This is a genomic window from Variovorax sp. Soil_C_19 (genome assembly GCF_057657255.1).
On the sequence record NZ_JBDGIV010000001.1, the window covers coordinates 222,071 to 332,386 of the forward strand.

General features: G+C 67.0%; 109 protein-coding genes, 2 tRNA genes and 1 pseudogene (2 of these 112 only partly in view). 54 read left to right on the forward strand and 58 right to left on the reverse strand.

Annotated elements, in window-relative coordinates:
* Positions 1–441 carry the 5' portion of a Rieske 2Fe-2S domain-containing protein gene (locus AC3A6R_RS01085; protein WP_487863512.1) on the reverse strand. The gene continues 249 nt to the left of window position 1, outside the view, so the window shows 441 of its 690 coding nt (coding positions 1–441); it begins with the start codon at positions 439–441; its stop codon lies off the left edge, out of view.
* An 85-nt stretch (positions 442–526) separates the two neighbouring features.
* On the opposite strand from AC3A6R_RS01085, the gene aroQ reads away from it, so the two are divergent.
* The gene (aroQ, locus tag AC3A6R_RS01090; RefSeq protein WP_487863513.1) at positions 527–976 is read left to right on the forward strand and encodes a type II 3-dehydroquinate dehydratase; all 450 of its coding nucleotides are present in this window, start codon (positions 527–529) and stop codon (positions 974–976) included.
* Here the strand turns inward: aroQ and AC3A6R_RS01095 are convergent.
* From AC3A6R_RS01095 to AC3A6R_RS01190, 20 genes are all read right to left on the reverse strand, one after another.
* A complete protein-coding gene (locus tag AC3A6R_RS01095; protein WP_487863514.1) occupies positions 973–2,514 on the reverse strand; it encodes a SpoVR family protein in 1,542 nt (513 codons plus the stop codon). The genes aroQ and AC3A6R_RS01095 overlap by 4 nt on opposite strands.
* Positions 2,511–3,803, reverse strand: coding sequence for a YeaH/YhbH family protein (locus AC3A6R_RS01100; protein WP_487863515.1), 1,293 nt, complete (start codon positions 3,801–3,803; stop codon positions 2,511–2,513). Before AC3A6R_RS01100 ends, AC3A6R_RS01095 begins: the two co-directional genes overlap by 4 nt.
* Before the next feature lie 38 nt (positions 3,804–3,841).
* Complete coding sequence (locus AC3A6R_RS01105; protein ID WP_487859883.1) at positions 3,842–5,764, reverse strand: PrkA family serine protein kinase; 1,923 nt, start codon at positions 5,762–5,764, stop codon at positions 3,842–3,844.
* Positions 5,765–6,337: 573 nt separating this feature from the next.
* Complete coding sequence (dnaJ, locus tag AC3A6R_RS01110; protein WP_487863516.1) at positions 6,338–7,474, reverse strand: molecular chaperone DnaJ; 1,137 nt, start codon at positions 7,472–7,474, stop codon at positions 6,338–6,340.
* Positions 7,475–7,571: 97 nt separating this feature from the next.
* Complete coding sequence (gene dnaK, locus AC3A6R_RS01115; RefSeq protein WP_487863517.1) at positions 7,572–9,500, reverse strand: molecular chaperone DnaK; 1,929 nt, start codon at positions 9,498–9,500, stop codon at positions 7,572–7,574.
* Between the two features lie 115 nt (positions 9,501–9,615).
* Positions 9,616–10,191, reverse strand: a complete 576-nt coding sequence (grpE, locus tag AC3A6R_RS01120) for a nucleotide exchange factor GrpE (protein WP_487859886.1) — start codon at positions 10,189–10,191, stop codon at positions 9,616–9,618.
* Between the two features lie 142 nt (positions 10,192–10,333).
* Positions 10,334–10,684: an FKBP-type peptidyl-prolyl cis-trans isomerase gene (locus AC3A6R_RS01125; RefSeq protein WP_012746856.1), complete on the reverse strand. Its 351-nt coding sequence runs from the start codon at positions 10,682–10,684 to the stop codon at positions 10,334–10,336.
* Positions 10,685–10,780: 96 nt separating this feature from the next.
* Positions 10,781–11,215, reverse strand: a complete 435-nt coding sequence (locus AC3A6R_RS01130; RefSeq protein ID WP_487859887.1) for a winged helix-turn-helix transcriptional regulator — start codon at positions 11,213–11,215, stop codon at positions 10,781–10,783.
* 120 nt (positions 11,216–11,335) lie between these two features.
* Entirely contained in the window at positions 11,336–12,187 is an 852-nt protein-coding gene (gene asd, locus AC3A6R_RS01135; protein ID WP_487863518.1) for an archaetidylserine decarboxylase, read from the reverse strand.
* Positions 12,188–12,287: 100 nt separating this feature from the next.
* Positions 12,288–13,283, reverse strand: a complete 996-nt coding sequence (locus tag AC3A6R_RS01140; RefSeq protein ID WP_487859889.1) for a Bug family tripartite tricarboxylate transporter substrate binding protein — start codon at positions 13,281–13,283, stop codon at positions 12,288–12,290.
* A 40-nt stretch (positions 13,284–13,323) separates the two neighbouring features.
* Complete coding sequence (locus AC3A6R_RS01145) at positions 13,324–14,394, reverse strand: lactonase family protein (protein WP_487863519.1); 1,071 nt, start codon at positions 14,392–14,394, stop codon at positions 13,324–13,326.
* 18 nt (positions 14,395–14,412) lie between these two features.
* Positions 14,413–15,174: an SDR family NAD(P)-dependent oxidoreductase gene (locus AC3A6R_RS01150; RefSeq protein ID WP_487863520.1), complete on the reverse strand. Its 762-nt coding sequence runs from the start codon at positions 15,172–15,174 to the stop codon at positions 14,413–14,415.
* Between the two features lie 27 nt (positions 15,175–15,201).
* Positions 15,202–16,791: a galactarate dehydratase gene (garD, locus tag AC3A6R_RS01155; RefSeq protein WP_487863521.1), complete on the reverse strand. Its 1,590-nt coding sequence runs from the start codon at positions 16,789–16,791 to the stop codon at positions 15,202–15,204.
* Positions 16,788–17,810, reverse strand: a complete 1,023-nt coding sequence (locus AC3A6R_RS01160; RefSeq protein ID WP_487863522.1) for a lactonase family protein — start codon at positions 17,808–17,810, stop codon at positions 16,788–16,790. The genes garD and AC3A6R_RS01160 overlap by 4 nt, the downstream gene beginning before the upstream one ends.
* Complete coding sequence (locus AC3A6R_RS01165; RefSeq protein WP_487863523.1) at positions 17,807–18,658, reverse strand: amidohydrolase family protein; 852 nt, start codon at positions 18,656–18,658, stop codon at positions 17,807–17,809. The genes AC3A6R_RS01160 and AC3A6R_RS01165 overlap by 4 nt, the downstream gene beginning before the upstream one ends.
* A 19-nt stretch (positions 18,659–18,677) precedes the next feature.
* Positions 18,678–19,673: an NAD(P)-dependent oxidoreductase gene (locus AC3A6R_RS01170; RefSeq protein ID WP_487863524.1), complete on the reverse strand. Its 996-nt coding sequence runs from the start codon at positions 19,671–19,673 to the stop codon at positions 18,678–18,680.
* 14 nt (positions 19,674–19,687) lie between these two features.
* On the reverse strand, positions 19,688–20,971 hold the full coding sequence (locus tag AC3A6R_RS01175) for a TRAP transporter large permease (protein WP_487863525.1): 1,284 nt from the start codon (positions 20,969–20,971) through the stop codon (positions 19,688–19,690).
* Complete coding sequence (locus AC3A6R_RS01180; RefSeq protein ID WP_487863526.1) at positions 20,971–21,504, reverse strand: TRAP transporter small permease; 534 nt, start codon at positions 21,502–21,504, stop codon at positions 20,971–20,973. The genes AC3A6R_RS01175 and AC3A6R_RS01180 overlap by 1 nt, the downstream gene beginning before the upstream one ends.
* Before the next feature lie 41 nt (positions 21,505–21,545).
* Positions 21,546–22,538 (reverse strand): TRAP transporter substrate-binding protein, encoded by a 993-nt coding sequence (locus AC3A6R_RS01185; RefSeq protein ID WP_487863527.1) that lies wholly within the window; start codon positions 22,536–22,538, stop codon positions 21,546–21,548.
* A gap of 88 nt (positions 22,539–22,626) precedes the next feature.
* Positions 22,627–23,451 carry an NAD-dependent epimerase/dehydratase family protein gene (locus AC3A6R_RS01190; protein WP_487859899.1) on the reverse strand — a complete coding sequence of 275 codons (825 nt, stop codon included), beginning with the start codon at positions 23,449–23,451 and terminating at the stop codon, positions 22,627–22,629.
* Positions 23,452–23,539: 88 nt separating this feature from the next.
* On the opposite strand from AC3A6R_RS01190, the gene AC3A6R_RS01195 reads away from it, so the two are divergent.
* The 5 genes from AC3A6R_RS01195 (at position 23,540) to AC3A6R_RS01215 (ending at position 29,382) form a co-directional block, all read left to right on the forward strand.
* The gene (locus tag AC3A6R_RS01195; RefSeq protein ID WP_487859900.1) at positions 23,540–24,361 is read left to right on the forward strand and encodes a FadR/GntR family transcriptional regulator; all 822 of its coding nucleotides are present in this window, start codon (positions 23,540–23,542) and stop codon (positions 24,359–24,361) included.
* 78 nt (positions 24,362–24,439) lie between these two features.
* The gene (locus AC3A6R_RS01200) at positions 24,440–25,423 is read left to right on the forward strand and encodes a Bug family tripartite tricarboxylate transporter substrate binding protein (protein ID WP_487863528.1); all 984 of its coding nucleotides are present in this window, start codon (positions 24,440–24,442) and stop codon (positions 25,421–25,423) included.
* A 148-nt stretch (positions 25,424–25,571) separates the two neighbouring features.
* Entirely contained in the window at positions 25,572–26,483 is a 912-nt protein-coding gene (gene kdgD / locus AC3A6R_RS01205; RefSeq protein ID WP_487863529.1) for a 5-dehydro-4-deoxyglucarate dehydratase, read from the forward strand.
* Between the two features lie 47 nt (positions 26,484–26,530).
* Positions 26,531–27,895: a glucarate dehydratase gene (gene gudD, locus AC3A6R_RS01210; protein WP_487863530.1), complete on the forward strand. Its 1,365-nt coding sequence runs from the start codon at positions 26,531–26,533 to the stop codon at positions 27,893–27,895.
* Between the two features lie 50 nt (positions 27,896–27,945).
* A complete protein-coding gene (locus AC3A6R_RS01215) occupies positions 27,946–29,382 on the forward strand; it encodes an aldehyde dehydrogenase family protein (protein ID WP_487863531.1) in 1,437 nt (478 codons plus the stop codon).
* Here AC3A6R_RS01215 and AC3A6R_RS01220 read toward each other — a convergent pair.
* A complete protein-coding gene (locus AC3A6R_RS01220; protein ID WP_487863532.1) occupies positions 29,367–30,608 on the reverse strand; it encodes an MFS transporter in 1,242 nt (413 codons plus the stop codon). The genes AC3A6R_RS01215 and AC3A6R_RS01220 overlap by 16 nt on opposite strands.
* Positions 30,609–30,714: 106 nt before the next feature.
* On the opposite strand from AC3A6R_RS01220, the pseudogene AC3A6R_RS01225 reads away from it, so the two are divergent.
* Positions 30,715–31,521: pseudogene (locus tag AC3A6R_RS01225) on the forward strand (LysR family transcriptional regulator); the annotation flags it as partial.
* 49 nt (positions 31,522–31,570) lie between these two features.
* Here the strand turns inward: AC3A6R_RS01225 and AC3A6R_RS01230 are convergent.
* The gene (locus AC3A6R_RS01230) at positions 31,571–33,124 is read right to left on the reverse strand and encodes an ABC transporter permease/substrate-binding protein (protein WP_487863533.1); all 1,554 of its coding nucleotides are present in this window, start codon (positions 33,122–33,124) and stop codon (positions 31,571–31,573) included.
* A 102-nt stretch (positions 33,125–33,226) separates the two neighbouring features.
* Between AC3A6R_RS01230 and AC3A6R_RS01235 the strand changes: the two genes are divergently transcribed.
* Complete coding sequence (locus AC3A6R_RS01235) at positions 33,227–34,339, forward strand: ROK family protein (RefSeq protein ID WP_487859907.1); 1,113 nt, start codon at positions 33,227–33,229, stop codon at positions 34,337–34,339.
* On the opposite strand, the gene AC3A6R_RS01240 is transcribed toward AC3A6R_RS01235, so the two are convergent.
* From AC3A6R_RS01240 to AC3A6R_RS01250, 3 genes are read right to left on the reverse strand one after another with little or no spacing between them, the layout of a single operon-like run.
* Entirely contained in the window at positions 34,317–35,696 is a 1,380-nt protein-coding gene (locus AC3A6R_RS01240; protein ID WP_487863534.1) for a phospholipase D-like domain-containing protein, read from the reverse strand. The two genes, AC3A6R_RS01235 and AC3A6R_RS01240, sit on opposite strands and share 23 nt — an antisense overlap.
* A 37-nt stretch (positions 35,697–35,733) precedes the next feature.
* On the reverse strand, positions 35,734–36,399 hold the full coding sequence (locus AC3A6R_RS01245; RefSeq protein WP_487863535.1) for a glutathione S-transferase family protein: 666 nt from the start codon (positions 36,397–36,399) through the stop codon (positions 35,734–35,736).
* 26 nt (positions 36,400–36,425) lie between these two features.
* Positions 36,426–37,547, reverse strand: coding sequence for a 5-methyltetrahydropteroyltriglutamate--homocysteine S-methyltransferase (locus tag AC3A6R_RS01250; RefSeq protein ID WP_487863536.1), 1,122 nt, complete (start codon positions 37,545–37,547; stop codon positions 36,426–36,428).
* A gap of 144 nt (positions 37,548–37,691) precedes the next feature.
* Between AC3A6R_RS01250 and AC3A6R_RS01255 the strand changes: the two genes are divergently transcribed.
* The 9 genes from AC3A6R_RS01255 (at position 37,692) to AC3A6R_RS01295 (ending at position 47,190) form a co-directional block, all read left to right on the forward strand.
* Positions 37,692–38,801, forward strand: coding sequence for an aromatic ring-hydroxylating dioxygenase subunit alpha (locus tag AC3A6R_RS01255; protein ID WP_487863537.1), 1,110 nt, complete (start codon positions 37,692–37,694; stop codon positions 38,799–38,801).
* Positions 38,798–39,574 carry a GntR family transcriptional regulator gene (locus AC3A6R_RS01260; protein WP_487863538.1) on the forward strand — a complete coding sequence of 259 codons (777 nt, stop codon included), beginning with the start codon at positions 38,798–38,800 and terminating at the stop codon, positions 39,572–39,574. The genes AC3A6R_RS01255 and AC3A6R_RS01260 overlap by 4 nt, the downstream gene beginning before the upstream one ends.
* 43 nt (positions 39,575–39,617) lie before the next feature.
* Positions 39,618–40,610: a PDR/VanB family oxidoreductase gene (locus AC3A6R_RS01265; RefSeq protein ID WP_487863539.1), complete on the forward strand. Its 993-nt coding sequence runs from the start codon at positions 39,618–39,620 to the stop codon at positions 40,608–40,610.
* Between the two features lie 151 nt (positions 40,611–40,761).
* Entirely contained in the window at positions 40,762–41,934 is a 1,173-nt protein-coding gene (locus AC3A6R_RS01270) for an ABC transporter substrate-binding protein (RefSeq protein WP_487859914.1), read from the forward strand.
* A gap of 45 nt (positions 41,935–41,979) precedes the next feature.
* Positions 41,980–42,855, forward strand: coding sequence for a branched-chain amino acid ABC transporter permease (locus AC3A6R_RS01275; protein ID WP_487859915.1), 876 nt, complete (start codon positions 41,980–41,982; stop codon positions 42,853–42,855).
* A gap of 117 nt (positions 42,856–42,972) precedes the next feature.
* Positions 42,973–43,983, forward strand: a complete 1,011-nt coding sequence (locus tag AC3A6R_RS01280; protein ID WP_487863540.1) for a branched-chain amino acid ABC transporter permease — start codon at positions 42,973–42,975, stop codon at positions 43,981–43,983.
* A complete protein-coding gene (locus tag AC3A6R_RS01285) occupies positions 43,980–44,750 on the forward strand; it encodes an ABC transporter ATP-binding protein (protein WP_487863541.1) in 771 nt (256 codons plus the stop codon). Before AC3A6R_RS01280 ends, AC3A6R_RS01285 begins: the two co-directional genes overlap by 4 nt.
* Positions 44,743–45,450, forward strand: coding sequence for an ABC transporter ATP-binding protein (locus AC3A6R_RS01290; RefSeq protein ID WP_487863542.1), 708 nt, complete (start codon positions 44,743–44,745; stop codon positions 45,448–45,450). The genes AC3A6R_RS01285 and AC3A6R_RS01290 overlap by 8 nt, the downstream gene beginning before the upstream one ends.
* Positions 45,451–45,489: 39 nt before the next feature.
* Positions 45,490–47,190, forward strand: coding sequence for a tannase/feruloyl esterase family alpha/beta hydrolase (locus AC3A6R_RS01295; protein WP_487863543.1), 1,701 nt, complete (start codon positions 45,490–45,492; stop codon positions 47,188–47,190).
* Between the two features lie 18 nt (positions 47,191–47,208).
* On the opposite strand, the gene AC3A6R_RS01300 is transcribed toward AC3A6R_RS01295, so the two are convergent.
* Entirely contained in the window at positions 47,209–48,126 is a 918-nt protein-coding gene (locus tag AC3A6R_RS01300) for a LysR family transcriptional regulator (protein WP_487863544.1), read from the reverse strand.
* 100 nt (positions 48,127–48,226) lie between these two features.
* Here AC3A6R_RS01300 and AC3A6R_RS01305 point away from each other — a divergent pair, with 100 nt between their 5' ends.
* From AC3A6R_RS01305 to AC3A6R_RS01315, 3 genes are read left to right on the forward strand one after another with little or no spacing between them, the layout of a single operon-like run.
* Complete coding sequence (locus AC3A6R_RS01305; protein ID WP_487863545.1) at positions 48,227–49,174, forward strand: hydroxymethylglutaryl-CoA lyase; 948 nt, start codon at positions 48,227–48,229, stop codon at positions 49,172–49,174.
* Positions 49,171–50,373 (forward strand): CaiB/BaiF CoA transferase family protein, encoded by a 1,203-nt coding sequence (locus AC3A6R_RS01310; protein ID WP_487863546.1) that lies wholly within the window; start codon positions 49,171–49,173, stop codon positions 50,371–50,373. Before AC3A6R_RS01305 ends, AC3A6R_RS01310 begins: the two co-directional genes overlap by 4 nt.
* A gap of 56 nt (positions 50,374–50,429) precedes the next feature.
* A complete protein-coding gene (locus AC3A6R_RS01315; protein WP_487860054.1) occupies positions 50,430–51,404 on the forward strand; it encodes a tripartite tricarboxylate transporter substrate binding protein in 975 nt (324 codons plus the stop codon).
* Between the two features lie 6 nt (positions 51,405–51,410).
* Here AC3A6R_RS01315 and sugE read toward each other — a convergent pair whose 3' ends face one another.
* From sugE to rpoD, 4 genes are all read right to left on the reverse strand, one after another.
* Entirely contained in the window at positions 51,411–51,731 is a 321-nt protein-coding gene (sugE, locus tag AC3A6R_RS01320) for a quaternary ammonium compound efflux SMR transporter SugE (RefSeq protein WP_487859923.1), read from the reverse strand.
* A gap of 139 nt (positions 51,732–51,870) precedes the next feature.
* The gene (locus tag AC3A6R_RS01325; protein ID WP_487863547.1) at positions 51,871–52,998 is read right to left on the reverse strand and encodes an HPP family protein; all 1,128 of its coding nucleotides are present in this window, start codon (positions 52,996–52,998) and stop codon (positions 51,871–51,873) included.
* 13 nt (positions 52,999–53,011) lie between these two features.
* Positions 53,012–54,247 carry a multidrug effflux MFS transporter gene (locus tag AC3A6R_RS01330; RefSeq protein ID WP_487859925.1) on the reverse strand — a complete coding sequence of 412 codons (1,236 nt, stop codon included), beginning with the start codon at positions 54,245–54,247 and terminating at the stop codon, positions 53,012–53,014.
* A 100-nt stretch (positions 54,248–54,347) separates the two neighbouring features.
* Positions 54,348–56,624, reverse strand: coding sequence for an RNA polymerase sigma factor RpoD (rpoD, locus tag AC3A6R_RS01335; protein WP_487860055.1), 2,277 nt, complete (start codon positions 56,622–56,624; stop codon positions 54,348–54,350).
* Between rpoD and AC3A6R_RS01340 the strand changes: the two genes are divergently transcribed.
* On the forward strand, positions 56,554–56,895 hold the full coding sequence (locus AC3A6R_RS01340) for a hypothetical protein (protein WP_487863910.1): 342 nt from the start codon (positions 56,554–56,556) through the stop codon (positions 56,893–56,895). The two genes, rpoD and AC3A6R_RS01340, sit on opposite strands and share 71 nt — an antisense overlap.
* 125 nt (positions 56,896–57,020) lie before the next feature.
* Here the strand turns inward: AC3A6R_RS01340 and dnaG are convergent, their stop codons facing one another.
* Positions 57,021–59,012, reverse strand: coding sequence for a DNA primase (gene dnaG, locus AC3A6R_RS01345; RefSeq protein WP_487863548.1), 1,992 nt, complete (start codon positions 59,010–59,012; stop codon positions 57,021–57,023).
* A gap of 79 nt (positions 59,013–59,091) precedes the next feature.
* Between dnaG and AC3A6R_RS01350 the strand changes: the two genes are divergently transcribed.
* Positions 59,092–60,021 carry a YihY/virulence factor BrkB family protein gene (locus tag AC3A6R_RS01350; protein WP_487863549.1) on the forward strand — a complete coding sequence of 310 codons (930 nt, stop codon included), beginning with the start codon at positions 59,092–59,094 and terminating at the stop codon, positions 60,019–60,021.
* Here the strand turns inward: AC3A6R_RS01350 and AC3A6R_RS01355 are convergent.
* Both AC3A6R_RS01355 and AC3A6R_RS01360 read right to left on the reverse strand, forming a co-directional pair.
* Positions 59,981–60,739, reverse strand: a complete 759-nt coding sequence (locus AC3A6R_RS01355) for a 3-hydroxyacyl-CoA dehydrogenase (protein WP_487859928.1) — start codon at positions 60,737–60,739, stop codon at positions 59,981–59,983. The genes AC3A6R_RS01350 and AC3A6R_RS01355 overlap by 41 nt on opposite strands.
* 133 nt (positions 60,740–60,872) lie before the next feature.
* Positions 60,873–61,424 carry a phasin family protein gene (locus AC3A6R_RS01360; RefSeq protein ID WP_487863550.1) on the reverse strand — a complete coding sequence of 184 codons (552 nt, stop codon included), beginning with the start codon at positions 61,422–61,424 and terminating at the stop codon, positions 60,873–60,875.
* Positions 61,425–61,661: 237 nt separating this feature from the next.
* Between AC3A6R_RS01360 and AC3A6R_RS01365 the strand changes: the two genes are divergently transcribed.
* Entirely contained in the window at positions 61,662–62,105 is a 444-nt protein-coding gene (locus tag AC3A6R_RS01365) for an acyl-CoA thioesterase (protein ID WP_487863551.1), read from the forward strand.
* Between the two features lie 88 nt (positions 62,106–62,193).
* On the opposite strand, the gene AC3A6R_RS01370 is transcribed toward AC3A6R_RS01365, so the two are convergent.
* On the reverse strand, positions 62,194–62,601 hold the full coding sequence (locus AC3A6R_RS01370; protein WP_487863552.1) for a hypothetical protein: 408 nt from the start codon (positions 62,599–62,601) through the stop codon (positions 62,194–62,196).
* Between the two features lie 78 nt (positions 62,602–62,679).
* Positions 62,680–62,904, reverse strand: coding sequence for a CsbD family protein (locus AC3A6R_RS01375; RefSeq protein ID WP_487859932.1), 225 nt, complete (start codon positions 62,902–62,904; stop codon positions 62,680–62,682).
* Between the two features lie 173 nt (positions 62,905–63,077).
* Between AC3A6R_RS01375 and pncB the strand changes: the two genes are divergently transcribed.
* From pncB to AC3A6R_RS01400, 5 genes are all read left to right on the forward strand, one after another.
* Positions 63,078–64,298: a nicotinate phosphoribosyltransferase gene (pncB, locus tag AC3A6R_RS01380; protein WP_487859933.1), complete on the forward strand. Its 1,221-nt coding sequence runs from the start codon at positions 63,078–63,080 to the stop codon at positions 64,296–64,298.
* A gap of 24 nt (positions 64,299–64,322) precedes the next feature.
* Positions 64,323–65,735, forward strand: coding sequence for a sodium:proton antiporter (locus tag AC3A6R_RS01385; RefSeq protein WP_487863553.1), 1,413 nt, complete (start codon positions 64,323–64,325; stop codon positions 65,733–65,735).
* Positions 65,736–65,746: 11 nt separating this feature from the next.
* Positions 65,747–66,733: a 2-hydroxyacid dehydrogenase gene (locus tag AC3A6R_RS01390; protein ID WP_487863554.1), complete on the forward strand. Its 987-nt coding sequence runs from the start codon at positions 65,747–65,749 to the stop codon at positions 66,731–66,733.
* Between the two features lie 95 nt (positions 66,734–66,828).
* On the forward strand, positions 66,829–68,136 hold the full coding sequence (locus AC3A6R_RS01395) for a DNA recombination protein RmuC (RefSeq protein WP_487860056.1): 1,308 nt from the start codon (positions 66,829–66,831) through the stop codon (positions 68,134–68,136).
* Positions 68,133–69,296 carry an MFS transporter gene (locus tag AC3A6R_RS01400; RefSeq protein WP_487859936.1) on the forward strand — a complete coding sequence of 388 codons (1,164 nt, stop codon included), beginning with the start codon at positions 68,133–68,135 and terminating at the stop codon, positions 69,294–69,296. The genes AC3A6R_RS01395 and AC3A6R_RS01400 overlap by 4 nt, the downstream gene beginning before the upstream one ends.
* A gap of 28 nt (positions 69,297–69,324) precedes the next feature.
* Here AC3A6R_RS01400 and AC3A6R_RS01405 read toward each other — a convergent pair whose 3' ends face one another.
* From AC3A6R_RS01405 to earP, 3 genes are all read right to left on the reverse strand, one after another.
* The gene (locus AC3A6R_RS01405) at positions 69,325–70,188 is read right to left on the reverse strand and encodes an LOG family protein (RefSeq protein WP_487859937.1); all 864 of its coding nucleotides are present in this window, start codon (positions 70,186–70,188) and stop codon (positions 69,325–69,327) included.
* 136 nt (positions 70,189–70,324) lie between these two features.
* On the reverse strand, positions 70,325–70,879 hold the full coding sequence (gene efp / locus AC3A6R_RS01410) for an elongation factor P (RefSeq protein WP_012746921.1): 555 nt from the start codon (positions 70,877–70,879) through the stop codon (positions 70,325–70,327).
* A 191-nt stretch (positions 70,880–71,070) separates the two neighbouring features.
* On the reverse strand, positions 71,071–72,171 hold the full coding sequence (gene earP / locus AC3A6R_RS01415) for an elongation factor P maturation arginine rhamnosyltransferase EarP (protein ID WP_487859938.1): 1,101 nt from the start codon (positions 72,169–72,171) through the stop codon (positions 71,071–71,073).
* A gap of 51 nt (positions 72,172–72,222) precedes the next feature.
* On the opposite strand from earP, the gene uvrC reads away from it, so the two are divergent.
* From uvrC to AC3A6R_RS01430, 3 genes are read left to right on the forward strand one after another with little or no spacing between them, the layout of a single operon-like run.
* Positions 72,223–74,184: an excinuclease ABC subunit UvrC gene (uvrC, locus tag AC3A6R_RS01420; protein WP_487863555.1), complete on the forward strand. Its 1,962-nt coding sequence runs from the start codon at positions 72,223–72,225 to the stop codon at positions 74,182–74,184.
* Positions 74,185–74,227: 43 nt separating this feature from the next.
* Positions 74,228–74,794, forward strand: a complete 567-nt coding sequence (gene pgsA / locus AC3A6R_RS01425; protein WP_487859940.1) for a CDP-diacylglycerol--glycerol-3-phosphate 3-phosphatidyltransferase — start codon at positions 74,228–74,230, stop codon at positions 74,792–74,794.
* Positions 74,791–75,675, forward strand: a complete 885-nt coding sequence (locus AC3A6R_RS01430; RefSeq protein WP_487863556.1) for a DMT family transporter — start codon at positions 74,791–74,793, stop codon at positions 75,673–75,675. Before pgsA ends, AC3A6R_RS01430 begins: the two co-directional genes overlap by 4 nt.
* A 31-nt stretch (positions 75,676–75,706) precedes the next feature.
* Here the strand turns inward: AC3A6R_RS01430 and AC3A6R_RS01435 are convergent, their stop codons facing one another.
* Entirely contained in the window at positions 75,707–76,669 is a 963-nt protein-coding gene (locus tag AC3A6R_RS01435) for a LysR family transcriptional regulator (protein ID WP_487859942.1), read from the reverse strand.
* Between the two features lie 70 nt (positions 76,670–76,739).
* Here AC3A6R_RS01435 and AC3A6R_RS01440 point away from each other — a divergent pair, with 70 nt between their 5' ends.
* The 6 genes from AC3A6R_RS01440 (at position 76,740) to AC3A6R_RS01465 (ending at position 82,107) form a co-directional block, all read left to right on the forward strand.
* Positions 76,740–77,654 (forward strand): alpha/beta fold hydrolase, encoded by a 915-nt coding sequence (locus AC3A6R_RS01440; protein WP_487863557.1) that lies wholly within the window; start codon positions 76,740–76,742, stop codon positions 77,652–77,654.
* Positions 77,651–78,736 carry a tartrate dehydrogenase gene (locus AC3A6R_RS01445; RefSeq protein WP_487863558.1) on the forward strand — a complete coding sequence of 362 codons (1,086 nt, stop codon included), beginning with the start codon at positions 77,651–77,653 and terminating at the stop codon, positions 78,734–78,736. The genes AC3A6R_RS01440 and AC3A6R_RS01445 overlap by 4 nt, the downstream gene beginning before the upstream one ends.
* Positions 78,737–78,968: 232 nt before the next feature.
* A complete protein-coding gene (locus AC3A6R_RS01450) occupies positions 78,969–79,241 on the forward strand; it encodes an HU family DNA-binding protein (protein ID WP_007830705.1) in 273 nt (90 codons plus the stop codon).
* A 28-nt stretch (positions 79,242–79,269) separates the two neighbouring features.
* Positions 79,270–79,345: transfer RNA gene (locus AC3A6R_RS01455), tRNA-Val, on the forward strand.
* A gap of 72 nt (positions 79,346–79,417) precedes the next feature.
* Positions 79,418–81,331: a SurA N-terminal domain-containing protein gene (locus AC3A6R_RS01460; protein ID WP_487863559.1), complete on the forward strand. Its 1,914-nt coding sequence runs from the start codon at positions 79,418–79,420 to the stop codon at positions 81,329–81,331.
* A 101-nt stretch (positions 81,332–81,432) separates the two neighbouring features.
* Positions 81,433–82,107 carry a histidine phosphatase family protein gene (locus AC3A6R_RS01465; RefSeq protein ID WP_487863560.1) on the forward strand — a complete coding sequence of 225 codons (675 nt, stop codon included), beginning with the start codon at positions 81,433–81,435 and terminating at the stop codon, positions 82,105–82,107.
* Between the two features lie 31 nt (positions 82,108–82,138).
* Here the strand turns inward: AC3A6R_RS01465 and AC3A6R_RS01470 are convergent, their stop codons facing one another.
* Entirely contained in the window at positions 82,139–82,471 is a 333-nt protein-coding gene (locus AC3A6R_RS01470) for a hypothetical protein (RefSeq protein ID WP_487863561.1), read from the reverse strand.
* A 22-nt stretch (positions 82,472–82,493) separates the two neighbouring features.
* The gene (locus tag AC3A6R_RS01475; RefSeq protein WP_487859948.1) at positions 82,494–82,742 is read right to left on the reverse strand and encodes a GlsB/YeaQ/YmgE family stress response membrane protein; all 249 of its coding nucleotides are present in this window, start codon (positions 82,740–82,742) and stop codon (positions 82,494–82,496) included.
* Between the two features lie 148 nt (positions 82,743–82,890).
* Between AC3A6R_RS01475 and AC3A6R_RS01480 the strand changes: the two genes are divergently transcribed.
* The 3 genes from AC3A6R_RS01480 to AC3A6R_RS01490 all read left to right on the forward strand — a co-directional run bounded on the left by AC3A6R_RS01480 (position 82,891) and on the right by AC3A6R_RS01490 (position 84,275).
* Positions 82,891–83,523, forward strand: coding sequence for a YbhB/YbcL family Raf kinase inhibitor-like protein (locus tag AC3A6R_RS01480; RefSeq protein WP_487863562.1), 633 nt, complete (start codon positions 82,891–82,893; stop codon positions 83,521–83,523).
* Between the two features lie 75 nt (positions 83,524–83,598).
* Positions 83,599–83,674: transfer RNA gene (locus AC3A6R_RS01485), tRNA-His, on the forward strand.
* A gap of 256 nt (positions 83,675–83,930) precedes the next feature.
* Positions 83,931–84,275, forward strand: a complete 345-nt coding sequence (locus tag AC3A6R_RS01490; RefSeq protein ID WP_487859950.1) for an H-NS histone family protein — start codon at positions 83,931–83,933, stop codon at positions 84,273–84,275.
* 91 nt (positions 84,276–84,366) lie between these two features.
* Here the strand turns inward: AC3A6R_RS01490 and AC3A6R_RS01495 are convergent, their stop codons facing one another.
* Positions 84,367–85,353: an NADPH:quinone oxidoreductase family protein gene (locus tag AC3A6R_RS01495; RefSeq protein ID WP_487859951.1), complete on the reverse strand. Its 987-nt coding sequence runs from the start codon at positions 85,351–85,353 to the stop codon at positions 84,367–84,369.
* Between the two features lie 134 nt (positions 85,354–85,487).
* Here AC3A6R_RS01495 and surE point away from each other — a divergent pair, with 134 nt between their 5' ends.
* The 4 genes from surE (at position 85,488) to rlmD (ending at position 89,443) form a co-directional block, all read left to right on the forward strand.
* Positions 85,488–86,246, forward strand: a complete 759-nt coding sequence (surE, locus tag AC3A6R_RS01500) for a 5'/3'-nucleotidase SurE (protein ID WP_487859952.1) — start codon at positions 85,488–85,490, stop codon at positions 86,244–86,246.
* 2 nt (positions 86,247–86,248) lie between these two features.
* A complete protein-coding gene (locus AC3A6R_RS01505) occupies positions 86,249–87,022 on the forward strand; it encodes a protein-L-isoaspartate(D-aspartate) O-methyltransferase (protein WP_487859953.1) in 774 nt (257 codons plus the stop codon).
* Between the two features lie 11 nt (positions 87,023–87,033).
* The gene (locus tag AC3A6R_RS01510) at positions 87,034–87,918 is read left to right on the forward strand and encodes a peptidoglycan DD-metalloendopeptidase family protein (RefSeq protein ID WP_487859954.1); all 885 of its coding nucleotides are present in this window, start codon (positions 87,034–87,036) and stop codon (positions 87,916–87,918) included.
* 73 nt (positions 87,919–87,991) lie between these two features.
* Positions 87,992–89,443: a 23S rRNA (uracil(1939)-C(5))-methyltransferase RlmD gene (gene rlmD / locus AC3A6R_RS01515; RefSeq protein WP_487863563.1), complete on the forward strand. Its 1,452-nt coding sequence runs from the start codon at positions 87,992–87,994 to the stop codon at positions 89,441–89,443.
* Between the two features lie 45 nt (positions 89,444–89,488).
* Here the strand turns inward: rlmD and AC3A6R_RS01520 are convergent, their stop codons facing one another.
* Positions 89,489–90,190: a Bax inhibitor-1/YccA family protein gene (locus AC3A6R_RS01520; protein WP_487859956.1), complete on the reverse strand. Its 702-nt coding sequence runs from the start codon at positions 90,188–90,190 to the stop codon at positions 89,489–89,491.
* A 161-nt stretch (positions 90,191–90,351) separates the two neighbouring features.
* Here AC3A6R_RS01520 and AC3A6R_RS01525 point away from each other — a divergent pair, with 161 nt between their 5' ends.
* Complete coding sequence (locus AC3A6R_RS01525) at positions 90,352–90,759, forward strand: GlcG/HbpS family heme-binding protein (protein ID WP_487859957.1); 408 nt, start codon at positions 90,352–90,354, stop codon at positions 90,757–90,759.
* A 178-nt stretch (positions 90,760–90,937) separates the two neighbouring features.
* Here the strand turns inward: AC3A6R_RS01525 and hemP are convergent, their stop codons facing one another.
* From hemP to bfr, 13 genes are all read right to left on the reverse strand, one after another.
* Entirely contained in the window at positions 90,938–91,150 is a 213-nt protein-coding gene (hemP, locus tag AC3A6R_RS01530; protein WP_487859958.1) for a hemin uptake protein HemP, read from the reverse strand.
* Positions 91,151–91,243: 93 nt separating this feature from the next.
* Positions 91,244–91,657, reverse strand: a complete 414-nt coding sequence (locus AC3A6R_RS01535; RefSeq protein WP_487863564.1) for an ExbD/TolR family protein — start codon at positions 91,655–91,657, stop codon at positions 91,244–91,246.
* Between the two features lie 5 nt (positions 91,658–91,662).
* Positions 91,663–92,379, reverse strand: a complete 717-nt coding sequence (locus AC3A6R_RS01540) for a MotA/TolQ/ExbB proton channel family protein (RefSeq protein ID WP_487859960.1) — start codon at positions 92,377–92,379, stop codon at positions 91,663–91,665.
* 21 nt (positions 92,380–92,400) lie between these two features.
* Positions 92,401–93,108 (reverse strand): TonB family protein, encoded by a 708-nt coding sequence (locus AC3A6R_RS01545; protein WP_487863565.1) that lies wholly within the window; start codon positions 93,106–93,108, stop codon positions 92,401–92,403.
* A 105-nt stretch (positions 93,109–93,213) separates the two neighbouring features.
* On the reverse strand, positions 93,214–93,486 hold the full coding sequence (locus tag AC3A6R_RS01550) for a (2Fe-2S)-binding protein (protein WP_487859961.1): 273 nt from the start codon (positions 93,484–93,486) through the stop codon (positions 93,214–93,216).
* Positions 93,487–93,610: 124 nt separating this feature from the next.
* Positions 93,611–94,291: a Fe2+-dependent dioxygenase gene (locus tag AC3A6R_RS01555; RefSeq protein WP_487863566.1), complete on the reverse strand. Its 681-nt coding sequence runs from the start codon at positions 94,289–94,291 to the stop codon at positions 93,611–93,613.
* 87 nt (positions 94,292–94,378) lie between these two features.
* Complete coding sequence (locus tag AC3A6R_RS01560) at positions 94,379–96,679, reverse strand: catecholate siderophore receptor Fiu (RefSeq protein WP_487863567.1); 2,301 nt, start codon at positions 96,677–96,679, stop codon at positions 94,379–94,381.
* Between the two features lie 217 nt (positions 96,680–96,896).
* Positions 96,897–98,288: a sulfite reductase subunit alpha gene (locus AC3A6R_RS01565; protein WP_487863568.1), complete on the reverse strand. Its 1,392-nt coding sequence runs from the start codon at positions 98,286–98,288 to the stop codon at positions 96,897–96,899.
* Entirely contained in the window at positions 98,285–99,328 is a 1,044-nt protein-coding gene (locus tag AC3A6R_RS01570; protein WP_487863569.1) for an FAD:protein FMN transferase, read from the reverse strand. Before AC3A6R_RS01570 ends, AC3A6R_RS01565 begins: the two co-directional genes overlap by 4 nt.
* Positions 99,329–99,342: 14 nt before the next feature.
* On the reverse strand, positions 99,343–100,149 hold the full coding sequence (locus AC3A6R_RS01575; RefSeq protein ID WP_487863570.1) for a DUF4198 domain-containing protein: 807 nt from the start codon (positions 100,147–100,149) through the stop codon (positions 99,343–99,345).
* Between the two features lie 57 nt (positions 100,150–100,206).
* Entirely contained in the window at positions 100,207–100,740 is a 534-nt protein-coding gene (locus AC3A6R_RS01580) for a DUF2271 domain-containing protein (protein WP_487859967.1), read from the reverse strand.
* A gap of 38 nt (positions 100,741–100,778) precedes the next feature.
* On the reverse strand, positions 100,779–101,423 hold the full coding sequence (locus AC3A6R_RS01585) for a PepSY-associated TM helix domain-containing protein (RefSeq protein ID WP_487863571.1): 645 nt from the start codon (positions 101,421–101,423) through the stop codon (positions 100,779–100,781).
* 135 nt (positions 101,424–101,558) lie between these two features.
* Positions 101,559–102,035: a bacterioferritin gene (gene bfr, locus AC3A6R_RS01590; protein ID WP_487863572.1), complete on the reverse strand. Its 477-nt coding sequence runs from the start codon at positions 102,033–102,035 to the stop codon at positions 101,559–101,561.
* 256 nt (positions 102,036–102,291) lie between these two features.
* Between bfr and ahpC the strand changes: the two genes are divergently transcribed.
* Positions 102,292–102,855, forward strand: a complete 564-nt coding sequence (gene ahpC, locus AC3A6R_RS01595; protein WP_487863573.1) for an alkyl hydroperoxide reductase subunit C — start codon at positions 102,292–102,294, stop codon at positions 102,853–102,855.
* 91 nt (positions 102,856–102,946) lie between these two features.
* Positions 102,947–104,503 carry an alkyl hydroperoxide reductase subunit F gene (ahpF, locus tag AC3A6R_RS01600; RefSeq protein WP_487863574.1) on the forward strand — a complete coding sequence of 519 codons (1,557 nt, stop codon included), beginning with the start codon at positions 102,947–102,949 and terminating at the stop codon, positions 104,501–104,503.
* 18 nt (positions 104,504–104,521) lie between these two features.
* Here ahpF and ppsR read toward each other — a convergent pair whose 3' ends face one another.
* Entirely contained in the window at positions 104,522–105,343 is an 822-nt protein-coding gene (ppsR, locus tag AC3A6R_RS01605; protein WP_487859972.1) for a posphoenolpyruvate synthetase regulatory kinase/phosphorylase PpsR, read from the reverse strand.
* A 187-nt stretch (positions 105,344–105,530) separates the two neighbouring features.
* Here ppsR and ppsA point away from each other — a divergent pair, with 187 nt between their 5' ends.
* The 7 genes from ppsA to dnaB form a co-directional block, all read left to right on the forward strand.
* Positions 105,531–107,924: a phosphoenolpyruvate synthase gene (gene ppsA / locus AC3A6R_RS01610; protein ID WP_487863575.1), complete on the forward strand. Its 2,394-nt coding sequence runs from the start codon at positions 105,531–105,533 to the stop codon at positions 107,922–107,924.
* Positions 107,925–108,047: 123 nt separating this feature from the next.
* Entirely contained in the window at positions 108,048–108,536 is a 489-nt protein-coding gene (locus AC3A6R_RS01615) for a hypothetical protein (RefSeq protein ID WP_487863576.1), read from the forward strand.
* 125 nt (positions 108,537–108,661) lie between these two features.
* On the forward strand, positions 108,662–109,039 hold the full coding sequence (gene rpsF / locus AC3A6R_RS01620; protein WP_487859975.1) for a 30S ribosomal protein S6: 378 nt from the start codon (positions 108,662–108,664) through the stop codon (positions 109,037–109,039).
* A 4-nt stretch (positions 109,040–109,043) separates the two neighbouring features.
* A complete protein-coding gene (priB, locus tag AC3A6R_RS01625; protein WP_487859976.1) occupies positions 109,044–109,361 on the forward strand; it encodes a primosomal replication protein N in 318 nt (105 codons plus the stop codon).
* A 21-nt stretch (positions 109,362–109,382) separates the two neighbouring features.
* The gene (gene rpsR, locus AC3A6R_RS01630; RefSeq protein WP_007830781.1) at positions 109,383–109,664 is read left to right on the forward strand and encodes a 30S ribosomal protein S18; all 282 of its coding nucleotides are present in this window, start codon (positions 109,383–109,385) and stop codon (positions 109,662–109,664) included.
* Positions 109,665–109,676: 12 nt separating this feature from the next.
* Positions 109,677–110,129, forward strand: coding sequence for a 50S ribosomal protein L9 (gene rplI, locus AC3A6R_RS01635; RefSeq protein WP_487859977.1), 453 nt, complete (start codon positions 109,677–109,679; stop codon positions 110,127–110,129).
* 173 nt (positions 110,130–110,302) lie between these two features.
* Positions 110,303–110,316, forward strand: the beginning of a protein-coding gene (gene dnaB, locus AC3A6R_RS01640) for a replicative DNA helicase (protein WP_487859978.1). It continues 1,396 nt past the right edge of the window; the window shows 14 of its 1,410 coding nt (coding positions 1–14); the start codon lies at positions 110,303–110,305; its stop codon lies beyond the right edge, outside the window.

Below are 110,316 nucleotides of genomic sequence, written 5' to 3' on the forward strand. Positions count from 1 at the left end.
GGTGCGCAGGCCCAGCGTGCGGCAGAACGACCAGCCGGCCGGCACCGCATCGGCGGGAGGCGCCTCGGCCGGCGCCGCATCCCCAAGGTTCACCCACAGCATGCCCGCGGCTTCGGCCGCGTGGAAGGTCTTGGCGCAGACGCTGGGTGGAACGGCCATCGAAGGATGTGCGGGAATGCGCACGCACTGGCCGCTGCCCGCCGCGTACTGCCAGCCGTGGTAGGCGCAAGCCAGGCGGTCTCCGCCCACCACCTGGCCGAGCGTGAAGCGCACGCTGCGGTGCGGGCAGCGGTTCTCCCAGGCTTGCGCGGTGCCGTCGGCGGCGCGCCAGAGCGCGAGCTCCTGGCCGCAGGCGAAGCCCGCCACGATGTTGGCGCCCGGCAGCAGCTCGGCCGAGCGCGCGACGGGATGCCAGGTCGAAGTGTCTTCAGTGCTCGTCATGATGCGCGCCACCATAGCGCAAGTCGCGTCGCGGGCGCCACGCTGATAATGGCGCCGACGCCTGCCACTCCTCCATTCCATCGCCATGAAGAAAATCCTCGTCCTCAACGGCCCCAACCTCAACCTGCTCGGCACCCGCGAGCCCGAGCAATACGGACGCGACACCCTGGCCGACGTCGAGCGCCTGTGCCAGGAGGCAGGCGCGAAGCACGGCGTCGAGATCGAGTGCCGCCAGTCCAACCATGAAGGCGTGCTGATCGACTGGGTCCAGGAAGCCGGCCGCGAGGTGGCTGCTGGCCGCCTGCTCGGCGTGGTGATGAACCCGGGTGCCTACACCCACACCTCGATCGCGCTGCACGACGCCATCAAGGGCGCGAGCGTGCCGCTCATCGAACTGCACATCTCGAACGTGCATGCGCGCGAGTCGTTCCGCCACCATTCATACATCTCGCCGGCCGCCAAGGGCATCATCGTGGGGCTGGGCGTGAAGGGCTACGCGCTGGCGATCGCCGCGCTGGCGGGACAGTCGATCTAATCGAGCTGCTTTGGCGCCGCGGCCTTCCAGCTTCGGCTGATGTGGCCGTGCACGTCGACGCTCTCGAGGTGCACGTCGAAGCCCCAGAGCCGCGCGACGTGCTTGAGCACTTCGTCTGCGTTGTCGTGCAGCGGCAGGTTGTTGCGCTGCGTGTGCCGCAGCGTGAGCGCGCGGTCCCCGCGCATGTTGACATTCCAGACCTGGATGTCGGGCTCGCGGCTGCCGATGTCGTACTGGCGTGACAGCGATTCGCGCAGCGCCTGGTAGCCGCTGTCGTCGTGGATGGCCGAGACCTCGAGTTCGGGATCGCTCTGGTGGTCGCGGATCGCGAACAGCCGGAAGTCGCGCATCGTCTTCGGGCTCAGGAACTGGCCGATGAAGCTCTCGTCCTTGAAGTTGCGCATCGCATAGTCGAGCGTCTTGACCCAGTCGGTGCCCGCGAAGTCGGGGAACCAGCGGCGGTCTTCCTCGGTCGGGTTCTCGCAGATGCGCCGCAGCTCGGTGAACATCGAGAAACCGAGCGCGTAGGGGTTGATGCCGCTGTAGGCGCGGTGGCCGACCGGCGGCTGGAAGATCACGCCCGTGTGCGAACTGAGCCATTCCATCATGAAGCCGTCGGCGAGCTGGCCGCGGTCGTACATGGTGTTGAGCAGCGTGTAGTGCCAGAAGGTGGCCCAGCCTTCGTTCATGACCTGGGTCTGGCGCTGCGGGTAGAAGTATTGCGCGATCTTGCGCACGATGCGGACCACCTCGCGCTGCCAGGGCTCGAGCAGTGCGGCATTCTTCTCGATGAAATACAGCAGGTTCTCCTGCGGTTCCGAAGGAAAGCGCCGTGACGAATCGGTTTCTGTCGTCTGCTCGCTCTTGCGCGGCAGTGTGCGCCAGAGGTCGTTGACCTGCTGCTGCATGTGGCGCTCGCGCTCGGCGCGCTGCAGGCCCTCCTGCGCGAGCGAGCGCTTCTGCGGCCGCCGATAGCGGTCGACCCCGTAGTTCATGAGCGCGTGGCACGAGTCGAGCAGTTGCTCGACCGCATCCACGCCGTGGCGCTCTTCGCATTCGGCGATGTAGTGGCGGGCGTAGACGAGGTAGTCGATGATCGACGACGCGTCGGTCCACATGCGGAACAGGTAGTTGCCCTTGAAGAAGCTGTTGTGGCCGTAGGCCGCATGGGCGATCACGAGCGCCTGCATGGCCATGGAGTTTTCCTCCATCAGGTAGGCAATGCAGGGGTCGGAGTTGATGACGATCTCGTAGGCCAGCCCCATGTGGCCGCGGCGGTAGTTCTTTTCGGTGGCGATGAACTGCTTGCCGTACGACCAGTGGCGATAGATCATGGGCATGCCAACGCTCGCGTAGGCGTCCATCATCTGCTCGGCCGTGATCACTTCGAGCTGGTTCGGGTACACGTCGAGCCCGTAGCTCCGTGCGGTCTTGGCGATCTCGGTGTGGTAGTTCTCGATGAGGTCGAAGGTCCAGTCCGACGGGCTTGGCAGGCGTTCGAGCCGCGCCTGCGGCGGGAAGTCGAATGCGGTGGTCATGCGGTGGCTCCCTCCTTCTTGAAGAGGTCTCGGAACACGGGGTAGATGTCCCGCGCCTCCGACACCTTGCGCATCGCGAAGTTGGGCTCGATGCCCTGCAGCTGCGCGTATTCCTGCCACAGGTTCTGCTCGGTCTCGGCGACCTGCACGTAGGCGTAGTAGCGCACCACCGGCAGGATGTTCTCGACCAGCAGCTGGCGGCAGCGCCCGCTGTCCTGATGCCAGTTGTCGCCGTCGCTGGCCTGCGCGCCGTAGATGTTCCACTCGCCGCTCGGGTAGCGCGCCTTGACGATCTCGTCCATCAGCACCAGCGCGCTCGACACGACCGTGCCGCCGGTTTCGGTGGCGTGGAAGAACTCGTCCTCGCTCACTTCCTGCGCCTGCGTGTGGTGGCGCAGGAACACCAGGTCGATGGTCTCGTAGTGGCGCGTGAGGAACATGTAGAGCAGCATGAAGAAGCGCTTGGACATGTCCTTGCGCGCCTCGTCCATCGAGCCAGACACGTCCATGAGGCAGAACATCACGGCCTTGGCGCTCGGCACCGGCGTCTTCACGCGGTTGCGGTAGCGCAGGTCGATCGGATCGATGTAGGGCACGTGCCGCATGTTGCGGCGCAGTTCGGCGATGCGCTCCTCGGTTTCGCGGATCTCGGTCTGGATGAAGGCCTGCGCCGCCTGCGGATGCGCCTGCAGGTGCGCAAGGTGCGCCTCGAGGCGCTTGAGCTCCTTGCGCGGTTCGCCGCCGAGCGCGATGCGGCGGGCCAGCGCGCCGCGCATCGAGCGCACCACATGCAGGTTGTTGGGCGTGCCGTCGTTGGTGAAGCCCGCGCGGTGGCTCTTCCATTCGGGCACGTCGGCGATCTGCGTGCGCACCAGGTGCGGCAGCGCGAGGTCGTCGAAGAAGACGCGCATGAACTCCTCGCGCGTGAGACGGAACACGAAGTCGTCCTCGCCCTCGCCGCCGTCGCCGGCCTCGCCGCTGCCCGAGCCGCCGCTCGCCTGGCCCTCGGGCCGCGCGATGCGGTCGCCCTTGATGTACTCCTGGTTCCCCGGGTGCACGTACTCGCGGTCGCCGCCGCGCGCATGGCCGAACACCGGTTCGGACACGTCGCGGCGCGGCAGGGTCACGTCCTCGCCCTGTTCCAGTTCGCGGATGTTGCGCCCGGTCACCGCGCGCCGCACGGCCTCCTGGATCTGCCCGCGGTAGCGGCGCAGAAAGCGCTCCCTGTTGCCGATGGATTTGTTCTTGCCCGAGAGCCGGCGGTCGATGATCTGCTGCAGGATGGCCACGATGTCTGTTCCCTCAAGGACGAATCAGGACGCGTTCCTCACGAACTCTTGCGCACCCGCAGGTACCACTCGCAGAGCAGGCGCACCTGCTTGGCCGTGTAGCCCTTCTCGACCATGCGGGTCACGAAGTCCTCGTGCTTCTTCTGTTCTTCGGCACTGCTCTTCGTGTTGAAGCTGATGACCGGCAGCAGCTCTTCGGTGTTGGAGAACATCTTCTTCTCGATGACCGCGCGCAGCTTCTCGTAGCTGGTCCAGGCGGGGTTGCGCCCGGCATTGCCCGCACGTGCGCGCAGCACGAAGTTGACGATCTCGTTGCGGAAATCCTTCGGGTTGCCGATGCCCGCGGGCCGCTCGATCTTCTCGAGTTCGCCGTTGAGCGCGGCGCGGTCGAACACCTCGCCCGTGTCGACGTCGCGGAACTCCTGGTCCTGGATCCAGTAGTCGGCATAGGTGACGTAGCGGTCGAAGATGTTCTGGCCGTACTCGCTGTAGCTCTCGAGGTAGGCCGTCTGGATCTCCTTGCCGATGAATTCGGCATAACGCGGCGCCAGCAACTCCTTGATGTAGCTGATGTACTTCTGCTCGGTCTCGGGCTGGAACTGCTCGCGCTCGATCTGCTGCTCGAGCACGTACATCAGGTGCACCGGGTTGGCCGCGACCTCGGAGCTGTCGAAGTTGAAGACCTTCGAGATGATCTTGAAGGCGAAGCGCGTCGAGACGCCGCTCATGCCTTCGTCGACGCCCGCGTAGTCGCGGTATTCCTGGATCGACTTGGCCTTGGGGTCGGTGTCCTTGAGGTTCTCGCCGTCGTAGACCTGCATCTTGCTGTAGATGCTCGAGTTCTCGGGCTCCTTCAGCCGCGTGAGCACCGAGAACTGCGCCATCATGCGCAAGGTTCCGGGCGCGCAGGGCGCCTGCGAGAGCGAGGAGTTGCGCACCAGCTTCTCGTAGATCTTGATTTCCTCGGAGGCGCGCAGGCAGTAGGGCACCTTGACGATGTAGATCCGGTCGAGGAACGCCTCGTTGTTCTTGTTGTTGCGGAAGGCCTTCCACTCGCTCTCGTTGCTGTGCGCCAGCACGATGCCGTCGAACGGAATGGCGCCGAAACCCTCGGTGCCCTTGAAGTTGCCTTCCTGCGTGGCCGTGAGCAGCGGATGCAGCACCTTGATCGGCGCCTTGAACATCTCAACAAACTCCAGCAGGCCCTGGTTGGCGAGGCACAGGCCGCCCGAGTAGGCGTAGGCGTCCGGGTCGTCCTGCGCATAGGTCTCGAGCTTGCGGATGTCGATCTTGCCGACCAGCGAGGAGATGTCCTGGTTGTTCTCGTCGCCCGGCTCGGTCTTGGCGACGGCGATCTGCCGCAGCACCGACGGGTAGCGCTTGACCACCTTGAACTGGCGGATGTCGCCGCCGTATTCCTCCAGGCGCTTGACGGCCCAGGGCGAGAGGATGCGGTTGAGGTAGCGCCGCGGGATGCCGTATTCCTTTTCGAGGATCTCGCCGTCTTCGACCGCGCTGAAGAGGCCCAGCGGCGTCTCGTTGACCGGCGAACCCTGGATCGCATAGAAGGGCACCTGCTCCATGAGCTGCTTCAGCCGCTCGGCGATCGAGCTCTTGCCGCCGCCGACCGGGCCGAGCAGGTAGAGGATCTGCTTCTTCTCCTCGAGGCCCTGGGCGGCATGCCGGAAGTACGACACCACCTGCTCGATGGCGTCCTCCATGCCGTAGAACTCCCTGAACGCCGGGTAGATCTTGATCACCTTGTTGGCGAAGATCCGCGAGAGCCGCTGGTCGTTGCGCGTGTCGACCAGTTCGGGCTCGCCGATGGCCTTCAGCATGCGCTCCGAGGCCGTGGCATACGCGGTGGGATCGCGTTTGCAGATGTCCAGGTAGTCCTGCAGCGACAGGACTTCCTCGCGGGTGCGCTCGTAGCGGGCGGCAAAGTTGCTGATCACATCCATGGTCACGCCTCCATCAGGTCTGCGGGTATTCGCCCGAAGCCTGCAGCCGCAATGCGTCGCAACTTTTTCAAGGTATGCCCGCCCCAAGGCTGCAAGCCGTGGAAAACTCCCTTAAATCAAAATCTGCACAACCAGCATAAAGCAAAGAGTGCACCCGAAATATTGATTGTTAAATCAGAACCACAGTCGCAAGTAAAGTTCCCAGCACAGGCCCGCACGATTTTTGCAATACGGCTAAATTCCAAGGTTCGGCAATCAGACTCACGCCGTGGCGACAGCCCGTGAAACTACCTATGGCGATCGGTCTTGCCATCCATTGGGTTCCTCCTATTGAGTGGCCTGCAAATGGGTGCATGCCCAATAACGCACGGCGTGCTGTTTAGGTTTATTGCTCAATCCAGAAAAATATAAAAGCAAGCGCCACGCCATGCGGTGATGCGCCGGTTGCGCATGTGGACGTGGGAAAGCGCGCCTACGTGCGGTCGGCGTGCTTCAGGGGCGGGGGATGCGCGGCACCGATCAGGGTCGGGCGCGCACCAGGGTCGTGCGAGCGGCAGGGGCGCCGCCGTTTCTTCAGCTGAAGAATTCCTTGGCCTTGTCGAGCCAGCCCTTGTCGGTGGGGCTGTGCTTTTCGCCGCCCTTCTTGAGCGACTCGTCGAGTTCCTTCAGCAGCTTGCGCTGATGCTCGGTGAGCTTGACCGGCGTCTCCACGCGCACGTGGCAGTACAGGTCGCCCGGGTAGCTCGAGCGCACGCCCTTGATGCCCTTGCCGCGCAGGCGGAACTGCTTGCCGCTTTGCGTGCCGTCGGGAATGTCGATGGCCGCGGCACCGCTGAGCGTGGGCACGCTGATCTCACCGCCCAGCGCCGCGGTGGTGATGCTCACGGGCACCACGCAGTGCAGGTCGTCGCCGTCGCGTTCGAACAGTTCGTGCTTCTTGAGCCGGACCTCGATGTAGAGATCGCCCGGCGGCCCGCCATTGGTGCCGGGCTCGCCGTTGCCGGTGCTGCGAATGCGCATGCCGTCGTCGATGCCGGCCGGGATCTTGACCTCGAGCGTCTTGTTGTTCTTGATCTTGCCCTGCCCGTGGCAGGTGGCGCAGGGCTCGGGAATGATCTTGCCGCTGCCGTGGCAGGTGGGGCAGGTCTGCTGCACGCTGAAGAAGCCCTGGCGCATCTGCACCGCGCCCGCGCCGTGGCAGGTGGTGCAGGTGATCGGCTTGGTGCCGGGCTTGGCGCCCGAGCCCTTGCAGGTGCCGCAATCGTCCCAGCTGGGGATGCGGATCTGGGCTTCCTTGCCCTCGGCCGCTTCCTCGAGCGTGATCTCCATGGCGTAGCTCAGGTCGCTGCCGCGGAACACCTGGCGGCCGCCGCTCGTGCGGCCTCGGGCCCCGCCGAACACGTCGCCGAAGATGTCGCCGAAGGCCTCGGCAAAGCCGCCGAAGCCGTCGGCGCCCGGGCCGCCGCGCATGTTGGGGTCGACGCCCGCGTGGCCGTACTGGTCGTAGGCCGCGCGCTTCTGGCCGTCGGAGAGCATTTCGTAGGCTTCCTTGACCTCCTTGAACTTGGCCTCGGCGTCCTTGCTGGTGTCGCCATGGTTGCGGTCAGGGTGGTGCTTCATCGCAAGCTTGCGATAAGCCTTCTTGATTTCCTCCTCGCTCGCGTTCTTGGGGACGCCGAGGGTTTCGTAGTAGTCGCGTTTTGTGGCCATGGCTGGTTCGGTCGGGGCGGGCGTGGAGCCGGAACTTGAAGCGAGAAAGGCTGGAGCACCCGCTCAGGTGATCCAGCCTTGTGAGAAGGGCCGAAGCTCAGTCCTTCTTGACTTCCTTGACTTCGGCGTCGACCACGTTGTCATCGGCCGGGCCGCTCGCGGCCTGCGCGCCGTCGGGGGCACCGGTGGCACCGGCAGCGGCCTGGGCGTCGGCGTACATCTTCTCGCCGAGCTTCTGGCTCGCGGTCATGAGCGTGTTGGTCTTTTCCTCGATCGCTGCCTTGTCCTCGCCCTTGAGGGCTTCTTCCAGGTCCTTGATCGCGGCTTCGATCTTTTCCTTCTCGCCGGCGTCGAGGCTCTCGCCATGTTCGCCGAGCGACTTCTTCACGCTGTGCACCATGGCCTCGCCCTGGTTGCGCGCCTGCACGATCTCGAGCTTCTTCTTGTCGTCGGCCGCGTTGAGCTCGGCATCCTTCACCATCTTCTGGATTTCGTCTTCCGAGAGGCCCGAGTTCGCCTTGATGGTGATCTTGTTTTCCTTGCCGGTGCCCTTGTCCTTGGCGCCGACGTGCAGGATGCCGTTGGCGTCGATGTCGAAGCTCACCTCAATCTGCGGGGTGCCGCGCGATGCCGGCGGAATGCCTTCGAGGTTGAACTCGCCGAGCAGCTTGTTGCCCGAAGCGATCTCGCGCTCGCCCTGGAACACCTTGATCGTCACGGCCGGCTGGTTGTCCTCGGCGGTCGAGAAGGTCTGCGCGAACTTCGTCGGAATCGTGGTGTTCTTCGTGATCATCTTGGTCATCACGCCGCCCATGGTCTCGATGCCGAGCGACAGGGGGGTCACGTCGAGCAGCAGCACGTCCTTGCGGTCGCCCGAGAGCACCTGGCCCTGGATGGCGGCGCCGACGGCCACCGCCTCGTCGGGGTTCACGTCCTTGCGCGGCTCCTTGCCGAAGAAGGCCTTCACCTTTTCCTGCACCTTGGGCATGCGGGTCATGCCGCCGACCAGGATCACGTCGTTGATGTCGCTCACGCTGATGCCGGCGTCCTTGATGGCCACGCGGCAGGGCGCGATGGTGCGCTCGATCAGCTCGTCGACCAGGCTCTCGAGCTTGGCGCGGGTGAGCTTGATGTTCAGGTGCTTCGGACCCGAGGCATCGGCCGTGATGTACGGCAGGTTGATGTCGGTCTGCGCGCTGTTCGACAGCTCGATCTTGGCCTTCTCGGCCGCTTCCTTCAGGCGCTGCAGCGCGAGCACGTCCTTGCTCAGGTCGACGCCTTGCTCCTTCTTGAACTCCCCGATGATGTAGTCGATGATGCGCTGGTCGAAATCCTCGCCGCCGAGGAAGGTGTCGCCGTTGGTCGACAGCACTTCGAACTGCTTCTCGCCGTCGACGTCCGCGATCTCGATGATCGACACGTCGAAGGTGCCGCCGCCGAGGTCATAGACGGCGATCTTGCGGTCGCCCTTGTCCTGCTTGTCGAGGCCGAAGGCCAGCGCAGCCGCCGTGGGCTCGTTGATGATGCGCTTGACGTCGAGGCCGGCGATGCGGCCGGCGTCCTTGGTGGCCTGGCGCTGAGCGTCGTTGAAGTAGGCCGGCACCGTGATCACGGCTTCGGTCACGGGCTCGCCGAGGTAGTCTTCGGCGGTCTTCTTCATCTTGCGCAGGATGTCGGCACTGACCTGCTGGGGCGCCATCTTCTTGCCGCGCACCTCGACCCATGCATCGCCGTTGTCGGCCTTCGAGATGGTGTAGGGCATCAGGTCGATGTCCTTCTGGACTTCCTTTTCCTCGAACTTGCGGCCGATCAGGCGCTTGATCGCGTACAGCGTGTTCTTCGGGTTCGTGACCGCCTGGCGCTTGGCCGAGGCGCCGACCAGCACTTCGCCGTCTTCCTGGTAGGCCACGATCGACGGGGTGGTGCGCGCACCTTCCGAGTTCTCGATCACACGCGTGGTGTTGCCTTCCATGATCGACACGCACGAGTTGGTGGTGCCGAGGTCGATGCCGATGATCTTTGCCATGTTCTTACTCCTGAAAGCCTAAAAATATGTTGTTATGAACGTGTGGATAACCCGGTGCGATTCAAGGGGATGAAGCGGGGATTTCCTGTGGGAATCTTGTGGGCCGAGGCGCCGTTTACTTCGGTGCGCTGACCGTGACCAGGGCCGGGCGCAGCACGCGCTCGTTGATGGTGTAGCCCTTCTGGAGCACGGTCACCACGGTGTTCGGTTCCTGGTCGGCAGCAGGCACCACGGAGATGGCCTGGTGCTGGTGCGGATCGAACTTGGCGCCCGGTTCGGGGGCCACTTCGAGCACCTTGTTGCGCTCGAGCGCGCTCTTGAGCTGGCGCAGCGTGGCTTCGGCGCCTTCGCGCATCTGCTCGGGGGTGGCGTCCTTCACGGCCAGGCCGGCTTCGAGGCTGTCGGTCACCGGCAGCAGGCTTTCGGCAAAGGCCTCGACCGCGAACTTGCGGGCCTTGCTGATCTCGTCGTCGGCGCGGCGGCGCGCGTTCTGCACGTCGGCCTGCGCACGCAGGTACTGGTCGGCCAGTTCGGCGTTCTTCGCCTGCAGCGCGGCCAGTTCCGACTGGGCGGCAGCCAAGGCGTTCTGCGCGTCGTTCTCGTTGGCTGCCTGCGCGGCCTCCAGTTCTTCGGGGCTCGGCTCGCCTTGCAGCATTTGGGAATTCTGTTCGGGTTGTTGCGGATCGGACATTTTTCAAAGAACCAGCTCGAGGCCGGGAAACAAGCGATAGCCAGCCACTTGGGGCTGGCTTCTGGCATTTCAAGCAAAAAAATGCGGCCCCGGCGGGGCCGCTGCGAGCGCGGTGGTCGCCCCCTTGAGGGGCGAGCAATGGTCAGTGGGCGTCGAGCAGTTCGACGTCGAACTTGAGGGTGGCGTTCGGCGGGATCACGCCGCCGGCGCCGCGCGCGCCATAGCCGAGCGATGCGGGAATGATCAGCGTGCGCTTGCCGCCGATCTTCATGCCGGCGACGCCTTCGTCCCAGCCCTTGATGACCTGGCCGGCGCCCAGCGAGAACGCGAACGGGTCGTTGCGGTCGCGGCTCGAGTCGAACTTGGCGCCCTGCACGCCGTCGTTGTAGAGCCAGCCGGTGTAGTGCACGTGCACGTGCTGGCCGGCCTTGGCTTCGGCGCCGTCGCCCACGGTGGTGTCTTCGTATTGCAGGCCGGAGGGAGTGGTAGGCATGTCGAACGCTCCTTGCGTCAAGTGAGTGGAATGATGGATAAGCAGAGACCGAGGCGGGGAGTTTACCGACGCCTCCGGAGGCCACTGCGCGAGCGCTCAATCCTCCACGTCGGCGGGCGGGGCAGGCGTGTCGGGGGAAGCGGTGGGAGCGGCAGGGGGCGCGGAAGGTGGGGAAGACTCGGGCACAGCGGCCGCCGCCTCCGAAGCCGCCGGCGCCGGTGCAGCCTGCTTCTTGACCTGTCCGAGCTGCCACTTGCCTGCAAAGGCCTGCAGGTCCGACAGCCGCTTGAGCAGGTCCTGCCCGCTCAGCGTAAGGCTGTAGCCGTCGCCGCCATGGCTCACGAGGCCGGCTTCGCGCAGTTCCTTGATGCGGGTGTTGAGCGTGTTCGGCGTGATGCCGCCGACGCTGTCCTGCAGCAGCCGGAAGGTCTGGGCATGGCCGTCGCGCAGCGCCCAGAGCACACGCATTGCATACCGCGCCTCGAGCAGTGCGAGCAGCTGGTTGACGGCTGCGTTTTCCTTGTTACTCATCGTCATCATCTCCTCGGGGCTGGACGGGCCATCGGCCCGCGCGACTATAGCGCAAGGATCACGATGCTACTAGTTTTATAGCTGCGGCTGCATGCTGGACGCGGGTCCAGAGACAAGGCTTCACATATTCGCGAAGTTGGCCATGGCCTCACCGAGGCGCACCGCGCGCGTCGGTGCCCAGTCGGGGCTGAAGGCCAGCGGCGGCGCGGGAAACAGCATCACGACGGTCGAGCCGAGCAGGAAGCGCCCCATCTCTTCGCCCTTGTGCAGCACGATCTGCTGGTCGGCGTAGTGCCACTCGCGCAGTTCGCCGCCGCGCGGCGGGTTGACCACCCCATGCCACACGGTCGCCATGCTGCCCACGATGGTCGCGCCCACGAGCACCAGCACGAACGGGCCGTGCGCCGACTCGAAGACGCAGACCACGCGCTCGTTGCGTGCGAACAAGCCTGGCACGCCGCGCGCCGTGACCGGGTTGACCGAGAACAGGTCGCCGGGCACGTGGATCATGCGCAGCAGCCGCCCATCGCAGGGCATGTGGATGCGGTGGTAGTCGCGCGGGCTCAGGTAGACCGTGGCGAAGCTGCCGTGCGCAAAGCGTGCCGCGAGCGCCGCATCGCCGCCGACCAGGGCGGTCGTGGTGTAGTTGTGGCCCTTGGCCTGGAAGATCTGGTCGCCCTCGATGGCGCCGAACTGGCTGATCGCCCCGTCCACCGGGCAGACCAGGTCGGCCTCTGCGAGCGGCCGCACGCCGGGCTTGAGCGCGCGCGTGAAGAACTGGTTGAAGCTCTTGTAGTGGGTGATGTCCGATTCGAGCGCTTCGTCCATGTTCACGCCGTACTTGGCCACGAAGCGCCGGATGATCCAGGTGGTGACGGCGCCGCGCTCCTTGCCCGCGACCCAGCCGGCGAAGTTGGTCAGGGCCTGCTTGGGGAACAGGTATTGCGGAAGGACGGCGGAGCGGTCTGACACGTGTGGGAAGCCTGGAATTCGGATCGGACCGGCATTCTATAAAGCAGGCCGCGGCCCCCGCGTAGGCGCTTCCCCTGCCTCGCGGGCCGCGCCGACGCGATCAGTCCGCCTTGATACCCGCCGCCTTGATCACTTGCGCCCACTTTTCGACCTCGGCCTTCTGGAACGCCGCGATCTTGGCCGTGCTCAGGTCGGCGGGCTGCATGCCGAAGCCCTTGAGCTTGTCCTGCATCTCGGCGGTGGCGAGGATCTTGCGGATCTCTTCGTGCAGCCGGTCGATCACGGGCGCCGGCGTGCCGGCGGGCACGAAGATCGCCTGCCACGACAGCACCTCGAAGTCCTGCAGGCCCGCAATGCCCGATTCGGCCACAGTCGGCACGTCGGGCATCGAGGGCAGCCGCTTGGCCGAACTCACGGCGATGGCGCGCAGCTTGCCGCTCTGGATGTGCGGGCCGGCCACCACGGTGGTGTCGAACATCATGTCGACCTGGCCGCCGATCACGTCCTGGATCGCGGGGCCGCTGCCCTTGTACGGAATGTGCGTGAACTTCACGCCCGACTTGAAGGCCAGCAGTTCCAGCGCGAGGTGCTGCGAGGTGCCCGTGCCGGCCGACGCCGACGACAGGCCGCCTGCCTTGGCCTTGCTGGCTTCGAGCACGTCCTTGAGGGTCTTGTAGGGGCTCGCCTGGTTCACCACCAGCACCACCGGGTTGGTGCCGATCAGCGTGACCGGCGCGAACGATTTCTGCGGGTCGTAGCCGAGCTTGGGATAGAGGCTCACGTTGATCGCATGCGAGCTGATCGTGCCGCCCACCACGGTGAAGCCGTCGGGTGCTGCGCGCGCGCCGATCTCCGAGCCCACGCTGCCGCCGGCACCGCCCTTGTTGTCGATGATCACGTTGGCGCCGAGCGCGGGGCCGAGCTTCTGCGCGATCAGGCGCGCCAGCACGTCGGTCGTGCCGCCCGCGGGAAAGGGCACGAGGTAGGTGATGGCCTTGGCCGTGGGCCAGTTGCCGCTCCCCTGCGCGAAGGCGGGCAATCCCGCGGCGGCGAGCGAAGAGGCGAGGGCGGTGCGGATCAGTGTGCGGCGTTGCATGGCTATCTCCTTTTGGTATGTGATGGGTGGCGGACCGGCGTCACGGCATGTCGACGATTTCGATCCAGTTCGGGTTCTTGCCGACGGCCGTGCGCGCAGGCTGGCCCAGCGCGCCGGTGGCGGGATCGATGGCGTACAGCGCCACCGCGTGCGACTCCTGCCCGGCCACGATCAGCCAGCGCCCGCTCGCATCTATCGCGAAGCTGCGCGGCTGTTTCTCGGTGGCCGTGTGGCCGATCAGCGCGAGCTGCCCCGTGGCAGGGTCGACCCTGAATGCCGCGAGCGTGCTCGAGGTGCGCTCGGAGGCGTAGAGAAAGCGCCCGTCGGGCGTCAGATGCAGGTCGGCCGCCCAGGGCTTGCCCGCGAAACCGGGCGGCAGTGCGCTGGTGCTCTGCTTCGGCGAGAGCGTGCCGCGTGCGGCGTCCCATGCATACACGTGCAGCGCGGCGTCGAGCTCGCCCAGCAGGTAGACATGGCGCTGCGGCGTGTCCCACACGAAGTGGCGCGGCCCCGATTTCGCCGGCGCCTGGGTGAGCGGCGGATCGTTCGGCGACAGCAGGCCCCGCTCGGCATCGAAGCGCCAGCTCGAGAGGTTGTCGCCGCCGAGGCTGGTCGCGAGCACGAAGCGGTTGCCGGCATCGGCGTGAATCGCATGCGCGTTCGGCCCGGTCTGCACCAGCTGCTGCACCGCACCCGCGGCGCCGTCCTTGCCGATCGCATTGACCGAGACCTTGCCGCCCTGGTAGGAGGCCGCGAAGAGCCACTTGCCGCTCGCATCGAGGTCGATGTTGGCCATGCTGTCTGCCAGCGGCGCCTCGCCGAGCTTGGCAAGCCTGCCGCTGGCCGCATCGATCGAGAGCGAGACCACGCGAAACGGCTGCGAGCGCAGCGCGGCATGGAGCACGCGCTTGTCGCGGCTCACCGCCATCGGCATCACCATGCCGCCGACGTTGAGCGTCTGCACGGGCTTGAGCAGCCCCTGGCCGCGGTCGAGTTCGAGCACCGAGATCTCCTGGCTGTCGGCGTTCGACACGTAGACCCAGGTGGCCGCACCCGCATGGCCGGCCGCCAGCGCCAGCAGCAGGGTGCCGAGGAGTCTGCTTGTCTTCATGGTGAGGTTCACAGCGTCTCAGGGCATGTACTGGCCGCCGTTCACCTCGATCACCTGCCCGGTCACGTAGCCCGAGAGCTGTTCCGAAGCGAGAAAGAGGAAGGCGCCCACGCATTCGTCGGGCGCACCGATGCGGCCCATCGGGATGCTTGCGCGGAACGACTCGAGCATGGCGGGCGTCGAGAAGCGGTCCTGGAATGGCGTCTGGATCACGCCGGGCGCCACCGCGTTGACGCGGATCCTGTCGCCCACGAGTTCCCTGGCCAGGCCGTGCGTGGCAGTGCTCACGAAGCCTTTGGCGCCCGCATACAGGTAGGCGCCGGGGCCGCCGCCGGTCCGCGCCGCGACCGAGGTCACGTTGATGATGTTGCCGCCGCCATGCGTGCGCATCATCGGCACCACCTCGCGCGAGAACGCGAGCACCGAGCGCGCATTGATGTGCATCACCTCGTCGAACAGCGCATCGTCGAATTCGGCGATCGGCACGCGCTTGACCAGGCTGCCCGCGTTGTTCACCAGCACGTCGATGCGGCCCAGGCGATCCGCCGCCTGCTTCGCGCAGTCGCGAATCGCCGCTGTGTCGCGCACGTCGGCCTGGAGCGCGAACGCCTCGCCGCCGGCCTTCTGGATGGTGTCGACCACCTGGTTCGCGGCATCTGCCGAGCTGTTGTAGTGCACCGCCACGCGCATGCCGCGCGCGGCGAAGGCGATGGCCACTGCGGCACCGATGCCGGTGCTGGCGCCGGTCACGAGGCCGGTCTTGCCTTTGAGATCTTCCATGGATGTTCCTTTCGAGGTCGGGGGGAGTCAGGTCACCGGGGCGGGGTTGAAGAGGACGAGCGCGTTGTGCAGCTTCCACTGCTCGGCCCAGGTTTTCTTCCTGCCGCTGGCCACATCGAGCATCAGGCGGAACAGCTCCCAGCCGACGTCCTCGATCGAGGCCTCGCCGTCGGCGATGCGCCCGGCGTTCACGTCCATCAGGTCGTGCCAGCGGCGCGCCAGGTCGCTGCGCGTGGCGACCTTGATCACCGGCACCTCGGCCAGGCCATAGGGCGTGCCGCGGCCTGTGGTGAAGACGTGCAGGTTCATGCCTGCCGCGAGCTGCAGCGTGCCGCAGATGAAATCGCTCGCGGGCGTGGCGGCGTAGAGCAGGCCCTTCTGCCGTGCCTTCTCGCCCGGCGGCACCACGCCCGTGATGGCCGCGCTGCCGCTCTTGACGATCGAGCCCATGGCCTTCTCGACGATGTTCGAGAGCCCGCCCTTCTTGTTGCCCGGCGTGGTGTTGGCGCTGCGGTCGACGCGGCCCTTCTGCAGGTAGGCGTCGTACCAGGCCATCTCGCGCACCATGGCCTCGGCCACCTCGGGCGATGCCGCGCGCGCGGTGAGCTGGTCGATGCCGTCGCGCACCTCGGTCACTTCCGAGAACATCACGGTCGCGCCCGCGCGCACCAGCAGGTCGGTGCAGAAGCCCACGGCCGGGTTGGCCGTGACGCCCGAGAACGCGTCGCTGCCGCCGCACTGCACGCCGACGACGAGTTCGCTCGCGGGCACCGTTTCGCGGCGGCGCGCGTCGAGCCGAGCCAGGTGGACCTCGGCCTGCCGCATGACCGAATCGATCATCGACATGAAGCCGACGTGGCCCTCGTCCTGCAGGCACACCACGTCGAGCCCGGCCTCGGCGCCCGCTTCGGCTTCGCCGCGGCGGTCGGCGATCGGGATCGTGCCGGGCGGCAGCAGCCGCTCGGGCTGCAGCTTCTCGCAGCCCAGGCTCACCACCATCACCTCGCCGCCGAAGTTGGGATTCAGGCTGATGTTGCGCAGCGTGCGGATCGGGATGACCGCGTCGGGCGCGTCGATCGCCACGCCGCAGCCGTAGCCGTGCGCGAGCGCCACCACGTCGTCGACGTTCGGGTACTTCGGCAGCAGCTCGGCCTTGATGCGCTGCACCGCGAAGTCGGTCACGCCGGCCACGCATTGCACCGTCTGCGTGATGGCCAGGATGTTGCGCGTGCCGACCGAGCCGTCGGCGTTGCGGTAGCCCTCGAAGGTATGGCCCTCGAGCGGCGGCAGCGCGGGCGCCTGGACGGTGGCGATAGGCAGGCCGTCGAGCTCGGGCGCGGTGGGCATGGTCATCACGCGCTCGTGCACCCAACTGCCGCGCGGCAGCGCCTTCGAGGCATGACCGATCACCACGTTGTAGCGCACGATCGCGTCGCCTTCGGCCAGGTCGACCAGCGCCACCTTGTGGCCCTGCGGCACCTTGTCGACGAGCTTGAGCCCGTCGTCGAAGGCCGTGCCCGCGGGCAGGCCGCCGTCGTTGGCGACGATCGCCACGTTGTCGGCCGGATGAATCTGGATGCGGTGCGGCGCGCGGGGGGAGGGCGCTGGGTCTGTCATGGCAGGGTCTGCGGCAAGGTGATGATCTCGACCCAGTTCGGGTCGCGGCCGACGTCCAGCGTGCTGCAGCGGCGCAGCGCACCGGTGTCGGGGTCGATGGCGTCCACGGCAAGCCGGTGCGACTGCTGGCCCGCGGTGACCACGAAGCGGCCGCCCGGATCGATCGCGAATCCGCGCGGCTGGGTCTCGGTGGGCGTGTGGCCGATGAGGCTCAGTGCGCCGCTGGCCGCGTCGACGCGGAACGCCGCGAGCGTGCTCGAGCGGCGCTCGCTGGTGTAGAGAAAGCGTTCGTCGGGGCTCAGGTGCAGGTCGGCCGCCCAGGGCTCGCCGGTGAAGCCCGGCGGCAGGGTGCTGACCGTCTGAACCGCCGTGGGGGTGCCGTTCTCCGCCAAGTGCAGCAGCGTCACCGAGCCGTCGAGTTCGCCCAGCAGCCAAGCGCGGCGGCCCGCGCGGTCGAACACGAAATGCCGCGGGCCCGATCCCGCGTGCAGCTTCAGCGCGGGCGGATCGGCCGCGGCGAGCCGGCCGGTTGCGGGATCGAAATGCCAGTGCAGCAATTCGCCGCCGCCGAGGCTCGTGGCGTAGACGTGGCGATTGCGCCGGTCGGCCTGGATGCAGTGCGCATTGGGCCCGGTCTGCACCACTTGCTGCGCGGCCTGCGGTACGCCGTCGCCGCCGATCGGGTTCACGGCCACCAGCGCGCCACCGTAGGAGGCGCTGAACAGCCAGCGCCCCGTGCGGTCGGTGCCGATCGCCGCCATGCTGTGCGGCAGCAGCGCTTCGCCCAGGCGGGTCAGCAGGCCGGTGTTCGCGTCGATGGCCAGGGCCACCGCCGCCAGCGGCGCCGAGCGCCGCGCCACATAGAGAAAGCGCTGGTCGGGGCTAAGGGCCAGCGGCATCAGCATGCCGCCGAGCTCGACGCGCTGCAGCGGCGTCAACACGCCTTCGCGCGTGTCGAGGCCCAGCACATGGATGTCGCCGCTCTCGGCGTGGGAAACATAGACGAGGGCTTGGGTCATGGCGCGGTCCCCGCGGCAATGGGGCCGAAGCCGTAGAGCGCGGCCGGGTTGTCGACCAGGATGCGTTGGCGCGTGGCCGGGTCCTCGGCCCAGGCGAGCAGCAGGTCGAGCATCGCGGCGTCGTCGGGCCGCGGCTCGCGCGCCGGATGCGGCCAGTTGCTGGCCCAGAGGCAGCGCGCCGGATGCCGCCGCACGAGTTCGCGCGCGAGCGCCGCCACGTCGTCGTAGCGCGGCCCGCCGGTCTGCGACGATTCGTAGGGCGCCGACAGCTTGACCCAGCAGCGCCCGGCATCGAGCAGCCGCAGCAGGCTCTGGAAGGCTTCGCTTTGCGGGCCGGGCGGGGGCAGGAACTTGCCGACGTGGTCGATCACCAGCGGCACGGGCAGCGCGAGCAGTTCGGCCTCGTGCTGCGGCAGCTGGTTGCCGTCGAGCTGCAGCTGCACGTGCCAGCCGAGCGGCCGGATCCGCTGCGCCAGCGCGCCGAGGTCAGGCCATTGCAGGAAGCCGCCGGGCAGCATGTGGAAGCGCGCACCGCGCACGCCCGCATCGTGCAGCGCCTGCAGTGCGGCCTCGTCGATGTCGGTGGCCACGGTCGCAACGCCGCGCGCGGCATCGCCGAAGAAGCGCAGCGCTTCGAGCATGCCGCGGTTGTCGTCGCCGTAGCCGTTGGCCTGCACCACGACCACGCGCGACAGCCCCGTGGCACGCTGCATCGCGGCATAGTCCGATGCCGGCGCATGCGGCGGCACGAAGGCCGCGCCGGGCCGCAGGCCGAAGCGCGCCTCGTACACATGCATGTGCGTGTCGCAGGCGCCCGGCGGGGCGATGAGGCGGGGAGAGGACGTCATCGAGAACTGCGGATCCAGGTCAGCGCAGCGCGGCGAGCCGGCGTGCGTGTTCGGGGTTGAGTGCGCCGGCCGGCATGTCGCCGCGCAGCAGCGCCGCAAGCTGCTCCACGGTCTCGTTGGCCTGGTGGTCGACGGCGGCGGGCGTGAGGCCGCCCGTGTGCGGCGTGGCGAGCACGCGCGGATGCGCAGCCAGTGCGGGCGAGGGCATTTGGTCGGGTGCGCGTCCCACGTCGAGCGCGCAGCCTGCGAGGCGGCCGCTGTCGAGGGCCCGCAGTAGCGCGCCTTCGTCGACCAGTTCGCCGCGCGCGGCATTGATGAAGAAGGCGCCCGGCTTCATGCGCGCGAAGCGTTCGTCGTTCATGAGATTGGCTGTGGCTGGTGTCGCGGGCACCAGGCAGACCAGGTGATCTGCAAGCGCCAGCACCTCGTCTAGCGTGCGGTGCTCGATGGCCGGCTCGGCCACCGCCGCGAGCGGATCGGCGACCACCACGCGCATGCCCAGCGCCAGGCCCAGCACGGCGAGCCGCTGCCCGATCTGCCCGAAGCCGAGGATGCCGAGCACCGCGCCGCGAAGTTCGCGCCCCATGCGCGGGGCGGGCAGCTGCCCCGCGCGGAAGCCGGCCACGCTCTCGCTGAGATGCCGGCTCAGGTCGAGCATCATGCCCAGCACCCACTCGGCCACCGCGTTGCCGAAGCCCGCGCTTGCGTGCGTGACGAGCACGCCGTTCGCGCTGGCCGCGCCGATGTCGATGTTGCGCACGTCGACCGCGCAGCGCATGAAGACGGCCAGCGACGGGCTCTGGACGAACACCGCCGCATCGCCGGGCGTCGCCCGGTCGCTCACGATCACCTGGCAGCCTTGCGCAGCCTGGGCGAGCGCGGGTGCGTCCAGGGGCACGCCCGTTTCGTTCAGCCGCACCGTGCCGAGTGCCCGCAGCGCTGCGAGCGGCCCGTCGCGGTAGTAGTTGGCGCGCGCGGCCGCCGGGTAGGCGAGGAAGATCGTCGGCGGGGCCATCGGATCGGGCGGCCTCAGAGGCCGAGGGCGCGCGGCAGCCAGAGCGACAGCCACGGCATGAAGGTCACCATCATGAGCACGACCAGAAGCGCCAGGAAGAACGGCGCCATGGCGCGCGTGACCACCCCGATGGGCAGCTTGGCCACCGCGCTTCCGACGAAGAGCACGGTGCCCACCGGCGGCGTGATCAGGCCGAGGCCGAGGTTGATGATCATGATCATGCCGAAGTGCACCGGGTCGACGCCCAGGCTCGTGACCACGGGCAGCAGGATCGGCGTGCAGATCAGGATCAGCGGCGCCATGTCCATCAGCGTTCCGAGCAGCAGCAGCATGACGTTGACCAGCAGCAGGATCACGTACTTGTCGGTCGACACGCTGGTGAAGAAGGTCGTCACCTGGGTCGGGATCTGCATCAACGTCATGATGTAGCCGAAGGCCGCTGCGAAGCCGATCAGGATCATCACGATGGTCACGGTCTTGACCGTGCGGTGGATCAGCTTGGGCAGCTCGTGCCACTTGTAGTCGCGGTAGATGAACATCGTCACGAAGAAGGCCCAGAGCACTGCGATCGAGGCCGACTCGTTGGCGGTGAACACGCCCGACAGGATGCCGCCGAGGATGATGACCATGGTCATCAGGCCCCAGAGCGCATCGACGCAAATGCGCAGCGCCTGGCGCATCGGAATGGCTTCTCCCTTGGGGAAATTGCGCTTGCGCGCCGTGTACAGGCACAGCGCCGCGATCGTCAGGCCCAGCAGCAGCCCGGGCAGCACGCCCGCCATGAACAGCGCGCCGACCGACACGGTGCCGCCTGCGGCCAGCGAATAGATCACCGCGTTGTGGCTCGGCGGAATCAGCGTGGCCTGGATCGAGCCGCTCACTGTGACGGCGGTGGAGAAGTCGCGTGGGTAGCCCTTCTTCTCCATCTCGGGAATCAGCACCGAGCCGATCGAGGCCGTGTCGGCCACCGAGGAACCCGAGATCGCGCCGAAGAAGGTCGACGCCAGGATGTTGACCAGCGACAGCCCGCCGCGCAAGAAGCCCACGAGCACGCTGGCAAAGGCGACCAGCCGCCGGGCCATGCCGCCCTCGGCCATGATCGCGCCGGCCAACACAAAGAAGGGAATCGCGAGCAGCGAGAACTTGTTGACGCCCGAGGCGATCTGGATCATCACCGCGTCGACGGGCAATTCGATCCACAGCGCACCAACCAGCGCGGCCATGCCGAGCGCGTAGGCGATCGGCACGCCTACCAGCATCAGGAGAAAGAAGCTGCCGAGCAGAACCAGCGCGTCCATCAGCGCACCTCCGTTTCGAAGTCGGCCGCCGCGTCGCCGAAGCTGACGATCGGACGGTGCCACTGCGGGCCGATGAAGATGCGTTCGAGCACGAACAGCAGCGTGATGAAGCTGCCGATCGGCAGCGGCGCGTAGGTCACGCCCACCGGCATCCAGGGCAGCGAGTCCAGCGACTGGCCCCAGGTGCCCATCGCCAGCTTGGTGCCCCACACCACGACGAACAGGCAGACCGCGGCCATGATGAGGTTCGCCAGCAGGTCCGCACCCTTGCGCATTGCGGGTGGCAGCCGGTCGGTCAGCATGGCGACTGCAATATGGGCGCCGGCGCGGTACGACGCCGCCGTGCCCAGGAAAGTGAAGATCACCATCAGCAAGATGGCGATCGGTTCCGGCCAGTTGGAGCCGGTGCCCAGCACGTAGCGCGTGAAGACGCCCCACGGCACGATCAGCGACATGACGACGATGGCCGCGCCAGCGCCCCAGATGCAGAAACGATAGACGGCGTCGAGCAGACGCGGGACGGTTTGAGTCATGAGGTGCAGGGGCGTGGGTCGGTCGATGTCACGGATAGGGCTTACTTGACGGCGTCGATGCGCTTGATCAGGTCGGCGAACGGCGCGCCGTACTTGGCGCGCACCGGCGCGGTGGCGTCGTAGAACGGCTTGTTGTCGATGTTGATGAACTCCACGCCGCCAGCCTTGAGCTTGGCGGTGTATTCGGCCACGCTCTTGTCCCACAGCGCACGTTGCTCCATTTGCGCCTCACGCGAGAACTTCTTCACGAGCGCCTGGTCGGCCGGGGTCAGCTTGTCCCAGGTGATCTTGGACATCACGAAGATCTCGGGAATGATCAGGTGGTTGGTCTGGGTGTAGTACTTGGCGCCGGTCGTGTACTGGTTGGTCGTGAAGTAGGTCGGCGGATTGTTCTCGGCGCCGTCGATCACGCCGGTCTGCAATGCGCTGAACACCTCGGTGTGGCCCATCGAGATGCCGTTGCCGCCCATGGCGTTCATGGTGTCCACGAACAGCGGGTTGCCCATCATGCGGATCTTCTGGCCCTTGAGGTCGTCGGGAGTGCGCACCGGCTTCTTGGTGTAGAGGCTGCGCGAGCCGCTGTCCATCCAGCCGAGCGCCACCAGCCTGGCCGGGCTTGCGGTGATGCGCGCGAGAATCTCGGCACCGATCTCGCCGTCGATCACCTTGCGCATGTGCGCTTCGTCGCGGAACACGAACGGCATGTTGAACACGTTCACGTCAGGCACCACCGGGCCGAGCACGCCCAGCGAGATGCGCGCGATCTGGATCGCACCCACTTGCGTTTGCTCGACGACTTCCTTCTCCGAGCCGAGCACGCCGCCCGGGAACATCTGGATCTTGATGCGGCCGTTGGTCGCGGCCTCGAGTTTCTTGCCCATCGATTCGATGGCCACCACATTGGGGTAGCCTGCGGGATGGACGTCGGACGCCTTGAGCGTCATCTTCTGCGCCGCGGCAAGGCTGGGGGCGCCGAGGCAGGCAAGGGCGGTGGCGGCAACGCAGGCGGCCATCAGGGTTCGGCGAAAGGTCATGGAAAGTCTCCTTGGTTGAAAGAGGGCGTCAGCTGGCGAAAGTGCGGCCCGGAAGGCGCGCGGCTGCTGCTTCTTGTCGGTTATTCATTCATTCGAACGGGCCCTGCGCCGTGAAGGCGCCGCCCTGGTAGATCGCATTGGGATCGGTGGGCGCCACCGGCGGCTGCGACTCGACCTTGTCGCGGAACACCTCGGAGCTGTCCTGCGGCACGAAGCCCAGGTGCGCTGCGGCGCTGTTGTCCCACCAGACGTCGCGGTTGGCCGACATGCCGTAGACCACCGTGTGCTTCACATCGGGCGTGAAGAGCGATTTCTCCATCAGCGTGGTCAGGTCGCGGTAGCTGAGCCAGGTGCTCATCATCCGGCGATTGAGCGGCTCGGGGAACGACGAGCCGATGCGGATGCTGACCGTCTCGATGCCCCAGCGGTCGAAGTAGAACTGCGCCACGTCCTCGCCGAACGACTTCGAGAGGCCGTAGTAGCCGTCGGGCCGGCGGGCAGCGTGCGCATCGAGGTGCTCGGTCTGCTTGTAGAAGCCGATCACGTGGTTGGAGCTTGCGAACACCACGCGCTTCACGCCGTGGCGGCGTGCGGCCTCGTAGATGTGGAACACGCCCTTGATGTTGGCTTCGAGGATCTCCTCGAACGGGCGCTCGACCGAAACCCCGCCGAGGTGCACGATCGCATCGCAGCCCTCGACCAGCGCATGCACCGCAGCCTTGTCCGACAGGTCGCAGGGCACGACCTCCTCGTGCGCGCCTTCGGCCGCCGAGAGCGCCGCGATGTCCGACAGGCGCAGGATGTCGGCATAGGGTCGCAGGCGCTCGCGCAGCACCTTGCCGAGGCCGCCGGCTGCGCCGGTCAACAGCAGCCGATGGAGTGAGGGAGGAGAGGCTTGTTCGGATGTCGACATGTCTTGGGAGCGTGGGGACCGCCTCGAACGGCAAGAAGTGTTGAGTTATCTGTTGTCGTACAACTAAGACCGGATTATTATCGTGACCATGGCCCAGACGACTGCGGGTAATCCCTCAAATCGAGAAACGGCGGCGGAAGCCGCTGCGAGCGGGCCCTTCATGGGCCGGCCGAGGCCGCGCGCGCGGGGCCTTGCGCACGGGCTGGTCGAAGATCTGGGCGAGAAGATTCGCAGCCAGCAGTTGCGTCCCGGCGACAAGCTGCCGACCGAGTCGGCCATCATGCAGTCGTTCGGCGTGAGCCGCACCGTGGTGCGCGAGGCGCTCTCGAAGCTGCAGGCCGCGGGCCTGGTCGAAACCCATCACGGCGTCGGCACCTTCGTGCTGCAGCCGCGCGCGGCGGGCATGTTCCGGCTCGACTCCGCCGACATCGCGACCTCGGTCGACGTGCTCGCCGTGCTCGAGCTGCGCATCAGCCTCGAGACAGAGTCCGCGGGCCTGGCGGCCACGCGGCGCACCGAGGAGCACCTGCTTGCGATGCGCCAGGCGCTCGACGACTTCGAGCGCAACGTGTCGGCGGCAGGGGACACGGTGGCGCCCGATTTCCGCTTCCACCTGCAGATCGCGCAGGCCACGGGCAATCCGTATTTCGCGGACATCATGAGCCACCTCGGCACCACGATCATCCCGCGCACGCGCATCACCGCGATCCGCAACTACGACCGGCGCGGCGAATACCTGAGCCGCGTGAACCGCGAACATGAAGAGATCTATGCCGCCATCGCGCGCCGCGATCCCGAGTCGGCGCGCGCTGCGATGCGCATCCACCTGACCAACAGCCGCGAGCGGCTGCGCCTGGCGCAGGAAGCCGCGCAGAAGGCTGCGGGCGAGGCGCCGGCCACGCCGGCCTGAGGAATTCGCGCGAAAGTCTGGACAACCGTTATCTACAGTTGTACGATGACTGACAACATAACCAGCAGGAGACCCTGAATGAGCTTGAAAAGACGTGACCTGATGCTCGGCGCGCTCGGCGCGCTCGGCGGCGGGATGCTCGCGGCCGGCGGCGTGCAAGCGGCCGATGCCTGGCCCTCCAAACCCATCCGCATCGTGGTGCCGTACCCGCCGGGCGGCTCCTCCGACATCATTGCGCGCTCGATCAGCCAACCGCTGTCGGAGGCGCTGGGCCAATCGGTGATCGTCGAGAACAAGCCGGGCGCCAATGGCAACCTCGGTGCCGACTACGTTGCCAAGTCGAGGCCCGATGGCTACACGCTGCTGCTGTGCGACGTCGGCGCACTCGCCATCAGCCCCTCGGTCTACACACGGCTTGCCTTCGATCCCTCGAAGGACCTGCGCGGCGTGACGATGCTGGCCTATTCGCCGCACCTGCTCGTGGTGCATCCATCGGTGCAGGCCAACAGCCTCAAGGAACTCGTGGCGCTGTCGAAGAAGTCGGACATCAACTTCGCCGTCACCGCCACCGGCAGCGCACCGCACCTCGCGGGCGTGGCGCTCGAGCGTGCAAGCGGCGCGCGCTGGCAGTACGTGCCCTACAAGGGCGGCGTGCAGGCGGTGCAGGACACCGTGGCAGGCCAGACCCAGGTGCTGATGAACGGCATGCTGGCCACGCTGCCGCATGTGCAGAGCGGCAAGCTCAAGGTGCTCGGCGTCTCCAAGTCGACGCGCATGCCGCTGATCGGCGACGTGCCGACCATCGCGGAGCAGGGCCTGCCCGGCTACGAGTCGGGCACCTGGCAAGGCGTGCGCGTGGCCAAGGGCACGCCCGACGCCATCGTGCAGCGCCTCAACACGGCACTGATCACCGTCATCCGTTCGGCCGAGATCCGCTCCCGCCTCGCGGGGCAGGGCGCCGAGGTCGTGACCATGGCGCCGTCCGAGGAAGAGCAGTTCTTCGCCAAGGAACGCGCGCGCTGGGCCAAGGTCGTGGCAGACGCCGGCATCAAGCTGGACTGACTGATTGGCTCTCCCCCAGTCTGCGCGCACTTCGTGTCGCTTCGCCAACCCCCTCACCGGGGGCACTACCAGCGGCCCGGCAAAGCCGGTTCCGCGGTAGTCCACGAAAAGAACAGATCCATTTTTTAACCTTCACATTGGTGTTTCGATGAACCCGCAAGAACTCAAGACCATCATGGGCTCCGGCCTGCTCTCGTTTCCGTTGACTGACTTTGACAGCAACGGCGACTTCAACAAGAAGGGCTACGAGCAGCGTCTCGAGTGGCTCGGGCCCTACGGCGCCAGCGCGCTGTTCGCGGCCGGCGGCACGGGTGAGTTCTTCTCGCTCACCGGCGACGAGTACCCCGGCATCATCAAGACCGCGGTCGACACCTGCCGCGGCGTGGTGCCGATCATCGCGGGCGCCGGTGGCCCGACGCGCTTCGCGATCCAATGCGCCCAGGCCGCCGAGAAGGCCGGCGCGCACGGCATCCTGCTGCTGCCGCACTACCTGACCGAAGCCGGCCAGGAAGGCCTGGCGGCGCACGTCGAGGCGGTGTGCAAGAGCGTGAAGTTCGGCGTGATCGTCTACAACCGCGCCTCGAGCCGCCTCAAGCCCGACACGTTGGCCGCGCTGGCCGAGCGCAACCCCAACCTCGTGGGCTTCAAGGACGGCGTGGGCGACATCGAGGCCATGGTCGCGATCTTCCAGAAGATGGGCGACCGCTTCGCCTACCTGGGCGGCCTGCCAACGGCCGAGGTCTATGCCGCAGCCTACAAGGCCATGGGCACGCCGGTGTATTCGTCGGCGGTGTTCAACTTCATTCCGAAAACCGCGATGGACTTCTATCACGCGGTCGCCAACGACGACATGGCCACGCAGCACCGCCTGCTGAAGAACTTCTTCATGCCCTACCTCGAGCTGCGCAACCGCGTGCCGGGTTATGCGGTCAGCATCGTCAAGGCCGGTGCCAAGATCGTCGGCCACGACGCGGGCCCGGTGCGCGCGCCGCTCACCGACCTGAAGCCCGACGAGATGGAACAGCTCAAGGCCCTGATCGACGCGCTCGGGCCGCAGTAAGCGCAAGCTTGGTCAACGCGCTGCCCGCAGCGGATGGACGCCACAAGATGAACCACACGCCAGAATCCCCCTCCCGCAGCACCGCGACGGGCACGCCCGTCGTCACCGCCATGCGTGTGGTGCCCGTCGCGGGCCACGACAGCATGCTCATGAACCTGAGCGGCGCCCATGGCCCGTTCTTCACGCGCAACCTGCTGATCCTGACCGACAGCGCGGGCCGCACCGGCGTGGGCGAAGTCCCCGGCGGCGAGAAGATCCGCCAGACGCTCGAGGACGCGCGCGCCCTCGTCGTCGGGCAGCCGATCGGCAACCACAACGCGGTGCTCAATGCGATGCGCCGCGAGTTCGCGGCCCGCGACAGCGGCGGGCGCGGACAGCAGACCTTCGACCTGCGCGTCACGATCCACGCGGTCACGGCCGTCGAGGCGGCGCTGCTCGACCTGCTGGGCCAGCACCTCGAAGTGCCCGTGGCCGCGCTGCTCGGCGAAGGTCAGCAGCGCGATGCGGTGCAGATGCTCGGCTACCTGTTCTACGTGGGCGACCGCAGCAAGACCGACCTGCCGTACCGCAGCGAACCGGACGCCGACAACGACTGGTTCCGGCTGCGCCACGAAGAGGCGATGACGCCCGAGGCCATCGTTCGGCTGGCCGAGGCCACGCATGCGCGCTACGGCTTCACCGACTTCAAGCTCAAGGGCGGTGTGCTGCGCGGCGAGGAAGAGGTCGAGGCCATCCGCGCGCTGCACGAGCGCTTTCCCGACGCGCGCGTCACGCTCGATCCGAACGGCGGCTGGCTGCTGGCCGACGCGGTGCGCCTGTGCCGCGACCTGCATGGCGTCATGGCGTATGCCGAAGACCCGTGCGGCGCCGAAGGCGTGTTCTCGGGCCGCGAGGTGATGGCCGAGTTCCGGCGCGCCACCGGCCTGCCGACGGCCACCAACATGGTTGCGACCGACTGGCGCGAGATGGTGCACAGCCTGTCGCTGCAGTCGGTGGACATCCCGTTGGCCGACCCGCACTTCTGGACGATGCAGGGCTCGGTGCGCGTGGCGCAGCTATGCCAGGCCTGGGGCCTGACATGGGGCTCGCATTCGAACAACCATTTCGACGTGTCGCTCGCGATGTTCACGCACGTGGCGGCCGCCGCGCCCGGCAAGGTCACGGCCATCGACACGCACTGGATCTGGCAGGACGGCCAGCGCCTCACGCGCGACCCGCTCAAGATCGAGGGTGGCCTGGTCAAGGTGCCGATGCGCGGCGGGCTGGGCATCGAGCTCGACATGGCCGAGGTCGAGAAGGCGCACCAGCTGTACCTGAAGCACGGCCTCGGTGCCCGCAACGACGCGCAGGCGATGCAATACCTGATCCCGGGATGGACTTTCGACAACAAGAATCCCTGCATGGTCAGGTGAAGGTTTAGCCTTCCATTTCTGTCTTTTCCCTCGACCAGCAAGGACCCCTCATGCAGAACCATGAAAACCTGATCGGCGGCGAATGGCGCGCCGGCACGAGCTACAGCCCCAACCTCAACCCGAGCAACCTGTCCGACGTGCTCGGGCACTACACGCAGGGCGACGCCACGCACGTCGAGGCGGCCGTGGCCGCCGCCACCGCCGCTTTCCCGGCCTGGGCCACAGGCGGCATCCAGGCGCGCTCCGACGCGCTCGACAAGATCGGCAACGAGATCCTTGCGCGCAAGGAAGAGCTCGGCGAGCTGCTCGCGCGCGAAGAGGGCAAGACGCGCGCCGAGGGCATCGGCGAAGCCGCGCGCGCGGGCTACATCTTCAAGTTCTTTGCCGGCGAGTGCCTGCGCCTCGCGGGCGAGCTCGTGCCCTCGGTGCGCCCGAACATCGGTGTCGAGATCACGCGCGAGCCGGTCGGCGTGATCGGCCTGATCACGCCTTGGAACTTTCCGATCGCCATTCCGGCCTGGAAGATCGCGCCTGCGCTCGCGTTCGGCAACTGCGTGGTCTTCAAGCCCGCCGACCTCGTGCCGGGCTGCGCCTGGGCGCTGGCCGAGATCATCAGCCGCTCGGGCATTCCCGCGGGCGTGTTCAATCTCGTCATGGGCCGCGGCAGCGTGATCGGCAATGCGCTCGTCGACCACCCCGGCGTGCATGCGATCAGCTTCACCGGCTCGGTCGGCGTGGGCCGCAACATCGCGGTGCAGTGCGCCACCAACGGCAAGAAGGTGCAGCTCGAGATGGGCGGCAAGAACCCGCAGGTGGTACTCGACGACGCCGACCTCGCGCAGGCCGTCGAGCTCAGCGTGCAGAGCGCCTTCTATTCCACCGGCCAGCGCTGCACCGCGTCGAGCCGACTGATCGTGACCGAAGGCATCTACCCCAAGTTCATCGAGGCGATGAAGGCGCGCATGGCGAAGATCAAGGTCGGCGATGCGCTCGCGCAAGGCACCGACGTCGGTCCGGTGTCGTCGAAGTCGCAGCTCGACCAGGACATGGAATACATCGCCATCGGCAAGGGCGAGGGCGCCACGCTCGCGGCCGGAGGCGAGCTGCTGAAGCTCGAGACCGACGGCTACTACATGTCGCCGGCGCTGTTCAGCGAGTCGGCCGCGGCCATGCGCATCAACAAGGAAGAGATCTTCGGCCCGGTCGCGAGCGTGATCCGCGTGAAGAACTACGACGAGGCGCTGGCCACGGCCAACGACACCGAGTTCGGTCTCTCGGCCGGCATCGCGACCACCTCGCTGAAGTACGCCACGCACTTCAAGCGCCACAGCCAGGCCGGCATGGTGATGGTGAACCTGCCGACCGCGGGCGTGGACTACCACGTGCCGTTCGGCGGCCGCAAGGGCTCGAGCTATGGTCCGCGCGAGCAGGGCCGCTATGCGCAGGAGTTCTTCACCACCGTGAAGACGGCCTACACGCTCGCCTGAGGCTGCCGGCCCGGGCTGCCGCCGGTGCGCCCCATCGCGCGCCGCAGCCCGAGCGCCAGCAGCACGCCGGCCACGCCCGCCACGGCCACGATGGCCGCCGCCGCGGGCCAGCCGCGCGCATCGACCGCGCCGCCGACCACCACCGGGCCGATCATCTGGCCCAGGTTGCTGCCGAGCATCAGCAGGCCCATTGCCATCGGCGCCAGGCGCAGGCTCGGCGCCACCAGCGGCGAGGTGCCGATCAGCGTGGCGGGCAGCAGCCCGCCCGCGCCAGAGAACACCAGGCACAGCGCAAACGCTGGCAGCGCATCGAGCAGCGGCAGGAAGATGCCGATGGCCGCGAGCCCCATCACCGCGCTGGCCGAGGCCGCCAGCAGCCAGCGCGGCGCGCCACGCTTCAGCAGCATGCCGGCCGCGAGATTGCCTGCCACGTTGGCGCAGCAGGCCACCGCGCTCAGCGCGCCGGCCGCGGCCGTGTCCACGCCCATGCGCTCGATCAGCAGCACCGGCAGGAAGCTGAAGAGCGCGAAGAACTGCAGGCTGTAGACCACGAACGCGGCGGCGATCAATGCCGGCGCACCGGCGCGCAGCGTCGCGGCCGCATCGCGGCCCATGCTGCGCCATGACACCGGCGCAGCCCCGCTGCGGGCGCCGCGCGGAATGGCGGACACAACGAGCAGCGCGACCACGGCCGCGAGCGCGGCATTGCCGAGCCAGAAGCCGCGCCACCCGTCGAGCAGCGCCCCGCTGCAGAGCGCGAGCGCGATCCCGGCCGGCATGAAGCAGCTCCAGATCGCGAAGGCCAGGTCCTGGCCGCTGGGCGCGACCATGCGCTGCAGCACCGAAGGACCGGCGATGGTGATCAGCACGAAGCCCAGCCCCTCGACCACGCGCCCCGCGAGCAGCATTGCCACGCTGTGCGACAGCGCCCCCGCCGTGCTGCCCGCGGTGATCGCGAGCAGGCCCGCGAGCACCAGGCGCCGGTCGCCGGCGCGCTCGACCCACGCGCCCACCGGCACCGCACCGAGCACGCCCAGCAGCGAGAACATCGCCATGAGCCAGCCGACCATCGTCAGGTCGAGGCCGAAGTCGGTGCGCAACTGCGGCACCGCGATGGCGACCTTGCCGACCTGGAGCGATGCGACCACGCCGGCGGCGACGACCAGCGCGACACCGGGCCAGTGCGTCATCGCGTGCGTGGGGGAGGGTGCGAGCGGGTTGTGCATGCCGCCACTTTGGGCCGAACGGCGCATGAATGAAAGCGAATAATATCGGCCAACTCGATCGACTGGAGAGATCATGCTGGACGCCCTCACATTGAGCCAGATGCAGATGTTCGCGGCGGTGGCCGACACCGGAAGCTTTCGCGCGGGCGCGGCCCGGCTGCACCGTGTGCAGTCGGCCGTGAGTCATGCGATCGCCAGCCTCGAGGCGCAACTGCAGGTGCGGCTGTTCGACCGCTCAGGGCACAAGCCGGTGCTCACGCCCACGGGCACAGCGCTGCTCGGCGACGTGCGGGTGATCCTGTCGAAGGTCGAGGCCTTGCATACGCGGGCGCAGGGCGTCGCGCAAGGCATCGAGCTCGGCCTTTCGCTGGCGGTGGACACGCTGTTTCCGCCAGCGCTCGTGGCGAGCGCCATCCGCGGCATGCATGCGCGCTATCCGGGCATTGCAGTGCGCGTGGCCTACAGCTCGGTGGGCGGCACCATCGATGCGTTGAACACCGGCCGCTGCGATCTCGCGATCGCGGCCTTCGGCCATGCCGACGCGAAGATCGACCGCGAATTCCTGATGCAGCTCCACACCGTCGCCGTGGCTGCGCCTTCGCATGCGCTCGCGGTCCGTGCCGCCGAGCGCGGCGCCGCGGGCCTGGACGCTGCGGCGGCGGAGCATGTACAGATCGTGGTCGAAGACCCGAGCACGCTGAGCGAGGGCTATGACATCGACGTGCTCTCGCCCGCGACCTGGCGCGTGAGCGACATGAACATCAAGCTCGCGCTGCTGCGCGAGGGCCTGGGCTGGGGGAAGATGCCGTCATGGATGGTGGCCGGCGACCTTGCGGCGGGCACGCTCGAGCAGCTGCCGATGCGCCGCATCGGCCCGGCCGGCAGGGCGCAGCAGCCGTGCTACTTCTGCCACCGCGCCGACAAGCCACTCGGCGCGGGTGCCGCGCTGCTGCGCGAGTGCTTCATGGCGCAGGCGAAGGCAGCGGGGGAGCCCGGCGCCGGTGGCGCATCAGCATCTCGATCAGCTCGAAAAGCGCCTCGCTCAAAAGCGCCAGCGCCGCCGCCGGCAGTGCGCCCGCCACGAGCAACTCGCGGTCGTTGAGCGCCAGGCCGGTGACGATGCGTTCGCCGAATCCGCCCGCGCCGATGAAGGCCGCGATGGTCGCGGTGCCGATCGCGATGGCCGTGGCGGTCCGCACGCCCGCCAGCAGCGTGGGCAGTGCAAGCGGCAACAGCACCAGCCGCAGGTTCTGCCGCGGCGTCATGCCCAAGGCCGTGCCTGCGAGCCGCAGGCCGTCCGGGACTTCGGCCAGCCCGGCCGCGGTGTTGCGCATGATCGGCAGCAGCGAATAGAGCGTGAGCGCAATCAGCGCGGGCAGCGCGCCGATCGCGCCGAGCATCGAGATCAGCACCGCCAGCAGCGCGAGCGAGGGTACGGTCTGCAGCAGGCCCGCCAGGCCGAGCACCAATGCACGCAGCCGCACATGCGCGAACACCGAGATCGCGAGCGGCACGCCGATCAGGATCGCCACGCCCACCGACACCAGCACCAGCAGCAGGTGCTGGCGTGCAAGCGGCCAGAGGTCGGGGCCGAACAGCTTGGCGACGAAGCCGCGCCGCAGTTCCGAGGCCGGCGCCTGGGCGTTCGTGCCCTTCGCGGTCAGGAAGTCGCGCGCAATCGCATCGAAGGGCACGCTTTGCAGCTCGGCGCGTGCGTTCATGGCGATCATCGCGTGTTCGTCGATGCGGCCTTCGAGCGCCTGCAGCGCGGCCCAGGCGCGCGGCAGCCGCGACGGCAGGTCGAGCCGGTACAGCAGCACCGCGTCGTAGCGCGGGAAGTAGCGCTTGTCGTCCTCGAGCACGCGCAGGCCGAGGTGGTCGATCTTGGCATCGGTGGTGTAGATGTCGATCGCATCGATCTGCTTCGCGGCAATCGCGTCGTAGGCCAGGCCGTGGTCGAGGCCGGTCGGCGTCTGCGTGAAGCCGTAGCGCGCGGCCAGGCCTTTCCATCCGTCGGCGCGGCCGATGAACTCGTTCGACAGGCCGAGCTTGAGCGACGGATGCCGTGCGAGGTCGCTCAGCGTGCGCAGCCCGAGGCGCTCGGCATCGGCGGCGCGCACGGCGAGCGCATAGCCGTCGTTGAAGCCGAGCGGCACGGCCACGCCAAGGCCAAGCGGCGCGAGCGCCGCGTTCATTTCGTCGCGTGTCGCTGCCGGCGCACCCTTGAGGATCTCGAGCGCGATGGTGCCGGTGTATTCGGCATAGACGTCGATCGCGCCCGAACGCAGGGCTTCGTAGACGATGGCCGTGTTGCCCAGGCCCTGGCGCACCACGGGCGGCGACGCCGTGTGCGGCGCGGCCGTCTGCGCGATCAGCTCGGCCAGGATGTACGACTCGGTGAAGCGCTTGGAGCCCACGCGCAGCGACCCGGCGTCTTGCGCGGAAACCGCCAGGAGCGGCCAGATCAGCGTGAACAGAAGGATGGCGCGCAACAGGATGCGGCTTGGGCGTTGCATCGCGGGCAGTGTATCGACAGACCCGCAGGCCCGCCAATCTCCTACACCGCGTGGTGATCCGGCGCCCATGCGCTGCGGCGCGAGGCGAAGCATCATTAACAAATGAAAACTTCATCTGCGGCATCGGCCGAACCTCTACCCGCTGCCGACGTGCACGGCCTGCGCGAACTGCCCGGCGTCCGCGTCGAAGGCTACAGCCTGCAGTTGCGCGACAAGGACGGCTTCGTCGGCGACCAGGCGAGCCAGACGGCCTTCCGCGAACTGCTCGAACGCTGGCGCAAGCGCCGCCGCAAGAACGGCAAGGACCCACTCGGCAAGCTGCACTCGCGCGACATGAGCAAGAAGACGCTCGACCGCGTGCTCCGGGCGAAGAAGGGCTCGGAGGCCGGCGACGTCGTGGAGGGGGTGATCGAGGAGTTCACCGAAGAACTCGCCGAGGTGGTTCAGCGGTTCCTGCGGCAGCCCTCTTGGCAGAAGGTGGAGCGCATCGTCATCGGCGGCGGCTTCCCCGAAAGCGACGTCGGCGAGCGCGCGGTGCTGCAGACCGCAGCCATCCTTGAGGAGATCGGTCTGCACGTGCAGCTCGGCCGGCTGTCGCACAACGTGGACGACGGCGGGTTGATCGGCTGGGTGCACCTCGCGCCGCAGGCCATGCTGCGCCGCTACGACGCCCTGCTCGCGGTCGACATCGGGGGCACCAACGTGCGCTGCGGCATCGTGAAGACACGCTGGCAGAAAGCCCACGACTTCTCGCGCGCGGGCGTGGTGCGGCGCGAAAAATGGCGCCATGCCGACGAGGCCCCGAGCCGCAGCCTCATGGTCGAGCGCATCTCGGACATGCTGATGGACATGGTGCGCTACAGCGAGCGCAACAAGATCCGCCTCGCGCCGTTCGTGGGCATCGGCTGCCCTGGGCTGATCCGTCCCGACGGTTCGATCGCGCGCGGCGCGCAGAACCTGCCGGGCGACTGGGAGAGCCATGCGTTCCACCTGCCGACCGCCGTATGGCGCCGCATGCTCGCGCTGGGGTCGGACCCGATGCTGGTGCTGATGCACAACGACGCGGTGGTGCAGGGCCTGAGCGAGCTGCCTTTCATGCGCGACGTGAAGCACTGGGGTGTGTTGACCATCGGCACGGGCCTCGGCAATGTGAGCTTCACCAACACCGACGCGAAAGGCAGCGGGGTGTCCGTCAAAGCTGGAAAGCCACGGTGAGCAGCAGCCCCTCGGCCACGTCACGCACGAGGCCGGGGCGGCGCGCGCGGTAGGCCTCGCCGGCCGAGGCTGTGGTCTCGATCCATTCGGCGAGCCAGTCGATCTCGCGCGGGCCGTAGAACACCACGGCGGCTTCGTGGTTGAGCAGCAGGCTGCGCAGGTCGAGGTTGATCGAGCCGCAGAGGGCAAGGTCGTCGTCGACCACCACCGCCTTGGCATGAACCATGAACGGCAGCATTCGAAAGCTCGCGCCGGCTCGCGCGAGGTCGCGCATGGCGCGGGCGCGCACGAAGTCGGCGAGGCGATGGTTCGAGCGAGCGGGCATCGCGATGGTCACCTGCACGCCGCGCCGGGCCGCGAGCCGCAGCGCATCGCGCAGGCCGTCGCCGGGCACGAAATAGGGCGTCACGGCAAGCACGCGGTGCTCGGCGCGAAAGCACGCATCGATCAGCAGTGCATGCGCGGTGTCCTCGGTCTGGTCGGGGCCGCTCGGCAGGAACTGGGCCAGCGCGCCGCCCGCGCCTTCTTCGATCTCGTCGGCGGCGATGGCGCGTGCCTTGCGTCCGCGCACCGAGCGCCAGTCGTGGTCGAACTGGCGTGCCGCGGCGGCGGCCACGCTGCCGCGCAGGTCGAACGATAGGTCACGCCAGGCTTCGGGAAACTTGTCGCTGCCCGTGAAGTACTCGCCTGCGAGGTTGCGCCCGCCCGACCAGAGCCAGCCGTCGTCTGCGATGGTGAACTTGCGGTGGTTGCGCAGGTTGCGCGGTCCGAGGCGGCGCAGGCTGAAGAAGGGGCGGAACACCGCGACCTCGCCGCCGGCCTCGCGCAGGACGTCGAAGTGGCGGCGCGGCAGCGTCAGCGCGCCGAAGCCGTCGAGCAGCACGCGCACCCGGATGCCTTCGCGCGCGCGCGCGGCCAGTCGATCGATGACCGCTCGGCCCATCGCGTCGTCGCCGATGAGGAAGGTGCACACGTCGACGCGCTGGCGCGCGCCGTCGATCACCTGCCAGAGCGCCTCGCGCGCGGCCTCGCCGTCGGCATGGAAGCGCACCGCGCAGCGCCCCGGCGGCGCGAGGCCGAAGCTCTCGATGAGGTCGGCGGCCCAATGCCCGCGCGGCGCCGAGCGCGGCGGGCGCGGCGAGCCCGCGGGGCGCAGCTTGCGCTGGCCGAACAGCAGGTACATCGGCAGGATCAGGTAGGGCATGAGCACCAGCCCCATGACCCATGCGATGGCGGTGGTCGGCGCGCGCTGTTCGCGGCGCGCGCGCGTGGTCAGTATGTAGACCAGCAGTGCGACGGTGACCGCGAGGAAGTGCTGTGACGCGGAGGGCAGCCAGTCGAATGACGGAGTCGGCATGGCGCGATGATGCCCGAGGGCGCGCGCGCCGCGCCGATCAACCTTGCCAGAAAGAGGCCGTCTCGCGCCCCTCGGACACCAGGAACCGCATCATCGGATCGACCACTGCGCGCACCGCGGGCCGCTCGCCGACGCGGCTGCGCCAGGCCAGCAGGCGCGGCGTGTCGCCGGTCATGCGCGCACCCTTGCGGTCGGCAAAGATGCAGGCCATGTAGAACGCGATGTCGGCGAAAGAGTACGGCCCGGCCAGGTGGTCGCGCCCGGCCAGCAGGGCTTCCATCTCGCCGTAGTAGCGCGCGCAGGCGGCGCAGGCCGCGACAGCCGCGGCGCCCTGCATGTCATGCTGCAGGCCGAAGAGCTTGATCACGTTCGGAAAGAAGACCTCGTCCGACTTCTGCTCGAGCTGCCGCGCCCGGGCCCGCTCGGCGATGCCGCGGGGCCAGAGGGCGGTGTCGGGATACCGGTCTTCGAGGTACTCGAAGATCTGCGTCGAGTCGAACAGCGCGACCTCGTCGTCGACGAGCACCGGCACCTGCTGCTTGACCGGGTTGACGCGCAGCACCTCGGGATGCTTCGGCTCGTAGGCGTCGTCCTTGGTGAACGGCACCATCACGAGTTCGAAGGGAATGCCCTTTTCGAGCGCGGCGATCTGCACCTTCGCGCCGAACATGCTGAGGGGGCCTGAGTAGAGAGTGGTTGCCATGCCCTGACTTCAACAGAAATGCGTGGTCAGGTCGAGCCCCAGACCTCCTCGGCGGTCTCGACCACGAGCCGCAGCTTGGCGCGCTGCGCTTCCACGGCGATGTTGTTGCCGTGCACCGTGCTCGAGAAGCCGCATTGCGGCGACAGCGCGAGCTGCTCGAGCGGCGCGTACTTGGCGGCATCCTCGATGCGGCGCTTGAGCTCGTCCTTGTCCTCCATCTCGCCGAACTTGGTGGTCACGAGGCCCAGCACCACGGTCTTGCCCTTGGGCAGGAAGCGCAGCGGCTTGAAGTCGCCCGAGCGGGCGTCGTCGTATTCCATGAAGTAGGCGTCGAGGTCCATCTCCTTCAGCAGTGCCTCGGCGACCGGCTCGTAGTTGCCGGCGGCCGCGTGCGTGCTCTTGAAGTTGCCGCGGCACAGGTGCATGGCCAGCAGCATGCCCGGCGGCTTCTGCGCCACCACCTTGTTGATGAAGGTGGCATAGCGGTGCGGCAGTTCGTTCGGATCGTCGCCGCGCTTGCGGGCCGCTTCGCGCATGTGCTCGTCGCAGAGGTAGGCCAGGTTGGTGTCGTCCATCTGCACGTAGGTGCAGCCGGCCGCGGCCAGCGAGCGCAGTTCGTCGCCATAGGCCTTCGCCACGTCGTCGTAGAAGGTGGGATCGAGCTCGGGATATGCCTCCTTGCTGATGCCCGCGCGGCCGCCGCGGAAGTGCAGCATGGTCGGCGAAGGGATGGTCACCTTCGGCGTGCGGCCGGCCGACACCTGGCTCTTCAGGTACTGGAAGTCGGCGAGCTGGATGTCCTTGACGTGGCGCACTTTGTCGATCACGCGCATCGCGGGCGGCGCGAGCTCCTCGGTGCCGTCGGGCTTGCGGATCGTCACCGGGATGTCGGTCTTCACGCCGCCGAGCTGGTCGAGGAAGTCGATGTGGAAGTAGGTGCGGCGGAACTCGCCGTCGGTGATGCTCTTGAGGCCGATGTCCTCCTGGAACTTCACGATCTCGGTGATGGCCTTGTCTTCGACCTTGCGCAGTTCCTCGGGCGTGATTTCGCCCTTGGCGTTCTGCTCGCGCGCTTCGAGCAGGTAGCGGGGGCGCAGGAAGCTGCCGACGTGGTCGTAGCGGGCGGGCAGGGTGGCGTGCTGGGACATGGGGTTCTCCGTCGTGGCTGAAAAACGAATCACATCCTATCGCCTGGAGAAACAGATGATATGTATACAGTAAGGTAGGTATTTACCCTTTAATCGGCGCAAAAGGGCTGCAAATTCTTGCTGTTCTGTATACATTGGGTATCCATGAACACGTCCACCGCTGCCTTCCCCCTGAACGCCTGGTATGCCGCCGCCTACGACGTCGAGGTGCGCCACGCGCTGCTCTCGCGCACGGTCTGCAATGAGAAGATCGTGCTGTTCCGCCGCACCGACGGCCAGGTCGCCGCGCTCGAGGACGCCTGCTGGCACCGGCTGATGCCGCTGTCGATGGGCCGACTCGAAGGCGACGAACTGGTCTGCGGCTACCACGGCCTGGTCTACAACAGCCAGGGCCGCTGCACCCACATGCCGAGCCAGGAGACCCTGAACCCTTCGGCCTGCGTGCGCAGCTTCCCGGTGGTCGAGAAGCACCGCTTCGTCTGGATCTGGCCCGGCGACCCGGCCAAGGCCGACCCGGCGCTGGTGCCCGACATGCACTGGAACGACGATCCGGCCTGGGCCGGCGACGGCAAGATGATCCGCGTGGCCTGCGACTACCGGCTGGTGGTCGACAACCTCATGGACCTGACGCACGAGACCTTCGTGCACGGCTCGTCGATCGGCAACCGCGAAGTGGCCGAGGCGCCGTTCGTTGCCACGCACGGCGACCGCTCGGCCACCGTCACGCGCTGGATGGAGAACATCGAGGCGCCGCCTTTCTGGGGCGGCCAGATCCGCCATGCGCGCGGCCACACGGGCAAGGTCGACCGCTGGCAGATCATCCGCTTCGAGGCGCCCTGCACGGTCAACATCGACGTCGGCGTGGCCGAGGCCGGTAGCGGTGCGGTGCCGAAGGACGGGCAGCCCGGCGACCGCAGCAAGGGCGTGAACGGCTACGTGCTCAACACCATCACGCCCGAGACCGACAAGACCTGCCTCTACTTCTGGGCCTTCGCGCGCAACTACTGCCTTGGCGAGCAGCGGCTCACGCACGAACTGCGCGAAGGCGTGGCCGGTATCTTCCGCGAGGACGAGATCGTCCTCGAGGCGCAGCAGAAGGCCATCGACGCGCGCCCCGGGCACCAGTTCTACAACCTCAACATCGACGCCGGCTCGATGTGGGCCCGCCGGCTCATCGACCGCATGGTCGAGAGGGAGCGGCCCGCGCGCGCGGCGATCCCGATTCGCCCGGTCGACGAACGGAAGGCGGCATGAAGGTCGCGGCCATCTCGCCGGTCGTCGAACCCGGCGACACCGGCAGCTCGCAGGCGGTGAAGGCGCAGCTGCGGCTGCGCGAGATGATCCTCGCGGGCGAGCTGCCCGGTGGCGCGCGCATCGCCGAGGTGGCGGTCGCCGAGCAGCTCGGCGTGTCGCGCACGCCGGTGCGCAGCGCGCTCATGCGGCTCGAGCAGGAAGGGCTGCTCGAGGCGCTGCCCAACGGCGGCTATGCGGTGCGCACGTTTTCCGAGCGCGACGTGGCCGACGCCATCGAACTGCGCGGCACGCTCGAAGGGCTGGTCGCGCGGCTTGCGGCCGAACGCGGCGCGGCGCCCGTGGTGCTGCGCGAGGCGCAGGCCTGCCTCGACCGCATCGACGAGCTGCTGCGCGAGCCGGCGCTCGACGACGCGGCCTTCTCGCGCTACGTGACGCACAACGAGAAATTTCATGCGCTTCTCTGCGAGATGGCCGCGAGCCCGGTGATCGCGCAGCAGCTCGACCGCGTGGTCAACCTGCCGTTCGCATCGCCCTCGGGCTTCGTGATCGTGCAGGCCAATTCGCCCGCCGCGCGCGACATGCTCGTGATTGCGCAGGACCAGCACCGGCAGGTGCTCGACGCGATCGAGGCCGGCGAGGGCTCGCGTGCCGAGGCCCTGATGCGCGAGCACAGCCGCATCGCGCGGCGCAACCTGCGCGAGGCGCTGCACGGCACGCATGGCGCGGCGCAGCGCCCGCTGCCGGGCGTGCAACTGATCCGCCGGCGCGGTTGACCGGACGTTCCTTCTATTTCTTTCCTGTGGGTGTTCTTTCCCGATGAAAAGCGATCTTCAATGGATGCAGGCGCAGGTGGTGGCGCTGCGCGATGTCACGCCCACCGTGCGCGAGTTCGAACTCCGGCCCGAGACCGGCGCGGCCGGCACCTGGGAGCCGGGTGCGCACCTGCAGGTGCAGGTGATGACGGCGCAGGGCCGGCTGCAGACCCGGTCCTATTCGCTCGTGGGAGGGGGTGGGGCCGGCGGCGACAGCTGGCGCATCGCCGTCAAGCGGCTCGACGACGGCCGCGGCGGTTCGCTCGCGATGTGGCGCCTGGCCGTGGGCGACCGGCTGCAGGTGGGCACGCCGCAGAACCACTTTCCGCTCGACACCCGCGCAAGCGGCTACCTGCTCGTGGCGGGCGGCATCGGCATCACGCCGCTGGTGCTGATGGCCGAGCGGCTGGCGGCGCTGGCGCGCAGCGGCGGCGTGCCGCTGACCATGCTCTACGGCGCGCGGCATGCGGGCGAGTTCGCGTACGGCGACCGGCTGCGCGAGGCGCTCGGCGACGCGCTGGTGCTGCACGAAGGCGCTTCGCCGATCGACTTTGCGGGCGCCATCGCCGCGCTGCCGGCCGGCGGACAGCTCTACACCTGCGGCCCGGTGCCGATGCTCGAAGCCGTGAAGCGCGCCTGGCAGGCGGCGGGCCGCGCGCCGGCCGACCTGCGCTTCGAGACCTTCGGCAGCAGCGGCCGGCTGGCCGCGCAGGCCTTCGAGGTGCGTCTGCCGCGGCACGACCTGGCGATCACCGTGCCGCCCGACCGCACGCTGCTCGAGGCGCTCGAAGCGGCCGGCGTCGAGACGCTCTCGGATTGCAAGCGCGGCGAGTGCGGCCTGTGCGCCATGGACGTGCTGGCGGTTGACGGCGAGATCGACCACCGCGACGTGTTTTTGAGCGAGCACGAGAAGCAGGCCACGACGCGGATCTGCGCCTGCGTCTCGCGGGCGGTCGGCACGGTGACGCTCGACTCGTCGTACCGGCCGGACTGCTGAGCCGGCCGTTGCGCGATGATCGCGCAGCTGGTTTGTTCATCGCGCACAAACCAGCTTGCTGCGCGAGGCCTAGGTAGATGCCTGCCCCGCGTTCTGTTGCAAAGTGCACAAAATAGCGCGATTTCGCCATCTCGTCTCTCGAAGGAAACCCATGCAAAGACGCCACATCCTCCAGACCGCGGCCCTGACGGCGCTCGCCTTTTCCATGTCGCTCGCTAGCGCGCAGGGCAACACCTTCAAGATCGGGCTGATCCTGCCCATGACCGGGCAGCAGGCCTCGACCGGCCGCCAGATCGAGGCGGCGGCGCGGCTCTACATGGCGCAGCATGGCGACACCGTCGCGGGCAAGAAGATCGAGCTCATCGTCAAGGACGACGTGGCCACGCCCGACGTGACCAAGCGCCTGGCTCAGGAACTCATCGTCAACGACAAGGTGAGCGTGATCGCGGGCTTCGGCGTCACGCCGGCCGCGCTCGCGGCCGCGCCGCTCGCCACCCAGTCGAAGACGCCGCAGGTGGTGATGGCCGCCGCCACGTCGAGCATCACCGAAGCGTCGCCGTACGTCGTGCGCACGAGCTTCACGCTGCCGCAGGTGTCGGTCGCGATGGGCGACTGGGCGCCGAAGAACGGCGTGAAGACCGTGGTCACGCTGGTGGCCGACTACGGCCCCGGCAACGACGCCGAGAAATTCTTCACCGAGCGCTTCCAGCTCAACGGCGGCAAGGTGATCGAGAAGCTGCGCGTGCCGCTGCGCAACCCCGACTTCGCGCCGTTCCTGCAGAAGGTGCGCGACGCCAAGCCCGATGCGCTGTTCGTCTTCGTGCCCTCGGGCGCGGGCGCGGCCGTGATGAAGCAGTTCCTCGAGCGCGGCATGGACAAGGCCGGCATCCGCATGATCGCCACCGGCGACGTGACCGACGACGACCAGCTCAACGACATGGGCGACGGCGCGCTCGGCGTGGTCACCTCGCACCACTATTCGGCGGCGCATCCCTCGGCGCTGAACAAGAAGTTCGTCGAGGCCTTCCAGAAGGCGAACCCGAAGATGCGCCCCAACTTCATGGCCGTGGGCGGCTATGACGGCATGCGCGTGATCTACGAGGCGCTCAAGGCCACCAAGGGCCAGGGCGGCGGCGAGGCGCTGCTCGCGGCCATGAAGGGCCAGACCTTCGAAAGCCCGCGCGGGCCGGTGTACATCGATGCGCAGACGCGCGACATCGTTCAAGACGTCTACCTGCGCAAGGTCGAGAAGAAGGACGGGCAGCTCTACAACGTCGAGTTCGACGTGATCAAGGGCGTGAAGGACCCCGGCAAAGCCAAGTAAATACCGGGCGGGCAGCTCGGCTGCCCGCCTCCGGCGACTGCATCCATGCTCACCATTCTTTTCGACGGCATTGCCTACGGCATGCTGCTCTTCGTGCTGGCCGTCGGGCTCGCCGTGACGCTCGGGTTGATGAACTTCATCAACCTCGCGCACGGGGCCTTCGCCATGGCCGGCGGCTATCTCACCGTGTATGCGATGCAGAAGCTCGGCCTGCCGTTCCTGGCCTGCCTGCCGCTGGCGTTCGTCGCGACGGCGCTCATGGGCGCGCTGCTCGAACGCACGCTCTACCGGCCGATGTACGGCAAGCCGCACCTCGACCAGGTGCTGTTCTCGATCGGCCTGGCCTTCATGGCGGTGGCGGGCGTCGACTATTTCGTCGGCTCGTCGCAGCAGAACCTGCAGCTGCCCGAATGGCTGCGCGGGCGCACCGAGATCGGCGACGGCGCGCTGCTGCTCGGCATGGGTCACTACCGCATCTTCATCATCGCGGTGTGCGCGGTGCTCACCGTGGTGCTGCAGCTCATCCTCTCGAAGACCCGTTTCGGCAGCCGATTGCGCGCGGCGGTCGACGATCCGCGCGTGGCGGCGGGGCTCGGCATCAACGTGAACGTGGTGTTCCTGCTGACCTTCGCGGTCGGCTCGGGGCTGGCGGGGCTCGGCGGCGCGCTCGGCGCCGAGATCCTCGGCCTCGACCCGACCTTTCCGCTCAAGTACATGATCTATTTCCTGATCGTGGTGTCGGTCGGCGGCACCTCGTCGATCACCGGCCCGCTCGCGGCCGCGCTGCTGCTCGGCATCGCCGACGTGGCGGGCAAGTACTTCATCCCGAAGATGGGGGCCTTCACGGTCTACCTGCTGATGATCCTGATCCTGATGTGGCGGCCGCAGGGCCTCTTCACGCGCAAGGGAGGCAATCAATGAGCGTCCCCCCAGTCTTCGCGCACTTCGTGTCGCTTCGCCAACCCCCCTGCGGGGGGCAACACCAGCGGCCCGGCAAAGCCGGTTGCGCGGTGTTCCTCGCACGGATCGGAGAGTGAAATGAGCGCTCGCCATTCTGTTGCGGATAGCCAGCTGGCCTTGCTGCGCAAGGCGCGCTGGCGCCCGCTGGAGTTCGTGGTCTGGGCCGCGGCGTTCGCGCTGCCGCTGGCCATGCCTTCGCATTCGCTGCTGGTCAACGAGATCGTGATCGTCGCGCTGTTCGCGATGTCGCTCGACCTGATCCTGGGCTACACCGGCATCGTCTCGCTGGGGCATGCGGCGTTCTTCGGCTTCGGCGCCTATGCCGCGGCGCTGTTCGCCAAGCTCGTGATGCCCGACCCGATCGTGGGACTGTTGTTCGCCGTCGTGCTGTCGGCTGCGCTCGGCCTCGCGGCCAGCGTGACGATCCTGCGCGGCAGCGACCTCACGCGGCTGATGGTCACGCTCGGCACGGCGCTGCTGCTGCTCGAACTGGCCAACAAGCTCGACTGGCTGACCGGCGGTGCCGACGGCCTGCAGGGCGTGGTCATGGGGCCGGTGCTGGGCCGCTTCGAATTCGACCTCTATGGCCGCACGGCCGCGTGGTATTCGCTGTCGGTGATGCTGCTGCTGTTCCTCGTGATGCGCAGGCTCGTGCATTCGCCGTTCGGCGCCACGCTCAAGGCGATCCGCGACAACCGGCTGCGCGCCATGGCGATCGGCATTCCGGTGGTGTCGCGGCTCGCCGTGATCTACACCGTGGCCGCGGGCATTGCCGGCGCCGCGGGCGCGCTGCTGGCGCAGACCACCGGCTTCGCTTCGCTCGACGTGCTGGCCTTCGACCGCTCGGCCGACGTGCTGCTGATGCTCGTGATCGGCGGCGTGGGCTGGCTCTACGGCGGCGTGGCGGGCGCGATCGTCTTCAAGCTGCTGCAGACCTGGCTGTCGAACGTCACGCCGCAGTACTGGATGTTCTGGATCGGCCTGATCCTGGTGCTGCTGGTGCTGGTGGGTCGCGACCGGCTGCTGAAGCCTTGGGCCTGGCTCGGTGCCGGCCGGAATAAATCCAAGAAGGAGGGCGCCAAGGCATGACCGACACGGTGCTTTCCACAGAAGGGCTCGTGATGCGCTTCGGCGGCATCACGGCCACCAACAACGTCACGATGGAACTGCGGCGCGGTGCGCGCCATGCGCTCATCGGCCCCAACGGTGCCGGCAAGACCACGCTCATCAACCTGCTGACCGGCGTGCTGGTGCCGACCGAAGGCCGCATCGCGCTGCTCGGCGAGGACATCACTTCGCTCGCACCGCACAAGCGCGTGGCGCGCGGGCTGGTGCGCACCTTCCAGATCAACCAGCTGTTCGACTCGATGACGCCGCTCGAGACGCTCGCGCTCGTGGTGTCGCAGCACCGGGGCCTGGGCGCGGGCTGGTGGCGTCCGTTGGGCGCCGACAAGGCCGTGACCGCGCGGGCGTCGCAGCTGCTCGAACAGTTCCGCCTGGCCGAAGTGGCCGGGCAGCAGGTGAAGCACCTGGCCTACGGCAAGCGCCGGCTGCTCGAGATCGCGATCGCGCTCGCCTGCGAGCCGCGCGTGCTGTTGCTCGACGAGCCGGTGGCGGGCGTGCCCGCGGGCGAGCGCGAGGAACTGCTGCAGACCGTGGCCAACCTGCCCGCCGATGTGTCGGTGCTCCTGATCGAACACGACATGGACTTGGTGTTCAGCTTTGCCGACCGCATGACGGTGCTCGTCAACGGCACGCTGCTGACCGAGGGCGACCCCGAGACCATCGCCAACGACCCGAAGGTGAAGGAGGTCTACCTGGGCCACGGCACGGGCGCGGAGGCTGCGCATGTCTGAGCTGCTGTTGCGCATCGAGAACCTCAGCGCCGGCTATGGCGAGGCCGTGGTGCTGCACGACGTGGCATTTACGCTCGGCGAGGGCCAGACGCTGGCGCTGCTGGGCCGCAACGGCACCGGCAAGACCACGCTGATCAACACGCTTGCGGGCGCCACGCGCCAGCACGGCGGCGCGATCATGCTGGGCACGCAGGCGCTGCACAGGCTGGCACCGCACCAGCGCGCGGCGGCCGGCATCGGCTGGGTGCCGCAGGAGCGCAACATCTTCAAGTCGCTCACCGTGCACGAGAACCTCACGGCGGTGCAGCGAGCCGGCCAATGGACGCCGCAGCGGGTCTACGAGATGTTCCCGCGCCTGGCCGAACGCAAGGGCAATCTCGGCACGCAGCTGTCGGGCGGCGAGCAGCAGATGCTCGCGGTGGCGCGTGCGCTGGTGGTCAACCCGCGGCTGCTGCTGCTCGACGAGCCGCTTGAAGGCCTGGCGCCGATCATCGTCGAGGAGCTGCTGCGCGCCATTCGCCGCATCACGCAGGACGAAGGGCTGGCCGCGATCATCGTGGAGCAGCATCCGCAGGCGATCCTCGCGATCTCGGACCAGGCGGTGGTGCTCGACCACGGCACCATCGTCCACAGCGACAGTGCCGCGGCGCTGCGCGGACAGCCGCAGGTGCTCGAACGACTGCTGGGTGTGGCGCGGTAGCGCCGCGGCGAACAACAGGCAACTCCAAGGAGACAGCAGATGGCGATCCCCCAGACAGTTTTCCGCGGGGGCGCCATGCTGGCAGCCCTGGCCCTGCTCGCGGCTTGCGGCACGACCAGCGGCCCGCAGAGCCTCCCGCTCGGCAGCAACCCCGCGGCCGCGTGCGCGGCACTGGCGGCGCCGGTCGCCGCCTCGGCCATCGGGTTGCCGAGCGGCGCGGCGCAGATCGACTCTGCGACGCTCGTGCCGGCGGCCCCGCTGGCGGCGGCCGAGCGTGGGCCCACGCCCGCTGCGCGCATCACGCCAGCGACCCCGGCGCACTGCAGGCTGCTCGGACGCATCGCGCCGCTCGACGCGAGCGCGCCGCCGATCCTCTTCCAGGTCAACCTGCCGCTCGCATGGAACGGCCGCAGCGTGCAGTACGGTGGCGGCGGTTTCAACGGCACGCTGATCACCGGCCTGGCGCTGGTGCCGGGCGCGCGCTTCGAGCTGCCTTCGCCGCTCGCGCAAGGCTATGTGACCTACGGCACCGACTCGGGCCACCAGAACGTCGCGGGCCAGCCGCCCCAGGCCTTTGCGCTCAATGACGAAGCGCTGGTGAACTTTGCGCATGCCTCGTACAAGAAGGTGCGCGACGTGGCGGTCGCGCTGATGCAGCGCGCCTATGCGCAGGCGCCGCGAAAGCTGTACTTCGTGGGCAGTTCCGAGGGCGGGCGCGAGGCGCTCACGATGGCGCAGCGCTATCCGAACGATTTCGATGGCATCTTCAGCCGCGTGCCGGTGATCAACTGGACCGGTCTGCAGCATGCGGGCACGCGCAACGGTATCGCCACCTTCGGCGAAGGCTGGCTGCGGCCCGCGCAGGTGCAGCGGGTGCACGACGCGGTGCTCGCCGCCTGCGATGCCGCCGATGGGGTGGCGGACCGCATCGTGTCCAACCCCGTGGGCTGCCTGCAGCGCTTCGACCCCGCCGGCCTGCGCTGCGCGGCGGGCACGCGCGGCGACGACTGCCTCAACGATGCGCAGGTGCAAGCGGTGCGAACCTTGCACTCGCCGTGGCGCTCGCCCGTGCCGCTCGCGAATGGCGTGGCCGAGTATCCGGGCTGGGGCATCGGCGGCGAAGCGACGCCCGCGTTCGCGGCCACCGGCGGATGGACCGCGTGGTGGACCGGCACGGCCGCGCCCAGCGTGCCGCCGCAGCCGGCCAACGGCATCGCGTGGTTCTACGGCAGCGGGGCGCTGCAGTATTTCTATGCGCGCAATCCGTCGCTCGACGTGCGCAACTACCGTGCGGAAGACTTCGCGGCCCGCATTGCCGCCGTCTCGCAGCTGATGGATTCGACCAACCCCGATCTCGCGGCCTTCAGCGCACGCGGCGGCAAGCTGCTGATGCTCGAGCACATGGCCGACTACGCGCAGAGCCCGTTCGCCGGCATCCAGTACTACGAATCGGTCGTGGCCCGCATGGGCCGCGGCAACGTGGACCGCTTCATGCGGCTCTACACCGCGCCCGGCGTGGACCACGTGGGCAGCGGTGCGCCGGCCAACGTCGACATGCTCGCCGCGCTCGTCGACTGGGTCGAGCGCGGGCGCGCGCCGGCCGGACTGCAACTCGCCGAGCAGGAGGTGCAGCCGCCGTTCAGGACGGTTCGCGCACGGCCCTTGTGCGAATGGCCGCTGTGGCCGCGCTACACGCGCGGCGATGCGGCGCTGGCGTCGAGCTTCGAGTGCAGCAGGTAGCGCGCGCCGCGAAGCAGCTCAAGCGCCCGCATCGCGCTCCGCCGCGCATTGTTCGAGGTGCGCGACCAGCAACTGCGCCGAGGGCGACAGCGTCGCTTCGTCGCGAAAGCAGATCGCGAAGCGGCGGCGGGCCCAGGCGTCGGCGAGCGGCATCAGGCGCAGGCCGTAGGTGTCGGTGAAAGGCTGCGCCACTTCGGCCGGCACCACGCTGATCGCAAGCCCGGCGCGCACCACGCGCAGCGCGGCATCGAAGTTGGACACGAGCACGCGGTACACCAGCGGCTTGCCGGCCACCGCCGCCTCGCGCGCGAGCATCAGCTGCACCGCGCTGAGCGCGGGCATGCCGACGAACTCGTGGTGGAGCACCTCCTCGAAGCGAAGCGGACCCGGCCGCGCTGCGGGATGCGAAGGGTGCGCGACGATCGCGAGGTGGTCGCTGCGGTAGCTGCGCCACTGCAGGCCTTCGAGGTCGGCCGCGTCCCAGCACAGGCCGATCGAGGCGCTGCCCTCGCGAATGCCGCGCACGATCTCGGGGCTGACGCGCTCTTCCATGTCGACGCGGATGTTCCGGTGCGCGGGGTTCTGCAGGAAGTTCGCCACGTCCTCGGCCAGTGACTCGGCCAGTGCCGAGGCCGACGCGAGGATGCGCACATGGCCGCGCGCGCCGCCCGCATAGGCGGCCATGTCGCGTTCGATGCGGCGGGCGCTGCCGAGCATGGCGCGCGCATGTTCCAACAGCGTCTCGCCGGCCGGCGTGGGCGCCACCCCGCGGCGCTTGCGCACCAGCAGCGGCGTGCCCACCGCGTCTTCGAGCTGCGCCAGGCGCTTGCTGATGGCCGAGCCGACGATGCTGGCCTGCTCGCCGGCGCGCGCGATGCTGCGGGTTTCGCAAACAGCCACGAAGAGCCGCAGCGTGGTGAGGTCGAGGTCTCGCATGATGTTCCTGTTCGGAATCGAACGCCTTCCGAAATGTACCTTCTGGATCAGATTGGCACTTCTAAGATCGGCGCATTCCCTCACGACGGAGACAGACACCTTGATCCACGCCTTCCTGCCGCCGCGCGCGGTCGTCCGCGAAGTGGGCCTGCGCGACGGCCTCCAGAGCATCGCCCGCGTGCTGCCCACCGCCCGCAAGCTCGCATGGATAGACGCGGCGCACGCCGCGGGGCAGCGCGAGATCGAGGTCGGCTCCTTCGTGCCGGCGCACCTGCTGCCGCAGCTCGCCGACACGGCCGAGTTGCTCGCGCATGCGAAGACGCTGCCGGGGCTTTTTGCCTCGGTACTGGTGCCCAATCTGAAGGGCGCGGAGCGGGCGATCGCGGGCGAGGCCGACCTGATGGTCGTGCCGCTTTCGGCCAGCCATGCGCACAGCCTCGCCAACCTGCGCAAGACGCCCGACGAAGTGGTCGCGGAGGTCGGCCGCATTCGCGCCGCACGCGATGCGGCGGGCGCGAAGACGCTGATCGAGGGCGGCGTGGGCACGGCCTTCGGCTGCACGCTGCAGGGCCATGTCGACACCGACGAGGTGCTGCGCCTGATGCAGGCACTGCTCGATGCGGGCGCCGACCGCGTGAGCCTCGCCGACACCGTGGGCTATGCCGATCCTGCGATGGTGCGCAGCCTGTTCGAGCGCGCGCTGCGCATGGCCGGCGACCGGCTCTGGTGCGCCCATTTCCACGACACGCGCGGGCTGGGGCTGGCCAACGTCTATGCCGCACTTGAAGTCGGCATCACGCGCTTCGACGCCTGCCTGGCGGGCATCGGCGGCTGTCCGCATGCACCCGGCGCGAGCGGCAACGTCGACACCGAGGACCTCGTCTTCATGCTCGAGCGCATGGGCGTGGCGACCGGCGTCGACCTGCCGCAGTTGCTCGCACTGCGTGCGCGCGTGGCCGAGTGGTTGGACGGCGAGACCTTGCAGGGCACGCTCTGGCGCGCGGGCTTTCCGAAGACCTTCGCGCCTGCCGAAGGCATTGCGGCATGAGCGCGGAGCAGGCCAGGCCGTTGCCGCTCGCGGGCATCCGCGTGGTCGAGTTCACGCACATGGTCATGGGCCCGACCTGCGGCATGGTGCTGGCCGACCTGGGCGCCGAGGTGATCAAGGTCGAGCCGATCGAAGGCGATCGCACGCGCCACCTTCTGGGAGCGGGCGCGGGCTTCTTCCCGATGTTCAACCGCAACAAGAAGAGCATCGCGCTCGACCTGCGCCATCCGCAGGGGCTCGAGGCGGCGCTGCGCCTGTGCGTCGGTGCCGACGTGGTGGCGCAGAACTTCAGGCCCGGCACCATGGACAAGTACGGCCTCGGCCATGCCGCGCTCGCGAAGCTCAATCCGCGGCTGGTGTATGTCAACCACACCGGCTTCCTGCCCGGGCCGTACGAGCACCGCACCGCGCTCGACGAAGTGGTGCAGATGATGGGCGGGCTCGCCTACATGACCGGGCGGCCCGGCGATCCGCTCCGCGCCGGCACCAGCGTGAACGACATCATGGGCGGCATGTTCGGCGCGATCGGCGCCATGGCCGCGCTGATGCAGCGCGCGCAGACCGGCGAGGGGCAGGAAGTGAACTCCGCGCTGTTCGAGAACAACGTGTTCCTGGTCGGCCAGCACATGCTGCAGTACGCGATCACGGGGCAGCCCGCGGCGCCGATGCCCGAGCGCATCTCGGCCTGGGCGCTGTACGACGTGTTCACCGTGAAGGACGGCGAGCAGATCTTCCTGGCCGCGGTGAGCGACGCGCAATGGGTGGTGTTCTGCGACGCGCTCGGCTTCGACGACCTCCGGAACGACCCGGCGCTGCGCACCAACAACGACCGCGTGCGGCTGCGGCCGACGCTGCTCGCGGAACTGCGCAGCCGGCTCGCCGACCGGCCCGCGGCCGAGCTGTCGGCGATCTTCGAGGCGCGCGGCCTGCCGTTCGCGCCGATCACGCGGCCCGAGGACCTCTACGACGACCCGCACCTGAAGGCCACCGGCGGCCTCGCGGACATCCGCCTGCCCGACGGCGAGCGCGCGGGCGAAGTGGCGCAGACCACGCTGTTCCCGATCACGCTGGGCGGTGAACGGCTCGGCGTGCGACTCGATCCGCCCACGCTCGGCGAGCACACGCGCGAGCTGCTGGCCGAACTCGGCTACGCCGACGCGCAGATCGCGGCGATGCAGGCCGAGCGCGCCGTCGCCTGATTTCTTTCCAGAACCACAAGAGAGACAAACAGACCATGCACACCACTTTCTTTGCAATGCGCCGCCGCGCGGTGTTGGGCCTTGGCGCCTCGGCTGCCGGGCTGGCCGCTTTTCCTTTGCTTCCCGCGCTGGCGCAGGGTTCCGACAAGCCGATCCGCCTGATCCTGCCGATCAGCGCGGGCTCGGGCGTCGACGCCATCGCGCGTGCGGCGTCGGTGGCGCTCGGCAAGGCTTTCGGCCAGCCTGTGGTGATCGAGAACCTGCCGGGTGCGGGTGGCATCACCGGCACCTCGGCCGTGGTCAAGGCCGCGCCCGACGGGCTCACGCTCGGCATGGTGTCGAACAACCACGTCATCAACCCGGCCGTCTACAGGAAGATGCCTTTCGACCCGATCGGCGACGTCACGCCGATCAGCGTGGTGGGCGCGACGCCGCTGGTGCTGGCCGCCAATCCGAAGCTGCCGGCGAAGAACGTGCGCGAACTGGTCGCACTGCTGCGCGCCAAGCCCGATGCCTACAACTACGCATCGTCGGGCAACGGCACGATCATCCACCTGGCCGGCGAGATGTTCCTCGAGGAAGCGGGGGTCAAGGCGCGGCACATTCCCTACAAGGGCACCGGCCCGATGGTCACTGACATGATCGCGGGCCAGGTCGAGATCGGCGTGATCGCGCTGCCCGCGGTGCAGCCGCACCTGAAGAGCGGGGCGCTGCGCGCCATCGGCCTGTGCGGACCTGCCCGGTCGCCCGCCGCGCCCGACCTGCCGACGATCGCGGAGCAGGGGCTGCCCAACTACACCGTCGAGGGCTGGTTCGCCGTGATCGGGCCGCCGAAGATGCAGGCCGCCGACATCCAGCGGGTACACGACGCCGTGGCCGCCGCCTTCGCAAGCGCCGAGGTGCGCGAGGCCATGGACAAGCAGGGCAACATCGTCAAGCCCACCACGCCCGAGCAGGCCGCGGCGTATTTCCGCAGCGAGGCCGCGCGTTATGCGGCGCTGGTGAAGAAGGCGAACGTGGTGGTCGAATAGCGCGGCTCAGTGGGCGCTGGTCAGTTTGAGGCCCAGGATGCCTGCGACGATGAGACCAACGCAGACCAGCCGCGCCGCATTGGCGGGCTCGTGGAACAGCACGATGCCGAGCGCCACGGTGCCAACCGCACCGATGCCGGTCCACACCGCATAGGCCGTGCCCACGGGCAGCGTGCGCATCGCCCAGCCGAGCAGCACCACGCTGAGCACCATCGAGATGGCAGTGCCGACCGAGGGCCACAGCCGCGTGAAGCCCTCCGTGTACTTGAGACCGATGGCCCAGCCCACTTCGAGCAGACCCGCCACGAACAACACGATCCACGCCATGCGCGCTCCTTGAAAAAAAGTCGAGCCAGTTCCGTAACAGTCCCAACCCAGTGCACCGGTGGAACCGGCTTTGCCGGGCCACCGGGTGCGCCCCCCAGTGGGGGAGGCGGCTACACGAAGTGAGCCGCTTCGGGGGGCGTCATGGTTTCACTGCGCGGTACAAGGCGCGCACGAAGTCCGACTGCGTGATCATGCCGGTGAGCCGCTTTTCATGGTCGATGATGGGGATATGGTGGTGCCCGCCCTCGGAGAACAGCGGCACGAGATCGACCACCGGCCGGTCGGCGCTGGCCACGCGCACCTGGCGCGTCATGATCTGGCCCACCACCTCGGGCTTGTTCGAGACCACCGTGCGCGTGGCGCGGATCAGGTCGCGCAGGCGCCCGGCGATGCCTTCGTGGTGATCGAGATCGAGCTGGCGGAAGAAGTCGGCCCGCGTCACGATGCCGACCACGCGGCGCGTGCGGTCGGTCACCGGCAGTGCCTTGATCTGGCGCTGCTTCATCAGCATCCAGGCTTCCTGCAGCGGCGTGCCGAACTCCACCGAGATCGGGTCGGGCGACATGATGTCCCGGCAGTGCAGCGTGCCGAGCCGGCGCTTGTACGACTCGAGCTCGGTCTGCTGGATCAGCGATTCGAGGTCGTCGCGGCTGATGTCGAGCACCTGGTTGTAGCGCGCCAGCACCGCGTCGATGTCGGCCTGGCTGAAGCGCGCGTCGCCTGCCTCGGCGGAGGGCGGCCGGGCGACATGCGGATAGCGCCGGCCCGTGAGGCTGTTGTAGGCCGCGCCCGCGAGCACCAGCAACAGCGAGTTGACGAACGCCGGAAAGAAGGCGGCCGAGAAATCGGTAGTGTGGGTGAGCACCGCGAGCAGCGCCGCCGCACCGCCCGGCGGATGCAGGCTGCGCGTGGCGAACATCAGCCCGATGGCCAGGCCCACGCCGGCGGCCGCGGCCCAGGCAGTGTCGGGTATCCAGCGCACGCAGGCGATGCCCACGAGCGTCGAGAGCGTGTTGCCCATGAGCACCGACCAGGGCTGCGCCAGCGGGCTGGCGGGCACCGCGAACACCAGCACCGCGCTGGCGCCCATGGGCGCGATGAGCCAGATGCTGTGTCCGGTGAACGGCGCCATCCAGCGGCAGATCAGCGCGGTGATCAGCAGGCCCACGCCTGCGCCAATGGCTGCGCGCATGCGCTCGCGTGCATCGACGGCGTTGCGGCCCGGCAGCCAGGCACGCGCATAGGAAACAAGGGTGGAGACTTGCATGGATGCGATGGGCTCAGACCTCCGCGGCCACCATGCGGCCGATCTCGGGCCAGCGCCGGTGCAGCCAGACCCAGGCCACCAGCCCGATGGCGAGCATGAGGATCGAAGTGAGCGCGAGGGCCAGCGTTGAATGCATGACCAGCGGTGCGATCACGCCCGCGACGACGCCGTTCGCAGTGGAGCCGATGACCGCCTGCAGCGACGAGGCCATGCCGCGGCGTTCGGGATGCAGGTCGAGCACCAGCAGCGTGACCACCGGCACCATCAGCGCCCAGCCGAAGGCGAACACGGCGATCGGCCACAGCGCCCAGGCCGCATGCGGCTCGAACAGCGCATTGGCGACCACGTTGACCACGGAAGTCAGCAGCATGATCAGGAAGCCGTCGCGGATCTGCCGCTTGGGCGCGACCTTGCCCGCCATGCGGCCGCTGGCCCAGGCGCCGGCCATGATGCCGCCGATGCTCAGCAGGAAGAACCAGAAGAACTGCGTGGGCGCGAGCGCGAGATGGTCGCCGAGAAAGGCGGGTGCGGCGAGCACGTACAGGAACATGCCGTTGAACGGCACGCCGCTCGCGAAGGCGAGCAGCACGAAGCGCGGATCGGAGCACAGGTCCCGGTAGCCGCGCATCAGGTGCCGCACCTGGAAGGGCTGGCGCTGGCTCTGGTGCAGCGTCTCGGGCAACAGCTTGTAGTTGGCCACGAACAGGATCACGCCCACCGCCACGAGGAACCAGAAGATCGCATGCCAGCCCGCATGCACGAACAGGAAGCCGCCGACGATCGGCGCGATGGCCGGCGCCACGCCGAAGTAGATGGTCACCTGGCTCATCACGCGCTGCGCATCGGCTGGCGGGAACATGTCGCGGATCACCGCGCGCGAGACCACGATGCCGGCGCCGGTCGACAGGCCCTGCAGGCCACGGAACAGCACCAGCTGCGCGATGTTCTGCGACAGCGCGCAGCCCAGCGAGGCGAGCGTGAACACCGCGAGGCCCCACAGCACGACGGGCCGGCGCCCGAAGCTGTCCGACAGCGCGCCGTGGAACAGGTTCATGAACGCGAAGCCGAACAGGTAGGCCGAGAGCGTCTGCTGCATTTCGGCCGGCGTGGCGCCGATCGATTGCGCAATGCCCGAGAAGGCCGGAATGTAGGTGTCGATCGAAAAGGGGCCCAGCATGCCCAGCACCGCGAGCAGCACGGCCAGCGCCCAGCGCGGGGCTTGCCAGAGTTTGGCTGCGTCTGGATTCATGGCGATTGATCCATTCTTCTTATTTGCGTGGCACAAAAGGGAACGCCCGCCGCCCCCGTGAGGGGGCGCTGCGGGCGCTTGTGGCATCAGGGAACCCGGATTACAGAGTATCGATGAAGCTGCGGAGTTTGTCCGAACGCGACGGATGCTTGAGCTTGCGCAGCGCCTTGGCCTCGATCTGGCGGATGCGCTCGCGCGTCACGTCGAACTGCTTGCCCACTTCTTCGAGCGTGTGGTCGGTCGACATCTCGATGCCGAACCGCATGCGCAGCACCTTGGCTTCGCGCGGCGTGAGGCTGTCGAGGATGTCCTTGACCACGTCGCGCAGGCCGGCCTGCATCGCCGCCTCGATCGGCGCGGTGTTGCTGCTGTCCTCGATGAAGTCGCCCAGGTGCGAATCGTCGTCGTCGCCGATGGGGGTTTCCATCGAGATCGGCTCCTTCGCGATCTTCATGATCTTGCGGATCTTGTCTTCCGGGATCTCCATCTTCGCGGCCAGGATGCCGGCGTCAGGCTCGAAGCCGAACTCCTGCAGATGCTGGCGCGAGATGCGGTTCATCTTGTTGATCGTCTCGATCATGTGCACCGGGATGCGGATCGTGCGGGCCTGGTCGGCGATCGAGCGCGTGATGGCCTGGCGAATCCACCACGTGGCGTAGGTCGAGAACTTGTAGCCGCGGCGGTACTCGAACTTGTCGACCGCCTTCATCAGGCCGATGTTGCCTTCCTGGATCAGGTCGAGGAACTGCAGGCCGCGGTTGGTGTACTTCTTGGCGATGGAGATCACGAGGCGCAGGTTGGCCTCGATCATTTCCTTCTTGGCGTCGCGCGACGACGCCTCGCCCTCGTTCATGCGCTTGTTGATGTCCTTGAGCTCGGTGAGCGGCACCACCACGCGCGACTGGATGTCGGCGAGCTTCTGCTGGAGTTCCTGGACCGGCGGAATGTTGCGGGCCAGCACGGCGCTCCAGGGCTTGCCCGACGCGGCCTGCTTCTCGACCCACTTCTGGTTCAGCAGGTTCGACGCAATGCGGTTGCCGTTCTTGTCGTAGCCCGAGAAGTCGCGGATGAACTCGTCCTGCGGGAAGCCGCACTTGTCCACGATGATGCGGCGCAGCTCGCGCTCCTTCTTGCGCACGTCGTCGACCTGCGTGCGAACCAGGTCGCACAGCTTCTCGATGGTCTTGGCCGTGAAGCGGATCGTCATGAGCTCGTCCGACAGGGCCTGCTGGGCCTTCTGGTAGGCGGGCGTGCCGTAGCCTTCCTTGTCGTAGATCTTGTGGACCTTCTCGAACATCCCGGCAATGCGGTCGAAGCGCTCCAGCGCGTCGCGCTTGAGTTCCTCGAGCTTCTTGGTGAGCGCCTTGGAGCCGCCCTTGCCGTCGTCGTCGTCTTCCTCGTCGAACTCGTCGAAGTCTTCCTCGGCCACGTAGTCGTCGGCTTCGTTGGGGTTCGAGAAGCCGTCGACCACGGTGGAGATGACCACCTTGCCCTCGCGGATGTCGGCGGCCAGGCGCAGGATCTCGGCGATCGTGGCGGGGGAGGCCGAGATGGCTTCCATCATCGCCATCAGGCCGCCTTCGATGCGCTTGGCGATCTCGATTTCGCCTTCGCGCGTGAGCAGTTCGACCGTGCCCATCTCGCGCATGTACATGCGCACCGGGTCGGTCGTGCGGCCAAATTCGCTGTCCACCGTCGAGAGCGCGGCCTCGGCTTCTTCTTCGGCTTCTTCCACCGTGGTGGCGGTCGGCGCGGTGTTGTTCAGCAGCAGGGTCTCGGCGTCGGGCGTCTGCTCGTACACCGCCACGCCCATGTCGTTGAGCATGGTGACCACGACTTCCATGGTCTCGGCGTCGACCAGCTTGTCGGGCAGGTGGTCGGAGATTTCGCCGTGCGTGAGGTAGCCGCGGGTCTTGCCGAGCGTGATCAGGGTCTTGAGGCGCGAGCGGCGCTTGGCCAGGTCTTCCTCGGAGAGCACGGTCTCGTCGAGGCCGAACTCCTTCATCAGCGCGCGTTCCTTCGCCTTGCTGATCTTCATGCGCAGCGGCTTGACCTTTTCCTCGGTCGCCGCCGCCACGGGCTCTTCACCGGTCAGGTCGTCCTCGATGTCCGACAGGTCGATGTCGCTCTCGGCGGCTTCGTTGCCGGCCTTGGGCTTGCGGCCGCGCTTGGCACCGGTGGCGGGCGCGGCGGCGCCGGCGGCCTTGGGCGGGCGGCCGACCTTCTTGGCGGCGGGAGCGGCAGGCGCGGCAACGGCGGCGGCCTTGGCGGCAGCCTTCTTCGGATCGTCGAGGGAGGTCGATTTCGTGGGCACGGTTTTCACTTTCGTAGCGGTTGCCGATCTGGACGCGGCGGCACCCGACTTAGTTGCCGGCACAACGCCGGCTTTCAACGGTTTTTCTGCAACAGACTTCGGGGCGACGCTTTTGGCGAGTGAAGGAGCAGGCTTCTTTGAACTGGGCATACGACCTCGTTACGGAAAGATGGACCAAGCGAACTCACAGGCGCAACACCGCACGGGCGGCGTCGCCACAAGACACGAAGCCCGCGCACAGGCGCAGGCAGACAATTGGGAAAGAGGAAGAAAAAATTCCTCGTCAGGCAAGATGTCGGGCGAACATTTGGTGTGCAGTCCTTGCGGTTATTGACCCTTTCCGCCGGATTTTTACCGTTGGAGTGCATTGCGCGAGGGGGTCGGCCCGGAGGTGCTGCTGTCGCTCTTGCCTAATTTCGCCAGTTGCGAAGCCGTACATTATAGCCCGCCGCGAGAATTTCAAGCACTTTCTGCGCCGCGCGAGTTCAAGCGCTGGCGCAATTCGAGGCGCCGGGCCTCCAGCGCCTTGTAGCGCTCGAGCGCCTTCGGGTCCGTGCCGACCGCGGCGATGGCCTCGTTCTGCTGGGCCTTGAGGCGGTCATCGAGCATGAAGTCGAGCACGCTGGCGAGTTCTTTGGCGGCGTCGGCGAAATGCTGTTCCTCTTCGCCCTCGGCCACCGGCGCTGCCTCGGCCACGCTCATGAGGCGCTCGGCCAGCGGCTCGAAATCGAGCCCGCGCATGCCCTCGCGCAGCGCCGCCCAGGGCTGGACGCCGTGCTCGTGCAACTGGCTGTCGAGCCAGGTGAAGAGCGCGCCGTGCGGCCCGGGCAGGTCGCACAGCAGGAGGTGCAGTTCGTGCGACAGCGCGTCCCACTGGGTCATGTTCGACAGCAGCAGCCGGGCCGCCACGTCGGGCCGGCTCGGCGGCTTGCCACGGCCGCGCAGCGGCTCGGGCGCCGGCTCGAACTTGCCGCCCCAGCGCTTGCCCTTGGTGAATTTGCGCGATTTGCTATCGTTTTCGTAGCGTGGCGGCGCGTAGTCGGTGGGCGGCGGCATGCCGGAGTCATAGCCGAATTCGTCGCTTGCTGCCTCGCTGCCGTGGTGCGCGGCGGGCGCTGCGGCGGCCTTGCCGCGCGGCCCGGCCGTGGCGGCCCAGAGTTCGGCCAGTCCGGTCGCGTCCAACTGCACCATCGTGGCGATCTCGCTCAGCAGCTGGCGCTTGAGCGCGCCGTCGGGCATGGCGCTCCAGAGCGGCCGCGCATTGCTGCTCATGTGGGCGCGGCCCTCGGCCGTTGCCAGGTCGCAGCCTTCGCGTGCCACCTCGATCATGAAACGCGACAACGGCGTGGCTTCCTGCACGAAGCGCGCGAACGCCTCGGCGCCAAATTCGCGGATAAAGCTGTCGGGGTCGTGCTCGGTGGGCAGAAACAAGAACTTGATGCTGCGCACGTCGGTGGCATAGGGCAGGGCGCCGTCGAGCGCCTTGCGCGCCGCGCGGCGGCCGGCCGCGTCGCCGTCGAAGCTGAACACCACCGATTCGGTGAAGCGGAAGAGCTTCTGCACATGCTCGGCGGTGCAGGCGGTGCCGAGCGTGGCGACCGCGTTCGGAAAGCCGAGCTGGGCCAGGGCGACCACGTCCATGTAGCCCTCGGTCACGAGCGCGTAGCCGCGGTCGCGGAACGCGGCGCGCGCCTCGTACAGGCCGTAGAGCTCGCGGCCCTTGCTGAAGACCGGCGTCTCGGGCGAGTTGAGGTACTTGGGTTTTTCGTCGCCGAGCACCCGCCCGCCGAAGCCGATGCATTCGCCCTTGACGTTGCGGATCGGGAACATCACGCGGTCGCGAAAGCGGTCGTAGCGCTTGGCTTCCTCGGCGCCGTCCTCGGCGTTGGCGATCACGAGGCCGCTTTCGGCGAGCAGCGGATCGTCGTAGTCGGGGAACACGCTCGCCAGCGTGCGCCAGCCGGCGGGCGCATAGCCGATGCCGAACTGCCTGGCGATCTCGCCCGAGACGCCGCGGCCCTTGAGGTATTCGATGGCGCCGGGCGCCTGCCGCAGCGCCTTGCGATAGGCCTCGCCGGCTTTTTCGAGCACGTCGGTCAGCGTGGCCTGCTTCTGCCGCTGGTTCGCGGCGCGCGCGCGCTCGGCGGGCGAGGCATCGTCCTCGGGCACCTGCAGGCCGTACTGGCCCGCAAGATCGTGCACCGCCTCGACGAAGCCCATGCCCGCATGTTCCATCAGAAAACCGATGGCGTTGCCATGCACCCCGCAGCCGAAGCAGTGATAGAACTGCTTGGTCGGGCTGACCGAGAACGAAGGGGATTTCTCGCCGTGGAACGGGCACAGGCCCATGAAATTGGCGCCCGCCTTCCTGAGCTGCACATAGCGCCCGACGATTTCCACCACGTCGGCACGCGCGATGAGTTCCTGGATGAAAGAAGCGGGGATGGTCATGTAGGCGAAGAGCGGCAAATCATACGCAAGCGGCTGGCGACCTGCGCCGGACGGCATACTTCCCATCGGATTTCCACGGATGACATCGACCAAACCCCTGCACCACGCCGCGCCGCTGCTGCGCCACCCGCTGCGCTTCATCTGGGATGCGCTGAAGGCCTTCCGCGCCAACCAGGGGCTGCTGCTCGCGGGGGCCGTGGCCTACTACGCGCTGCTTTCGATCGTGCCGCTGTCGATCGTCAGCGTGATCGCGATGTCGCACCTGATCGACCAGGGCGAACTGCTGCGCACGATCGGCCGCTACCTCGAGTGGCTGCTGCCGGGCCAGTCGACCGAGATCGTCACGGCGCTGTCGAATTTTCTCGAGCATCGCGACGTGATGGGGCCGGTGCTGCTGGTGACGATGATCTTCTTCAGTTCGCTGGCTTTCAGCGTGCTCGAAAGCGCGATGGCGGTGATCTTCCACCACCGCAAGGCCGACCACCGGCGGCATTTCCTGATCTCGGCGGTCATGCCCTACATCTACATCCTGTGCCTGTGCATCGGGCTGCTGCTCGTGACGGTGGTCTCGGGCGCGTTGCGGCTCGTGGGCCAGGAAAGCGTCGATCTGTTCGGGCGCGAATGGTCGCTCTCAGGGGTGTCGGGCCTGCTGCTCTACCTGGTGGGCCTGGGCGGCGAGATCTTCATGCTGACCTCGCTCTACCTCGTGATGCCGGCCGGCCGCATGTCGCTGCGCCATGCGCTGCTCGGCGGCGTCACGGCCGCGCTGCTCTGGGAAGCCACGCGGCACGTGCTGGTCTGGTACTTTTCGACGCTCTCGCAGGTGAACGTGGTCTACGGCTCGCTCACCACGGCCATCGTGGTGCTGCTGAGCCTGGAGATCGCCGCCACGCTCGTACTGCTGGGCGCCCAAGTGATCGCTCAGTACGAGCGGCTCGAGCGCACCGGCAGCACGGCCGTGCCGCCGCTCACCGGGGAGGAAGCCGGATCGCTCCGTCGAGACGGATGACTTCGCCGTTGAGCATGTCGTTCTCGATGATGTGCTTCGCCAGCCTGGCGTAGTCCTCGGGCGTGCCCAGGCGCGAAGGGAAGGGCACGCTGGCGGCCAGCGCATCCTGCACCTCCTGCGGCATGCCGAACAGCATGGGCGTGCCGAAGATGCCCGGTGCGATCGTCATGTTGCGGATGCCGTTGCGTGCCAGGTCGCGGGCGATCGGCAGCGTCATGCCGACCACGCCGCCCTTCGAGGCGCTGTAGGCGGCCTGGCCGATCTGGCCGTCGTAGGCTGCGACCGAGGCGGTCGAGATCAGCACGCCGCGCTCGCCGGTGGCTTCGGGCTCGTTCCGGCTCATGGCGTCGGCCGCGAGGCGGATCATGTTGAAGCTGCCGATCAGGTTGACGGTGACGGTCTTGCTGAACACGGCCAATGCATGCGCGCCGTTCTTGCCGACCGTTTTCTCGGCCGGCGCAATGCCGGCGCAGTTGACCAGGCCCACGAGCTTGCCGAGCTTCAGCGCCGCGGCCACGGCGGCCTGGCCGTCAGCCTCCTGGCTCACGTCGCACTTGACGAAAGCGCCGCCGATCTCGCGTGCGACGGCCTCGCCCTTTTCCGCCTGCATGTCGGCAATCACCACCTTGCCGCCGTTCGCTGCCAGCATGCGCGCCGTGCCTTCGCCGAGGCCCGAAGCGCCACCGGTCACGATAAAAACCTTGCCGTCGATCTGCATGAAAGTCTCCTGGAATGAGACCGGCATTATCGAAGAGGCGTGGCCAAGCAAAAAAAAGGCCTCATCCGAAGATGAGGCCTGAATTGGATCCGTGAGGACCCAAGGAGACAACTGGTGGTAAGCGTCCGGCAGCTTAGCGCTTGCGCGAAGCGGTGGCGGTCTTGGCAGCGGCGACGGCTTGCGTCGACACGGCGTTGAAGTTGGCTTCGGCGACGTCGCCGGCCTGCTTGACGGCCTTCTGGACCGATTCGAAGGCGTTGTTGGCGGCGGCCACGGCGCTCTTCATCACGGCAACAGCGGTTTCCGAACCAGCCGGGGCGTTCTTCGAGGCGCTGTCGACCAGGCCAACAAAGGCTTGCTGGGTTTCGGCGGCCTTGGCTTCGAAGGCCTTGGAGAATTCGGCGCCGGTACCCTGGGCGATGTCGTAGAGGTGGCGGCTGTAGGCGGCGGTCTTTTCGGCCAGGGGCTGGTACAGGCTGGCTTGCAGCGTCAGCAGTTCCTGTGCGTCCTTGACGTTCAGCGTGGCTTGAGCGGTGGTGGCGGCTTCGGCCAGGGCGGCCTTGGAAGCGGTCACGTTGAGTTCGACGAGCTTCTCGACGCCTTCGAAGGCCTTCGTGGTGAGGCCGAACAGGGTTTCGAGGTTTGCTTTTTGAGCGGCGAGGATCTGGTCAGCGGTCAGGGCCATTTGGAATCTCCGAAAAGGAATGAGATGGTGTCGGTCACGTTGCGCTGCGCCTCGTCGTCTATGTTGCGGTGCAGCATGGCCTCAAGTATAGGCAGCACAGGCTGGCGATCAAGGGGTTTTTGCTGCTTTGCAGCAAATTAGAACGTGCTTTCTAAATCTGGCTTGCGGCCCTCCGAGAGCCTATCGGGTGGTGTCGGGCCGGTCCTGCGCCGCCGCCCGCTGGCACAATGCCGCGCGATGAGCTCCGCCGCCAAACCGACCCCCCACACCCGCAGCAGCTACCGGGTTTTTCGCAGCATTCCGACGCGCTGGGCCGACAACGACATGTATGGCCATGTCAACAACGTCGTCTACTACAGCTGGTTCGATACCGCGGTGAACGCGCTCCTGATCGAACGCGGCGCCCTCGACATCCACCAGGGCCAGACCGTCGGCTTCGTGGTCGAGACGCAGTGCAACTATTTCGCCCCCATCGCGTTTCCGCAGACGGTGGAGGCGGGCATCCGCGTGGCCCAGGCCGGCCGCTCGAGCGTGCGCTACGAGATCGGGTTGTTCGCCGAGGGAGCCGACACCGCCGCCGCGCAAGGCCACTTCGTGCACGTGTATGTCGACCGCGCGACCCAGCGCCCGGTGGCGTTGCCAGACGCGCTGCAGCGCGTGGTCGATTCGCTGAAGGCCTGACGGCCGCGCGCTGCAAAAGCAAAACGGCGCCCTAGAAGGCGCCGTTCTGTTTACTGCTGCGCACGGCCCATAAGGGCCATGGCGCCGCTTACATGGTCTTCTTCATGGCCTTGATATCGGCCTTGCCCTGCGACTCGTCGGCCTTGGCCTGCTTCACGCATGCATCCTTGGCTTCGCCCTTCTGGTCGTCGCACTTTTCCTTGGCGACCTCGTAGGTGGCCTTGACCTTTTCCTCGGCGACCTTGCGGGCATGGGCATCGCTCGGCTTGTACTGCTGTTCGAGCTCGGCCTTGGCGACGTCTTCCTTGCCCTCGGCTTCCTTCTCGCAGACGTCCTTCGCGTTGTCCTTCATGGCATCGCACTGGGCCTTGGCGGACTTGTGGTCGGCCTCGATCTTCTGCTTGGCGGCCTTGTATTCGTCCTGGGTCATTGCCGAGGCGTGGGTCGCGACGAAGCAGGTGGAGGCGAGTGCCAGCATGAGCAAATGTTTCTTCATTTTTTCCTTTGAGGTTTTTGGAGAGAGGGGGCATGCGGACGGCCCATGCGGGCCGTCATGCGGAAAGCGTCAGTGCTTTCAGTACCAGAGGCTGTCGGCGCTGCGGCCGTCGCGGGATTCCCATTCCTTGACCTGCTTCTCGGCCTCGTCGCGGCTGATGCCGTGGCGCTCCTGGATGCGGCCGAGCAGCTGGTCGCGCTTGCCGGCGATGACGTCGAAGTCGTCGTCGGTGAGCTTGCCCCATTGCTCCTTGACCTTGCCCTTGAGCTGCTTCCAGTTGCCTTCGATGGTGTCCTTGTTCATGCGAATCTCCTTGAGGTTGTCCAGCGGCATGGACTGCCGCCGTGCACTCACTGTCGTTCGCGCCATTCACCCCGCTGGTAGGACGCCCTGCGCGAGCGCCGTAGGCACAAGCCGACGGCGCCCGTGATAATCGGACGCACGCCGAAAAAGACCGGGACAACGCGCGCCGAAACATGATCATTCACAGCCTGCTCGACACTGACCTCTACAAGTTCACCATGATGCAGGTCGTGCTGCATCACTTTCCCGGTGCCCGGGTTGAGTACCGGTTCAAGTGCCGCAATCCCGGCGTCGACCTCGCTCAATTCGCGGGGCAGATCCGCGAGGAGGTTCGCAGCCTCTGTTCACTGCAGTTCCGCGACGCCGAACTCGCCTACCTGCGCTCGATGCGCTTCATCAAGAGCGACTTCGTCGACTTCCTCGGGCTGTTCCGGCTCAACGAGAAGTACATCACCATCACGCCCCAGGCCTCGGGCGAGCTCGAGATCCGCATCAAGGGGCCGTGGCTGCACACGATCCTTTTCGAGATCCCGGTGCTCGCGATCGTGAACGAGGTCTATTTCCGCAACACGCAGAAGAAGCCGGATTTCGTCGAGGGACGCCGGCGGCTCGAGACCAAGATCACGCAGTTGCAGGAGGCGGGGTTGTCCGACCTCAAGATCGCCGACTACGGCACCCGCCGCCGCTTCTCGAAGGACTGGCACGAAGAGGTGCTGCGAACGCTGGTGGCGCGGCTCGGTGCCGTGACCGCCCCGGCGCTGCCGGCACGGCCCGGCGACGGGCTGCCGCAGCTCGCGGGCACCAGCAACGTGCTCTATGCCATGAAGCTCGGCCTGATCCCGCTCGGCACGATGGCGCACGAATACCTGCAGGCCTGCCAGGCGCTCGGCCCGCGGCTGCGCGACAGCCAGATCTTCGGCTTCGAAACCTGGGCGCGCGAATATCGCGGCGACCTCGGCATCGCGCTGTCCGACGTCTACGGCATGAGCGCCTTCCTGCGCGACTTCGACCTGTACTTCTGCAAGCTCTTCGACGGCGCGCGCCACGACAGCGGCGATCCGTTCCAGTGGGGCGAGCGCATGCTCGCGCACTACATCGCCAACCGGGTGGACCCGCTGACCAAGACACTGATCTTCAGCGACGGGCTCACCATGCCGCGCACGATCGAGCTCTACCAGCAGTTCCGCGGCCGCTGCCAGCTGGCGTTCGGCATCGGCACCAACCTCACCAACGACCTCGGCTACGAGCCGCTGCAGATCGTCATCAAGATGATCAACTGCAACGGCCAGCCCGTGGCCAAGCTGTCGGACACGCCGTCCAAGAACATGTGCGAGGACGAGAAATACCTGGCTTATCTGCGCCAGGTGTTCGAGATCGAGCAGCCGCCGGCCTGACCTCGTCTGGTACGGTAACGCCCCATGAAAAAAAGAGTCCGCCTCGCGGCAGCCGCAGTGCTGCCGATGATGTTTCCCGCCCTGGCGATGGCCGCCGATTTCGACGGCAGCAAACTGTCCGCGCTGTGGAGCGTTCCGTTCGCCGGCATCCTGCTGTCGATCGCGCTGATGCCGCTCGTGGCCCCCGCGTTCTGGCACCACCACTACGGCAAGATCTCGGCCGCCTGGGCGCTGGCATTCCTGCTGCCCTTTGCGGCGATCTACGGTGCGCCGTTCGCAGGCACGCAGCTGGTGCATGCGATGGTGGAGGAGTACATCCCCTTCATCATCCTGCTGACCGCGCTGTTCACGGTGGCCGGCGGCATCCACATCCGCGGCAACCTGCACGGTGCGCCGGGCCTCAACACCGCGATCCTCGCGGTCGGCGCCGTGCTCGCGAGCATCATGGGCACCACGGGCGCCTCGATGCTGCTGATCCGTCCGCTGATCCGCGCCAACGACAACCGCCGGAGCAAGGCGCACGTGGTCGTGTTCTTCATTTTCATCGTCTCGAACGTGGGCGGCTCGCTCACGCCACTCGGCGATCCGCCGCTGTTCCTCGGCTTTCTGAAGGGTGTCGACTTCTTCTGGACCGCGAAAAACATCCTGCCGGAGACCCTGTTCCTGGTCGGGGCGCTGCTCGCCCTGTTCTACGTCATCGACCGCTACCAGTACCGCAAGGAAGGCGTGCTGCCGTTCGACCCGACGCCGGACACGCCGCGCATCGCCTTCGACGGCGCTGCCAACTTCTGGTTGCTCGGCGGCATCGTCTTCTTCGTGCTGCTCTCCGGGGTCTGGAAGTCGCCCGTGGGCTTCGACCTGTTCGGAACGCGCGTCGGCCTGCCGGGATTGGTGCGCGACGCGGCGCTGATCGCGATCCTGCTGATCTCGTTTCGGCTCACGCCGGCCAAGGTGCACGCCGACAACCAGTTCGAATGGGGCCCGATGGCCGAGGTGGCGAAGCTGTTCGCGGGCATCTTCCTGACCATCATCCCGGTCATCGCCATGCTCAAGGCCGGCGTGCAGGGGCCGTTCGGCGCGGTGATCGCGGCCGTCACCCGGCCCGACGGCCAGCCGGATCCGGCCATGTACTTCTGGGCCACGGGTGTGCTGAGCTCTTTTCTCGACAATGCGCCGACCTACCTGGTGTTCTTCAACACCGCGGGCGGCGACGCTGCCACGCTGATGACGACCCATGCCGCAACGCTCGCGGCGATCTCTGCGGGAGCGGTGTTCATGGGTGCCAACACCTACATCGGCAATGCGCCCAACCTGATGGTCAAGGCCATCGCCGAGAGCCGCGGCGTGCGCATGCCGAGCTTCTTCGGCTACATGGCGTGGTCGGTGGGCATCCTGGTTCCGCTGTTCGTTCTCTCCACCTTCATCTTCTTCCGCTAGGCACAGACATCATGAGCAAGCCCAATATCCTGGTCGCGCGCGCGATCTTCCCCGAAACCATCGAGCGGCTGTCGCAGCACTTCGAGGTCGAGTCGAACCAGGCCGACGAGAGCTGGAGCAAGGAACAGCTGATTGCCAAACTGCAAGGCAAGCAGGGCGCGTTCACCACCGGCAGCGAGCGCATCGATGCCGCCTTGCTCGACGCCTGCCCCGACCTGAAGATCTGCGCCAACATGGCCGTGGGCTACAACAACTTCGACGTCGACGCGATGGCCGCGCGCGGCGTGCTCGGCACCAACGCGCCCGACGTGCTGACCGAGACCACGGCCGACTTCGGCTTTGCGCTGCTGATGGCCACGGCCCGGCGCATCGCCGAGAGCGAGCATTTTCTGCGCGCGGGCAAGTGGCAGAAGTGGAGCTTCGACATGTTCGCGGGCTCCGACATCCACGGCTCGACGCTCGGCATCATCGGCATGGGCCGCATCGGGCAGGGCATCGCGAAGCGCGGCGCGCACGGCTTCGGCATGAAGGTGGTCTATCACAACCGTTCGCGCCTCGACGCGACGGTTGAGGCCGAATGCAAGGCCAGCTACATTGGCAAGGAAGAGCTTCTCAAGACCGCCGACCACGTGGTGCTGGTGGTGCCGTATTCGCCGGCCTCGCACCACACCATCGGCGCGGCCGAACTCGCGCTGATGAAGCCGACCGCCACGCTGGTGAACATCGCGCGCGGCGGCATCGTCGACGACGCGGCGCTCGCCGCGGCGCTGCGCGAGAAGAAGATCGCAGCCGCGGGCCTCGACGTGTTCGAAGGCGAGCCGAAGGTCCATCCCGACCTGCTGACCGTGCCCAACGTCGTGCTGACGCCGCACATCGCGAGCGCCACGGTGCCCACGCGGCGTGCCATGGCCGACCTTGCGGCCGACAACCTGATCGCATGGTTCGGCGGCAAGGGGCCGCTCACGCCCGTGACTCCCGTGCCGGCGGCAACCAAATAGGCGCACGCCGCAGAAAGAGACATCGGACCCCCTTGGAAACCACCGAACTGATTCTTTTCGCGCTGGGCGCGCTCGCGCTCATCCAGCTGCTGCTCATGGTCTGGCTGCTCGCGCGGCGGCAGCCCGAGCCCGACCACAGCGAAATTCTGGGCGCACTCGCCGCGATGCGCAGCGCGAACGAGCGCACCGAGCGCGAACTGCGCCATGAGATCGCCGAAAGCTCGCGCGGCGCACGGCAGGAAACTGCACAGGCCTTCGCCACCTTCCAGCAGGCGCTGGTGCAGCAGGGCGCAGAGGCCACACGCACGCAGAATGCCCAGCTCGACGCCTTCGCGCTGCAGCTCGCCTCGCTGCAGAAGAACCTCGGCGACACGCTCAACAACCAGCTGCAGGGCCTGAGCGAATCCAATGCCCGGCGGCTCGCCGAAGTGCGCGCCACCATGGAGACGCAGCTCACTCAACTGCAGCAGAACAACGCCGCCAAGCTCGACGAGATGCGAAAGACCGTCGACGAGAAGCTCCAGAGCACGCTCGAGGCGCGGCTCGGCGAGAGTTTCAAGCAGGTCGCCGAGCGGCTCGAGCAGGTGCACAAGGGCCTGGGCGAGATGCAGGCGTTGGCCGTGGGCGTGGGCAGCCTGCAGCGCGTGCTGACCAACGTCAAGACGCGCGGCGTGTTCGGCGAAGTGCAGCTCGAAGCCCTGCTCGAACAGGTGCTCACGCCCGAGCAGTACGCCCGGCAGGTCGAGACCAAGCCGCGCAGCGGCCAGCGCGTCGACTTCGCGATCCGCTTTCCGGGCCGCGGCGACGACGGTGCGCCGGTCTGGCTGCCGATCGACGCCAAGTTTCCGCGCGACGACTACGAGCGCCTCATCGATGCGCATGAGCGCGCCGATGCCGCAGGCGCCGAGCTTGCCGCCAAGGCACTCGAGGCGCGCGTGCGCAGCGAAGCCAAGTCGATCGCGGAGAGCTACCTGGCTGCGCCGCACACCACCGATTTCGCCATCCTGTTCCTGCCGGTCGAAAGCCTCTATGCCGAGGTGCTGCGGCGCCCCGGCCTGATGGATGCGATCCAGCGCCAGCACCGCGTGACGCTGGCCGGCCCGACCACCTTGCTGGCCATGCTCAACAGCCTTCACATGGGCTTTCGCACGCTGGCGCTCGAGCGGCAGGCCTCCGAGGTCTGGAAGGTGCTGGGCGCGGTCAAGACCGAGTTCGAGCGTTATGGCGAATGGGTGTCGCGCATCAAGGAGCAGGTGGCCAAGGCCTCCGACACCATCGACAAGGCCGACACGCGCGCCAAGCAGATGCGACTCGCGCTGCGCAAGGTCGAGGCGCTGCCCGAGGCGCAGTCGCAGGCGCTGCTGCCGCCCACCGCCGACAGCGAGGGCGACGACACCCCGTGAAAGGCTCCGAACTGCTGCGCGTGATCGGCGCCCAGGTCTGCCTGCATGCGACGATGGCCGGCATGCGGCTCGCGACGCCGCTGCTGGCGCTGCAACAGGGCTACAGCGCCGCGGCGGTGGGCTTGCTGATCGCGCTGTTCGCGCTCACGCAGGTGTTCCTTGCGCTGCCGGCCGGGCGCTTCGCCGACCGGTACGGATTCAAGCGGCCGTTGTGGCTGTCGGTCATCGCGGCGTCCACCGGCGCGGGGCTGGTGGTCATCTTCCCGACCTTCCCGGTGATGTGCCTCGCGGCACTGTTGACGGGCGGCGCCACCGGCGCGACCGTGATCGCATTGCAGCGCCACGTCGGCCGCTCGGCCACCAACGCGACGCAACTCAAGCGGGTGTTCAGCTGGCTCGCGATTGCGCCCGCGGCAGCCAATTTCGTTGGGCCCTTCGCGGCAGGCCTGCTGATCGACAACGCCGGGCATGCGCCGGCGGACATGCTGGCGTTCCGCGTCTGCTTTGCGGTGATGGCCGTCCTGCCGATCGTCTGCTGGTGGCTCGCGCGCGGCGCGCACGAACCGCCGCTCATCGTGCCGGTGGCCGGCGCCGTGCCCACGCGCGCCTGGGACCTGCTGCGCGAACCGATGTTCCGGCGCCTGCTGTTCGTGAACTGGCTGCAGTCGTCGAGCTGGGACGTGCACGCCTTCGTGCTGCCGGTGCTGGGCCATGACCGCGGCATCAGCGCGTCGGTGATCGGTTCCATCCTCGGTGCCTTCGCCGTTGCGGCGGCCGTCATTCGCGTGGTGCTGCCCCTGATCGCCTCGCGCGCTTCGGAGCGCAGCGTGATCCTGGTCTCCACCATCGTCACCGCGGCGGTGTTCGCGGTGTATCCGCTGCTCGACTCGGCCTGGACCATGGGCCTGTGCTCGGTGATCCTCGGCTTCGCGCTGGGCGCCGTGCAGCCGATGGTGATGAGCATGCTGCACCAGATCACGCCGCACGAGCGGCACGGCGAGGCGCTGGGGCTGCGGCTCATGACGATCAATGCGTCGAGCGTCGCGATGCCGATGCTGTTCGGATCGCTCGGCGCGCTGATCGGCATTGCCGGCGTTTTCTGGGTGGTGGGCGGCGTGCTCGCGCTCGGCGCCCGCGCCACCTGGGGCCTGAAGGTCTAGCAGCGCCGCGGGCCAGCCCCGCGTGCGCCTACAGCTTGTAGAAGCGCTTGATCGCGCTCCAGGCGTCCTCGGGCGTGTCGACGTATTGGAACAAGTCCACGTCGCCTGGCGAGATCACGCCTTCCTCGACCAGGAAATCGAAGTCGATGAGCTTCTTCCAGTAGTCGGTGCCGAACAGCACGATCGGCACCGGCTGGGACTTGCGCGTCTGCACCAGCGTGATGACCTCGAACAGCTCGTCGAGCGTGCCGAAGCCGCCCGGAAACGCCACCAGCGCCTTCGCACGCATCATGAAATGCATCTTGCGGATCGCGAAGTAGTGGAACTTGAAGCTCAGCGCGGGCGTGACGTAGGGGTTCGCCGCTTCTTCCATCGGCAGCGCGATCGCAAGGCCGACCGAGAGGCCGCCGCCTTCGTGCGCACCGCGGTTGGCCGCCTGCATGATGCCGGGGCCACCGCCGGTGCAGATGAAGAGTTTGTCCTCGGGCTCCTTGTCGTTGCTGTACTGCGCGACCAGCTTGCCGAAGGCACGGGCCTTCTCGTAGTAGTGCGAGCTGCGCGCGAGCCGGCGCCAGCGTTCGGCAGCCGTGGCGTCGCCAGCGGCCTCGGCTTGCGCGACGAGCGCTGCGGCTTCTTCGTCGCTGCGGAAGCGGGCGCTGCCGAAGACCACCACCGTGTTCTCGATGCCGTGGGCGCGCTGCTCGACGTCGGGCTTCATGAGCTCGAGCTGCATGCGCACACCGCGGGTCTCGCGGCGCAGCAGGAATTCGGGGTCGGCGAAGGCGATGCGCGAGGGATCGGGGTCGAGCGGCAGGCCCTGTTCGGCGTGCGTCTTGAGCGTGGCCCAGGCGTCGGCCAGGCGCTTGTCGTGAAGGTCGTGCGTGTTGTTCATGGGAATGTGCAGGAAGACTCACTGCATTGTGCAGCGTGGCGGCCGCCGGACGCCGGGCGTGCCAAACGAAAAAGGCCCCTTGCGGAGCCTTTCTGAAAGCGCATGCCGGCAGCTTTGCCGGCAGGGAGCAGGGTCATCAGACGCGCTTGCGGTATTCGCCCGTGCGGGTGTCGATTTCGATCTTGTCGCCTTGCGAGACGAAGAGCGGCACCGGCACTTCGAAGCCGGTCGCGATCTTGGCGGGCTTCAGGACCTTGCCCGAGGTGTCGCCCTTGACGGCCGGCTCGGTCCAGGTGATCTCGCGCTCGACGCTGGTCGGCAGCTCGACCGAGATGGCCTTGCCGTCGTAGAACACCACTTCGACCGGCATGCCGTCTTCGAGGTAGTTGAGGGCGTCGCCCATGTTCTCGGCTTCGACTTCGTACTGGTTGTACTCGGTGTCCATGCAGACGTACATCGGGTCGGCGAAATAGGAGTAGGTGCACTCCTTCTTGTCGAGCACGATCTGGTCGATCTTGTCGTCGGCCTTGAAGACCACTTCGGTGTTGAAGTTGGCGATCAGGCTCTTGAGCTTCATGCGCACGGTGGCGGAGTTGCGGCCGCCGCGGCTGTATTCGGTCTTGAGCACGACCATCGGGTCCTTGCCGTGCATGATGACGTTGCCGGCGCGGATTTCTTGAGCGATTTTCATATCAGGTTCTCTGGATGTTGGCCGCTCGGTGCACGGGGCCCTCGGCGGCTATTGCAGGAAGGTGCAGGTTGGCCGGCGCGGCGAGCCCCGCGGTACAGGTTTCACGGCGGGTTAAAAGCGGGCTTGGCGGAGCATGTCGGGTCTTGCACATCGCGCCCAGACCCGCCCAGAAATCCGCAAAGCCCGCTATTTTAGCTTTTTCCGGCAACCAGGTGCCGCAATTGCGTCGCCAGGTCCTCTTGCGCCCAGAGCTTTTCGCGGCCGGCCCGCACGGTTTCGCGCCACGGGTCGAGGGCGCCCAGCGGGGGCAGGGGCACCTCGCCGAAGCCGTTCCAGGCGTGGTGGAAGCGCCGCATCGCCGGCGGGGCGCCGAGCCAGTCGAGCCAGGCGTCGAGCTTGGCGTGGTGCGCATCGTCGTCCTGCGGGTAGATCTGCCAGACCAGCGGGGCACCGGCCCAGAGGCCGCGCACGAGCGAATCCTCGCCGCGCACGAAGTTGAGGTCGCAGGCCCACAGAAGATGGTCGAAATCGACCTGCGTCAGGTAGGGCAGGTACGAGATCGAGAGTGCACCGAAGCCCGCGAGCGCCTGGTCGGCCTGGCCGCGGGCCGAGAAAAAGGCCCTGACCGCGTGCGTCGCGCGGCCGGCGGTCACCAGCAGCCGCGTGGGCTCGGACGCGGCCGCGAGCCGATCGAGCAGGTCCGCCAGCGCCGGGGGTTCGTAGCAGAACAGCGACACCAGGCGTTCGCCCTCCTGCCGCGGAACCTCTTGTGCTGCGAGCCACGCATCGCGGTCGAAGCGCGCCCGCCGCTCGGCCAGTCCGGGCTCGCGCAGGAGCCCACCCGTGCCGGGCGTGAAACCTGGGTAGAAGAAGCGCTTCGTGAGCCCGGCGCCCGGTCCCTTGAAGACCGGCGACGGCAGGCGGTGCAGGCGCTCGACATACGGTTCCGCCGACAGGTATTCGAGGTTGATCCAGGCCCGGGCGGGGGTGCCGGCGTCCTGCGCTTCCTCGGCAAAGCGCGCCACGAGTTCGGGCGCCGGATCGCAGCCGAAGGCCTCGACGAGCACATCGGGCGGCGCCGCGGCCGCGGCCTGGCGGACGGCGTCGGGGTCGAGCCAGTCGATCACCTGCACGCCCTCGCATCCCGCCGGCGCCATCCAGTGCAGCGCGGTGGCGTCGTCGATCCAGAGCCGCACGCGCTCGCCGAGCGCCGCCAACTGGCTCGACAGGCGCCAGCAGACGCCGAGGTCGCCGTGGTTGTCGATGACCTTGCAGAAGATGTCCCATTGCATGCCTGGGAGTGTGCCCGCCCCGGCGCGCCGGCGCACGCCACAATATCCGCCATGTCAGACGTGCATTCCGAACAATTGCTCAGCGAAGTCGCGGCCCTGCCGCAGCTGCCGGGCGTCTATCGCTATTTCGACGCGGCGGGCGCGGTGCTCTACGTGGGCAAGGCGCGCAACCTCAAGAAGCGGGTCGCCAACTACTTCCAGAAGAGCCACGGCGGCACGCGCATCGGCCACATGATCTCGAAGATCGCGCGCATGGAGACCACGGTGGTGCGCTCCGAGGCCGAGGCGCTTCTGCTCGAGAACAACCTGATCAAGACGCTCAAGCCGCGCTACAACATCCTTTTCAGGGACGACAAGAGCTATCCGTACCTGAAGATCGCCTCGCACCAGTTTCCGCGGCTCGCCTACTACCGCGGGGGCGTCGACAAGAAGCACCGCTACTTCGGGCCCTACCCGAGCGCCTGGGCGGTGAAGGAGTCGATTCAGCTGCTGCAGAAAGTGTTCAAGCTGCGCACCTGCGAGGACACTGTGTATGCCAACCGCACGCGGCCCTGCCTGCTGTACCAGATCAAGCGCTGCTCGGGCCCGTGCGTGGGCTACATCGCGCCCGAGGTCTATGCGCAGGACGTGGCCAGCGCCGAAGCCTTCCTGATGGGCGACACCCAGCTCGTGCTGTCCAAGCTCGAAGCGCGCATGAGCGCCCATTCCGAAAAGCTCGAGTTCGAGCAGGCGGCCGAGCTGCGCAACCAGATGTCGGCGATCTCGCGCGTGCTGCATCAGCAGTCGATCGAGATCGCATCGGACAAGGACGTGGACATCCTCGCGGTGAAGGTGCAGGGCGGCAAGGCCTGCGTCAACCTGGCCATGGTGCGCGGCGGAAGGCACCTGGGCGACCGCCCGTACTTTCCGGTGCATGTGGAGGATGCCTCGCAGATCCACCACGGCGAACTCGATGCGGAAGAGGGCGCGCCCCCGGCGATCGCCGATCCGGTCGAGGTGCAGGTGCTCGAGGCCTTCATCGCGCAGCACTACATCGACGTGCCGGTGCCCGCCACGCTGGTGCTGAGCCATCCGGTGGGCCGTGCGCTGATCGAGGCGATCTCGCAGCAGGCGGGTTCGCGCGTGACGGCGGTATTCCAGCCGCGCGAGCAGCGCCGGCACTGGCTCGAGATGGCCGAAACGAATGCGGGCCTCCAGCTCGCGCGGCTGCTGGCCGAGGAGGGGTCGCAGCAGGCGCGCACGCGCGCGCTGACCGACGCGCTCGAACTCGCGCCCGACGACCTCGACAACTTCCGCGTCGAGTGCTTCGACATCTCGCACACCGCGGGCGAGGCAACGCAGGCATCGTGCGTGGTGTTCGAGCACCATGCGATGCAGAACCGCGAATACCGGCGCTACAACATCGAGGGCATCACGCCCGGCGACGACTATGCGGCGATGCGCCAGGTGCTGCACCGCCGCTACGGCCGCCTGGCCGAGGCGATGGCGGCCGAGACCGATGCACCGCCCGCAGGCGACGCGGCCGGTGCCGGCAGCGATGCGCCGCCCAAGACGCGGGCCGCGCGCATGCCGGACCTCGTGCTGGTCGACGGCGGCAAGGGCCAGGTGTCGATGGCGCGCGAGGTGTTCAGCGAACTGGGCCTGCCGCTGTCGCTGATCGTCGGCGTCGAGAAGGGCGAAGGCCGCAAGGTCGGCCTCGAGGAACTGGTGTTCGCCGATGGCCGCGAGAAGGTTTACCTCGGCAAGGACTCGGCGGCGCTGATGCTGGTCGCGCAGATCCGCGACGAGGCGCACCGCTTCGCGATCACGGGCATGCGTGCCAAGCGCGCCAAGGTGCGCGTGGGCGGCAGCCAGCTCGAGGACATTCCGGGGATCGGGCCGAAGCGGCGCGCCCGCCTGCTGCAGCGCTTCGGCGGCATCCGCGGCGTGGCGGCGGCGAGCGTCGAGGACATCGCCTCGGTCGAGGGCATCGCCACCGAATTGGCCGAGGAAATCTATCGGGCCTTGCACTGACGTGCCGCCGTCGCTCACGCTGGCATGACACAATCGCGCGCATATGTTCTGGACACTTCCGACCATCATGACCTGGACGCGCATCGTCGCGATTCCGTTGATCGTCGGCATGTTCTATCTGCCGATGGCCGAGCCGACGCGCAACCTGATCGCCACGGTCATGTTCATCGTGTTTGCCGCTACCGACTGGCTCGACGGTTACCTGGCGCGCAAGCTCAACCAGACCTCGGCCTTCGGCGCCTTCCTCGACCCCGTGGCCGACAAGTTCCTGGTCTGCGCGTCGCTGCTGGTGCTGGTGCATCTGAACCGGGCCGACGTGTTCGTCGCCTTGATCATCATCGGACGGGAGATCGCGATCTCGGCGCTGCGCGAATGGATGGCCCAGATCGGCGCGAGCAAGAGCGTCGCGGTGCACATGATCGGCAAGGTCAAGACCACGGTGCAGATGGTCGCGATCCCGTTCCTGCTCTATGACGGGCAGCTCTTCGGCGTGATCGACACCGGCTGGTGGGGCCAATGGCTGATCTGGATCTCGGCCGTGCTGACGATCTGGTCGATGGTCTATTACCTCCAGAAGGCCATTCCCGAGATCCGGGCACGCGCCAAATGAGCTTTGCCGCGGCCCGCGGCGCGGGCTGGCTGCGCGCGATGCCGGCGGTCTTCGTGCTGATCTGGAGCACGGGCTTCATTGTCGCGCGCTACGGCATGCCCTACGCGCCGCCGCTCAAGTTCCTGGCGGTGCGCTTTGCCCTGTCGCTCGTGTGCTTCGGCATCTGGGTGGCGCTCGCGCGCGTTGCCTGGCCGCGCGAGCGCGCACAGTGGGGGCACCTGGCGGTCACCGGGGTGCTGATGCAGGCAGGCTATCTGGGCGGCGTCTGGGCCGCGGTGCATGCCGGCATGGGCGCAGGGCTGGTGGCGCTGCTGGTCGGCATCCAGCCGGTGCTGACCGCCATCTGGCTGTCGCTCGGCGGCGGGCGCATTTCGCAGCGCCAATGGGCGGGGCTGACGCTGGGCTTCGCGGGGCTGGTGCTCGTGGTCTCGCGCAAGCTCGGGCAGGGCACCGAGGTGAACGCGCTCACGATGGCGCTCGCGGTCATGGCGCTGCTGTCGATCACCGCGGGCACGCTGTACCAGAAGCGCTTCGTCGCGCCGTGCGACGTGCGCAGTGCCAGCGCCGTGCAGATGGGCGCGGCGCTCGTCGTCACCCTGCCTTTTGCGCTGATGGAGTCGCAGTCGATCGAATGGAATGCGTACTCGACCGGCGCCATGGCCTGGTCGGTGCTGGCGTTGTCGCTCGGCGGCAGCTCGCTGCTCTACATGCTGATCCAGCGCGGCACCGCCACGGCAGTGACGAGCCTGCTTTACCTGGTGCCGCCGTGCACCGCGGTCATGGCCTGGCTGCTGTTTGCCGAGCCGATCGGCCTCGTGACCTTGCTGGGCATCGGGCTCACCGCCGCCGGGGTGAGCCTGGTGGTGCGCAGCCAGCGCTGAAGCAGCGCTTTTTCTTCTTTCCTGCCTTCTTTCAGCGCGGCGAACTGGTCTTGCCGGGTTTCCAGGGCTCGCCGCGAAACTGTTCCGCAAGGTGGTCGAGCAGCAGGCGCACGCGCCGCGGTGTCTTCGGGCGCCAGGGGGCAATCCAGTGGATGTCGGCGTCGGGCATTGCGTACTGCGGCAGCACGCGCACCAGCGCGCCCGACGCGAGCTGCGGTGCGATGTCCCACAGGCTGCGCAGCATGATGCCGTGGCCCGCCAGGCACCAATCGCGCACCATCTCGCCCGAGTTGCTGCTGAGCGGTCCCTGTACCCGTACGCGCGCGGTGCTGCCGTCGCGCGCATGGCGCAGCGTCCACAGCGCGAACTGGCGCTGGTTCACCTCGCCGTTCTCGCGCGCGACCAGGCAGTCGTGCGTGGCCAGCGCGTCGACGGTGGCCGGCAGGCCGCGCCGCTCGATGTAGGCGGGCGCGGCGGCCAGCACGCGCTGGTTGCGCGCGATGCGGCGCGTGGCCCAGTCGGCCGCGCGGCGCTGCTGCACGGCCCACAGCCATAGCGCGCCGTCATAGCCCTCGGCACCGAGATCGGGCAGGCGCTCGGTCAGCAGCAGTTCGATCTGCAGGCCGGGATGGCGCGCCTGGAAGCCGGCCAGCGTGGGGCCGACCCAGCGCCGGCCGAAGCCGAAGGTGGCGGCCAGGCGGATGGTGCCGACCAGCGCGTTCTGCCGCTCGCCGAGGTCGCTCTCGAGCGCCGCAAAACCCTCGAGCAGCGTCCTTGCGTGCAGGCAGACCGCCTCGCCCTCGGCCGTCACGCTGAGCCGGCGCGTGGTGCGCTCGAAGAGCCGCTGCCCGAGCCGCGCCTCGAGCGCGCCGAGCCGCTTGGTGACCACCGACGGCACGACGTCGAGCGCGGTGGAGGCGCCCGCGAGGCTTCCCTGGTCGCGGATGGCCAGCACCAATTCGAGATCGCCGCGGTCCAGCGCCAATGGATTCATGCCAGATTGGAAAGTATGAATTGGCTGATTGTTGCTTGATGATCGATGGAGCGCAACGCACAATCGCCGCGTGACTGCTTCCTCCTTCCTCGACTTTCCCACCTTCGACATCGAGCGCAACGGCGTCCGCGTGCACGGCCGGGTCTGTGGCCGCGGCGCACCGCTGCTGCTGCTGCACGGCCATCCGCAGACGCATGCGATCTGGCACCGCGTGGCGCCGGCACTGGCCGAGCGCTTCACCGTGGTGGCGCTGGACCTGCGCGGCTATGGCGACTCGGGCCGGCCGGCGGCCGATGCCGATCACCTGGCGCACAGCAAGCGCGAGATGGCGCTCGACGCACGAGCCGCAATGTCGCACCACGGCTTCGATCGCTTCGGCGTGCTCGCCCACGACCGCGGCGCGCGCGTGGCGCACCGCCTGGCCGTTGACCACCCGGCAGCGGTCGAGCGCATGCTGCTGCTCGACATCGCACCCACGCTCTCGATGTACGAGAACACCAGCGACGCCTTCGCGCGCGCCTACTGGCACTGGTTCTTCCTGGTCCAGCCGCCGCCGCTGCCCGAGGCGCTGATCGCTTCGGACCCGGTGCGCTACGTGCGCAGCGTGATGGGCGGCAGGCATGCAGGGCTCGCGCCCTTCGCGCCCGAGGTGCTTGCCGAGTACGAGCGCTGCGCGCAGATCCCGGGCACGGCCGAATCGATCTGCGAGGACTATCGCGCCTCCGCCACCATCGATCTCGTCCACGACCGCGCCGACGTCGCCGCCGGCCGGCGGCTCCCGCAGCCGTTGCGCGTGCTCTGGGGCGAGCATGGCGCGGTCGGGCGCTGTTTCGACGTGCTCGCGCTGTGGCGTGAACGCGCCGACGAAGTTTCGGGCCGCGCGCTGCCGTGCGGCCACTATGTTCCCGAGGAAGCGCCGGACGAACTGCTCGCCGAGGCCCTCGCGTTTTTCACACCCCTCCAGCAAGAAGGAACCACACCATGACCACCCACCGCATCGCAGTCATCGCCGGCGACGGCATCGGCAAGGAAACCATGCCCGAAGGCCTGCGCGTGGTCGATGCCGCGGCGCGCAAGTTCGGCATCGACCTGAAGTTCGACCACTTCGACTTCTCGAGCTGGGACTACTGCGAGAAGCACGGCAAGATGATGCCCGACGACTGGAAGAACCAGATCGGCGGGCACGATGCGATCTACTTCGGCGCGGTGGGCTGGCCCGAGAAGATCGCCGACCACGTGTCGCTCTGGGGCTCGCTGCTGTTGTTTCGCCGCGAGTTCGACCAGTACATCAATCTGCGCCCCGCGCGGCTGATGCCCGGCATCACCGCGCCCGTGGTGCGGCGCGACGGCACGCCGCGCCAGCCCGGCGAGATCGACATGTACATCGTGCGCGAGAACACCGAAGGCGAATATTCGAGCATCGGCGGGCGCATGTACGAAGGCACGCCGCGCGAGATCGTGGTGCAGGAGACCGTGATGTCCCGCCACGGCGTCGACCGCGTGCTCAAGTTCGCCTTCGAACTGGCCCAGTCGCGTCCGAAGAAACACCTGACCAGCGCGACCAAGTCGAACGGCATCTCGATCACCATGCCCTACTGGGACGAGCGCGTGGTCGAAATGGCGAAGAATTACCCGGGCGTGACGCTCGACAAGTTCCACATCGACATCCTCACCGCGCACTTCGTGCAGCGGCCCGACTTCTTCGACGTGGTGGTTGCGAGCAACCTGTTCGGCGACATCCTGTCCGACCTGGGCCCGGCATGCACCGGCACCATCGGCATCGCGCCGAGCGCCAACCTCAACCCCGAGCGCACGACGCCGTCGCTGTTCGAGCCGGTGCACGGCTCTGCGCCGGACATCGCGGGCAAGGGCATCGCGAACCCGATCGGCCAGATCTGGTGCGGCGCGATGATGCTCGAATTCCTGGGCCACAAGAACGTGCACGACGCGATCCTCGCGACCATCGAGAAGGTGCTCGCACCCCAAAGTGGCGCACCGCGCACACCCGACATCGGCGGCACGGCGAGCACGTCCGACCTCGGCAAGGCCATCGCCGAAGCGCTTTGATCGCGCTTCGGTCGCTGTAAAAGTGGGCGCGCGAAACGCCCCTAAAATCGCGCGCTCCGCTGTCTTGCATGGCTTCGCGTCGTATTGACACCCTGCAGACCAGTGGTTGTAATCCTTCTGGCAGCGCGCTGCCGAGGCGTCAGTCCTGCCAGGCTTTGCGTGTCGCGTCATTCCGCGACCGACTCGCAGCTGACGAAGCCGACCAACTTAATTTCTTCGACTAGGGGCCCTTGTGAACAAGACCGAACTCATTGAGCACATCGCAAAAAACGCCGACATCTCCAAGGCAGCCGCCACCCGCGCGCTGGAGTCCACCATCGGCGCCATTCGTACCACGCTCAAGAAAGGCGGCTCCGTGTCGCTGGTCGGTTTCGGCACTTTCGCGGTCGGCAAGAGGGCTGCGCGCACCGGCCGCAATCCGCGCACCGGCGACGCGATTAAAATCAAGGCCGCCAAGATTCCGAAGTTCCGTCCGGGCAAGGCGCTGAAAGACGCGCTGAACTAGGACGTACACTCGGAGCGTATTTCCGGTGGGGTGCTTAGCTCAGCTGGTAGAGCGGCGCCCTTACAAGGCGTAGGTCGGGGGTTCGAGCCCCTCAGCACCCACCACCCGATGCAAAGGCGAACACAGGTTCGCCTTTTTTATTGCCGTGCGACATCCGTCGAAGAGAGTGTTCAAGCATGTTTGATTTCTTCCGCAAGTACAACAAGATCGTCATGTTCGTCTTGTTCTTGCTGATCATTCCCTCGTTCGTCTTTCTCGGGGTCGATCAGTACCAGAGCTCGGGCGTCGACGAGAAGGTGGCACGCATTGACGGAAACTCCATCACGCGGCCCGAGTGGGACATGCAGCATCGCAACGAGATCGACCGCATCCGCCAGCAGTCGCCCAACGTGGACCCCGCACTGCTCGAGTCGGATGTGATGCGCTACGCCACACTGGAGCGCATGGTGCGCGACCGCGTGCTGGCCGCCGCGGCTGCCAAGTCGAACGTGAGCATCTCGGAAGAGCGGCTGACGCGGATCTTCGCGCAGGACACGGGCCTTGCGGCATTCCGCACGCCGGATGGCAAGTTCGACCGCGAAACCTTCCAGCGCGTCACCGGCCGCACGCCGGAGCAGTACGAAGCCTCGATGCGCGCGGAACTCGCCACGCAGCAAGTGCTGCTCGGCATCTCGGGAACGGCCTTTGCGCCGCCTGCGTTGACGGCCGCCACGATCGGCGCCTTCTATGACCAGCGCGAGATCCAGGTCGCGCGCTTCGCGCCCGACAGCTTCGCGTCGAAGGTGACGGTCAGCGACGCCGACATCGAAACCTACTACAAGGACCACGCGGCCCAGTTCCAGGCGCAGGAGCAGGCCAGCATCGAATACCTGGTGCTCGACATCGAGGCCGCGAAGAAGAACGTGTCGGTCAACGAAGCCGACCTCAAGACCTACTACGAGCAGAACAAGGAACGCTTCGGCACGAAGGAGGAGCGCCGTGCGAGCCACATCCTGATCACCGCACCCGCGAGCGCCTCGTCGGACGAGCGCGCCAAGGCAAAGGCCAAGGCGGAACAATTGCTGGCCGAAGTGAAGAAGGCACCTGCAAGCTTCGCCGACGTGGCGCGCAAGAATTCGCAGGACCCCGGCTCCGCGGAGAAGGGCGGTGACCTCGACTTCGTGACGCGCGGTGCCATGGTCAAGCCGTTCGAAGATGCGATGTTCGCGCTCAACAAGGGCGACATCAGCAACGTGGTCGAGACCGAGTTCGGCTACCACATCATCCGGCTCACCGACATCAAGCCCGGCGTGGTGCAGCCCTTCGAGCAGGTCCGCGCGACCATCGAGAACGAAGTGCGCGCGCAGCAGGCCACGCAGGAATTCGCCAAGGCGGCGGAAACCTTCACCGACACCGTGTACCAGCAACCCGACAGCCTGCAGCCGGCCGCCGAAAAGCTGAAGCTCACGGTCCAGACCGCCAGCAACGTGGCGCGCACGCCCGCACCCGGGGCCACCGGCGTGCTGGCCAACCGCAACTTCCTCAACGCGCTGTTTGCGGCCGATTCGCTGAGCCGCAAGCAGAACACCGAGGCCATCGAAGTCGGCGCGAACCAGCTCGCGTCGGGCCGCATCACCCAGTATTCGCCTGCGCAGCCGATGCCGCTGGCCGAGGTGAAGGACAAGATCCGCGCCCAACTCGTCAACGAGCGTGCCGCCGTCATGGCCAAGGCCGAGGGTGAAGCCAAGCTCGCGGCCTGGACCGCCAAGGCCGACGATGCAAGCTTCGGCAAGCCGGTCACCGTGTCGCGGCGCGATGCGCAGTCGCAGCCCCTCACGGTGATCGATGCCGCGCTGCGCGCGGACCCGGCCAAATTGCCCGCGCTCGTGGGCGTGGACCTGGGCACCCAGGGCTACGCCGTGCTGCGCGTCGCGAAGGTCGTTCCGCGCACGCCCTCGGCGCCCGAAGAGGCGCAGCAGGAGAACGCGCAGGTCGCGCAGTCGGTGGCTGCGGCGGAGAGCACCGCCTACTACAACATGCTCAAGGATCGCTTCAAGGCCGAGATCCTGGTGCCGAAGCCGGCGGACACTCTGTCGGCGACCGCGCGTTGACCTTCATCGCTTTGCGCGCGGTGTCGCGTGGGCGTCGCTGAGCGCAGGCGCCGTCGCCGGTGGGACAAGCGCGTCCTGCGGTTGTGGCCAGAATTCCGTGCATGGGAACCCTTTACCTCGTGCGCCATGGCCAAGCCAGCTTCGGCGCTGCCGACTACGACAACCTGAGCGAGCTCGGGCACCGGCAGTCGGTGCGCCTCGGTGAATACTGGCGCGAGCGCGGCATGCATTTCGACGCGGTGATCACCGGCACCCTGAAGCGTCATCGCCAGACCTGGGAAGGCATTGCCAAGGGCCTGGGGCTCGAGCGCGACGACGTGCTGCCCTGGCCCGGCCTCAACGAGTACGACAGCGAGGCGGTCATCGCGACCATCCACGAGGGCAAGCTCGAGAAGCCCGACACGCCCGAGATGTACCGGCACCATTTCCGGCTGCTGCGCAACGGTCTCGGCGCCTGGATGCAGGGCCGCACCCAGCCGGTGGGCATGCCGAGCTACATCGATTTCCTCGCGGGCGTGACGACGGCGCTCGATCATGTGCGCGACCGCCACCACGGTGCGCGGGTGCTGGTGGTGTCGAGCGGCGGACCGATCAGCACGGCCGTCGGCCATGTGCTCGGCACTTCACCCGAAGTGACGATCGAACTGAACCTGCGCATCCGCAACACCGCGGTCACGGAGTTCGCCTTCACGCCGAAGCGCCACATGCTCGTCACGTACAACACGCTGCCGCACCTCGATGCGCCCGCCTACGAAGACTGGGTGACCTACGCCTGAGGATGCGCGGGCGCAAGGAAACGCGGGCAGTTCAGGCCTGCCAGACGCCGTAGCCGATGCGGCGCAGTGCAATGCCGAGCTCGACCTCCATCGACCGGGCGTCGTCATAGCTCATGGGGTTGTAGCGTTCATACAGCGCGGGCAGCAGCCGCAGCCCGAACGCCTGCACGAAGCTGTTGGCCTGGATGCCGGCCTTGTGCTTGTCGAAACGGATGTCGGGGTCCAGGCCGGTCATGCCCACGTAGACGAAGGGCTTGCCGAGCTGGTAGTCGGGGTTGGCCCGCCTGAAGCGACCGTTGTTCCATACGCGGTCGTCGAGCTCGACCACGTAGACGTGATGCCCGGCCCTCGGCTTGCGCGGCATCTGTGGCGGGCGCGGCGCGCGTTCAGCGCTTGCGCTTCACCAGCCCGTAGAGCAGCAGCAGCACGATCGCGCCGACCACCGACGCGATGAAGCCCGCGCCCTCGCCGGCGGTGTACCAGCCCATGGCCTGGCCGACGTAGGTCATGATCAGCGAACCCGCAACCCCGATCAGCGTGGTGACGATGAAGCCAGCGGAATCGTCGCCCGGCTTGACGGCCCGTGCCACGAGACCCACGATGAAGCCGATCAGGATGGTCCAGACGATGCTCATGAAGAAACTCCTTTGGCGGTGGAAGGGGAGCAGAAAGCGGCGTGCACCGCGGTAAATTGCGGGCCGCACTCATGATAGCGGAGCCGTCAAGACGCGCTTGCTGCTGCGTCCTACAGGCCGGGACGGTGCGCGGGGCTATACCGTAGGCATGCTCGAAAAACTTCCCGAAGCCATCGGCCACGCGCTGCACGGCATGCGCGCCGGCCTGGACAAGATCGTCTTCAACTCGCTCGGCATGCGGCAGGGCATGGCGTCGATCGTGCTGGAGAGCGTCGCGTTCGTCGACCATGGTCCGATGGCCCCGCGTTACACCGCAGACGGCGAGGGCCTCTCGCCGCCGTTGCAGTGGACAGGCATTCCCGCTGGCGCGCTGTCGCTCGTTCTCGTGGTCGAAGACGCCGATTCCCCGACGCCCAATCCGCTGGTGCATGCAATCGTCGTGGGTTTGCCGCCCGGCGACGGAAAGCTCGACGAGGCGGCCATTCCGAGCCGCGAGAGCGACGGCGACGAGGGGCTGCATGTCGGGCGCAACTCCGGGCTGCAGGCCGCCTGGATGCCGCCCGATCCGCCCCCCGGGCATGGCGCGCACCGCTACGCGTTCCAGTTGTTCGCGCTCGACAGCACGCCGGAATTTTCAAGCACGCCGGGACGCGATGAGATCTTCGATGCGCTGCAGGCGCATGCGCTGGCCAGCGGCCTTCTGATCGGCACCTGCGAGCGGCCGGACGGCACGGCCAAGATCCCGCAGACCGCTCCGGCGGGGCCGCTTGCAGCGGGTTGAGCCGAATTTCAATCGGCTTCGCGGCACGCGGAGGCGGAAGGCGTGATTTTTCCCGCTATAATTGCGGGCTCTCCGGTGGCTGTAGCTCAGTTGGTAGAGTCCCAGATTGTGATTCTGGTCGTCGTGGGTTCGAGTCCCATCAGCCACCCCAAAACATCGTTCTGACTGCTATTGCGCAATAGCGTCCAGGAACCACGACGCCGGGCCCGCCCCGGCGTTGTCATTTGTGGCGCCCCGTCCTGGCGTCACTGCAGCTTCTCCATTCCTTCGATAAAGCACCAACCCGGTGCATGTGTTTTGTGCGATGCCGCATTTCGCGTGCCGTGGCCGCTTTTTGGCGTCGCCCTGCTTGTGCTAATTGTGAATTGAATTAAAATCCGCTCGTTTCCAATTTTCAGGAGTCCTGAATGGCTTCGACCCTTGCCGATATCAATTCCCAGATCAAGAAGTACGACGAGCAGATTGCGCAATTGCGCAAGCAGGCCGAAGACCTTCGCAACCAAGAACGCTCCGGCGTGATTGAAGACGTACGCAGGAAGGTCGCCGAATATGGTTTGACCGCTGCGGACCTGAAACTCAGCGCGCGCGGCGGTTCGATCAAGCGAAGCGCGGGTGTGCCTGCACCCAAGGCGGCGGCCAAATACCGCGGTCCGACAGGCGAAACCTGGTCGGGAGGCCGTGGCCGCAAGCCGCGCTGGGTGACCGAGGCATTGGCCGCTGGCAAGTCGCTGTCCGAGTTCGAGATCAAGTAAGCGTCTCGGCTGGCCGTCGGCCATTAAAAAAGCCCGCGCATGCGGGCTTTTTTAATGTCGGGTGGCGCCAGCCGTGCGAAGCGCTGCGGCCTCAGTTCACCATCACGAGTTTCCCCTTGACGCCACGCGAGCCCATGTGGGCATAGGCGGCTTTCAAATCCGCCATCGGCATGGTGCTGTCGATGACGGGCTTGATCTTGCCCTGGCCGTACCACTGCGCCAATTCGGCCATCATTTGTGCATTGGCCTTGGGCTCGCGCCGCGCGAAATCTCCCCAGAACACGCCGACGATGGACGCACCTTTCAGCAGCGTCAGATTCAATGGCAGCGAAGGAATCGGCCCCGCAGCGAAGCCGACCACCAAATAGCGTCCGCGCCAGCCAATGGAGCGAAATGCGGGCTCGGCGAAATCGCCGCCGACGGGATCGTAGATGACGTCCGGTCCCTTGCCGTCGGTTGCGGCCTTGATCGCGTCGCGAAAGCCGCCCGGCAGCGCGTGCGTGGTGTAGTTGATCGTCGCGTCGGCGCCAATGGAGCGGCAGAGTTCGCATTTCTCGTCGGTCGAAGCGGCGGCGATCACGCGTGCGCCCGCAGCCTTCGCGATCTGTATGGCCGCCGTGCCGACACCACCTGCAGCGCCGAGCACCAGCACGGTTTCACCGGCCTTGAGCTGGGCGCGGTCGATCAGTGCGTGCCACGAGGTTGCGTAGATCATGATGAAAGCCGCCGCATCGACGTGGCCGAAGCCTTCGGGCAGCGGCATGCAGAGCGCAGCCGGTGCCAGTGTGTGGGTCGCGAAGCCGCCCGTGCCCGACAGGCAGGCCACGTTCTGCCCGATCTTCAGGTGCGTGACGCCTTCGCCCACGGCCTGGACCACGCCGGCATATTCGGAGCCGGGCACGAAGGGCAGCGGCGGCTTGATCTGGTATTTGTTCTGGACGATCAGCAGATCGGGAAAATTGAGGCTGGCGGCCTTGATCTCGATCAGCACCTGTCCCGGCCCGGGCGTCGGCGTCGGCAGTTCTTTCCAGGTCAGCGCGTCGACGCCGGTGGGGTTTTCGCAAAGCCATGCGTGCATGCTCGGGTCTCCTTCTATGAATCGATCGGTCGTGTGTGGCAAGTGTTGCGCGACGATGATAGGGGGCGCCGCAGGACACCCTTGTCCCTGCTGCGACGCACCCGCCGCCTACAATCCGAACACCGAAAAGCACCATGAAGATACTCATTTCCAACGACGATGGTTTTCAGGCGCCGGGCATCGTCGCATTGCACGACGCGCTCAAGGACATCGCCGATGTCGAGGTGGTCGCGCCCGAACACAACAACAGCGCGAAGTCGAACGCGCTGACGCTCGCTGCGCCGCTCTACGTGCACAAGGCGCACAACGGCTTCCGGTACGTGACCGGCACGCCGGCCGATTGCGTCCACATCGCGCTCAAGGGTCTGCTCGGCTACCGGCCCGACCTCGTGGTCTCGGGCATCAACAATGGCGCCAACATGGGTGACGACACCATCTACTCGGGCACCGTGGGCGCCGCGATGGAAGCCTACCTGTTCGGCATTCCTGCCATCGCCTTCTCGCAGATCGAAAAGGGCTGGGCCCATGTCGATGCGGCCGCGCAGGTGGCGCGCCGCCTGGTGCAGCGGATCGAACACGAACGCATGGTGGAGCAGGGCGCGTTCCTGCTCAACGTGAACGTGCCGAATCGACCGCTGGACGAACTCAGGCCGATCAAGGTCTGCCGCCTTGGACGGCGCCATGCCGCGGAAAAAGTCATCACGCAGGAAAGCCCGCGCGGCGAAACCATGTACTGGATCGCGGGCGCCGGCGGTGCCAAGGACAGCGGTGAAGGCACCGACTTCCATGCCACGGCAGAGGGCCATGTCGCACTGACGCCGCTGCAGATCGACCTGACCGATCATGCCAACCTGGGGCAGTGGCGCGAGACCGTGGCCCGTCTGGGCCATTGAACATGGCCACGCAACGGCCTGGCTTCCCGGTTCGCCTGACACCCACCGCATCGGCCGCCACGCGCGGGCGCATGCCGGCCGTGCCCGCCCAACCTGTGGTGCCGAGCACGCCCTCGATGGCTTCCGACGCGGTGCGTGCGCGCATGGTGCAGAGGCTCGCCGCCCAGGGCGTTGCCGATGTGCGCGTGCTGCGCGCTCTCGGCGCAGTCGAGCGGCATCGTTTCGTCGACAGCGCGCTGATGAACCAGGCCTATGAAGACACGAGCCTGCCGATCGGGCTGGGACAGACGATCTCGAAGCCCAGCGTGGTCGCACGCATGATCGAGCTTCTGCTCGGCGCACCCGCGCTGGCCGGCAAGCCGCAGGACAAGCTCGGCCGCGTGCTCGAGATCGGCACCGGCTGCGGCTACCAGGCCGCCGTGCTGAACCACGTGGCCACCGAGGTGTACAGCATCGAGCGGCTGCGCGGACTGCACGAACGCGCGCGCGCGAACCTGCGGTACTTCCGACTCGCGACAGTGCATCTGATCTTGGGCGACGGCATGATCGGCTACCCCAAGGGCGCGCCGTACGCCGGCATCATCGCCGCGGCGGGTGGCGAAGCCGTGCCGCAGGCCTGGGTCGACCAGCTGGCGGTCGGCGGCCGCATCGTCGCACCCACGCAGTCGGCGAGCGGCGGACAGGCGCTCGTCGTCATCGACAAAACCGCCCGCGGACTCGAGCGACGCATTCTTGAGGCGGTTCACTTTGTCCCCCTAAAATCGGGCATCGCTTGAAGGAACAACAAATGCAGGGTTTTGGCAATCGGAGTTGGTGCGCTGGTGTCACGTTGGCCGTTGTGCTCGTGATCGCAGGGTGCGCCGCACCGCGCGGACCGGCGCCGGTCGAAGATCGAGGCACCATGTCGCGCGGGCCCGCTGCGGCACCCGGAGGCCCGCTCATCACCACCGATCCCTCGGGCAAGCCGCTGCCGGGCATCGAGAACTATGGCAAGCCGGGCTACTACGCCGTGCGGCCCGGCGACACGATCCGCCGCATCGCGAACGAGACCGGCCACACCTGGCAGAACATCGCGCGCTGGAACAACCTTGACAACCCCGACCTGATCGAAGTCGGCCAGGTGCTGCGCGTGGTTCCGCCGGTGGGACCGTCCACCACCATGGCCGCAGCGCCGGTGGAAGGCGTCGTGACCAAGCCCGTGCTGCCACCGTCGGCCATCGCGCCCACGGCACCTGCGAGCGCGGCGGTCGGCAAGCCGCCGGTGACGGCATCGCCCTCGACGCCGTCGGCCAGTTCCGGCGACGAGGACATCGGCTGGATCTGGCCGGCGCAGGGCACGCTCCTCGCCGGATTCGACGACGCGAAGAACAAGGGCTTCGACATCGGCGGCAAGGCCGGCGATGCGGTGCTCGCGGCGGCCGATGGCCGCGTGGTCTACGCCGGCGCGGGCCTGCGGGGCTACGGCAATCTGATCATCCTCAAGCACAACAACACCTACCTCACGGCGTATGCGCACAACCAGACGCTGCTCGTGAAGGAAGACCAGTCGGTACAAAAGGGCCAGAAGATCGCCGAGATGGGCAACAGCGACGCCGACCGCGTGAAGTTGCACTTCGAGATCCGCCGGCAGGGCAAGCCTGTCGATCCGGCGCGCTACCTGCCGCCGCGGTAACCGCAGACGCGGCCGCGCGCGCTTCTTTGCGCGCTCCGCGGATGGCCGTGCCTGCGGCTGAGACAATCGGGGGATGACGGAATCCACCGAAGAAAAGAAAGTCTCCACGAAACCCCCCGCAACCGCCGCCGGCGAATGGCTCGAGGTCGAATCTCTCGACCTCGATGCACAAGGTGTGGCGCACAACGCAGAAGGCATGGTCGTCTTCATCGAAGGCGCCCTGCCGTTCGAGGAGGTGCAGTTCAACGTGCACCGCCGCAAGAACAACTGGGAGCAGGGCACGGTCACGGCCATCCGGCGCGAGTCGTCGCAGCGAGTGCGTCCCGGCTGCCCGCACTTCGGGCTGCACACCGGTGCATGCGGAGGCTGCAAAATGCAGCATCTGGATGCGGCGGCGCAGGTCGCGGTGAAGCAGCGCGCCCTCGAAGACAACCTGTGGCACCTCGGCAAGGTCCGGCCCGAGAACGTGCTGCGGCCCATGGAAGGCCCTGCATGGCACTACCGCTACCGCGCCCGGCTCTCGGTGCGCCACGTGGTCAAGAAGGGCACGGTGCTCATCGGGTTCCACGAACGCAAGAGCCGCTACCTGGCCGATATGCAGGTGTGCCCGGTGCTGCCGAAGACCGTCAGCGCGATGCTGATGCCGCTGCGCGTACTGATCGCCTCGCTCGATGCGCGTGACACCTGTCCGCAGATCGAGCTCGCCTGCGGCGATGCGCCGGGCACCACCGTGCTCGGCACCATCGCGCTCGTACTTCGCCACCTGGAGCCGCTGTCCGGCGGCGACGTCGACCGGCTGAAGGCCTTTGCCGCCGAGCACGCCGGCATCCAGTGGTGGCTTCAAGCCAAGGGGCCGGACACGGTGAAGCTGCTCGAGGAGAACGCGGGCGAGCTGCTCTCGTACGAGCTGCCGGAGTTCGGCGTCACGATGCCGTTCAAGCCAACCGATTTCACCCAGGTCAATCCACACATCAACCGGGCGCTGGTCGGCAGGGCGCTCAGGCTTCTCGACGTGCGGCCCGACGAGCGCGTGATCGACTGGTTTTGCGGGCTCGGCAACTTCACGCTGCCGCTGGCCAGCCGCGCGCGCGAGGTGCTGGGCATCGAAGGCAGCGACACGCTGGTTGCGCGCGCGGGCGCCAACTTCAGCAGGAACCAGCCTGCCACCGCGGCGAGGCGCGCGCTGTCGCCGACCCGCTTCGTCGCACGCAATCTGTTCGAGATGACGCCGGCGATGCTGGTCGCCGACGGCCCTGCCGACAAGTGGCTGGTCGATCCGCCGCGCGAGGGCGCTTTCGCGCTGGCCAAGGCCATGGCCGACCTGCACCTGCAGCCCGAGCTGCGCACCGACGGCTGGACGCCGCCGAAGCGCATCGTCTACGTGAGCTGCAATCCGTCCACGCTGGCGCGCGACGCCGGGCTGCTCGTGCACCAGGCCGGCTACCGCTGCAGCTTCGCGGGCGTGGTGAACATGTTCCCGCACACGGCGCACGTGGAGTCGATCGCGGTCTTCGACCTCGCATGAAAAAAGGGCCCTTGCGGGCCCTTTTTGTCAGAGGCACGTTCTTCTTCAGTCGCGCTCGCCGCCGGCAAGGCCCAGCAGTGCCAGCAGGCTCTGGAACACATTGAACAGGTCGAGGTAGAGCGCGAGCGTGGCGCTGATGTAGTTGGTCTCGCCACCGTCCATGATCCGCTTCAGGTCATAGAGCATGAAGGCCGAGAAGATACCGATCGCGGCCACCGAGATGGCCATCATGCCGGCCGACGAGCCGACAAACACGTTGATGACCGAGCCCACCAGCAGCACCATCGCGCCGACGAAGAGCCACTTGCCCATGCCGGACAGATCGCGCTTGATCACCGTGGCGAGCGAAGCCATCACGAAGAACACGCCGGCCGTGCCGCCGAACGCCGTCATGACGAGGTCGGGGCCGTTCTTGAAGCCCAGCACGATCGCGATCAATCGCGACAGCATCAGGCCCATGAAGAAGGTGAAGGCCAGCAGCACCGGCACGCCGGCCGCGGAGTTCTTGGTCTTCTCGATGGCGAACATGAAACCGAAGGCGCCGCCGAGGAAGACGATCAGGCCGAGCCCGCCCGTCAGGGAGCGGGTGAGGCCCGTGCTCACGCCGATCCAGGCGCCCAGCACCGTGGGCAGCAGGCTCAGTGCGAGCAGCCAGTAAGTGTTGCGCAGGACGCGTTGGCGTTCAGCCTGCGGCAGCACCTGGCCGTAGCCGGCGGAATTGTCGAGGGTCGTTACGCGGTCGTTCATGGCCGTAGCTCCTATGGGTTACTGCAAACGCAGTTGGGCTCATTCTAGGGGGCTGCAAGAGGGCCCCCGAAAAGACCGTACGGGCGATGGTCCTAAGGCTGCCGGCGGCGCGGTGCGCATTGGCCGTTATGCTGTGGGGTTTTAAGCTACCCGACCTCATCATGAAGACCAAGTCCTTCCTCGAACTCGCAGACGTCAAGGCCATCGCGGCCGCCGCGGAAGCCGAAGCGCTCAAGAACAACTGGGCCGTGACCATCGCCATTTCGGACGATGCCGGCAACCTGCTCTGGCTGCAGCGCCTCGACGGCGCAGCGGCGCTTTCGTCGCACATCGCGCCGGCCAAGGCCCACACGGCCGCCATGGGGCGCCGCGAAAGCAAGGTCTACGAAGACATCATCAACGGTGGCCGCAGCGCCTTCCTCACCGCACCTGCGGTGCAGGGCCTGCTCGAAGGCGGCGTGCCGATCGTGAAGGACGGGGAAGTGATCGGCGCCGTCGGCGTGAGCGGCGTGAAGTCGAACGAGGACGCGCAGATCGCCAAGGCGGGCATCGCGGCCCTCGGCCTCTGACAACCTGGCGCCTAAGCAAAACGCCGACCCTTGGGTCGGCGTTTCTGTTTGGACATCAGCGTGAAAAAAAGCATGGCTAGTCGGCGAACCGATGGCTAGCAAAAAACGACCCTTCGGAGATGGAATCTCCTCGAGTCGCCCCACGATGAAACTTGCGCGAGGGGCGGGCTGAACCTGCTTACTTGGTCAGGATCAGCTTGCCGAGTTTGGTGGCCTGGAGCCGATAGAGGGAGCCGTTGTGCATGATGCCGACGGTCTTGCTGCCCTTGAGAAGCTGAGCACTCTCGACCGTGGGCGCGGGACGCGCCGCCTGAATGGACGCATGGCCGCCGCCCGATTGGTCGAGCGACGGGTGGCTCAGGACGGAAAAGGCGTTCGGTTTGGCTTGCATCTGAAATCCCCTTATCGAAGCGATGAGTGAATGATAATGATTCGCATTGATAAGTCAATCGCCGCGATCAATTTTTTTCTCATCGCCCGTGAACTAGTTTGCGTCGGGTTCGGTAATGAAGCCGATCTTCCGCACGCCGGCTTCGCGCGCCTGCGACATCGCCTTGGCAACGCGTTCGTAGCGCACTTCCTTGTCGCCGCGGATGTGGAGTTCGGGCTGCGGTTCCTTCAGCGCTTCGGCGGCAAGGCGGCCGGCCAGTTCGCTGTCGTCGATCTTCTGCTCGTTCCAGTGGTACGAGCCGTCGGCCGCGATGCTGAACAGGATGTTCTCCGGCTTCTGCTGCTCGGGCTCGCTGCTGGCGCGGGGCAGATCGATGTTGACCGCATGCTTCATCACGGGCACGGTGATGATGAAGATGATCAGGAGCACCAGCATGACGTCGACGAGCGGCGTCATGTTGATCTCGTTCATTACCTCGTCGGGTTCGTCCTGGGTTCCGAAAGCCATGGTGCTCAGCCCTTCTTCAGCGGAAGCACGACGGCGTCGCCGCTGCCGCTCTGCACGCGTGCACCGGTCACGAAGTAGGCGTGCAGGTCGTGGGCAAAGCTGTTGAGCTTGGTCAGCACGAACTTGTTGCCGCGCACCAGCGCGTTGTAGCCCAGCACGGCGGGAATCGCCACCGCGAGGCCGAGCGCCGTCATGATCAGCGCCTCGCCGATCGGGCCTGCCACCTTGTCGATGGTGGCCTGGCCGGCCGAGCCGATGCTCATGAGCGCGTGATAGATGCCCCACACCGTACCGAAGAGGCCGATGAACGGCGCCGTCGAACCGACCGAGGCCAGGATCGCGAGACCGGTCTGCAGGCGCGCCGTGAAGGCGTCGATGCCGTTGCGCAGCGAGCGCGTGATCCAGTCGCTCACGTCGAGTGCGTCATGCAGGTGGGCTTTGGTGTTGCGGTGGTGCGCAGCCGCCTCGCGGCCTTCGAGTGCCAGCGCGCGGAACGGGTTGCTGTCGTCGCCGCCGAGCTTGTTGAGCGCGGTCGCGAAATCCTCGCTGTGCCAGAAGTCCTGCGAATGCTTGGCGAGTCGCTTGTATTTGATGACGTCGAGGGCCTTGATGACGATCACGATCCATGACGCGAGCGACATGCCGATCAGCAGCACCGCGACGGCCTTGGTGACGAAATCGCCCTGGTTCCAGACGTTCATCAAGCCGAATTGGGAATCCATACGAAGTTGCTCCAGAGAAAGTTAGTTCAATTTGAATGAGAAGGGCGCCCGCAGCACATAGGTGGTCTGCGCGTTGCCGCCGGTTTGCCGGAAGGGCGTGACCTGCGCGGTGCGGGCTGCAGCGAGCGCCGCCTCGTCGAGCCGCTCGAAGCCGCTCGACTTGAAGAGTTCGACTCGCTTGGCGAGCCCTTCGCTATCGAAGAAGATGGAGACGACGGTGGTGCCCGATTCGCCCAGCCGCCTGCTCATGCTCGGGTAGACCAGCCGGGGCTCTCTCACGTAACGGGTCTGGCCCTGGGTGATCTCGATCGTCTGGGGTGCCGGCGGTGCGGGTGGCGGGGCCGGTGGCGCAGGCGGCGGTGGGGCTTCGACCACCGGCGCGGGCGCCGGCGGCGGCGGCTCGGGCACGCCGACCGGCGCGGCCGGTGCGGGAACCGGCTTGGGTTCGCGAATGGCCACCGGGCGCGGCGGCGGCTTCACGGCCTTGGGCTTGGGTGCGGGAGGTGGCGGAGGCGGGGGTGGTGGTGGCGGCGGTGCCGGCTTGGGCGGCTCGATGAACTGGCTCAGGATTTCGACCGGAACCACCACTTCGGCCGCCTTGCGCAGCAGGCCGCTTTGCAGCGCCCACAGCGCGGCCGCGTGAAACAGGATCACGCCCCCGGCAATGACGGCATTGCGCGAGAGGCCAAGAACGGAAGGAGGGGGGGCAAAGCGGTCAGACACGATCAACCAATTCGAATGCGGGCCTGCCTGACGCAGGCCCCGATTGCAGCAAAACCGCTACGACGACTGTCTACTTACGAAAGATCCACCAGACCGAACCTGCAACGAGAATCAGGCTGCCGCCGAGTGCCGAGAAGAGTTCCATGCCTTGCTTTCCGAGATGGAGGTGGCAAGCTGGATCGCCCTCGAGCCCGGCTCGCGATTCAACGCGGCGACCGGATGGGAGGCGCTGCACTGCGCAACGACGTCGCGCGCACAGCCTTCACATTGACCACACTGGGTGGCGACGCCCAACTCGAATTGGACTTCGTCGAAAGTCATGCCGGCACGCACATGACGTGCGATTTCACGGTCGGAGACTCGGCGGCAGACGCAAACGATCATGGCTGTGAAAGCGGCAGTTGGCTGGCTGATGAGGTAGCCTGATTATAAATAAGAATCCGTCGCATTTGCAATAACTATGGTGTGACTGGGCGTACGAGGGGTCGCAAAGCCCAAAAAGTACGCGTCACACCTCTGACCAGAGTCGCAGCAAGTTGTGATAGTGGCCGGTGAGCGCCACCGTCTCCTCGCATTCCCCGAGTCGGACGCGCAGCTTGCTGATGGTCTGATCGAGTTCGAACAGCATGCTGCGCTGCTGGTCGCTGCGCACCAGGCTCTGCAGCCAGAAAAACGAACAGATGCGTGCGCCGCTTGTCACGGGATGTACGCGGTGCAGGCTGCTCGACGGATAAAGTATCAGGTCGCCCGCGGGCAGCTTCACTTCATGCGAACCATAGGTGTCGAGCACCTCGAGTTCACCGCCTTCGTATTCGTCGGGTTCACACAGGAAGAGGGTGCACGAGAGGTCCGTGCGCAGCTGTTGCGCCCCGTCGGGCATGGCCCGCACCGCGCCGTCGACGTGCAGGCCGTAGTGTTCGCCGCCTTCGTAGCTATTGAACAGCGGCGGTACGAAGCGCAGCGGCAGCGCGGCCGAGAAGAACAGCGCGTTGCGGGCCAAGGCGGCGAGCACCACCTTCCCGAGTTCGCGCCCAACGGGCGACTGCGTCGGCAATTGGCGATTGCGCTTGACCTGCGCGCCCTGGTCGCCGACCGTTTCGCGCCCGTCGGTCCAGTCGGCCGCCGCCAGTGCGGTGCGCATGTCGCGGACCTGGACCGGGCTCAGCACATTGGGAACATGCAGCATCATGTTTCGATAACTCCGCAATGGAAAAGCCCCGGCTCGGGCCAGGGCTTCGGTTTCGCACTGCGCCAGACGCGCAGCACGCCCCAGCGATCAGAAGGCGAAGTTCGCCGTGACCTTGTAGGTGCGCGGTGCGCCCGGGGTGTAGCGGTAGCCGCTCTTGTTGATGGACGCCACGTATTCCTTGTCGAACAGGTTGTACACGTTGAACTGGAGGTCGACGTTCTTGTTGATCCGGTACGAGGCCATCGCGTCGAACACCCAGTACGCGTCGACATAGGCCGGCGTGCCGACGGCGCCATCCTTGCCGCGCAGCAGCTTGCCGTTGTAGCGCGCGCCGCCGCCGACGGTCAGGCCGAACGGGAGCTGGTAGGTCGACCAAAGGGTGAACGCATTCTTCGGGGTGTAGGCAAGGGCGGTGGAGCCGTCTGCCAGCACCGACGGGCCGCTCAGTACCTTGGTGTCCATCGTGGTGAAGCCCGAGGTGACGCCCCAGTTGTCGGTGATGGCGCCCGAGACGCCCAGCTCGATGCCTTGCACGCGCTTCTTGCCAGTCTGGTTGTACTCGCTGGTCACGGTGTCTTGGACCACTTCGTTGCTCACGTCGGTCCGGTACACGGCGGCGGTCAAGGCCAGGCGCTTGTTGAGCACCTCCCATTTGGTGCCAAGTTCGTAGGTCTTGGCCTTCTGCGGCAGGAAGTCGGTGCGCCCTGCGCTGCGACCGGTGCCGCCGGCAGCCAGTTGGAAGTTGGCACCGCCTGGGGGCTGGGCGGCCGTGCCGTAGGCGGCGTAGATGCTGCTGTTGGTGGTCGGCTTGTAGACCAGGCCGAGCTTGCCCGAGACGAGGTTGTCCGAGAGCTTCAGGTTGTTCGGGGTGAGCACGCCGCTCTTGGCATTCAGGGTCGTCGCATCGTAGCGGGTGGAGTAATGGTCATAGCGCAGGCCGCCGGTGAGCATCCACTGTTCGTTGAACTTCACCGTGTCGAAGACGTAAGCGCCGATGGTGGTGGTCTCGCCCGAGGCGGTGGTGCCGTTGCGGACGCGGTTGTAGCCGAACACGTTTGGATTCGGTGCATACAGGCTGGCGGCCGTGAACTCGCCGCTGTTGGCAATGCCCGGCACATCGAACACGCGCGCATTGCGGCTGTAGTAGCCGTTCGAATCCTGCTTTTCCCGAATCAGTTCCAGACCTGCATTGAGGCTGTGGCCGACGCTGCCGGTGTCGAACTTGGCGCTCACGTTCGTCTGGTTCGTGAAGATCGTGTTCTCCTGGTCCTTGTTGGTCGGCAGGGTACGCGCCAGGGTCCAGCCGAGCGGCAGCAGCGCGTTGGGCGTCACAAGGTTGGCCGTGTTGCTCATGAACGCATTGAGCATGTAGTCTTGCTGCGTCTTGGCGAAGCGCGTGGTGTTGCGGATCGTGACGTCCGGTGTCAGGTCGTGCTCGACGCGCGCCGTGAACATGTCGGTGCTCACGTTGTCGAAATCCGAGCTGGTGCCGTAGAAGTTGCGCGAATCGACGCGCTGCGCGGTGTTCAGGTAGCCCCGCTTCGGGTCCGGCGACGAGTAGCCGGGCAGGCCGATGGTGGGCACGCCGCCGTCCGGCACGTTGTCTTGCTTGACGTGCAGCAGGTCGAAGTAGAAGCGCGTCGGGCTGTTCAGGCCGAGGGCGAGCGACGGCGCAATGCCCGTGCGCTTGTTCCTTACGTAATCGCGTCCGGGAACGCCAGCGTCTGCCATCACGGCGTTCAGGCGGAATGCCGCGCCAATGCCGTTCTCGCCGCTGAGCGACTTGTTCCAGTCGACGCTGCCGCGCTTGAAGTCGGCGCTGCCGAATGCGACGGAGCCCGTGAAGCTGTTTTCCAACGTGGGCCTCTTGGTCACGAGATTGATGTAGCCGGTGGGCGACGTGCGGCCGACGTCGGTGCCTGCGGGACCCTTGACCACTTCGAGCTGCTCGATGTTGAAGGTGTCGCGCGACACCGAGCCGAGGTCGCGAATGCCGTCGACGAAGATGGCGCTCGAACTGTCGAAACCACGCATGAAGACGGCGTCACCGGTGGTCGTGTTGCCGTTCTCGCCGAGGAAGAACGTCCCGACGCCGGGGCTGTTACGCAGTGCTTCGGTGAGCGTGGTCGCGCCTTGTTCGCGGATGACCTGTTCCTTGATGACCTGCACGGTCTGGGGGGTGCTCACCAGCGGCGCCGTGAACTTGGTGTTGGCCGAGGCGTCCGTCTTGTAATCGACCACCGACGAGTCTTGCACCCGGATTTCCGGAAGGGTGGACTGCGCGAACGCGCCGGGGGCCGCGATAGCGATCAGGGTTGCGGCGGCAGCGCCTGAAAAATGAGGGACGGCGCGGGCAATGGCGCGCTTGCGGGCTTTGATGTAGGCCATGAAATGTTTCTCCAAAGGTGGCGGCGAGGACTCGACTGGCTGTGTCCTCGCAACGACTTTCTTTGGGAGAAACGGGCAGACTGGCTGGGTGAGTCGGTCTATTTCTGTAGACCGATAAGAATGATAGGCATTCGTAGTTGATTGAAGCGGACAGGCATTTGATTGGATGTACAACTTCGTGCAAATTGTCGCCGGAAGACAACAAATGTCGCCAAAACTAGTAAAAATCGCGGCGATAGCGACCAGAAGCGGTGAGTTCGTAAACGACTTTGTCGCCGGCAATCTGCCGCAGTGCGGCGTCCACCCCGGCCGACATGCCCTGCAGGCTGCCGCACACGTAGATGGCTGCGCCCGAGTGGAGCCATTGCATGAGGGATTCGGCAGAACGCAGGAGTTGGTGCTGTACGTAGCGGCGCTCTTCATGGTCGCGCGAGAACACCATATCAACGCGCTGCAGCACGCCGCTGGTCTGCCAAGCTTGAATTTCCTCGCGGTAGAAAAAGTCATGCGCCGCCTGGCGCTCGCCGAACACCAGCCAGTGGCCATGGTTGCCCGTTGCCGCGCATGCGCGCAGGTGCGCCCGCAAGCCCGCCAGCCCGGTGCCATTGCCGATGAGAATCAGCGGGCGCATTTCGTTGCCTTCGAGCCGAAACCCGCGGTGCGGTCGAAGCCGAAGCGCCACCGTGTTACCGATTGCGAGGGTGGACGTGAGCAATCCAGAGGCCGCACCGAGCGTGCCGTCGGGATGTGGTGCCTGGCGCACCAGCAACTGCAGCTCGCCATCGTCGGGCAGGGACGCGATCGAATAGTCCCTCGGGCGTAAAGGATCGCCGGCAACGCGGATCTGCGCCAGGTCACCGGACAACCATGTCGGCATCGGGCCCGCCTGCGGCACCAAGCCCAGGTGGAACACGGGTGCGCCGGCGCTGCCGGGGTTGAGCAGCACGCGCGACACGATGCGCCAGGGCGAGAAGGCCTCGTTGGTGCCGTACGCCTGGGCAGGTGCAGCCTTTGCGCCCCAGCGCGCGTGCCATGACGCCAGCGCGTCGGGATCGCTGTTGTCGACTTCAATGCGCTCGAACTCGCGCACGGCACCGGCTGCACTCAGCCATTCGTCGAGCGCGCGGCCGAAACCGCAGAACGCCGCGTACTGCTGGTCGCCCAAGGCCAGCACGGCGTAGCGCAGCCTCGCCAGGATGGGCGGTGATGGCATGACCCTCTCGGCGAACACGCTCGCGCCATCCGGCGCGTCGCCCTCGCCGTAGGTGCTGGCAACGAAGAGCGCGCGTCGCGCACTGGCCAACGTTGCCGCATCGAGCGCATTCAATTCCATGACGCGACTGGGCATTCCCGACGCGCTCAATTGCCGCGCCGTCTGCCACGCGATCGCTTCGGCCTGTCCGGTCTGGCTGGCGAACAGAACGAGCACCGGCGGCGCCGCCGCGTCGTGGGTATCGCCAGGGTTGCCGGCGTGGCCCGAGAGTTCGGCCGCATCCCGCGCGACGGCGATCCGCTGGCGTCGCTCGCGCAGGTAGATCGATGCGCACAGGGCCGTGTAGGCGGCCACGGTGGCCACCGCACCCAGCGCTCGCCAAACCATCTCGCTCATGCGCGCATGGCTTCGTTGGCGTTGATTGGGGCTGGCCAGGTGCGCGTGGCGTGCACAACGGGCTCCGCCGCCGCGTCGGCATGCCGGACGAACAGCGCGGCGATGCAGTGCCGTTCCGCAAAAACGAAGCCGTCGTCTGGGCCCAGCACCGAGAGCACGGTGGCCAGCGCATCGGCCTGCACGCATTGCGCGTGCAGCACCGTGACGCTGGCGAGCGCATGCGCCGCCGGCTCGCCGGTGCGCGGGTCGATGGTGTGGGACCAGTGGCGAGCGCCGGCCGTGCGTCTGTGCCAGCGGTCGCCCGAGGTGGCGATCGCCATGTCGGCGAGTGCAATGGTGCGCGCGGCATGCGCCTGCCCGTCATCGACGCGCACGCGCCATGGCTGGCCGCCCGGGCGTCGCCCGACGCAGCGCAACTCGCCGCCAACCTCGAACAGCAGGTCGGCCAGGCCGAGTGCACACAGCGCTTCCACGCCATGGTCCACGGCGAACCCCTTGGCGATGCCCGACAGGTCGAGCTCCGCGCCACCCGGCTGCAGCAGCGCGCCTAGCGCGGGATCGAACGCCAGGCGTTTCCACCCGGTGCGTGCACGGGCTTCGGCCAGCGCTCGAGGATCGGGCACGGCCGCGGTGCTGCAGCCGGCGCGCGCGGCCGGACCGAACCCCCAGCAGGCGACCAGGGGCCCTACGCTCGGATCGAGCGCCCCTTCGCTCGCGTCGGCCCAATGCAACGCGCAGCCCATCACCCGCGCAAATTCGCGCGGCAGCATGTGGGTCGATCCGGCGGGAGCGCGGTTGAACCGGCTGACGTCCGAATCCGGCGTCCAATGGCTCATCTGGGCGACCACACGGTCCAGCGATGCCTGGACGGCATCGCAAACGTCCCGCAGCGGCAGCATGCGCGGGTTGTCGAAGCGCAGCGACCAAGTGGTCCCCATCGTCTCCCCGGCGAGCTGCTGCAGCGTCGCAGGGTCTGCGGCGCGCGGGGTGGCCGCGTTGGCATAGCCGCCTGCGCGCCAGGTGCTAAACGAAATGCCCAAGGCGGCAGGCCCGGTCAGGGCATCACTTCGAGCGTGGCCGCGTAGCTCAGGCGGCGCTGCTTGGCCTGCGGCACTGTGGCCTTGTCGTCCCTGATGCTGGCATCGAGCCAGTACATGCCGGCGCTCGGCCAGGTGACGCTGAACTGGCCCTTGTCGTCCGTCTTGAGCTTGTGCTCTTCGAGCTTGTCGCGGTACTGCGTATTGCCTGCCGTCAGCGTCACCTCGATGTCCTTGGCCGGCTGGCCGTCCAGGTGGAGCGTGAAGGTCGACTTCTCGCCCTTGACGAGGTCCGTGGGGCTGCCCGAGGCGATCAGCTCCAGCCCCTGGCCGGTGAGCTGCAGCGGTGAAGGCTTGCCGACCGTCACGAAGGTTTCGATGCGACCCGACGACTGCGTGATGGCGAGCTCCTGTGCGTCTGCCGGAATCGCCTTGCCGATGGTCTCGGCCGTGCCGCGCGCGCGCTTGGGCTGGCCCGTGGCCTTGTCCTTCCAGTTCGCGAACAGGCCTGCATTGACGACGGCGATGCGGTAGGTGCCCGGTGCCGAGACCGGCACGTCGAACACATTGCGCAGCTTGAGCTTGGCTTCGTTCTCGGCCTTCACCATGCTGCCGTCGGGCGCGGTGATCTGCAGGCCCTCCAGGCGCAGCGGCGCATGGTTCGCCACGAAGAGGTCGTTGGACACCGCGGCATCCACGGTCACGGTGTCGGCCTTGGAAAACACGGTGGAAGAGGGCAGCAGCCAGGCGTTGTGTGCCTGGGACAGCGAGGCCGCAGACAGGGCGATGGCGATAGCGGTGGTGCGCAGCATGAAGCGGGTCATGGAAAATCCTTGAAGGAGCGAGCGATGAATGAACGAGGCCGAGGCCGGGCTGGGGGATCAGGGCTTGAGCTGCAGCTTGATCTCGCCCAGTTCTTCCTTGCCGCTGCCCGCGGCTTCGGTGGCAGCCGACGGCGGCCACTGGAACGGCAGACTCACCACCTCGCGCCCGCCCACTTCGCGCGCGGCTTCCACCACGAACTTGTAGGCGCCCGGCGCCAGCTTGGGCATGGCGCCGGAGCCTTCGCTCAAGTTCAGTGCATGTTTTCCCGCGGGCTTGGTGGCGCCCGAGACGCCGTCGACCGGCATCGCGAGTTCGCGGCCGCCGCGGCGCCACCACTGGCGCAGGTCCTTGAGCCATTTGGTGCCCTCGCCTTCGGGGTTGTTGGTCTTGGTCCGAACGTCGTACCAGACCGCCAGCGTGCCGGCCATGGAACTGTCGGCCCGTTCGATCCACGCGGCGACGTAGGGGCGGTGGTACTCCGAGACGTTCAGTCGCGGAATCTCGATGGTGGCGGAGAGGCCGGCGGCAAGGGCCGGGGCCGCGAACAGCGCCGACGCGGCGATGGGGGCAAGGGAGTGGCGAAGGTGCACGGAAAACCTCTTTCGTGAATCGATGAAGCGCAGGCAGATCAATGGATGAACAGCAGCGCGAGCAGCACGGGTACGACCAGGCCCATTCCGACCATGGGCCAGGTGAAGGGGCGGTTGCCCGCGTGCATCTTGAGAATGAACAGGCCGGTGATCGAGAAGACCAGCGTCGCGGCCGCGAAGATGTCGATGAACCAGCCCCAGGCGGTGCCGGTGTTGCGACCCTTGTGCAGGTCGTTCAGGTAGGAAATCCAGCCGCGATCGGTGCGCTCGTATTCGATCCCGCCATCCGCCAGGCTCAACCGCAGCCATGCGTCGCCGCCGGGGCGGGGGAGCGAGAGGTAGATTTCGTCTTCGGACCATTCGGCGTCGGGGCCGGCGGTGGCAATGCCCCATTGCGCCTTCACCCAGGCCTGCAAAGCCGGCGGAACGGGTGCGCGCCCGTTCCGGGCCTTGGCGTCAGGCAGTTGACGCTCTAGCTGCGTGCGCAGCGCCTCGTCGATGGTGCCGCTCCGGGTGGTGATGGCCGGCTTGGCTTCGATCTGTCCGGCGTGGTTGAGCGTGAAGCCGGTGATGCTGAACAGAATCATGCCGACCAGGCAGATCGCCGAACTCACCCAGTGCCATTCGTGCAAGGTCTTGAGCCAGTAGGCGCGGCGGCGGGTGTCGGGGCGGGCAGCATTCATCGAAGGCGCGGATTGTAGGGCGCAAATGAGAATGACTGTTATTCGCGTTAAAGAAGGCTAGGTAAAGCAACGAAAAACACAACGAAAAACGGGACCGAAGTCCCGTTTTGGATGAAAAGCAATGTGCTTGGTCGATCAGCTGAGCTCGCCCATCTGCGACTGCAGGTAGTTCTGCAGCCCGACCTTGCCGATCAGTTCGATCTGGGTTTCGAGGAAGTCGATGTGTTCCTCGGTGTCGTCGAGGATTTCCTGCAGCAGGTCGCGCGAGATGTAGTCGCGCACGCTTTCGCAGTAGGCGATGCCGTCCTTGATGGTGGCCTGTGCGCCGGTTTCGGCGCCGAGGTCGCAGCCCAGGATCTCGGGCACGTCCTCGCCGACGTTCAGCTTGGCGAGGTCCTGCAGGTTCGGCAGGCCGTCGAGCATGAAGATGCGGTCCATCAGCTTGTCGGCGTGCTTCATCTCGCCGATCGACTCTTCGTATTCCTTCTTGGCCAGCTTGTCGAGGCCCCAGTGCTTGAGCATGCGGTAGTGCAGAAAGTACTGGTTGATCGCGGTCAGCTCGTTCTTGAGCTGCGCCTGCAGATGCTCGATGACCTTGGGGTCGCCCTTCATGATTTCTTCCTTGTGTTTATTCTGGAAGCCCCGATTGTCAGAGGGGCGGGTAAGCACTTGCAAGCAATCCCATACGCCACTGGTCTGCATGCGTGTGAGGGTGATACACGTTCGTATTCGATCCTCGGCGCGGCCATCGAGAACATAGCAAGCGCCAATACTTTTAATAGATAGTGACTATTGAAAGATATGGATTGGTAGTTATACTCATGGCTCGCAGTTACTTTTGTCCACCCGCAGCATCCAAGGAATCACCATGTCCCTGATCAACACCCAAGTCCAACCCTTCAAGACCCAGGCCTACCTCAACGGCAAGTTCATCGATGTGTCCGACGAGACGCTCAAGGGCAAGTGGTCCGTGCTGATCTTCATGCCGGCGGCCTTCACCTTCAACTGCCCGACCGAAGTCGAAGACGCGGCCGACAACTACCCTGAGTTCCAGAAGCTGGGCGCCGAGGTCTACATCGTGACCACCGACACCCATTTCTCGCACAAGGTCTGGCATGACACGTCGCCGGCCGTGGGCAAGGCCAAGTTCCCCCTGGTTGGCGACCCGACCCACGCGCTGACCAACGCTTTCGGTGTGCACATCCCCGAAGAAGGCCTGGCACTGCGCGGCACTTTCGTGATCAACCCCGACGGCATCATCAAGACCGCCGAAGTGCACTCGAACGAAATCGCCCGCGACGTGAAGGAAACGCTGCGCAAGCTGAAGGCAGCCGTCTACACGGCCGCCCACCCGAACGAAGTCTGCCCGGCCAAGTGGAACGAAGGCGATAAGACCATCGCACCGTCGTTCGACCTCGTCGGCAAGATCTAAGGCGTACCGCGCGCAAGCCCGGGCGCTCACGAGGCCCCGGGCTTTCTTGTCCCTTGGTTGATAGTTTCCAGTTATCGAAAGAGAGTTCCTCATGCTCGACACCGCCACCAAAGCCCAATTGAAGAGTTACCTCGAACGCGCCTCGCAGCCGATCGAGATCGTCGCCTCGCTCGACGACAGCAAGGCCTCGGGCGAGATGCTGTCGTTGCTGAAGGACGTCGCCGAATCCTCGCCGCTCGTCAAGCTGACCGAAAGCCGCGACGACAGCCACCGCAAGCCCTCGTTCTCGATCAACCGGCCGAGCGAGAACCACGGCCCGCGCTTCGCCGGTCTGCCGATGGGCCACGAATTCACGTCGCTGATCCTTGCCTTGCTGCAGATCGGTGGCTACCCGCCCAAGGTCGAGCAAGCCGTGCTCGACCAGATCAAGGCGCTCGATGGCGACTTCGAGTTCGAGATCTACGTCTCGCTCACCTGCCACAACTGCCCCGACGTGGTCCAGGCGCTGAACCTGATGGCGGTGCAGAACCCGCGCATCCGCACCACGATGATCGAAGGCGGGACCTTCCAGGACGAGGTCAAGGAACGCCAGATCATGGCCGTGCCGACCGTGTTCCTGAACGGCACCGAGTTCGGCCAGGGCCGCATGAGCCTGGAAGAAATCCTCGCCAAGATCGACACCAGCGGCGTCGAGCGCGAAGCCAAGAAGATCGCCGCCAAGGACCCGTTCGACGTACTCATCGTCGGCGGCGGCCCCGCTGGTGCCGCAGCCGCCGTGTACGCGGCGCGCAAGGGCATCCGCACCGGTGTGGCATCGGAGCGCTTCGGCGGCCAGGTGCTCGATACGCTCGGCATCGAGAACTTCATCTCGATCAAGGAAACCGAAGGCCCCAAGTTCGCCCACGCGCTCGAGGAGCATGTGCGCGACTACGACGTCGACATCATGAATCTGCAGCGTGCCAAGGCGCTGGTGCCCGGCAATGACCTGATCGAAGTGCAGCTTGAAAGCGGCGCTTCGCTCAAGAGCAAGTCCATCATCATCTCGACCGGCGCGCGCTGGCGCAACATCAACGTGCCCGGCGAGCACGAGTTCAAGAACAAGGGCGTGGCGTACTGCCCCCACTGCGACGGCCCGCTGTTCAAGGGCAAGCGCGTCGCGGTCATCGGCGGCGGCAACTCCGGCGTCGAAGCGGCGATCGACCTGGCCGGCATCGTGGGCCATGTCACTCTGATCGAGTTCGACACGGCACTGCGCGCCGACGCGGTGCTGCAACGCAAGCTCCACAGCCTGAAGAACGTCGACGTGTTCACCAATGCGCAGACCACCGAGATCACCGGCGACCAGAAGGTCAACGGCCTGGTCTACAAGGACCGCGCATCGGGCGAACTGAAGAAGGTCGAGCTCGAAGGCGTGTTCATCCAGATCGGCCTCGTGCCCAACACCGATTGGCTCAAGGGCGTGGTCGAGCTCACGAAGCACGGCGAGATCGTCGTGGATGCGCGCGGTCAGACCTCGGTGCCGGGCGTGTTCGCGGCAGGCGACGTGACCACGGTGCCGTTCAAGCAGATCATCATCGCGGCCGGCGACGGCGCGAAGGCGGCGCTGGGGGCCTTCGACCACCTGATCCGCACGTCGGCGCCGGCCTGAGCCGGCCGCCTCGGCGGCTCAGTACGTCAGCCGCTCGGGCTTGAGTTCCTGCAGGATGGTGGTGGCGATTTCCTCGATCGACTTGGTCGTGGTCGAGAGCCACCGGATGCCCGCGCGGCGCATCATGGCCTCGGCTTCGCTCACCTCGTGGCGGCAGTTCTCGAGGCTGGCGTAGCGCGAGTCGGGCCGGCGCTCGTTGCGGATCTGGCTCAGCCGCTCGGGCTGGATGGTGAGGCCGAAGATCTTCTTGCGGTGGGGCATCAGCGCGGGCGGCAATTGGCGGCGCTCGAAGTCCTCGGGGATCAGCGGGTAGTTGGCCGCCTTCAGGCCGTGCTGCATGGCCAGGTAGAGCGAGGTCGGCGTCTTGCCGCTGCGGCTCACGCCGACCAGGATCACGTCGGCGCCTTGGAGGTCGCGGTTGCTCTGGCCGTCGTCGTGGGCCAGGCTGAAATCGATGGCCGCGATGCGGGCGTCGTATTCCTTGCTCTTGCTGACGTCGCTGAAGCGGCCGATGCGGTGGTTCGACTTCATGGCCAGCTCGATCTCGAGCGGGCGCACGAAGGTGCCGAACATGTCGAGCAGCATGCCCTTGCAGCCGGTTTCGATCACCTCCAGCACTTCCATGTTCGCCAGCGTCGTGAAGACGATCGGGCGCACGCCCTCGAGTTCGGCCGTGTGGTTGATCTGCCGCACCGCCTGGTGCGCCTTGTCGACGGTGTCGGTGAAGGGCAGGCGCACATGGCGCGGCTTCATCTCGAACTGCGCCAGCACGGCGTTGCCGAAGGTCTCGGCGGTGATGCCCGTGCCGTCCGAAATGAAGAAAACTGTGCGTGTGGTCATGTCTTGCGGCCTTGTCCTGCGGCGCGGGCCATCCCGCCCCCCCTACAATCCGGCCCATTATCGGGAATCCGCCTGCCCGTTCAGAATTCTTCTTCTCCATGCACGCCGCGACCGCACCCAGAGCAACGAGAACGATCGTGCCGCGCCGCCTGCATGCCGCACCGGTTTCAACTTCTGGAGCTTTCCCATGTCTGCACTTTTCGACGCGACCGCCCTGGTCGTACCGTTTGAAAACCTGAGGATGACCGACGTCGAGTCGGTCGGCGGCAAGAACGCCAGCCTCGGCGAGATGATTTCGCAGCTGCCGCAGGGCGTGCGGGTGCCCACGGGCTTTGCGACCACGGCGCATGCCTTCCGCCAGTTCCTGGCACACGACGGGCTGGCCGACAAGATCAGCAAGAAGCTCGCTGCACTCGACACCGAGGACGTCCGCGCGCTGGCCACCGCCGGCGCCGAGATCCGCGCCATGGTCGAAGCGCAACCTTTCCCGGCCGACCTTCAAAAGGCGATCGCCGAGGCCTTTGCGAAGCTCAGCGAAGGCAACCCTTCAGCCTCGTTCGCGGTGCGCTCGTCCGCCACGGCTGAAGACCTGCCCGATGCCTCGTTCGCAGGCCAGCAGGAGACTTTCCTCAACGTGGTCGGCATCGAGGACGTGCTGCACAAGATGAAGGAAGTCTTCGCCTCGCTCTACAACGACCGCGCCATCAGCTACCGCGTCCACAAGGGCTTCGCGCACGACGTGGTGGCGCTGTCGGCGGGCGTGCAGCGCATGGTGCGCTCCGACCTCGGCGCGGCCGGTGTGATGTTCACCATCGACACCGAGTCGGGCTTCGAAGACGTGGTGTTCATCACCTCGAGCTACGGCCTGGGCGAAACCGTGGTGCAGGGCGCCGTCAACCCCGACGAGTTCTACGTCCACAAGCCCACGCTGCGCGCGGGCAAGCGCGCGGTGATCCGCCGCAACCTCGGCTCCAAGCTGATCCAGATGGAGTTCGCCACGCCCGAGGAGAAGAAGGCCACCGGCAAGCTCGTGAAGACCACCGACGTCAAGGCCGAGCAGCGCAACCGCTACTCGCTGACCGACGAAGACGTCGAGCAGCTCGCCAGATACGCGCTCGTCATCGAGGAGCACTATGGCCGGCCGATGGACATCGAGTGGGGCAAGGACGGCACCGACGGCCAGCTCTACATCCTGCAGGCGCGTCCCGAGACCGTGAAGAGCCAGCAGCAGGGCAAGGCCGAGCAGCGCTACAAGCTGCTGGGCAAGGGCGCGGTGCTCGCCGAAGGCCGCGCGATCGGCCAGAAGATCGGCACCGGCCCGGTGCGCCTGGTGCACAGCATCAGCGAGATGGACAAGGTGCAGGCCGGCGACGTGCTCGTGACCGACATGACCGATCCCAACTGGGAGCCGGTGATGAAGCGCGCCGCCGCCATCGTGACCAACCGCGGCGGGCGCACCTGCCATGCGGCCATCATCGCGCGCGAGCTCGGCATTCCCGCCGTCGTGGGCTGCGGCGATGCCACCGACCTGCTGAAGGAGGGCACGCTGGTGACGGTGAGCTGCGCCGAGGGCGACACCGGCTTCATCTACGACGGCCTGCTCGAGACCGAGGTTACCGAGGTGCAGCGCGGCGTGATGCCCGAGATCGACATCAAGCTCATGATGAACGTCGGCAATCCGCAGCTCGCGTTCGACTTCGCGCAGCTGCCGAACCACGGCGTCGGCCTCGCGCGACTCGAGTTCATCATCAACAACAACATCGGCGTCCACCCGAAGGCGATCCTCGACTATCCCAACGTCGACAACGACCTGAAGAAGGCCGTCGAGTCGGTGGCCCGGGGCCATGCCTCGCCGCGCGCCTTCTACGTCGACAAGGTGGCCGAGGGCATCGCGACCATCGCGGCCGCGTTCTGGCCCAAGCAGGTGATCGTGCGCCTGTCGGACTTCAAGTCGAACGAATACCGCAAGCTGATCGGCGGCAGCCGCTACGAGCCCGAGGAAGAGAACCCGATGCTCGGCTTCCGCGGTGCCGCGCGCTACCTGAGCAAGGACTTCGGCGAAGCCTTCGCGATGGAGTGCGAGGCGCTCAAGCGCGTGCGCAACGACATGGGGCTGGTCAACGTGCAGATCATGGTGCCGTTCGTGCGCACGCTCGGCCAGGCCGAACGCGTCACCAACCTGCTGGCCGAGCACGGCCTGAAGCGCGGCGAGAACGAGCTCAAGCTGATCATGATGTGCGAGGTGCCGAGCAACGCGGTGCTGCCGGAGGAGTTCCTGAAGTTCTTCGACGGCTTCTCCATCGGCTCGAACGACCTGACCCAGCTCACGCTCGGCCTCGACCGCGACTCGGGTCTCGAGCTGCTGGCGGCCGACTTCGACGAGCGCGACCCGGCCGTCAAGGCGTTGCTGAGCCGCGTCATCAAGGCCTGCCAGGCCGAAGGCAAGTACGTCGGCATCTGCGGCCAGGGCCCCAGCGACCATCCCGACTTCGCGCTCTGGCTGGCGGAGCAGGGCATCCAGTCGATCTCGCTCAATCCCGACAGCGTGATCGACACCTGGCAGCTGCTCGCCAAGCGCTGAGGCTTCGGATGGCGGAAATCCCCATGCGGGGATTCCCGCGGCTGGCGCGTATTTTTGAAACCAAATGCGTATTTGGTGACAAACTTGAAGGAGAACGGGCGTATCCCGGATGGGGAAGACCACATGATTCTTGTCAAGACTCCGGCTGGCCAGCAGGCCTTCAAGGACCGATCGGTGGCGCTGTCGCCGCGCCAGCGCTCGGCCTTCATCCTGTTCGACGGCAAGCGCTCGATCGAGGAGGTGCTGGCCGGCGGCATGGGCATTGCGCGCGAAGACGTCGACCAGATGGTCCTGCTCGGTTTGCTCGAGGCGCCCGGCGGCCATGGCGAAAGCAGCAGTGCGCCGCTGGCCGAGGCGGCGGCATCTGCTGCAGCGGCTGCCGCCCCCGCTCCGGGTCCGGCAGCGCCGGGCCGCAGCAGGCAGCAGCGCTACAAGGACGCCTACCCGATCGCCACCCAGCTCACCGGCGGCCTCGGGCTCAGGGGTTTCCGGCTCAACCTCCAGGTCGAGGGCACCACGAGCTACGAGGACCTGCTCGCGTTGGCGCCCAAGATCCGCGCCGCAGTCGGGCCTGACAAGGCCGCTGCGCTCGACCAAGCCCTCAACGACTGATCCAGCCGCGTCGACTTGCCGTAGTGCTCGCTACAGGGCTATAATCGCCGGCTTTGCCTTGCCACACTGCGCCCGACGCTGCAGGTGGCTTTTTCTCTTCCCCGGAAGAACCCACAAGGAGTGCCATGCGTCACTATGAAATCATTTTGCTGATCCACCCGGATCAGAGCGAACAAGTTCCGGCCATGCTGGAGCGTTACAAGGGCCTGATCACGGCCGGCGGCGGCAAGGTCCACCGCGTTGAAGACTGGGGCCGCCGTCAGCTGGCCTACCAGATCAACAAGCTCAACAAGGCGCACTACCTGTGCGTCAACATCGAAGCTGAACAAACCGTGATGGGCGAGCTCGAGCATGCGTTCAAGTTCAACGACGCCGTGCTGCGCCACCTGACCGTCCAGAAGAAGAAGGCCGACACCGGTCCTTCGTCGATGATGAAGACGGTCGAGCGCGAAGAAGCCCGCAAGGCTCAGCAGGCCGAATACGCCGCCAACAACAACAGCTGATGGCGTGACCGCTGCCGCTGCTGCGGCGACCGGGCTCAACCAGCTGCTGCTGACCGCCTCTGTCGCCGAACTCGGAGCCTTGCGATACACGCCCGCCGGCCTTCCCGCCATCGACCTGAAGCTCGAGCACGAATCGACGCTCCAGGAGGCAGGAAAAGCCAGGCAGGTGAAAACGGCCCTCAAGGCCGTGGCCTTCGGCGCTGTCGCCGAACGGCTCGCAAGTCAGTCGATGGGGAGCCTCTGGCGTTTTCAGGGCTTTCTCGCGACACCGGGCAACGGCAAGTATCCGGTCCTGCACATCCAGGATTTTCAGCAAAATTAATTTTCGAAAAGAGGTCCCGAAATGGCCACGTTCAAGAAATTCAACAAAGACAAGCGCCCGAAGCGCAACACCCAGTCGCTGCTGTTCAAGCGCAAGCGCTTCTGCCGCTTCACGGTCGCTGGCGTCGAAGAGATCGACTACAAGGACATCGACACGCTGCGTGACTTCATCAGCGAAAACGGCAAGATCATTCCCGCCCGCCTGACTGGCACGCGCGCGATCTACCAGCGCCAGCTCAACACCGCGATCAAGCGCGCACGCTTCCTCGCGATGGTGCCGTACAGCGACCAGCACCGCGTCTAAGGAGCCCGCACCATGCAAATCATTCTTCTGGACAAGGTCCTGAACGTCGGCGGTCTCGGCGACATCGTCAAGGTCAAGGACGGCTACGCCCGCAACTTCCTGATCCCGACGGGCCGCGCCCGCCGCGCTACCGCTGCCAACAAGGCCGAATTCGAAGCCAAGCGCGTCGAACTCGAAAAGGCTGCGGCTGCCAAGCTGGCCGAGTCGCAAGCCCAGGGCGAGAAGCTCGGCGGCACGACCGTCAAGCTGACCCAAAAGGCCGGTGTCGACGGCCGCCTGTTCGGCTCGGTCACCAACGGCGACATCGCCGAAGAGCTCGGCAAGCAAGGCTACAAGGTCGCGAAGTCGCAAGTGCGCCTGCCCAACGGCCCAATCAAGACGGTCGGCGACACCACGGTGAGCGTTTCGCTGCACACCGACGTGGTGGTCGACATCAACGTCACGGTCTACGGCGAAACCGCCTGATCGTTTCCGCGGCGCCTGGTGCGCTGCCCGCAAAAGCCGCCCTCGGGCGGCTTTTGTATTTCTGCGCACCGGTTTTCCAGTTCGGTGCACCGAAAGATCACCGTTTATTCACAACCTTGTCCACACACGCGATCGCGTGCGCGGCTTAGCATGCAGGGTTGCAAGGGAAGTCCATGTCCGCCGTTTT

Bases quoted from the DNA above. Each gene is read 5' to 3' on its own strand.
- AC3A6R_RS01220 (WP_487863532.1), bottom strand. From the start codon at position 30,608: ATGCACAACCCGCTCGCACCCTCCCCCACGCACGCGATGACGCACTGG.
- ahpF (WP_487863574.1), top strand. From the start codon at position 102,947: ATGCTCGACACCGCCACCAAAGCCCAATTGAAGAGTTACCTCGAACGC.
- AC3A6R_RS01245 (WP_487863535.1), bottom strand. From the start codon at position 36,399: ATGGCAACCACTCTCTACTCAGGCCCCCTCAGCATGTTCGGCGCGAAG.
- AC3A6R_RS01315 (WP_487860054.1), top strand. From the start codon at position 50,430: ATGCGCCGCCGCGCGGTGTTGGGCCTTGGCGCCTCGGCTGCCGGGCTG.
- AC3A6R_RS01130 (WP_487859887.1), bottom strand. From the start codon at position 11,215: ATGAGTAACAAGGAAAACGCAGCCGTCAACCAGCTGCTCGCACTGCTC.
- AC3A6R_RS01385 (WP_487863553.1), top strand. From the start codon at position 64,323: ATGAAAAAAAGAGTCCGCCTCGCGGCAGCCGCAGTGCTGCCGATGATG.
- AC3A6R_RS01180 (WP_487863526.1), bottom strand. From the start codon at position 21,504: ATGACTCAAACCGTCCCGCGTCTGCTCGACGCCGTCTATCGTTTCTGC.
- AC3A6R_RS01365 (WP_487863551.1), top strand. From the start codon at position 61,662: ATGAGCTCCGCCGCCAAACCGACCCCCCACACCCGCAGCAGCTACCGG.
- efp (WP_012746921.1), bottom strand. From the start codon at position 70,879: ATGAAAATCGCTCAAGAAATCCGCGCCGGCAACGTCATCATGCACGGC.
- rpsR (WP_007830781.1), top strand. From the start codon at position 109,383: ATGGCCACGTTCAAGAAATTCAACAAAGACAAGCGCCCGAAGCGCAAC.
- AC3A6R_RS01480 (WP_487863562.1), top strand. From the start codon at position 82,891: ATGCTCGAAAAACTTCCCGAAGCCATCGGCCACGCGCTGCACGGCATG.
- pncB (WP_487859933.1), top strand. From the start codon at position 63,078: ATGATCATTCACAGCCTGCTCGACACTGACCTCTACAAGTTCACCATG.
- AC3A6R_RS01285 (WP_487863541.1), top strand. From the start codon at position 43,980: ATGACCGACACGGTGCTTTCCACAGAAGGGCTCGTGATGCGCTTCGGC.
- AC3A6R_RS01175 (WP_487863525.1), bottom strand. From the start codon at position 20,971: ATGGACGCGCTGGTTCTGCTCGGCAGCTTCTTTCTCCTGATGCTGGTA.
- AC3A6R_RS01355 (WP_487859928.1), bottom strand. From the start codon at position 60,739: ATGCAGATCGACGGCAAGGTTTTTATCGTGACCGGTGGCGCTTCGGGC.
- AC3A6R_RS01390 (WP_487863554.1), top strand. From the start codon at position 65,747: ATGAGCAAGCCCAATATCCTGGTCGCGCGCGCGATCTTCCCCGAAACC.
- AC3A6R_RS01475 (WP_487859948.1), bottom strand. From the start codon at position 82,742: ATGAGCATCGTCTGGACCATCCTGATCGGCTTCATCGTGGGTCTCGTG.
- kdgD (WP_487863529.1), top strand. From the start codon at position 25,572: ATGAACCCGCAAGAACTCAAGACCATCATGGGCTCCGGCCTGCTCTCG.
- AC3A6R_RS01585 (WP_487863571.1), bottom strand. From the start codon at position 101,423: ATGAATGCTGCCCGCCCCGACACCCGCCGCCGCGCCTACTGGCTCAAG.
- AC3A6R_RS01275 (WP_487859915.1), top strand. From the start codon at position 41,980: ATGCTCACCATTCTTTTCGACGGCATTGCCTACGGCATGCTGCTCTTC.
- AC3A6R_RS01105 (WP_487859883.1), bottom strand. From the start codon at position 5,764: ATGGATGTGATCAGCAACTTTGCCGCCCGCTACGAGCGCACCCGCGAG.
- AC3A6R_RS01160 (WP_487863522.1), bottom strand. From the start codon at position 17,810: ATGACCCAAGCCCTCGTCTATGTTTCCCACGCCGAGAGCGGCGACATC.
- grpE (WP_487859886.1), bottom strand. From the start codon at position 10,191: ATGTCCGATCCGCAACAACCCGAACAGAATTCCCAAATGCTGCAAGGC.
- AC3A6R_RS01495 (WP_487859951.1), bottom strand. From the start codon at position 85,353: ATGCACGCATGGCTTTGCGAAAACCCCACCGGCGTCGACGCGCTGACC.
- gudD (WP_487863530.1), top strand. From the start codon at position 26,531: ATGAACCACACGCCAGAATCCCCCTCCCGCAGCACCGCGACGGGCACG.
- AC3A6R_RS01215 (WP_487863531.1), top strand. From the start codon at position 27,946: ATGCAGAACCATGAAAACCTGATCGGCGGCGAATGGCGCGCCGGCACG.
- AC3A6R_RS01260 (WP_487863538.1), top strand. From the start codon at position 38,798: ATGAAGGTCGCGGCCATCTCGCCGGTCGTCGAACCCGGCGACACCGGC.
- uvrC (WP_487863555.1), top strand. From the start codon at position 72,223: ATGTCAGACGTGCATTCCGAACAATTGCTCAGCGAAGTCGCGGCCCTG.
- AC3A6R_RS01490 (WP_487859950.1), top strand. From the start codon at position 83,931: ATGGCTTCGACCCTTGCCGATATCAATTCCCAGATCAAGAAGTACGAC.
- bfr (WP_487863572.1), bottom strand. From the start codon at position 102,035: ATGAAGGGCGACCCCAAGGTCATCGAGCATCTGCAGGCGCAGCTCAAG.
- AC3A6R_RS01280 (WP_487863540.1), top strand. From the start codon at position 42,973: ATGAGCGCTCGCCATTCTGTTGCGGATAGCCAGCTGGCCTTGCTGCGC.
- AC3A6R_RS01190 (WP_487859899.1), bottom strand. From the start codon at position 23,451: ATGTCGACATCCGAACAAGCCTCTCCTCCCTCACTCCATCGGCTGCTG.
- dnaK (WP_487863517.1), bottom strand. From the start codon at position 9,500: ATGGCAAAGATCATCGGCATCGACCTCGGCACCACCAACTCGTGCGTG.
- dnaG (WP_487863548.1), bottom strand. From the start codon at position 59,012: ATGACCATCCCCGCTTCTTTCATCCAGGAACTCATCGCGCGTGCCGAC.
- AC3A6R_RS01325 (WP_487863547.1), bottom strand. From the start codon at position 52,998: ATGCAAGTCTCCACCCTTGTTTCCTATGCGCGTGCCTGGCTGCCGGGC.
- AC3A6R_RS01145 (WP_487863519.1), bottom strand. From the start codon at position 14,394: ATGAAGACAAGCAGACTCCTCGGCACCCTGCTGCTGGCGCTGGCGGCC.
- ppsR (WP_487859972.1), bottom strand. From the start codon at position 105,343: ATGACCACACGCACAGTTTTCTTCATTTCGGACGGCACGGGCATCACC.
- rplI (WP_487859977.1), top strand. From the start codon at position 109,677: ATGCAAATCATTCTTCTGGACAAGGTCCTGAACGTCGGCGGTCTCGGC.
- AC3A6R_RS01240 (WP_487863534.1), bottom strand. From the start codon at position 35,696: ATGCCGACTCCGTCATTCGACTGGCTGCCCTCCGCGTCACAGCACTTC.
- pgsA (WP_487859940.1), top strand. From the start codon at position 74,228: ATGTTCTGGACACTTCCGACCATCATGACCTGGACGCGCATCGTCGCG.
- AC3A6R_RS01550 (WP_487859961.1), bottom strand. From the start codon at position 93,486: ATGATCGTTTGCGTCTGCCGCCGAGTCTCCGACCGTGAAATCGCACGT.
- AC3A6R_RS01095 (WP_487863514.1), bottom strand. From the start codon at position 2,514: ATGACCACCGCATTCGACTTCCCGCCGCAGGCGCGGCTCGAACGCCTG.
- AC3A6R_RS01370 (WP_487863552.1), bottom strand. From the start codon at position 62,601: ATGAAGAAACATTTGCTCATGCTGGCACTCGCCTCCACCTGCTTCGTC.
- AC3A6R_RS01195 (WP_487859900.1), top strand. From the start codon at position 23,540: ATGGCCCAGACGACTGCGGGTAATCCCTCAAATCGAGAAACGGCGGCG.
- AC3A6R_RS01185 (WP_487863527.1), bottom strand. From the start codon at position 22,538: ATGACCTTTCGCCGAACCCTGATGGCCGCCTGCGTTGCCGCCACCGCC.
- rlmD (WP_487863563.1), top strand. From the start codon at position 87,992: ATGACGGAATCCACCGAAGAAAAGAAAGTCTCCACGAAACCCCCCGCA.
- AC3A6R_RS01575 (WP_487863570.1), bottom strand. From the start codon at position 100,149: ATGACCCGCTTCATGCTGCGCACCACCGCTATCGCCATCGCCCTGTCT.
- AC3A6R_RS01405 (WP_487859937.1), bottom strand. From the start codon at position 70,188: ATGAACAACACGCACGACCTTCACGACAAGCGCCTGGCCGACGCCTGG.
- AC3A6R_RS01565 (WP_487863568.1), bottom strand. From the start codon at position 98,288: ATGAGCGAGATGGTTTGGCGAGCGCTGGGTGCGGTGGCCACCGTGGCC.
- AC3A6R_RS01460 (WP_487863559.1), top strand. From the start codon at position 79,418: ATGTTTGATTTCTTCCGCAAGTACAACAAGATCGTCATGTTCGTCTTG.
- AC3A6R_RS01435 (WP_487859942.1), bottom strand. From the start codon at position 76,669: ATGAATCCATTGGCGCTGGACCGCGGCGATCTCGAATTGGTGCTGGCC.
- AC3A6R_RS01270 (WP_487859914.1), top strand. From the start codon at position 40,762: ATGCAAAGACGCCACATCCTCCAGACCGCGGCCCTGACGGCGCTCGCC.
- AC3A6R_RS01255 (WP_487863537.1), top strand. From the start codon at position 37,692: ATGAACACGTCCACCGCTGCCTTCCCCCTGAACGCCTGGTATGCCGCC.
- AC3A6R_RS01200 (WP_487863528.1), top strand. From the start codon at position 24,440: ATGAGCTTGAAAAGACGTGACCTGATGCTCGGCGCGCTCGGCGCGCTC.
- AC3A6R_RS01535 (WP_487863564.1), bottom strand. From the start codon at position 91,657: ATGGCTTTCGGAACCCAGGACGAACCCGACGAGGTAATGAACGAGATC.
- dnaJ (WP_487863516.1), bottom strand. From the start codon at position 7,474: ATGGCCACAAAACGCGACTACTACGAAACCCTCGGCGTCCCCAAGAAC.
- AC3A6R_RS01505 (WP_487859953.1), top strand. From the start codon at position 86,249: ATGGCCACGCAACGGCCTGGCTTCCCGGTTCGCCTGACACCCACCGCA.
- hemP (WP_487859958.1), bottom strand. From the start codon at position 91,150: ATGCAAGCCAAACCGAACGCCTTTTCCGTCCTGAGCCACCCGTCGCTC.
- aroQ (WP_487863513.1), top strand. From the start codon at position 527: ATGAAGAAAATCCTCGTCCTCAACGGCCCCAACCTCAACCTGCTCGGC.
- AC3A6R_RS01310 (WP_487863546.1), top strand. From the start codon at position 49,171: ATGAGCGCGGAGCAGGCCAGGCCGTTGCCGCTCGCGGGCATCCGCGTG.
- AC3A6R_RS01295 (WP_487863543.1), top strand. From the start codon at position 45,490: ATGGCGATCCCCCAGACAGTTTTCCGCGGGGGCGCCATGCTGGCAGCC.
- AC3A6R_RS01150 (WP_487863520.1), bottom strand. From the start codon at position 15,174: ATGGAAGATCTCAAAGGCAAGACCGGCCTCGTGACCGGCGCCAGCACC.
- rpsF (WP_487859975.1), top strand. From the start codon at position 108,662: ATGCGTCACTATGAAATCATTTTGCTGATCCACCCGGATCAGAGCGAA.
- AC3A6R_RS01555 (WP_487863566.1), bottom strand. From the start codon at position 94,291: ATGATGCTGCATGTTCCCAATGTGCTGAGCCCGGTCCAGGTCCGCGAC.
- AC3A6R_RS01235 (WP_487859907.1), top strand. From the start codon at position 33,227: ATGAAAACTTCATCTGCGGCATCGGCCGAACCTCTACCCGCTGCCGAC.
- AC3A6R_RS01430 (WP_487863556.1), top strand. From the start codon at position 74,791: ATGAGCTTTGCCGCGGCCCGCGGCGCGGGCTGGCTGCGCGCGATGCCG.
- ppsA (WP_487863575.1), top strand. From the start codon at position 105,531: ATGTCTGCACTTTTCGACGCGACCGCCCTGGTCGTACCGTTTGAAAAC.
- AC3A6R_RS01290 (WP_487863542.1), top strand. From the start codon at position 44,743: ATGTCTGAGCTGCTGTTGCGCATCGAGAACCTCAGCGCCGGCTATGGC.
- AC3A6R_RS01525 (WP_487859957.1), top strand. From the start codon at position 90,352: ATGAAGACCAAGTCCTTCCTCGAACTCGCAGACGTCAAGGCCATCGCG.
- AC3A6R_RS01330 (WP_487859925.1), bottom strand. From the start codon at position 54,247: ATGAATCCAGACGCAGCCAAACTCTGGCAAGCCCCGCGCTGGGCGCTG.
- AC3A6R_RS01510 (WP_487859954.1), top strand. From the start codon at position 87,034: ATGCAGGGTTTTGGCAATCGGAGTTGGTGCGCTGGTGTCACGTTGGCC.
- AC3A6R_RS01170 (WP_487863524.1), bottom strand. From the start codon at position 19,673: ATGGCCCCGCCGACGATCTTCCTCGCCTACCCGGCGGCCGCGCGCGCC.
- earP (WP_487859938.1), bottom strand. From the start codon at position 72,171: ATGCAATGGGACATCTTCTGCAAGGTCATCGACAACCACGGCGACCTC.
- AC3A6R_RS01615 (WP_487863576.1), top strand. From the start codon at position 108,048: ATGATTCTTGTCAAGACTCCGGCTGGCCAGCAGGCCTTCAAGGACCGA.
- surE (WP_487859952.1), top strand. From the start codon at position 85,488: ATGAAGATACTCATTTCCAACGACGATGGTTTTCAGGCGCCGGGCATC.
- AC3A6R_RS01360 (WP_487863550.1), bottom strand. From the start codon at position 61,424: ATGGCCCTGACCGCTGACCAGATCCTCGCCGCTCAAAAAGCAAACCTC.
- AC3A6R_RS01125 (WP_012746856.1), bottom strand. From the start codon at position 10,684: ATGCCTACCACTCCCTCCGGCCTGCAATACGAAGACACCACCGTGGGC.
- ahpC (WP_487863573.1), top strand. From the start codon at position 102,292: ATGTCCCTGATCAACACCCAAGTCCAACCCTTCAAGACCCAGGCCTAC.
- AC3A6R_RS01470 (WP_487863561.1), bottom strand. From the start codon at position 82,471: ATGCCGCGCAAGCCGAGGGCCGGGCATCACGTCTACGTGGTCGAGCTC.
- AC3A6R_RS01540 (WP_487859960.1), bottom strand. From the start codon at position 92,379: ATGGATTCCCAATTCGGCTTGATGAACGTCTGGAACCAGGGCGATTTC.
- sugE (WP_487859923.1), bottom strand. From the start codon at position 51,731: ATGGCGTGGATCGTGTTGTTCGTGGCGGGTCTGCTCGAAGTGGGCTGG.
- AC3A6R_RS01520 (WP_487859956.1), bottom strand. From the start codon at position 90,190: ATGAACGACCGCGTAACGACCCTCGACAATTCCGCCGGCTACGGCCAG.
- AC3A6R_RS01465 (WP_487863560.1), top strand. From the start codon at position 81,433: ATGGGAACCCTTTACCTCGTGCGCCATGGCCAAGCCAGCTTCGGCGCT.
- AC3A6R_RS01250 (WP_487863536.1), bottom strand. From the start codon at position 37,547: ATGTCCCAGCACGCCACCCTGCCCGCCCGCTACGACCACGTCGGCAGC.
- AC3A6R_RS01445 (WP_487863558.1), top strand. From the start codon at position 77,651: ATGACCACCCACCGCATCGCAGTCATCGCCGGCGACGGCATCGGCAAG.
- AC3A6R_RS01560 (WP_487863567.1), bottom strand. From the start codon at position 96,679: ATGGCCTACATCAAAGCCCGCAAGCGCGCCATTGCCCGCGCCGTCCCT.
- AC3A6R_RS01230 (WP_487863533.1), bottom strand. From the start codon at position 33,124: ATGCAACGCCCAAGCCGCATCCTGTTGCGCGCCATCCTTCTGTTCACG.
- AC3A6R_RS01165 (WP_487863523.1), bottom strand. From the start codon at position 18,658: ATGACGTCCTCTCCCCGCCTCATCGCCCCGCCGGGCGCCTGCGACACG.
- AC3A6R_RS01265 (WP_487863539.1), top strand. From the start codon at position 39,618: ATGAAAAGCGATCTTCAATGGATGCAGGCGCAGGTGGTGGCGCTGCGC.
- AC3A6R_RS01350 (WP_487863549.1), top strand. From the start codon at position 59,092: ATGACATCGACCAAACCCCTGCACCACGCCGCGCCGCTGCTGCGCCAC.
- AC3A6R_RS01300 (WP_487863544.1), bottom strand. From the start codon at position 48,126: ATGCGAGACCTCGACCTCACCACGCTGCGGCTCTTCGTGGCTGTTTGC.
- AC3A6R_RS01140 (WP_487859889.1), bottom strand. From the start codon at position 13,283: ATGCAACGCCGCACACTGATCCGCACCGCCCTCGCCTCTTCGCTCGCC.
- AC3A6R_RS01375 (WP_487859932.1), bottom strand. From the start codon at position 62,904: ATGAACAAGGACACCATCGAAGGCAACTGGAAGCAGCTCAAGGGCAAG.
- AC3A6R_RS01395 (WP_487860056.1), top strand. From the start codon at position 66,829: ATGGTCTGGCTGCTCGCGCGGCGGCAGCCCGAGCCCGACCACAGCGAA.
- garD (WP_487863521.1), bottom strand. From the start codon at position 16,791: ATGACAGACCCAGCGCCCTCCCCCCGCGCGCCGCACCGCATCCAGATT.